Source organism: Allobosea sp. P4_C6 (genome assembly GCF_056402015.1).
The window spans coordinates 55,622-168,082 of sequence record NZ_JBFUIF010000007.1; the positions used below are offsets into that span (position 1 = coordinate 55,622).

General features: G+C 67.0%; 105 protein-coding genes and 1 pseudogene (2 of these 106 only partly in view). 54 read left to right on the forward strand and 52 right to left on the reverse strand.

Annotated elements, in window-relative coordinates:
* Positions 1–860: the 3' portion of an alpha/beta fold hydrolase gene (locus tag AC1DVA_RS06975; RefSeq protein WP_476805470.1), read on the forward strand. 193 nt of this gene lie to the left of the window's left edge; only the last 860 of its 1,053 coding nucleotides appear in the window; its start codon lies beyond the left edge, outside the window; its stop codon occupies positions 858–860.
* Between the two features lie 256 nt (positions 861–1,116).
* Here the strand turns inward: AC1DVA_RS06975 and AC1DVA_RS06980 are convergent, their stop codons facing one another.
* Both AC1DVA_RS06980 and AC1DVA_RS06985 read right to left on the reverse strand, forming a co-directional pair.
* On the reverse strand, positions 1,117–2,862 hold the full coding sequence (locus AC1DVA_RS06980; RefSeq protein WP_476805471.1) for a cytochrome c biogenesis protein DipZ: 1,746 nt from the start codon (positions 2,860–2,862) through the stop codon (positions 1,117–1,119).
* Positions 2,863–3,035: 173 nt separating this feature from the next.
* Positions 3,036–3,221 carry a hypothetical protein gene (locus AC1DVA_RS06985; protein ID WP_265050781.1) on the reverse strand — a complete coding sequence of 62 codons (186 nt, stop codon included), beginning with the start codon at positions 3,219–3,221 and terminating at the stop codon, positions 3,036–3,038.
* Positions 3,222–3,455: 234 nt separating this feature from the next.
* Here AC1DVA_RS06985 and AC1DVA_RS06990 point away from each other — a divergent pair, with 234 nt between their 5' ends.
* From AC1DVA_RS06990 to AC1DVA_RS07005, 4 genes are all read left to right on the forward strand, one after another.
* A complete protein-coding gene (locus AC1DVA_RS06990; RefSeq protein ID WP_265050780.1) occupies positions 3,456–4,196 on the forward strand; it encodes a response regulator in 741 nt (246 codons plus the stop codon).
* Positions 4,193–5,512, forward strand: a complete 1,320-nt coding sequence (locus AC1DVA_RS06995) for an ATP-binding protein (RefSeq protein ID WP_265050779.1) — start codon at positions 4,193–4,195, stop codon at positions 5,510–5,512. The genes AC1DVA_RS06990 and AC1DVA_RS06995 overlap by 4 nt, the downstream gene beginning before the upstream one ends.
* Positions 5,513–5,701: 189 nt before the next feature.
* On the forward strand, positions 5,702–7,252 hold the full coding sequence (locus AC1DVA_RS07000) for an ABC transporter substrate-binding protein (protein ID WP_476805472.1): 1,551 nt from the start codon (positions 5,702–5,704) through the stop codon (positions 7,250–7,252).
* 28 nt (positions 7,253–7,280) lie between these two features.
* A complete protein-coding gene (locus tag AC1DVA_RS07005) occupies positions 7,281–8,621 on the forward strand; it encodes an MmgE/PrpD family protein (RefSeq protein WP_476805473.1) in 1,341 nt (446 codons plus the stop codon).
* Here the strand turns inward: AC1DVA_RS07005 and AC1DVA_RS07010 are convergent.
* The gene (locus AC1DVA_RS07010; protein WP_476805474.1) at positions 8,608–9,525 is read right to left on the reverse strand and encodes a LysR substrate-binding domain-containing protein; all 918 of its coding nucleotides are present in this window, start codon (positions 9,523–9,525) and stop codon (positions 8,608–8,610) included. The genes AC1DVA_RS07005 and AC1DVA_RS07010 overlap by 14 nt on opposite strands.
* Before the next feature lie 92 nt (positions 9,526–9,617).
* On the opposite strand from AC1DVA_RS07010, the gene AC1DVA_RS07015 reads away from it, so the two are divergent.
* The 11 genes from AC1DVA_RS07015 to AC1DVA_RS07065 all read left to right on the forward strand — a co-directional run bounded on the left by AC1DVA_RS07015 (position 9,618) and on the right by AC1DVA_RS07065 (position 19,874).
* Positions 9,618–10,736 carry an NAD(P)/FAD-dependent oxidoreductase gene (locus tag AC1DVA_RS07015; protein WP_265050775.1) on the forward strand — a complete coding sequence of 373 codons (1,119 nt, stop codon included), beginning with the start codon at positions 9,618–9,620 and terminating at the stop codon, positions 10,734–10,736.
* Positions 10,717–11,013 carry a (2Fe-2S)-binding protein gene (locus AC1DVA_RS07020; RefSeq protein WP_265050774.1) on the forward strand — a complete coding sequence of 99 codons (297 nt, stop codon included), beginning with the start codon at positions 10,717–10,719 and terminating at the stop codon, positions 11,011–11,013. The genes AC1DVA_RS07015 and AC1DVA_RS07020 overlap by 20 nt, the downstream gene beginning before the upstream one ends.
* Entirely contained in the window at positions 11,010–12,413 is a 1,404-nt protein-coding gene (locus AC1DVA_RS07025; RefSeq protein WP_265050773.1) for an FAD/NAD(P)-dependent oxidoreductase, read from the forward strand. Before AC1DVA_RS07020 ends, AC1DVA_RS07025 begins: the two co-directional genes overlap by 4 nt.
* Positions 12,410–13,540, forward strand: a complete 1,131-nt coding sequence (locus tag AC1DVA_RS07030; protein WP_265050772.1) for an NAD(P)/FAD-dependent oxidoreductase — start codon at positions 12,410–12,412, stop codon at positions 13,538–13,540. Before AC1DVA_RS07025 ends, AC1DVA_RS07030 begins: the two co-directional genes overlap by 4 nt.
* Positions 13,537–14,481: an ABC transporter permease gene (locus AC1DVA_RS07035; RefSeq protein ID WP_476805475.1), complete on the forward strand. Its 945-nt coding sequence runs from the start codon at positions 13,537–13,539 to the stop codon at positions 14,479–14,481. The genes AC1DVA_RS07030 and AC1DVA_RS07035 overlap by 4 nt, the downstream gene beginning before the upstream one ends.
* Positions 14,478–15,347, forward strand: a complete 870-nt coding sequence (locus tag AC1DVA_RS07040) for an ABC transporter permease (protein WP_476805476.1) — start codon at positions 14,478–14,480, stop codon at positions 15,345–15,347. The genes AC1DVA_RS07035 and AC1DVA_RS07040 overlap by 4 nt, the downstream gene beginning before the upstream one ends.
* A gap of 7 nt (positions 15,348–15,354) precedes the next feature.
* Entirely contained in the window at positions 15,355–15,543 is a 189-nt protein-coding gene (locus AC1DVA_RS07045; protein WP_476805477.1) for an IclR family transcriptional regulator domain-containing protein, read from the forward strand.
* Positions 15,506–16,861 carry an MmgE/PrpD family protein gene (locus tag AC1DVA_RS07050; protein WP_476805478.1) on the forward strand — a complete coding sequence of 452 codons (1,356 nt, stop codon included), beginning with the start codon at positions 15,506–15,508 and terminating at the stop codon, positions 16,859–16,861. The genes AC1DVA_RS07045 and AC1DVA_RS07050 overlap by 38 nt, the downstream gene beginning before the upstream one ends.
* 183 nt (positions 16,862–17,044) lie before the next feature.
* Positions 17,045–17,980: a LysR family transcriptional regulator gene (locus AC1DVA_RS07055; protein WP_476805479.1), complete on the forward strand. Its 936-nt coding sequence runs from the start codon at positions 17,045–17,047 to the stop codon at positions 17,978–17,980.
* Between the two features lie 93 nt (positions 17,981–18,073).
* Positions 18,074–18,844, forward strand: coding sequence for a class II aldolase/adducin family protein (locus AC1DVA_RS07060; protein ID WP_476805480.1), 771 nt, complete (start codon positions 18,074–18,076; stop codon positions 18,842–18,844).
* Positions 18,845–19,034: 190 nt separating this feature from the next.
* On the forward strand, positions 19,035–19,874 hold the full coding sequence (locus AC1DVA_RS07065; RefSeq protein WP_476805481.1) for a Bug family tripartite tricarboxylate transporter substrate binding protein: 840 nt from the start codon (positions 19,035–19,037) through the stop codon (positions 19,872–19,874).
* A gap of 32 nt (positions 19,875–19,906) precedes the next feature.
* On the opposite strand, the gene AC1DVA_RS07070 is transcribed toward AC1DVA_RS07065, so the two are convergent.
* The 5 genes and pseudogenes from AC1DVA_RS07070 to AC1DVA_RS07090 all read right to left on the reverse strand — a co-directional run bounded on the left by AC1DVA_RS07070 (position 19,907) and on the right by AC1DVA_RS07090 (position 24,061).
* Positions 19,907–20,272, reverse strand: coding sequence for an SDR family NAD(P)-dependent oxidoreductase (locus AC1DVA_RS07070; RefSeq protein WP_476805482.1), 366 nt, complete (start codon positions 20,270–20,272; stop codon positions 19,907–19,909).
* A gap of 118 nt (positions 20,273–20,390) precedes the next feature.
* A pseudogene (locus tag AC1DVA_RS07075) lies at positions 20,391–20,654 on the reverse strand (SDR family NAD(P)-dependent oxidoreductase); the annotation flags it as partial.
* Entirely contained in the window at positions 20,654–21,943 is a 1,290-nt protein-coding gene (locus AC1DVA_RS07080) for an ABC transporter substrate-binding protein (RefSeq protein ID WP_476805483.1), read from the reverse strand. The pseudogene AC1DVA_RS07075 and the gene AC1DVA_RS07080, both read right to left, overlap by 1 nt.
* Before the next feature lie 56 nt (positions 21,944–21,999).
* Complete coding sequence (locus AC1DVA_RS07085; protein WP_476805484.1) at positions 22,000–23,298, reverse strand: ABC transporter substrate-binding protein; 1,299 nt, start codon at positions 23,296–23,298, stop codon at positions 22,000–22,002.
* Entirely contained in the window at positions 23,270–24,061 is a 792-nt protein-coding gene (locus AC1DVA_RS07090; protein WP_476805485.1) for a FadR/GntR family transcriptional regulator, read from the reverse strand. Before AC1DVA_RS07090 ends, AC1DVA_RS07085 begins: the two co-directional genes overlap by 29 nt.
* Before the next feature lie 98 nt (positions 24,062–24,159).
* Here AC1DVA_RS07090 and AC1DVA_RS07095 point away from each other — a divergent pair, with 98 nt between their 5' ends.
* The 6 genes from AC1DVA_RS07095 to AC1DVA_RS07120 all read left to right on the forward strand — a co-directional run bounded on the left by AC1DVA_RS07095 (position 24,160) and on the right by AC1DVA_RS07120 (position 29,383).
* Positions 24,160–25,284 (forward strand): mandelate racemase/muconate lactonizing enzyme family protein, encoded by a 1,125-nt coding sequence (locus AC1DVA_RS07095; RefSeq protein ID WP_476805486.1) that lies wholly within the window; start codon positions 24,160–24,162, stop codon positions 25,282–25,284.
* Positions 25,285–25,474: 190 nt separating this feature from the next.
* Positions 25,475–26,347, forward strand: coding sequence for a carbohydrate ABC transporter permease (locus AC1DVA_RS07100; RefSeq protein ID WP_265050761.1), 873 nt, complete (start codon positions 25,475–25,477; stop codon positions 26,345–26,347).
* Positions 26,340–27,182, forward strand: a complete 843-nt coding sequence (locus tag AC1DVA_RS07105) for a carbohydrate ABC transporter permease (protein WP_265050760.1) — start codon at positions 26,340–26,342, stop codon at positions 27,180–27,182. Before AC1DVA_RS07100 ends, AC1DVA_RS07105 begins: the two co-directional genes overlap by 8 nt.
* Before the next feature lie 6 nt (positions 27,183–27,188).
* Positions 27,189–28,085, forward strand: a complete 897-nt coding sequence (locus AC1DVA_RS07110) for a DUF6772 family protein (RefSeq protein ID WP_476805487.1) — start codon at positions 27,189–27,191, stop codon at positions 28,083–28,085.
* A complete protein-coding gene (locus tag AC1DVA_RS07115; protein ID WP_265050759.1) occupies positions 28,085–28,420 on the forward strand; it encodes a hypothetical protein in 336 nt (111 codons plus the stop codon). Before AC1DVA_RS07110 ends, AC1DVA_RS07115 begins: the two co-directional genes overlap by 1 nt.
* Before the next feature lie 159 nt (positions 28,421–28,579).
* On the forward strand, positions 28,580–29,383 hold the full coding sequence (locus AC1DVA_RS07120; RefSeq protein ID WP_265050758.1) for a DUF72 domain-containing protein: 804 nt from the start codon (positions 28,580–28,582) through the stop codon (positions 29,381–29,383).
* Positions 29,384–29,386: 3 nt separating this feature from the next.
* Here the strand turns inward: AC1DVA_RS07120 and AC1DVA_RS07125 are convergent, their stop codons facing one another.
* From AC1DVA_RS07125 to htpX, 6 genes are all read right to left on the reverse strand, one after another.
* Positions 29,387–29,875 (reverse strand): YbaK/EbsC family protein, encoded by a 489-nt coding sequence (locus tag AC1DVA_RS07125; protein WP_265050757.1) that lies wholly within the window; start codon positions 29,873–29,875, stop codon positions 29,387–29,389.
* A complete protein-coding gene (locus tag AC1DVA_RS07130) occupies positions 29,872–30,150 on the reverse strand; it encodes a hypothetical protein (protein ID WP_265050756.1) in 279 nt (92 codons plus the stop codon). Before AC1DVA_RS07130 ends, AC1DVA_RS07125 begins: the two co-directional genes overlap by 4 nt.
* Before the next feature lie 155 nt (positions 30,151–30,305).
* A complete protein-coding gene (purH, locus tag AC1DVA_RS07135) occupies positions 30,306–31,898 on the reverse strand; it encodes a bifunctional phosphoribosylaminoimidazolecarboxamide formyltransferase/IMP cyclohydrolase (RefSeq protein WP_476805488.1) in 1,593 nt (530 codons plus the stop codon).
* A gap of 104 nt (positions 31,899–32,002) precedes the next feature.
* Complete coding sequence (locus tag AC1DVA_RS07140) at positions 32,003–33,748, reverse strand: heparinase II/III family protein (RefSeq protein WP_476805489.1); 1,746 nt, start codon at positions 33,746–33,748, stop codon at positions 32,003–32,005.
* Between the two features lie 93 nt (positions 33,749–33,841).
* The gene (locus AC1DVA_RS07145) at positions 33,842–35,206 is read right to left on the reverse strand and encodes an RsmB/NOP family class I SAM-dependent RNA methyltransferase (protein WP_476805490.1); all 1,365 of its coding nucleotides are present in this window, start codon (positions 35,204–35,206) and stop codon (positions 33,842–33,844) included.
* A 2-nt stretch (positions 35,207–35,208) separates the two neighbouring features.
* Positions 35,209–36,162: a zinc metalloprotease HtpX gene (gene htpX / locus AC1DVA_RS07150; RefSeq protein ID WP_476805491.1), complete on the reverse strand. Its 954-nt coding sequence runs from the start codon at positions 36,160–36,162 to the stop codon at positions 35,209–35,211.
* Positions 36,163–36,284: 122 nt separating this feature from the next.
* On the opposite strand from htpX, the gene AC1DVA_RS07155 reads away from it, so the two are divergent.
* Both AC1DVA_RS07155 and AC1DVA_RS07160 read left to right on the forward strand, forming a co-directional pair.
* Positions 36,285–36,506, forward strand: a complete 222-nt coding sequence (locus AC1DVA_RS07155) for a DUF1674 domain-containing protein (RefSeq protein WP_476805492.1) — start codon at positions 36,285–36,287, stop codon at positions 36,504–36,506.
* Positions 36,507–36,592: 86 nt separating this feature from the next.
* Entirely contained in the window at positions 36,593–37,897 is a 1,305-nt protein-coding gene (locus AC1DVA_RS07160; protein ID WP_476805493.1) for a class I SAM-dependent methyltransferase, read from the forward strand.
* Positions 37,898–38,003: 106 nt separating this feature from the next.
* Here AC1DVA_RS07160 and AC1DVA_RS07165 read toward each other — a convergent pair whose 3' ends face one another.
* Positions 38,004–38,321, reverse strand: coding sequence for a DUF2853 family protein (locus AC1DVA_RS07165; protein WP_265050749.1), 318 nt, complete (start codon positions 38,319–38,321; stop codon positions 38,004–38,006).
* 239 nt (positions 38,322–38,560) lie between these two features.
* Between AC1DVA_RS07165 and AC1DVA_RS07170 the strand changes: the two genes are divergently transcribed.
* Positions 38,561–39,508, forward strand: coding sequence for a 2-hydroxyacid dehydrogenase (locus tag AC1DVA_RS07170; protein WP_476805494.1), 948 nt, complete (start codon positions 38,561–38,563; stop codon positions 39,506–39,508).
* Positions 39,509–39,514: 6 nt separating this feature from the next.
* Here AC1DVA_RS07170 and AC1DVA_RS07175 read toward each other — a convergent pair whose 3' ends face one another.
* The 4 genes from AC1DVA_RS07175 to AC1DVA_RS07190 all read right to left on the reverse strand — a co-directional run bounded on the left by AC1DVA_RS07175 (position 39,515) and on the right by AC1DVA_RS07190 (position 43,027).
* Positions 39,515–40,039 (reverse strand): L,D-transpeptidase, encoded by a 525-nt coding sequence (locus AC1DVA_RS07175; protein ID WP_265050747.1) that lies wholly within the window; start codon positions 40,037–40,039, stop codon positions 39,515–39,517.
* A gap of 123 nt (positions 40,040–40,162) precedes the next feature.
* Positions 40,163–40,987 (reverse strand): heme ABC transporter ATP-binding protein, encoded by an 825-nt coding sequence (locus tag AC1DVA_RS07180; protein ID WP_265050746.1) that lies wholly within the window; start codon positions 40,985–40,987, stop codon positions 40,163–40,165.
* Entirely contained in the window at positions 40,980–42,059 is a 1,080-nt protein-coding gene (locus AC1DVA_RS07185) for a FecCD family ABC transporter permease (protein ID WP_476805495.1), read from the reverse strand. Before AC1DVA_RS07185 ends, AC1DVA_RS07180 begins: the two co-directional genes overlap by 8 nt.
* A 23-nt stretch (positions 42,060–42,082) precedes the next feature.
* On the reverse strand, positions 42,083–43,027 hold the full coding sequence (locus tag AC1DVA_RS07190; RefSeq protein WP_476805496.1) for a heme/hemin ABC transporter substrate-binding protein: 945 nt from the start codon (positions 43,025–43,027) through the stop codon (positions 42,083–42,085).
* A gap of 360 nt (positions 43,028–43,387) precedes the next feature.
* On the opposite strand from AC1DVA_RS07190, the gene hmuQ reads away from it, so the two are divergent.
* From hmuQ to AC1DVA_RS07205, 3 genes are all read left to right on the forward strand, one after another.
* Positions 43,388–43,735 carry a heme-degrading protein HmuQ gene (gene hmuQ, locus AC1DVA_RS07195; RefSeq protein WP_265050743.1) on the forward strand — a complete coding sequence of 116 codons (348 nt, stop codon included), beginning with the start codon at positions 43,388–43,390 and terminating at the stop codon, positions 43,733–43,735.
* A gap of 10 nt (positions 43,736–43,745) precedes the next feature.
* Entirely contained in the window at positions 43,746–44,267 is a 522-nt protein-coding gene (gene hutX, locus AC1DVA_RS07200) for a heme utilization cystosolic carrier protein HutX (protein WP_265050742.1), read from the forward strand.
* Between the two features lie 224 nt (positions 44,268–44,491).
* Positions 44,492–45,859 (forward strand): hypothetical protein, encoded by a 1,368-nt coding sequence (locus tag AC1DVA_RS07205; RefSeq protein WP_265050741.1) that lies wholly within the window; start codon positions 44,492–44,494, stop codon positions 45,857–45,859.
* 34 nt (positions 45,860–45,893) lie between these two features.
* On the opposite strand, the gene AC1DVA_RS07210 is transcribed toward AC1DVA_RS07205, so the two are convergent.
* Positions 45,894–46,616, reverse strand: coding sequence for a fused DSP-PTPase phosphatase/NAD kinase-like protein (locus AC1DVA_RS07210; RefSeq protein WP_476805497.1), 723 nt, complete (start codon positions 46,614–46,616; stop codon positions 45,894–45,896).
* Positions 46,617–46,766: 150 nt separating this feature from the next.
* Between AC1DVA_RS07210 and ppa the strand changes: the two genes are divergently transcribed.
* On the forward strand, positions 46,767–47,303 hold the full coding sequence (gene ppa, locus AC1DVA_RS07215; RefSeq protein WP_265050739.1) for an inorganic diphosphatase: 537 nt from the start codon (positions 46,767–46,769) through the stop codon (positions 47,301–47,303).
* 116 nt (positions 47,304–47,419) lie between these two features.
* On the opposite strand, the gene AC1DVA_RS07220 is transcribed toward ppa, so the two are convergent.
* Entirely contained in the window at positions 47,420–48,295 is an 876-nt protein-coding gene (locus AC1DVA_RS07220) for an HpcH/HpaI aldolase/citrate lyase family protein (RefSeq protein ID WP_265050738.1), read from the reverse strand.
* Between the two features lie 91 nt (positions 48,296–48,386).
* On the opposite strand from AC1DVA_RS07220, the gene AC1DVA_RS07225 reads away from it, so the two are divergent.
* The 7 genes from AC1DVA_RS07225 to AC1DVA_RS07255 all read left to right on the forward strand — a co-directional run bounded on the left by AC1DVA_RS07225 (position 48,387) and on the right by AC1DVA_RS07255 (position 55,164).
* Positions 48,387–50,060, forward strand: coding sequence for a serine/threonine dehydratase (locus AC1DVA_RS07225; protein WP_476805498.1), 1,674 nt, complete (start codon positions 48,387–48,389; stop codon positions 50,058–50,060).
* 91 nt (positions 50,061–50,151) lie between these two features.
* The gene (locus AC1DVA_RS07230) at positions 50,152–51,213 is read left to right on the forward strand and encodes a MaoC family dehydratase (protein ID WP_265050737.1); all 1,062 of its coding nucleotides are present in this window, start codon (positions 50,152–50,154) and stop codon (positions 51,211–51,213) included.
* Between the two features lie 149 nt (positions 51,214–51,362).
* A complete protein-coding gene (gene sdhC, locus AC1DVA_RS07235; protein ID WP_265050736.1) occupies positions 51,363–51,764 on the forward strand; it encodes a succinate dehydrogenase, cytochrome b556 subunit in 402 nt (133 codons plus the stop codon).
* Positions 51,765–51,776: 12 nt separating this feature from the next.
* The gene (sdhD, locus tag AC1DVA_RS07240; RefSeq protein ID WP_265050735.1) at positions 51,777–52,169 is read left to right on the forward strand and encodes a succinate dehydrogenase, hydrophobic membrane anchor protein; all 393 of its coding nucleotides are present in this window, start codon (positions 51,777–51,779) and stop codon (positions 52,167–52,169) included.
* Between the two features lie 4 nt (positions 52,170–52,173).
* The gene (gene sdhA, locus AC1DVA_RS07245; protein WP_265050734.1) at positions 52,174–54,006 is read left to right on the forward strand and encodes a succinate dehydrogenase flavoprotein subunit; all 1,833 of its coding nucleotides are present in this window, start codon (positions 52,174–52,176) and stop codon (positions 54,004–54,006) included.
* A 17-nt stretch (positions 54,007–54,023) separates the two neighbouring features.
* On the forward strand, positions 54,024–54,374 hold the full coding sequence (locus AC1DVA_RS07250) for a hypothetical protein (protein ID WP_265050733.1): 351 nt from the start codon (positions 54,024–54,026) through the stop codon (positions 54,372–54,374).
* Entirely contained in the window at positions 54,367–55,164 is a 798-nt protein-coding gene (locus tag AC1DVA_RS07255; protein WP_265050732.1) for a succinate dehydrogenase iron-sulfur subunit, read from the forward strand. Before AC1DVA_RS07250 ends, AC1DVA_RS07255 begins: the two co-directional genes overlap by 8 nt.
* Before the next feature lie 249 nt (positions 55,165–55,413).
* On the opposite strand, the gene AC1DVA_RS07260 is transcribed toward AC1DVA_RS07255, so the two are convergent.
* Positions 55,414–56,655: an NAD(P)/FAD-dependent oxidoreductase gene (locus AC1DVA_RS07260; RefSeq protein WP_476805499.1), complete on the reverse strand. Its 1,242-nt coding sequence runs from the start codon at positions 56,653–56,655 to the stop codon at positions 55,414–55,416.
* Entirely contained in the window at positions 56,652–57,455 is an 804-nt protein-coding gene (locus AC1DVA_RS07265) for a glutamine amidotransferase (RefSeq protein WP_265050730.1), read from the reverse strand. The genes AC1DVA_RS07260 and AC1DVA_RS07265 overlap by 4 nt, the downstream gene beginning before the upstream one ends.
* A 250-nt stretch (positions 57,456–57,705) precedes the next feature.
* On the opposite strand from AC1DVA_RS07265, the gene AC1DVA_RS07270 reads away from it, so the two are divergent.
* The 3 genes from AC1DVA_RS07270 to AC1DVA_RS07280 all read left to right on the forward strand — a co-directional run bounded on the left by AC1DVA_RS07270 (position 57,706) and on the right by AC1DVA_RS07280 (position 62,830).
* Complete coding sequence (locus tag AC1DVA_RS07270; protein WP_476805500.1) at positions 57,706–58,344, forward strand: TetR/AcrR family transcriptional regulator; 639 nt, start codon at positions 57,706–57,708, stop codon at positions 58,342–58,344.
* A gap of 77 nt (positions 58,345–58,421) precedes the next feature.
* Positions 58,422–59,597, forward strand: coding sequence for an efflux RND transporter periplasmic adaptor subunit (locus AC1DVA_RS07275; RefSeq protein WP_265050728.1), 1,176 nt, complete (start codon positions 58,422–58,424; stop codon positions 59,595–59,597).
* Between the two features lie 11 nt (positions 59,598–59,608).
* Positions 59,609–62,830, forward strand: a complete 3,222-nt coding sequence (locus AC1DVA_RS07280) for an efflux RND transporter permease subunit (protein ID WP_476805501.1) — start codon at positions 59,609–59,611, stop codon at positions 62,828–62,830.
* A 4-nt stretch (positions 62,831–62,834) separates the two neighbouring features.
* Here the strand turns inward: AC1DVA_RS07280 and AC1DVA_RS07285 are convergent, their stop codons facing one another.
* The 3 genes from AC1DVA_RS07285 to AC1DVA_RS07295 all read right to left on the reverse strand — a co-directional run bounded on the left by AC1DVA_RS07285 (position 62,835) and on the right by AC1DVA_RS07295 (position 65,197).
* Positions 62,835–63,509 (reverse strand): hypothetical protein, encoded by a 675-nt coding sequence (locus AC1DVA_RS07285; protein WP_265050726.1) that lies wholly within the window; start codon positions 63,507–63,509, stop codon positions 62,835–62,837.
* Positions 63,506–64,618 (reverse strand): hypothetical protein, encoded by a 1,113-nt coding sequence (locus AC1DVA_RS07290; protein ID WP_476805502.1) that lies wholly within the window; start codon positions 64,616–64,618, stop codon positions 63,506–63,508. The genes AC1DVA_RS07285 and AC1DVA_RS07290 overlap by 4 nt, the downstream gene beginning before the upstream one ends.
* Before the next feature lie 75 nt (positions 64,619–64,693).
* Complete coding sequence (locus tag AC1DVA_RS07295; protein ID WP_265050724.1) at positions 64,694–65,197, reverse strand: winged helix-turn-helix transcriptional regulator; 504 nt, start codon at positions 65,195–65,197, stop codon at positions 64,694–64,696.
* Positions 65,198–65,296: 99 nt separating this feature from the next.
* On the opposite strand from AC1DVA_RS07295, the gene AC1DVA_RS07300 reads away from it, so the two are divergent.
* Entirely contained in the window at positions 65,297–65,857 is a 561-nt protein-coding gene (locus tag AC1DVA_RS07300) for a dihydrofolate reductase family protein (RefSeq protein ID WP_476805503.1), read from the forward strand.
* Between the two features lie 14 nt (positions 65,858–65,871).
* Here the strand turns inward: AC1DVA_RS07300 and AC1DVA_RS07305 are convergent, their stop codons facing one another.
* Positions 65,872–66,774, reverse strand: a complete 903-nt coding sequence (locus AC1DVA_RS07305; protein WP_476805504.1) for a DMT family transporter — start codon at positions 66,772–66,774, stop codon at positions 65,872–65,874.
* Positions 66,775–66,939: 165 nt separating this feature from the next.
* On the opposite strand from AC1DVA_RS07305, the gene AC1DVA_RS07310 reads away from it, so the two are divergent.
* Positions 66,940–67,806, forward strand: coding sequence for a LysR family transcriptional regulator (locus tag AC1DVA_RS07310; RefSeq protein ID WP_265050721.1), 867 nt, complete (start codon positions 66,940–66,942; stop codon positions 67,804–67,806).
* A gap of 77 nt (positions 67,807–67,883) precedes the next feature.
* Positions 67,884–68,927: a GTPase ObgE gene (gene obgE, locus AC1DVA_RS07315; protein ID WP_265050720.1), complete on the forward strand. Its 1,044-nt coding sequence runs from the start codon at positions 67,884–67,886 to the stop codon at positions 68,925–68,927.
* A gap of 167 nt (positions 68,928–69,094) precedes the next feature.
* Here the strand turns inward: obgE and AC1DVA_RS07320 are convergent, their stop codons facing one another.
* Both AC1DVA_RS07320 and AC1DVA_RS07325 read right to left on the reverse strand, forming a co-directional pair.
* Complete coding sequence (locus AC1DVA_RS07320) at positions 69,095–69,871, reverse strand: hypothetical protein (protein WP_476805505.1); 777 nt, start codon at positions 69,869–69,871, stop codon at positions 69,095–69,097.
* A 66-nt stretch (positions 69,872–69,937) separates the two neighbouring features.
* Complete coding sequence (locus AC1DVA_RS07325) at positions 69,938–71,074, reverse strand: DSD1 family PLP-dependent enzyme (protein WP_265050718.1); 1,137 nt, start codon at positions 71,072–71,074, stop codon at positions 69,938–69,940.
* A 121-nt stretch (positions 71,075–71,195) separates the two neighbouring features.
* On the opposite strand from AC1DVA_RS07325, the gene AC1DVA_RS07330 reads away from it, so the two are divergent.
* Positions 71,196–73,016 carry an ABC transporter ATP-binding protein gene (locus AC1DVA_RS07330; RefSeq protein ID WP_265050717.1) on the forward strand — a complete coding sequence of 607 codons (1,821 nt, stop codon included), beginning with the start codon at positions 71,196–71,198 and terminating at the stop codon, positions 73,014–73,016.
* 154 nt (positions 73,017–73,170) lie between these two features.
* On the opposite strand, the gene AC1DVA_RS07335 is transcribed toward AC1DVA_RS07330, so the two are convergent.
* From AC1DVA_RS07335 to AC1DVA_RS07395, 13 genes are all read right to left on the reverse strand, one after another.
* Entirely contained in the window at positions 73,171–73,692 is a 522-nt protein-coding gene (locus AC1DVA_RS07335; protein WP_265050716.1) for a hypothetical protein, read from the reverse strand.
* A 12-nt stretch (positions 73,693–73,704) separates the two neighbouring features.
* A complete protein-coding gene (locus tag AC1DVA_RS07340; protein WP_476805506.1) occupies positions 73,705–74,634 on the reverse strand; it encodes a nucleoside hydrolase in 930 nt (309 codons plus the stop codon).
* A 5-nt stretch (positions 74,635–74,639) separates the two neighbouring features.
* The gene (locus AC1DVA_RS07345; protein WP_265050714.1) at positions 74,640–75,401 is read right to left on the reverse strand and encodes an ATP-binding cassette domain-containing protein; all 762 of its coding nucleotides are present in this window, start codon (positions 75,399–75,401) and stop codon (positions 74,640–74,642) included.
* A 137-nt stretch (positions 75,402–75,538) separates the two neighbouring features.
* Positions 75,539–76,498, reverse strand: coding sequence for a sugar ABC transporter substrate-binding protein (locus AC1DVA_RS07350; protein ID WP_476805507.1), 960 nt, complete (start codon positions 76,496–76,498; stop codon positions 75,539–75,541).
* 39 nt (positions 76,499–76,537) lie between these two features.
* Complete coding sequence (locus tag AC1DVA_RS07355) at positions 76,538–77,494, reverse strand: ABC transporter permease (RefSeq protein WP_265050712.1); 957 nt, start codon at positions 77,492–77,494, stop codon at positions 76,538–76,540.
* 1 nt (position 77,495) lies between these two features.
* Positions 77,496–78,290, reverse strand: coding sequence for an SDR family NAD(P)-dependent oxidoreductase (locus AC1DVA_RS07360; RefSeq protein ID WP_476805508.1), 795 nt, complete (start codon positions 78,288–78,290; stop codon positions 77,496–77,498).
* Between the two features lies 1 nt (position 78,291).
* Positions 78,292–79,104 (reverse strand): BtpA/SgcQ family protein, encoded by an 813-nt coding sequence (locus tag AC1DVA_RS07365; RefSeq protein ID WP_265050710.1) that lies wholly within the window; start codon positions 79,102–79,104, stop codon positions 78,292–78,294.
* A 12-nt stretch (positions 79,105–79,116) separates the two neighbouring features.
* Positions 79,117–80,646, reverse strand: coding sequence for a xylulokinase (locus AC1DVA_RS07370; RefSeq protein ID WP_476805509.1), 1,530 nt, complete (start codon positions 80,644–80,646; stop codon positions 79,117–79,119).
* On the reverse strand, positions 80,643–81,362 hold the full coding sequence (locus AC1DVA_RS07375; protein ID WP_265050708.1) for a GntR family transcriptional regulator: 720 nt from the start codon (positions 81,360–81,362) through the stop codon (positions 80,643–80,645). Before AC1DVA_RS07375 ends, AC1DVA_RS07370 begins: the two co-directional genes overlap by 4 nt.
* Before the next feature lie 50 nt (positions 81,363–81,412).
* The gene (locus AC1DVA_RS07380) at positions 81,413–82,423 is read right to left on the reverse strand and encodes a Gfo/Idh/MocA family protein (RefSeq protein WP_476805510.1); all 1,011 of its coding nucleotides are present in this window, start codon (positions 82,421–82,423) and stop codon (positions 81,413–81,415) included.
* 151 nt (positions 82,424–82,574) lie between these two features.
* Entirely contained in the window at positions 82,575–83,594 is a 1,020-nt protein-coding gene (locus AC1DVA_RS07385) for a Gfo/Idh/MocA family protein (protein ID WP_476805511.1), read from the reverse strand.
* A gap of 2 nt (positions 83,595–83,596) precedes the next feature.
* Positions 83,597–84,772, reverse strand: coding sequence for an extracellular solute-binding protein (locus AC1DVA_RS07390; RefSeq protein ID WP_265050705.1), 1,176 nt, complete (start codon positions 84,770–84,772; stop codon positions 83,597–83,599).
* A gap of 149 nt (positions 84,773–84,921) precedes the next feature.
* Complete coding sequence (locus tag AC1DVA_RS07395) at positions 84,922–86,106, reverse strand: ROK family protein (RefSeq protein ID WP_476805512.1); 1,185 nt, start codon at positions 86,104–86,106, stop codon at positions 84,922–84,924.
* A gap of 116 nt (positions 86,107–86,222) precedes the next feature.
* Between AC1DVA_RS07395 and AC1DVA_RS07400 the strand changes: the two genes are divergently transcribed.
* The 3 genes from AC1DVA_RS07400 to AC1DVA_RS07410 are packed head-to-tail and all read left to right on the forward strand — an operon-like array spanning position 86,223 to position 89,234.
* Positions 86,223–86,969: a glucosamine-6-phosphate deaminase gene (locus AC1DVA_RS07400; RefSeq protein ID WP_476805513.1), complete on the forward strand. Its 747-nt coding sequence runs from the start codon at positions 86,223–86,225 to the stop codon at positions 86,967–86,969.
* Positions 86,970–86,971: 2 nt separating this feature from the next.
* Complete coding sequence (locus AC1DVA_RS07405) at positions 86,972–88,006, forward strand: N-acetylglucosamine-6-phosphate deacetylase (protein ID WP_476805514.1); 1,035 nt, start codon at positions 86,972–86,974, stop codon at positions 88,004–88,006.
* Positions 88,007–88,040: 34 nt separating this feature from the next.
* The gene (locus AC1DVA_RS07410; RefSeq protein WP_265050701.1) at positions 88,041–89,234 is read left to right on the forward strand and encodes an extracellular solute-binding protein; all 1,194 of its coding nucleotides are present in this window, start codon (positions 88,041–88,043) and stop codon (positions 89,232–89,234) included.
* A gap of 119 nt (positions 89,235–89,353) precedes the next feature.
* On the opposite strand, the gene AC1DVA_RS07415 is transcribed toward AC1DVA_RS07410, so the two are convergent.
* From AC1DVA_RS07415 to AC1DVA_RS07435, 5 genes are read right to left on the reverse strand one after another with little or no spacing between them, the layout of a single operon-like run.
* Positions 89,354–91,018 (reverse strand): ABC transporter ATP-binding protein, encoded by a 1,665-nt coding sequence (locus tag AC1DVA_RS07415; protein ID WP_476805515.1) that lies wholly within the window; start codon positions 91,016–91,018, stop codon positions 89,354–89,356.
* Positions 91,019–91,068: 50 nt separating this feature from the next.
* The gene (locus AC1DVA_RS07420; protein ID WP_476805516.1) at positions 91,069–91,887 is read right to left on the reverse strand and encodes an ABC transporter permease; all 819 of its coding nucleotides are present in this window, start codon (positions 91,885–91,887) and stop codon (positions 91,069–91,071) included.
* Positions 91,888–91,937: 50 nt separating this feature from the next.
* On the reverse strand, positions 91,938–92,882 hold the full coding sequence (locus tag AC1DVA_RS07425; RefSeq protein WP_265050698.1) for an ABC transporter permease: 945 nt from the start codon (positions 92,880–92,882) through the stop codon (positions 91,938–91,940).
* A gap of 60 nt (positions 92,883–92,942) precedes the next feature.
* Positions 92,943–94,484 (reverse strand): ABC transporter substrate-binding protein, encoded by a 1,542-nt coding sequence (locus AC1DVA_RS07430; protein ID WP_265050697.1) that lies wholly within the window; start codon positions 94,482–94,484, stop codon positions 92,943–92,945.
* Between the two features lie 60 nt (positions 94,485–94,544).
* A complete protein-coding gene (locus AC1DVA_RS07435; RefSeq protein WP_476805517.1) occupies positions 94,545–95,429 on the reverse strand; it encodes an alpha/beta hydrolase in 885 nt (294 codons plus the stop codon).
* Positions 95,430–95,536: 107 nt separating this feature from the next.
* On the opposite strand from AC1DVA_RS07435, the gene AC1DVA_RS07440 reads away from it, so the two are divergent.
* On the forward strand, positions 95,537–96,202 hold the full coding sequence (locus AC1DVA_RS07440; RefSeq protein ID WP_476805518.1) for a GntR family transcriptional regulator: 666 nt from the start codon (positions 95,537–95,539) through the stop codon (positions 96,200–96,202).
* 20 nt (positions 96,203–96,222) lie between these two features.
* Here the strand turns inward: AC1DVA_RS07440 and AC1DVA_RS07445 are convergent, their stop codons facing one another.
* The 3 genes from AC1DVA_RS07445 to AC1DVA_RS07455 form a co-directional block, all read right to left on the reverse strand.
* Positions 96,223–97,776, reverse strand: a complete 1,554-nt coding sequence (locus tag AC1DVA_RS07445; RefSeq protein ID WP_476805519.1) for an ABC transporter substrate-binding protein — start codon at positions 97,774–97,776, stop codon at positions 96,223–96,225.
* 84 nt (positions 97,777–97,860) lie between these two features.
* Positions 97,861–99,420 (reverse strand): ABC transporter substrate-binding protein, encoded by a 1,560-nt coding sequence (locus tag AC1DVA_RS07450; RefSeq protein ID WP_476805520.1) that lies wholly within the window; start codon positions 99,418–99,420, stop codon positions 97,861–97,863.
* Between the two features lie 48 nt (positions 99,421–99,468).
* Complete coding sequence (locus AC1DVA_RS07455; RefSeq protein WP_476805521.1) at positions 99,469–100,611, reverse strand: C45 family autoproteolytic acyltransferase/hydolase; 1,143 nt, start codon at positions 100,609–100,611, stop codon at positions 99,469–99,471.
* Between the two features lie 83 nt (positions 100,612–100,694).
* Here AC1DVA_RS07455 and AC1DVA_RS07460 point away from each other — a divergent pair, with 83 nt between their 5' ends.
* Positions 100,695–101,585 carry a GntR family transcriptional regulator gene (locus AC1DVA_RS07460; protein ID WP_476805522.1) on the forward strand — a complete coding sequence of 297 codons (891 nt, stop codon included), beginning with the start codon at positions 100,695–100,697 and terminating at the stop codon, positions 101,583–101,585.
* 108 nt (positions 101,586–101,693) lie between these two features.
* A complete protein-coding gene (locus AC1DVA_RS07465; RefSeq protein WP_476805523.1) occupies positions 101,694–102,944 on the forward strand; it encodes an aminopeptidase in 1,251 nt (416 codons plus the stop codon).
* A gap of 124 nt (positions 102,945–103,068) precedes the next feature.
* Here AC1DVA_RS07465 and AC1DVA_RS07470 read toward each other — a convergent pair whose 3' ends face one another.
* A complete protein-coding gene (locus tag AC1DVA_RS07470; RefSeq protein WP_476805524.1) occupies positions 103,069–104,106 on the reverse strand; it encodes a DmpA family aminopeptidase in 1,038 nt (345 codons plus the stop codon).
* 207 nt (positions 104,107–104,313) lie between these two features.
* Here AC1DVA_RS07470 and AC1DVA_RS07475 point away from each other — a divergent pair, with 207 nt between their 5' ends.
* The gene (locus AC1DVA_RS07475; protein ID WP_476805525.1) at positions 104,314–104,502 is read left to right on the forward strand and encodes a DUF1810 family protein; all 189 of its coding nucleotides are present in this window, start codon (positions 104,314–104,316) and stop codon (positions 104,500–104,502) included.
* A 4-nt stretch (positions 104,503–104,506) separates the two neighbouring features.
* Here AC1DVA_RS07475 and AC1DVA_RS07480 read toward each other — a convergent pair whose 3' ends face one another.
* Positions 104,507–105,475: an ornithine cyclodeaminase family protein gene (locus tag AC1DVA_RS07480; protein ID WP_476805526.1), complete on the reverse strand. Its 969-nt coding sequence runs from the start codon at positions 105,473–105,475 to the stop codon at positions 104,507–104,509.
* Positions 105,476–105,564: 89 nt separating this feature from the next.
* Here AC1DVA_RS07480 and AC1DVA_RS07485 point away from each other — a divergent pair, with 89 nt between their 5' ends.
* The 4 genes in view from AC1DVA_RS07485 to AC1DVA_RS07500 are tightly spaced (at most 59 nt apart) and all read left to right on the forward strand, a layout consistent with a single transcriptional unit that may run on beyond the window.
* Positions 105,565–106,476 carry an IclR family transcriptional regulator gene (locus tag AC1DVA_RS07485; protein ID WP_476805527.1) on the forward strand — a complete coding sequence of 304 codons (912 nt, stop codon included), beginning with the start codon at positions 105,565–105,567 and terminating at the stop codon, positions 106,474–106,476.
* The gene (locus tag AC1DVA_RS07490; RefSeq protein WP_476805528.1) at positions 106,473–110,321 is read left to right on the forward strand and encodes a hydantoinase B/oxoprolinase family protein; all 3,849 of its coding nucleotides are present in this window, start codon (positions 106,473–106,475) and stop codon (positions 110,319–110,321) included. The genes AC1DVA_RS07485 and AC1DVA_RS07490 overlap by 4 nt, the downstream gene beginning before the upstream one ends.
* A 53-nt stretch (positions 110,322–110,374) precedes the next feature.
* Entirely contained in the window at positions 110,375–112,048 is a 1,674-nt protein-coding gene (locus tag AC1DVA_RS07495) for an OPT/YSL family transporter (protein WP_476805529.1), read from the forward strand.
* 59 nt (positions 112,049–112,107) lie between these two features.
* Positions 112,108–112,461 carry the 5' portion of an AroM family protein gene (locus AC1DVA_RS07500; protein WP_265050682.1) on the forward strand. 318 nt of this gene lie beyond the right edge of the window, so only the first 354 of its 672 coding nucleotides appear in the window; the start codon lies at positions 112,108–112,110; the stop codon falls past the right edge of the window.

Consider the following 112,461-nt stretch of genomic DNA (forward strand, 5'->3'; position numbering starts at 1 on the left):
TTACTGTGAGCTATGCCGAGGACGGCCCGGCCGATGGCCCGCCGGTGCTGCTGCTGCATGGCTGGCCGTATGACATCCATAGCTATGTCGACGTCGCCCCGATCCTGGCCAAAGCCGGCTACCGGGTCATCGTACCCTCCCTGCGCGGCTATGGCGGCACCCGCTTCCTGTCATCCGAGACGCCGCGCAACGGCCAGCAGGCGGCTCTTGCCACCGACATCGTCGCGTTCATGGATGCGCTGAAGATCGAGAAGGCGGTCATCGCCGGCTTTGACTGGGGCGCGCGGACCGCCAACATCCTGGCCGCACTCTGGCCCGAGCGCTGCAAGGCGATGGTCTCGGTCAGCGGATATCTCATCGGCAGCCAGGAACTCAACAAGACACCGCTGCCGCCCAAGGCGGAATTGCAGTGGTGGTATCAGTACTACTTCGCGACCGAGCGGGGCGCAGCCGGCTATGCGAAGTACACCCACGACTTCGCCCGACTGATCTGGGAGCTCGCCTCGCCGCAGTGGACCTTCGACGACGCGACCTTCGCGCGTTCGGCGGCTGCCTTCGACAATCCCGACCACGTTGCGATCTCCATTCACAACTACCGCTGGCGGCTCGGCCTGGCGCAGGGCGAACCGCAATTCGACGCGCTGGAGAAGAAGCTCGCCGCCTTCCCGAGCATCGGCGTGCCGACGATCACCATCGAGGGCGATGCCAACGGCGCGCCGCATCCGGAGCCGGCCGCCTACGCCAAGCGCTTCACCGGCAGATACGAGCACCGTCTGTTCAAGGGCGGCATCGGCCACAACCCGCCGCAGGAGGCGCCAGCGGAGTTCGCCAAGGCTGTGATCGACGCCGACAGGCTCTGACGCCTTCGTTCTTCCTCTCCGGGAGCCGCCCTTGTGGCGGCTCCTTCTGTTTGCAGGCGACGCGGAACCCTTCAGGGCCGCTTCCTTGTTTTTGGGAAGCATGAATGCGGCAGAGGCCGCTGGTCGCGTAGAACGCCACCATGGCGAATGGGGTCGTACCATGACGGCGTTCGTCCAACCTTGCCCGTGACCTTGGGCAACGACGAGGACCGAGGCCGGACTCGACCGTGCGGCGGAGCCCGATTGCTCTTCCCGATCAACCGAAGGTGAAGGCGTAGGCTTCCGCGCCCGCGTCGAGGAAGCGGATTTCGAAGACGCGCTCCCGCACCTCGCCGGACTGGCGGACGAGCTGGTAGAGCCGCGTTTCCGCGACCGTACCGTTGCCCTCCGCGTCGATATCGGCGCCGCGATCGGCCCCCGGTGCTGCGCCATCGACCGTGACCCGGAAGCGCACGGGCTTGCCGGCCGGACCCGGCCCGAGCACCAGATGCAGGTCCCGCGCGCTGAAGCGGAAGGCGATGCCGCCACCTGCCCGTTCGAGCCCCGCACTCTCAGGGCCGATCGTCCAGCTGCCGATAAGGCCCCACTGATTGAGCCTGAGCGTCCGGACGCTGTAATCCTGCGGCCGATCGCTTGCCACGCCCTCGGGCGAGGCGAAGCCCGCTGCCTTCAGATAGCCGAGATAGGTCTCGCCCGAACGGGCGTTGGCGAGGTCGGCCGGAGCCTGCGCGCCCGGCGCCTGCGGCGTCACGGACGCGCTCCCCGCGCCGCGATGACCCGCGGCTTCGGCCAGGAGGTCCTGGATGACCCGTTCCGTGCGCGCCTCGCCGCCTTCGCCGAACTGTCTGTAGCGGATCCGCCCCTGCGCATCGACGACATAGAGCGCGGGCCAGTAGCTGTTGCGGAAGGCGCGCCAGATCCGGAAATCATTGTCGGCCGCAACCGGATAAGCGATGCCGAAACGGGCGATCGCCTGCCGGATATTCCAGACCTTCTTCTCGAAGGCGAATTCCGGCGTGTGGACGCCGACCACGGCCAGGCCCTCATCCTTGTACGTCTCGGCCCAGGCACGGATATAAGGCAGGGTGCGGATGCAGTTGATGCAGGAATAGGTCCAGAAATTGACCAGCACGACCTTCCCGCGCAGCTGCTCTGCGGTCAGCGGGCCGGAGTTGAGCCAGCCCGTCGCGCCGGCGAAACCGGGAGCCGCGCCGAGGTCCGGCAGATTGCTGCGATAGGGCTGAACGGCATTCTCGGCCGTGCGAAGCCCGCCGGCTTCCGCAGGGCGCGGGCCGAGCTTGTCCAGCAGGCTCTGCTCGACGCCGACGGTACCGGCAAAGGAGAGCTGGGTCAGGAGGCCGGTATCGAGCCCGAAGCCGATCGCGAGCACGCTTGCCAGAACCGCGATACCGACGCCTTGGCGGATACGTTCGCCAAGCCCGAGAGAGCGCTTCAGCGCCGCGAAGATCGGGCCGCCCGCCCGCAAGGCCAAGGCAAGGGATGTCGCCGCACCGGCTGCATAGGCGGTCAGGACCAGGGCGGTTTCGGCGTTGGCTCCGTGCAGCGCAGCCCCGGTCAGCACCAAGCCGAGGATCGGGCCCGCGCAGGGCGCCCAGAGCAGACCGGTCGCGATGCCGAGCAGAAGTGATCCGCCAACGGAGCGCGGCCCTTCGACGTTGCCGGAAAGCCGATGGCCGAGCGCGACGATGGGGCGGGCGAAGATCGCGGCCGCGCGCTGCGAGATGAGCGTGATGCCGAACAGGGCTAGCAAGGCGAGCGCAGCATGGCGACCGATCTCGTTCGCCTGCACTGCCCAGCTGCCGCCGATGGCGGCAAGGCTGGCGACGGCGGAGAAGGTCGCCGCCATGCCGATCAGCATCGGCAGGATTCCACGGAGGAAGGGCCGGTCGGCGCGCGAAAAGACGAAAGGCAGGATGGGAAGGATGCAGGGGCTGAGGATCGTCAGCACGCCGGCCAGATATGAAATGACGAACAAGGTCATGGCTGGTCCTCTTCAGGGCGGCGGAGGCGTTCCTGATGGAGCCTCCGCCGGATGCGCCAGCACTCGACCTTGCCGACGTATCTCCCGTGTTTCCCGAGGAGGCCGATCTGTAACGGCGTGTATCGACGGTGCCGGGCGAGCGGTTGCGAAAGCCCGCCCGGTAGTTGGTTCCGCTATGGGGAAACGGCCTTGGCCGCCTCGACGACCGGCTTCGAGACCTTGCGCCAGCCGGAGCCGCCGGCAAAGGCGCCGTGGACGATGACGATGTTGCGGATGGCTGCGGCTTCCACCGCCGAACATGTGCCGGCGATCGGCAGCATGAGCCCGCCGATGACGGCCGAGATGAGACGCTTGTGCATTGACGCTTCCTTCCTGCGCAGTCGAGGACGATGAAGGCAGGCAGGCCGAATGATGGGCGGCTGCGTGCGGGCGCACCCTGCCTAAACAGGACGAAGCGTTCGACGGGATTATTGTCCGCGCCGGTATCGGGCCTGACAGCCGATACACGCGCTTACAATTCTCCCGCGGAAGGCCCGAGCAAACCGCGGAGGCTCTGCTATTTCTACGGCGACGGAAGCGGAAAGCCCTTGCTGATGGACCATATCGACCATGTGCTCGTCGTCGACGACGATCGGGAGATCCGGGATCTGGTCTCGGGCTATCTGAAGAAGAACGGCCTGCGCGTGACGACGGCCGCGGACGGGCGGCAGATGCGCGCCTTCCTCGACGCCGACCGGGTCGATCTCATCGTCCTCGACCTGATGATGCCGCGCGATGACGGGCTCGTGCTCTGCCGCGAATTGCGCGCGGGCAAGCACAAGGCGACGCCGATCCTGATGCTGACCGCGCGCAATGACGACACCGACCGGATCGTCGGACTGGAGATGGGCGCCGACGATTATCTCGCCAAGCCCTTCGTCGCCCGCGAACTGCTGGCCCGGATCAAGGCCGTGCTGCGCCGGACGCGCATGCTGCCGCCCAATCTGCAGGTGACGGAAGCCGGCCAGCTTATCGCCTTCGGCGACTGGCAGCTCGACACTACCGCACGCCACCTGCTCGACAAGGAAGGCACGGCGGTCACGCTCAGCGGGGCGGAGTATCGCCTGCTGCGCGTCTTCCTCGACCATCCCCAGCGTGTGCTCTCGCGCGACCAGCTGCTCAATCTGACACAGGGGCGCGAAACCGAATTGTTCGATCGCTCGATCGACCTGCTCGTCAGCCGCGTCCGGCAGCGCCTGCGCGACGATGCGCGCGAGCCCGCCTATATCAAGACCGTGCGCAGCGAGGGCTATGTCCTCGCCATGCCGGTCGAGATCGTCACGGCGCGGCAATGAGCGTCGCCACCAGAATGGGAGGGCTCCTGCATCTGCCGCGCACGCTGCGCTGGCGGCTCTTCCTCATCCTCTTCGCCGGCCTCGCCGTGGCGCATGCCCTGTCGTTCGGCGTGCAGTTCTACGAGCGCACGATGAGCGCCAAGGCGACGATGTACACGACGCTGGAGAACGACGTCGCCACCTCGATCGCGCTGCTCGACCGCCTGCCGCCGGAGGAGCGGGCGCAATGGCTCGACCTGCTGGCGCGGCGCACCTATCGCTACGAGCTTGGGCCGGGGCTGCCCGGCATTCCGGAACTGAGCCGGCGCGCGGCGGAAGTGGCCGAGACCATCAACGTCGCTGCCGGAAAGCGCTTCCCGGTCCGTGTCGAAAGCATTCCCGGCGAGCGGGAGCATCTCCAGGCACATGTCACGCTCAGCGACGGCTCGCCGGTGACGATCGACGTGCTGCCGGCGCTGATGCCGCTGGCGACCTGGCTGCCCTATGTGCTCTTCGCCCAGCTCTGCCTGCTCGTGCTCTGCACCTGGTTCGCCGTGCGGCTGGCGATCAGGCCGCTGCTGCGGCTGACCAATGCCGCCGAAGCGCTGGACCCCAACCGCAAGACCGCGCGGCTCGAAGAGAACGGCCCGGCCGAGGTCGCGCATGCGGCGACGGCCTTCAACGCCATGCGGGACCGGATCGCGCATTACCTGCAGGAGCGCGTCCAGATCCTCGCCGCGATCTCCCATGATCTGCAGACGCCGATCACGCGGATGAAGCTGCGCGCGGAGATGGCGGAGGACAGCCCGGAGAAGGACAAGCTCGTCAACGATCTCTCCGAGATCGAGCGTCTCGTTCGCGAAGGCGTGGCCTATGCGAAGAGCGCGCATGGCGACACGGAAAAGCCGGCGCGCATCGACCTCGGCTCCTTCGTCGAGAGCATCGCCTTCGATTATCAGGACACCGGCAAATCGGTCGCGGTGTCGCGTCTGGTCGATGCCGTCGTGATGACGCGTCCCCATGCCCTGCGGCGCATCCTGACCAACCTGATCGACAATGCCCTGAAATTCGCCGGAGCCGCCGAAATCCAGCTTGAAAGGGCGCCCAGTGGAAAGCTGCGGATCCTGGTCCTCGATCGCGGCCCCGGCGTTCCCCACGATCAGCTCGATGCCGTCCTGCAGCCCTTTTTTCGGCTCGAACAATCCCGCAGCCGCGACACCGGCGGCACGGGCCTCGGCCTCGCCATCGCTCAGCAGCTCGCAGTCGCGATCGGCGGTGGATTGACGCTGGCAAACCGCCCGGACGGAGGACTTCAAGCAGAGGTGGTGCTCAACTGAGATCGTCCGCTTTGGGGCCTTCAGATCAACTCGGCGCGAGCCGCGGCACATCTCGATGCTTCACCGTCATCCCGTGCAGTTCCGGGGTGATTCATAACCGTTCAGAATACCCCATCCCCGATTTCGACTTGGACAGCCTGGGATCGCTGCGCCCACATTCGGGCAAAGAACAGAAATCGAGGGGATTACATGATCAGGAACTCTGTCATCGGGCTTGCCGGCCTGGTGTTTGCCGCCTGCCTGCCTGTCGCGGGCTCGGCTCAGGAAACCGTGCTGCGTGTCGCCGGCGATGGGGATGTTTCGACACTCGACGCGCATCGTGCCAGCGCCACCAGCGACAAGACCGTCATCGGTTGGTTGTATAACGGTCTCGTCCGCTTCAAGCCGGGCAGTGCCGATCCCAAGGATATCGAGCCCGATCTCGCCGAGCGCTGGGAGCAGTCGCCCGACGGCAAGGTCTGGACGTTCCATTTGCGCAAGGACGTCAAGTTCCAGGGCGACTTGGGCACGCTGACCGCCGACGATGTCGTCTATTCGCTGCAGCGCTCGGCCGACCCCAAGCGCTCGACCTTCTCCTCGGATTTCGCCGCAGTCGACAAGGTCGAGAAGCTGGACGACCTGACCGTACGGGTCACGCTGAAATATCCGGACGTCAACTTCCTCGGCCGCGTCACCAATTATCACGGCGGCAATATTGTCAGCCGCAAGGCTGCCGAGGAACTGGGAGACAAGTTCGGCGGGCGCCCCGTCGGCACCGGCCCCTTCGCCTTCGTCGAGCAGGTGACCCAGCAATACGTCAAGCTCGCCGCCAACCCGAACTATTTCCGCGGCAAGCCGAAGATCGACACGATCATGGTTCGCGTCATCCCCTCGGACAGCGCCCGCGAACTCGCCTTTACCTCGGGCGAGGTCGACCTGATGTATGCCAAGCGCGAGCAGCGATGGGTCGATTCCGCCCGCCGCCGCCCCGGCTTCAACGTCGAGATCTTCCGGCCCGGCGAATATCGGTTGCTTCACATCAACCAGAGCGTGCCGCCGCTCGACGACATCCGGGTGCGCCGTGCCATCGCCGCCGCGGTCAATGTCGACGACCTCGTGCGCTATGTCGGCAAGGATGTGGGTCCCAAAGGTTGCTCGGTCGTGCCGCCCGGCTATCTCGGAGAAGACTGCTCCGTCCGCTACGGTTTCGACCTCGCCAAGGCGAAGGCTTTGCTGGCCGAAGCCGGTCACAAGGACGGCATCACGATCAAGGCGATCGTTTCGAACATCTCGGCGCAGCAGCCGATCATGGAGATCATCCAGGCGCAGCTCGCCAAGGCGGGGATCAAGCTCGAGATGCAGGTCGTCGACCACGCGACCTATCAGAGCCAGACGCGCAAGGACCTGAGCGGCCTCGTCTTCTACGGCGCGGCGCGCTTCCCGATCGCCGATACCTATCTCAGCGAATTCTTCCACTCGCGCGCCACGGTGAATACGCCGACCGCGGCGACGAATTTCTCGCATTGCAAGGTCGCCGACAAGGAAATCGAGCAGGCCCGCACCGCCTCGGACGCCGAGGCGCAAAAGGCTCTCTGGAAGGAGGCCCAGCACAAGATCATGGACGACGTCTGTGCCATCCCGCTCTTCGAGCTCCGACAGGTTTGGGCGCGCAGCGACAGGCTCGATTTCGGCTACGAGCTGAAGGGCGCGATGAATCTCGCCCCGCCGATCACCGAAGCGGCCACGCTGAAAGCACGCTGAGGGCGGCCGGCGCCGAGGACGTCCGACTATGGAGACGGTGCGTCAGCTCGCGAGCTATATCGCGGCCACCCGCCGGCCCTTGACGCCGGAGTTGCGGGAGGCGGCCTGCCGCAGCGTGCTCGACCTCGTCGCGGCTGCAGCCGCCGGCATCGGGGCGCCGGGTCCCCGCGCGGTTCGGCAAGCCGCCCGCGCGACGATGGCCGATGGCGCCCTTCCGGTCTGGTTCACCGGGCAGAGCTCGGGTCTTACCGGCGCGATCTGGTGCAATGCTTCGGCAGCGGCGGCCCTTGATCTCGACGACGGGCACCGGATCGCGCGCGGGCACCCCGGAGCCGCGATCATTCCAGCCGCCTTCGCCGCGGCTCAGGAGACGGCCGCAACCACGGACGAGCTGCTGCAGGCGATTGTCGTCGGCTACGAGGTTGGCGTCGCGGTCGGGGCCGCCCGGCGCTTCTATGCCAATACCGGCATGTGGTCGGGCTACGGCGTGGTCGCGGCCCTCGGCTTTCTGAGACACACCCCTGCGGAACAACTGGCGCACGCGCTCGCCATCAGCGGCATGAGCGCGCCGAACCAGCTTTATGCCGGGGCGGGTCCTGCCTTCCGCGCCCAGGAAGGCAGCGACGTCAAGGAGGGTATCGCCTGGTCGAGCGTCACGGCTGCGCACGCCGTGCTGCTGGCCGAAGCCGGGCATACCGGCCCGCTGACCTTGCTCGACAATCACGAGCATTTCCGGCTCGAAGGGCTGGCAGACGGGTTCGGCCGGCAACACTACATCATGCGCAACTATATGAAATTCCTTGCCTGCTGCCGGCATGTCCATGCCCCTGCCGATGCATTCCTCGGTCTTCTCGCGGAGAATCGCATCGACCCGCGCCGCATCGACTCCATCGACGTCGCCACCTATAGCGGCGCGCTGCGCCTGGCGAACCGGCCGCGCCCGCAGGGTTTCACGGACATCCAGTTCAGCATCCCGTATTGCCTCGGCCTGATCGCGATCGACGGGCCGGAGGCGCTCCTGCCGCTGACCGAGGCGGCGGTCGATCGGCCCGATATCGTCGCGCTGGCGGAAAAGGTTTCGCTGCACCTCGATCCCGAGCTCGACGCCCGTTTTCCGGCCGAGACGCTGTCCCGCGTCACCATAAGGGCCGAGGGCCGCGCATTCGTCTCTCCGGTTACGGCGCCGCGCGGGGAGGCCTCTGATCCCCCGTCATGGGCCGATCTCGAAGACAAGCTGGAGCGGGCCTGCCGCTTCGTCGCCGCGCCGGCACAGCGGCATGATGTGATCGCCGCGCTTCGCCGCCTGCGCGAGGGCGATCACGCGCCATTGCTGCAAGCCCTGGCGACGGTGAGGCTCACCCCGGCGTAAGGATCGTCCGCGATGTCTCCGCTGCTGCCTGTCGGGCGCCGTCAAGGAACGCCTCGACGAGCCGGGCATTGCGGCTGTCGCGGATGCGGCAGAGTTGGAAATCGAGCTGAACGGCGGGATCGAAGCTTCGGATCGCCACCTTGCCCCGCAAGCCCCCGATGGCGGAGGGATGAACCAGCGATATGCCGACGCCGGCGGAGACGAACTCGCAGAGCGTCGGCGAAATGCTCACGACCATGACGATATTCGGCGCGACACCGTGTGCGTCGAAGACCTGGCCGATACGCCGGGCCGTGAAGCTCTCCGGATCGAACGAGACGAAGGCGACGCCGTCGATATCGGCCGGGGTGATCACGCTCTTTTCCGTCAGCGGATGGTCGAGCGGCAGGATGCAGACGAGCGGATGGGCCATCAGCGGCTCGGCGACGATGTAGGGATTATCGATCGGCGCGACGGTGAATCCGACATCGAGCTTTCGGGTGACGAGCCCATCGGCGATCCATTGCGAACTGCGCGACTGCACCGAGCAGAACACCCCCGGCTGGCTGGCGAGAAAACGCGAGGTCGCCTGCTGGATAAAGGAGCCCGAGAGCGCCGGCATGACGCCGATCAGCAGCCGGCTCTGCTCGTCACGGCGGATCGCTTCCACCGCATTCTCCACCTGGCGCACCCCGGCAAAGATGCGGTCGATCTCCTCGTAGAGCCGCATGCCGCGCCGGGTCGCCGTCAGCCGCCCTTTCACCCGGTCGAACAGCTGCAGGCCCGTATCCGCTTCGAGATGGGCGATCAGCTTGCTCATCGCGGGCTGAGAGATGTTCATCATATCGGCGGCGCGGCTCACCGTGCCGTATTCGATGACCGCCTTGAAGGCCTCGATCTGCCGCAGGTTGAGCCGTCGGACCATTGCATAACCCTGCGGAATAGGAGGCCGATAAAAACGACTTTGACGAAATACAACATGGCTCCCTAACGTCGAAGCCGGCAAGGGAAAATCGCATGCGGCCCGACATCGTCGTCATCGGAGGAGGAACTGTCGGGGCAGCCATCGCCTACGGCCTCGCCAAGCGACGCCAGAACGTGTTGCTGCTCGATGGCGACGATGGCGACTTCCGCGCGGCGCGTGCGAATTTCGGCCTGGTCTGGCTGCAGGGCAAGGGGCTCGGCATGCCCGCCTACCAGGCCCTGACACGCCGGAGCATCGCGCTGTGGCGTTGCCTTTCCGATGCACTCCAGGCCGAGACCGGAACCGACCTGTCATACGAGCAGAATGGCGGCCTTGCCTTCTGTCTCGGCGAACAGGCCTTTGAAAAGCGGCGCCTCGATCTGCTGCGCCTGCACAACCAGCGCGGCGAAGGCGAGCCCGACTGGGAGATGCTCGACAGATCGGCGCTGGAGCGCCTGCTGCCCAAGGCGGGTTTGGGGCCGGAGGTGACGGGAGCGAGCTTCGGCCGGCACGACGGCCATGCCAATCCGTTGCGGCTTCTGGCGGCGCTGCATGGCGGGCTGACACGTCTTGGCGGTCGCATTCGCCACCGTTCACGCGTCGAGCGCATCGAACCGGCGGGCCCGGATTTCCGTCTCGTCCTGGAGGGCGAAACGTTGACGGCGCCACGCATCGTCATTGCCGCCGGGCTCGGCTCGGCGGAGCTCGGCCGGCAGGTCGGCCTCGATGTGCCTGTTCACCCCGAGCGCGGCCAGGTGCTCGTCACCGAGCGGCTCGCCCCCTTCCTGCCGCTGCCGGCGAGCGGCCTGCGCCAGACGGCGGAAGGCACGGTGATGATCGGCGCGACCAAGGATGAGGTGGGCCTCGATACTTCGACGACGGCAACGGCGGCTGCCGAGCTGAGCCGCAAAACCGTCAAGGTGGTCCCGGCGCTCGCGGCGGCGAGGCTCGTCCGCCAATGGGCAGGCTTGAGGATCATGACGCCCGACGGCTACCCGATCTATGCCCAATCACAGAGCCATCCCGGCGCCTTCATCGCGCTCTGCCATTCCGGCGTGACGCTCGCTGCCATCCACGCCGAGCTTCTGGCCCGGGCGATCATGGACGGCTCCTTGCCTGAGACCCTTTTTCCTTTTCACCAGAGACGCTTCGATGTTCCGCAAGCTGCATGATCCGGGGCCGGCCGCTGTCACGGTCTATGTCGACGGGCACCCTTTGCTGGCCGAGGCCGGGGAGAGCGTCGCCGCCCTGCTATTGCGTCAGCCAGAAGGCTGGAGCCGGACCACGCCGGTGTCGGAGAGCTCCCGCGCGCCCTACTGCATGATGGGCGTCTGCTTCGAATGCCTTGTCGAGGTCGATGGACAGGGCTCCGTGCAGGGCTGCCTGACGCCGGTCCAGGACGGCATGTCCGTCACGCGCCAGCAAGGACGCCGGAGCCTCTCGGCATGAGCGATGCCCACACCGACCTCCTCATCGTCGGCGCGGGGCCGGCGGGCATGGCCGCCGCCGTGACCGCACGCCGCCATGGCCTCTCGGTGCGCGTCATCGACGAGCAACCGGCGCCCGGCGGCCAGATCTGGCGCGCGATCGAGACCGTCGCTGCGACGCCGCGCCTGGCAAGGCTCGGTGACGCGTATCGTGCTGGCGTCGATCGCGCCGCCGCCTTCCGTGCCTGCGGCGCGCTCTACGAGGCGCAAAGCCAACTCTGGCAGATCGAACCGGGCTTTCGCGCCTTCCTGACGCGGGAAGGGCGGGCCCGCAGCGTGACTGCAGAGGCCGTCATCCTCGCCACCGGTGCGCAGGAACGCCCGGTGCCGTTCCCGGGCTGGACGCTGCCGGGCGTGCTGACGGTGGGCGCCGCGCAAATCCTGCTGAAAACGGCCGATTCCGTGCCCGAAAAGCCGGTCTGGATCGCTGGCTGCGGGCCGTTGCCCCTGCTCTACATGACGCAGCTTCTGGCCGCCGGCGGGCGGATCGCGGGCTTTCTCGATACCACGCCGCGCGGCCGGCTAGGTGCGGCGCTCCGGCATCTGCCGCAGGCGCTCGGACGCCTCGGCGACCTCGCCAAGGGCCTGTCCTGGTCGCTGGCGCTCAGGCGGGCCGGCTTTCCGATCATCCGCCATGTCACGGAGCTTCACGCCAAGGGCGCCGGTCATCTCGAACAGCTGCGCTACCGCACGGAGGACGGCATCGAACGCAGCGTCGCCGCCGAGGTGCTGCTCGTGCATGAAGGCATCGTGCCGAACATCCACGCGCCGCTCGCGCTCGGCTGTGCGGTCAGCTGGCATCCCGGCCAGTCCTGCTACATCCCGACCCTCGATGCCTGGGGCGAGACCTCGCAAGCGGGCGTCTTCGTCGCAGGCGACGGCGCGGGCATCGGCGGCGCCGAGGCGGCCGAGCCGCGCGGGCGGATCGCGGCACTGCGCGTCGCCGCCAAATTGGGAAGGCTCGGAGAAGATGCGGCGGCGGCAGCGGCACGCACGGAACGGGCGGTGCTTTCGCGTGCGCTCGCCCTGCGGCCCTTCCTCGATGCGCTCTACGCGCCGCGCCGGCAGGTCTTCGCCCCCGCCGACGAGACGCTGGTCTGCCGCTGCGAGGAGGTCACGGCGGGCGAGTTGCGCATCCTCGCCAAGCAGGGGCGCCCCGGCCCGAACCAGCTGAAGGCCTTCACCCGCGCCGGCATGGGCCCCTGTCAGGGGCGGCAATGCGGTTACACGATGGCGCATATCCTCGCCGCGGCTCAGAACCGGCCGGTCGAGGAGGTCGGGTTCTATCGTATCCGACCGCCCCTGAAGCCGGTGACGCTGGGCGAACTCGCCAGCCTCGACGAGCGGGAGCCGGCCGCATGACCGCCGAACCGGTCGATGTCGCGGTGGTGGGCGGCGGGTTGCACGGCCTGTCGGCCGCGCTGCATCTGGCTCGCGCCGGCCGGCGTGTCGTGGTGATCGAGCGGCGCTGGACGGGACGGCATGCATCGGGCGCCACCGCAGCCGGCGTGCGGACGCTCGGCCGCGACATCGCCGAGATCCCGATCTCGCTCGAAGCCATGGCGATGTGGCACCGGATCGCGGAGATCGTCGGCGACGACTGCGGCTTTCATGCGCACGGGCAGCTCCGCATCGCGGAACGGGAGGAGCACATGCCGGACCTGCTGCGGCGCGAGGCGAAGATGCACTCGCTCGGCTATGGCCACGAAGAAATGATCGATGCGAAGGAGCTTCGCCGTCTCGTGCCGGCGCTGAGTCCGCATTGCGTCGGGGCTCTGGTGGCGCGACGCGATGGCGCCGCCGATCCGCATCGGACCATCCTCGCCTTCCGCCGCGCCTGCCTCGCGGAAGGCGTCGTCATCGCCGAGGGCTGCGGCGTCGAGGCGCTCGACCGGCAGGGATCGGACTGGCTGCTCATCTGTGGCGAGCGCCGCTTCCGCGCTCCGGTCGTCGTCAACGCCGCGGGGGCCTGGGCCGCCCGGCTGGCGGCGCTGTTCGGCGACGGGATCGCGCTCGGCGTCCGCGCCTCGATGATGATGGTGACGGAACGCCTCGCGCCGCTGCTTGACCCGGTCGCCAGCGTGGTCGGCCGGGCGCTGTCATTCAAGCAGTCGGACCAGGGCACGCTGGTGATCGGGGGCGGCCTGCAGGGTGCGGCCGATCTCGACCTCGAACGCAGCACGGTGAACTTCAGCGAGCTCGCCAAGGGTGCGCGCGCCGCGAGCGACCTTTTCCCGGCGGTACGGGGCGTTCGCATCGCCCGCTGCTGGACGGGCATCGAGGCGCAGACATCAGACCATCTGCCGGTGATCGGCGCTTCGCCGAACGCGCCCGGGCTGTACCATGCCTTCGGCTTCTCGGGGCACGGCTTCCAACTCGTCCCGGTCGTCGGGGCCATCCTTGCCGAACTCGTCGTCGAGGGCCGGACCCGGCGCGAGATCACCGCCTTCGCTCCCCAGCGCCTGATGCAGGAAAGGGCCGCCGCATGACGAGCTTCGTTCTCAGGCGTCTCCTGCTCGCCATACCCACGCTCTTCGTGATGCTGACGGCGATATTCGTGCTCGTGCGGCTCGTACCGGGGGATGCGGCCTCCGTCATCCTCGGCGACCAGGCAAGCGCCGCATCGCTCGCGGCGCTGCGCGAAAAGCTCGGCCTCGACCAGCCGGTCCATCTCCAGTATCTCGCCTTCGTCGGCGACGTCCTCACCGGGGATCTCGGCCAGTCGCTCAGCAGCGGCCGCAGCGTCGTCCAGGAGGTCCTGCTCGTCCTGCCCTCGACGATCGAGCTGACGATCGCCGCCATCGCGATCGGCCTCGTCTTCGGCCTGCCGCTCGGTGTCGCGGCCGCGCTCAGCCGCAACGGCTGGGTCGACTATGTCGCGCGCGTCGTTTCGCTGGTCGGACTGTCCTTCCCGGCTTTCGTCTCCGGCATCCTGATGCTCATCATCTTCGCCATCCAGCTCGGTTGGTTCCCCGTGCTGGGCAATACCAGCGGTTCCGGCGACCTGACCGACAGGCTGCGTGCGTTGGCGCTGCCGGCCCTCAATCTCGGCATCATCATGACCGCCTATGTGATGCGCGTGACCCGCGCGGCGATGCTCGGCGTCCTGACCGAGGACTATATCCGGACGGCCCGAGCCAAGGGCGTGAGCCCCGGCCAACTCGTCGTGACGCATGCCCTGCGCAACAGCCTGATCCCGATCATCACGGTGGTCGGGCTCTATTTCGGCACGCTGATCGGCAATTCGGTGCTGACCGAGATCATCTTCAACCGGCCGGGGCTGGGCAAGCTGATCATCGGCGCGCTGAACTCCCGCGACTACACGCTGCTGCAGGGGCTGATGATCATCTTCGCCATCTGCGTGATCATCGTGAACACGGCGACGGACATGGCCTATGGCCTCGTCGATCCCAGGGTGAAATACACATGAGCGCCGTCACCAGCACGACCGTCGACCTGCGGCCGGGTGGCATATGGCTCGCCTTCAGCCAGAACAAGCTCGCCTGGATCGGCCTCGTCCTTCTCGCCTTCATCGTCTTCGTGGCGGCCTTTGCGCCCTGGCTTGCGCCTTACGATCCGCTGGAGCAGAACATCGTCGCGCGGCTCGAGCCGCCATCGGCCGAATTCTGGCTCGGGACCGATTCCTACGGCCGCGACGTGCTCTCGCGCCTGATCTACGGCGCCCGCATCTCGCTCTTCGTCGGCTTCGTCGCGATCCTCATCGCCATGCTGATCGGCACCGCGATCGGCGTGGCCGCCGGCTATATCGGCGGAATCTTCGACCAGCTCGTGATGGGCGTGCTCGACGTGTTGCTCGCCTTCCCGACCTTGCTGCTCGGCCTGATGATCGCGGCGATGCTGGGCGCCAGCCTTGAGAACCTGATAATCGCGATCGCCGTCACGGAGATCGCGCCTTTCGCTCGCGTCGCCCGCGCGCCGACGATTACGCTGCGCCAGCGCGATTTCGTCGAGGCCAGCCGCTCCTATGGCTGCGGGCCGTTCCGGATCATGACCCGGCACATCCTGCCCAACATGCTTTCGGACGTGGTGGTGATGAGCTCGCTCTGGCTGGCATCCGCGATCCGGACCGAGGCCTCGCTGAGCTTCATCGGGCTCGGCGTGCCGCCCCCCGCCGCGACCTGGGGCAGCATGATTCGCGAGGGCTTCGAGAACATCCTCGACGCCTGGTGGCTCGCGGTTTTCCCGAGTCTCGCGATCCTCGCGACGGTGCTGGCGCTCAACCTGCTCGGCGATGCCCTGCGCGATGCATCCGATCCACGCATGCGGTCCAGGTGACAAGATCGTGGGTGCCATCGGCATCGGTTCGCCGATCTACAAGATGGACAATTCCGTCATCGGCAGCATCTGCATCACGGTGCCGCAGGTTCGCTTCGACGCCGGGAAGGAAGAACAACTGTCTGCGCTGGTGCGCAAACAAGCGGAGCTGCTCAGCCGTGCGCTGGGCTATCAAGGCTTATACCCGGGCAAGTAACGTATTCATGAATGACGGCTTTTCCGATCGTCTTGTGCATGCGGTGCGCAACTGCGCGATCGACGATGCCGCGACTCGCGCACTGGTGACGCGCTCCATATCTGACACCATCTGCGTCGCCGCGCCGGGATTCCTGGAGCCTGTCACGCGCCATGCGCTATCGGCCTATGCCGGCAGCGGTGCGACGACATGGTCGGGCGAGCCGTGCGAAAGCATCGAAGCCGCGGTGATGATCAATGCCATCGCGGCGCACGCGCTCGATTTCGACGACGTGTATATCGACGGCATGGCGCATGCCAGCACCGTCATCGTGCCCGCGGTGGTCACGGATGGACCGCGAAGCAACAATACGGACGAGGTCATCGCATCGTTCGGCGCCGGGCTGATTGCGGCGCATGCGGTCGCTCGGCGTCTGGGGCAGGGGCATTACAACAAGGGATGGCATGGCACCGGAACCGTTGGGGCGTTTGCCGCAACGGCCGCTGTCGGGCGTCTTCATCGGCTGTCGCATGAACAGATGACCGCGGCCTTTGCCCTCTGTGCATCGATGTCGGGCGGGCTCCGGGTCAATTTCGGAACGCAGGCCAAGCCCGCTCATGCCGGTTTCGCGGCCGTTGCCGGGCTCCGCGCGGTGCGCCTCGCCATGGCCGGAATCACTGGTGCGCCGGACGTGTTCGGCGCGCAAGGCTACTTCGATCTCTATGGCGGCAATGACGGCACGCTGACGCCGAGCGATGACAGCTTCATCGCGCAGCCCGGCAGGGTCTCGATCAAATTATATCCGTGCTGCTACGCGGCGCATCGCATGATCGGCGTTGCGCTCGATGCGCGCGCCGCTCTTGCCTCCAGTGGGACCGAGATAACAAAGCTGCGGTTCGTTCTGACGGCGCCGGCGGAAAGTTTCGACGCCCTCAAATATGATCGCCCCACATCGGCGCTCGAAGCCAAATTCTCGGCGCCATTCAACATTGCCCTTGCCTTGCTGGAAGGCGTTCCCACCTTGCAGCACTATTCGAGGGAAGCGACGCAACGGCGTGACATCGCGATACTGATGGATCGTATCGAAATCGTCGTGGACGCTTCGCAACCCAGTGGCGGCGATATCGAATTGGAAAGGTTATCCTGGACGTACGCGACGGCGCCCGCAGTCTGCATCGAATCGAGCGGGCGGCCATTCCCGGCTCGCCGAACGATCCGCCGTCGACCGACGCGCTCGGTCGGAAGCTGCAGGGATGTCTGGCGGGCTATCGTGAGGCGACCAAGAAGTCTTTTCACGCTATCGAGCAGCTGCGCCGGCTGGGCGTCGATCATTGGCTGAGAATGGACATGCAGCCGGTCCGGTCGGTCTCGCCGGACCCGGATCGTCGCGATGCCGGTCCGAGATAGGCGCCCGCGCTCGACGATCGTTTGAAGCGTGCGGTATCATCGAGTGCGGACTCGTCAGATCGAGCCCGTTCGTGGCAGGGTTCACCCCGAAGCACGCAGCCCACCCGGAGCGGACGTGAATCTCCGCCAACTCAAGTACTTCGTCCGCGTGATCGAAACCGCCAACATGACGCGCGCGGCGGAGGAACTTCGGATCGCGCAACCGGCTTTGGGCATGCAGATCAAGCAGCTCGAGGAAGGCCTCGGCGTTACATTGCTGACGCGTCACTCGCGCGGCGTTTCGCCCACTGCCGCCGGCGAGAAACTGTTCCAGCGCGCCGTCGAGATCCTCGACCTCGTCGAGCTTGCGCGCCKGGAGGCACGCGACGACGCGCATGAAGCTGTCCGGTTCGGCCTCACTCCGAGCCTGATGCAGATCATCGGTCCGGAACTGTTGCTGCGGATATCGGAGTGCGCCCCTCGACTGGCCGTCAGCCTTACCGAAGAGATGAGCCACCTCCTGGTGGACAATCTGCATCGCGCCGAGCTCGACCTGGTCCTGGCTTACGAGGTGCCGGAAGCGGCCGGCTTCTGGAAGCGAGCCCTCTATCAGGAAGACCTCGTGCTCGTCACGGCGACGGGATACCCGGACGAGGCGCCCATCACCTTCGCAGAGGCTCTCGCGTACCCGCTTATTCTGCCGGAACTGCGCGATGGCGTACGCTCACTCGTCGAGAAGACCTCCGGCGAACACGGGCTCTGCATCAGGCTGGAGCATGAGGTTCGTTCGATCTCCGGCATCAAGACGCTGGTCGCCCGCGGGTCCGGCGCCGGCATCCTGCCTTACGGGACCGTGCTCGCCGAAGTCGCCGCCGGGACGCTATTCGCACGGCCCATCGTGGCGCCGGTTCTCAGGCGCACGCTTTACCTCGCGGGTTCCCGCAAGGCGGGGCAACTCGCCTCGCTCCCGATCATCCGCGAGGCCGTCGGTGCGGCGATGACGACCCTTTCCGCGGCGATGGCCGGATTGGGGCACCCCTTATCCGCTGCCGAGCCACAGCAAAACGCTTAGCGCTGACCTAAGCGCTTCACATTGGATTTTCCCCGGCGGAATGGATGATCCTGCCTCGACGGCGCAGATGCGCGCATTTGTCGAGGTCATCTCATGCTGTCGAACGCGCCCGTTCATGCTGGCGAGCCTCCGCTCCGACAGGGCTCCCCGGAGCTTGATGCGATCGTCGCCGACCTCGTCCTCGCGAGCCGCATTCTTGCTCATGAAGGGATCATCGACAGCTTCGGACATGTCTCGGCGCGCCACCCCCATCGCGCGGACCATTATCTGATGCCGAGAACCCGGGCAGCCGAACTGGTCACCGTCGAAGATATCCTCGTCTTCGACCTGGAGGACGCCCTCGTTTCAGTGACGGATGCCCGCATCTTCGCCGAACGCAGCATCCATGGCGCGATCTACCGCGCGCGTCCTGACGTGCTCGCGGTCTGCCACCACCACGCGCCGGCGATAATGCCGTTCTGCACCAGCGATGCGGAGCTCGTCCCGGTCTTCCATCTCGGCGCGACCATGGGTGCGACGGTGCCCCTCTGGGACAGCCAAAGCGAGTTCGGCGATACGAACCTGATCGTCTCGACACATGCGCAGGGGGATTCGCTCGCTCGCGCTCTGGGCGACAACTGGACCGTCCTGATGCGCGGCCACGGCGCCACCGTCGCAGGCCGGTCGATCCGGGAGCTCACCTTCCGGTCGATCTATGGCGCCCGCAACGCCGATGTGCAGCTGAAGGCGGCCCAGATCGGCACGATTCGCCGATTGACGGCCGCAGAGGCGCTGTCCGCCGCCGAATTCAACCTGACGCCCTTCGCCATGGACCGCGCCTGGGAACAATGGACCCGGCATGTCCATGCCGCCGACCGTTCTTGATCACCGCCTCAACGACAACGAACAACTGGATGGGAGGTCAACATGTCCGGGCAGATGTCTCGCCGTGCCTTTCTGGCTCTTGCCGGCGCGGGTTCCTTCATCCTGCCGGGCCTGGCTCAGAGCCAGCCGGTCTATCCCGCCAAGCAGATCCTGCTGGTCGTGCCCTATCCCGCCGGAGGCGCTGTCGACCTTGCGGCGCGGTTGGTCGCGGAAAAAACTGCGTCTCGATTTCGGCCAGTCGATCGTCGTCGAGAACCGGCCCGGCGCCAACGGCATGGTGGGAGCGGCAGCCGTGGCGCGGGCACAGCCTGACGGCTATACGCTGCTGATGGCGCCGCGGGAGGTGTTCGGGATCAATCCGATCCTGATGCCGCAGCAGGCGATCGATGGGAAGCGCGATTTCGCCTATATCGGCGTCGTTGCTACGGGCCCCTACGTTCTCGTCGTCAATCCCGGGCTCGGCGTGAACAGTTTCGCGGAGCTGGCTGCGCTCGCGAAGCAGCGCGAACTCGCCTATGCCAGCTTCGGCAAGGGCAGCATGGCCCACCTCAACATCGAGGCGCTGGCGCGGCGGCTTGGCGTCAAGATGGTCCATGTGCCCTATCGCGGGGCGCCGCCAGCCGTCACCGCGGTCGCGACGGGCGAAGTCGCCTTGACCATCACCACGCCGCCGGCCGCGATCTCCCTGATGCAGGATGGGAAGTTGAAGGCGATTGCGGTCGGTAGCGACCGCCGTCTGCCCCAGATGAACGACGTGCCGACGATGGCGGAACTCGGCCTCGCCGACGACCCCCTGATCCCGAATTTCTTCGGTCTCGTCGCCCCGGCCGGGACCCCTGCGCCGATCGTCGAGCGGCTGAATGCGGCTGCCGCGAAAGCGATCACCGCTCCCGAAATCGCGGCCAAGCTCGAAGCCAGCGGCCTCGTTCCCGCGCCCGGCTCGCCTTCGGACATGGCGCGTCTCGTCAACGCGGACGTCGAGCGCTTCGGTCGGCTGATCCGGGAACTGGATATCAAGGTCTCAGAGTAAGCCCCTGCGCTCGCAGGAAGCGGCGGCTCCCATCAAAGCCGCATGCCGCCATCCACCGCGATCTCGGCGCCGTTGATATAGCTTCCCTTTGGAGAGCAGAGCAGCAGCGCCAGACCTGCGCAATCATCGGGGAGGCCGATCCGGCCGAGCGGGATGCGTGCGAGAGCCTGCTCCTCGCGGCCGGGCTGAGCCAGGATCGAGCGATTGCGATCGGTGCGGATGGCGCCGGGCTGGATGACGTTGAAGGTGATGTCCCCGGCTCGCGTGGTCCGGGCGAGGTTCAGGATCATGTTCGTCTGCGCGGCCTTGGTGGCGGCGTAATAAAGGCAGTCGGCGTTGGCGCGCGCCTCCTGCACGGAGCCGATCGCGATGACGCGGCCAAAACCGCCGGCTTGCATTGCGGGGAGAAAGGCTTTCAGGAGCCGCGCCGTCGCGTGCAGATTGGACCTCGCTCTGCACTGCCAGAGCCTCGTCGCTCAATTCGGCAAGCGTCTGGCGGATCTCGACCGAGGCGCAGAGCACGAGGATGTCGGGCGCGAGCGCCTGCCTATCGAGTTCGGCGTGCATCCGGCCGATGGCGTCCGGCTGGGCGAGATCGGCGATGAGCGGTGTCGCCTGTCCGCCGCTGCCAAGGCGACGGGGGACCGCATCGGCCTCTTCGTCGCGATCGTGGATGACGATATGCGCGCCCGCGCCGGCCAGGGCCGTCGCGATGGCGAGGCCGATCCCGCGCGCCGCGCCGGTAACCAGCGCGACGCGTCCCGAAAGTGCGCCCGTCATCAGCCGAGCAGCGGCTTCACACGGGCGGTCGCATCGTCCATCGCCTGCTGCGCCGGCTTGCGGCCGAGCACCGCGGCCTGCGTCTCCTCGATGAAGATGTCGTGAGCGCGTGCCTGTTCGTCGAACGCCGGGAGATGGATGCGCGAGGCCTTGAGCGCTGCGGCCTCGTCGGCGGCATAGGGCATCGCCGCCTTCAGCTTCTCGTCGGCATAGGTCGAGATGCGCACGGGGCCGTTGCCGTTCAACGCCATCGCGGTCGTGCCGGCCTTGGAGGAGAGCGCGCGGATGAACTCCCAGCTCAGCGGTTTCTGCTTGGCGTTCTTCGGGATCATCAGCGACCAGAACTCGACCGTCGGCGCGAAGGCGACCTTGCCGGCGAGATCGGCCGCCATCGGCGGCAGCAGCGATTTGAAGCGCCCGCCATACTTGCCCTTGGACGGGTCGTTATAGGTGACGAGCCGGGCGAAGGGGTTGATCGTCATCGCGGCCCGGCCCTGCTGCATCCAGGTCGTGATTTCCTCGTTGTTCACGGTGGCGAAGTTCCGCGGCAGCACGCCGGCCTTGTAGAAATCGGCGAGCAAAGAGAGCGTCTTCACCATCGGCGGCTCGGCCGCGACGATCTTGCCGTCCGATGTCATGTAGTCGCCGCCGAGGCAGCGGGCGAGGGTGAGGAAGTTCGAGGCGAAGACGGCGGTGAAGGCGAGGCCGTAGACCTGCGTGCCGTCCTCGCGCTTGAAGGTGAGCTTGCGGGCGAGCTCCGTCAGCTCCTCGAAATTCGTCGGCAGCTTGGTGACGCCGCGCTCCTCCAGCAACGCTTCGTTGTAGATCAGCGCGTTCGTCGCATGGCGCACCGGGATGCCGTGCAAGGCATCGCCGACCTTGAGCGGCCCGATGAGACCGGGCGCGAAATCGTCGAAAGCCTCGATCGGCGCCTGCTCCATCAGCGCGTCGAGCGGCTCGAAGAGCTGGAGATTGCGGGGCACAGCGCGGCCATTGACGAGATAGGCGACGTCGATCGAGGTCTCCGACAACGAGGCTTCGCGCAGCAGCCGCTCATGCACGGCGTTGACGTCGCCGAAGGTCGCCCAGTTCACATCGGCGCCATTGGCTTTGCGGAAGCCCTCGGTCGCGTCACCGCCGGGGCCCGTCGTCGCCGCCGTCTGGTGGACGCGATGGCCGAGCGCCGTCAGCGTCTTTGCCTGGGCGAGGGCGCCTTTCGGCAGAAGTGCCGAAGTGGCGGCGGCACCAGCGAGAGCGCCGAACCGGCGGCGCGAGATCCGAAACGTCATCGATGTCCTCCGGGATTGTGTCTCCGGCGCCGTTACCGCGCCGTATTCTCGATCGTTCAGGCCGGCAGCAGCGGCTGCACGCGCTTGACCAGAGAGGCCATCGCCTCCTCCGGCGTCTTCATGCCGAGCACGGCGGCCTCCGCCTCTTCCTTGAAGAAGTCGCCGGCCCGTGCCGCCTCGTCGAAGGCCGGCAGGGGCACGCGCGCCACCTTCAGCACCTTCAGCTCCTCGGCGGCGTAGGGCACCGTTCCGGCGAAGCTCTGGTCGGCATAGGTCGAGGCGCGCACCGGCCCGTTGCCGTTGAGGGCGGCCTTCAGCGTCGCATCCTTGGCGGTCATCGCCTTGATGAAGCTCCAGGCGAGATCCTTGCGCTTGGCATTCTTCGGGATGACCATGCCCCAGAACTCGACCTTCGCGGGGGCGGCATCGTATTTGCCGGCGAGCGTCTTCGAAGCGGGAACCGCGATCGTCTTGATCTTGCCGGGGAATTTCGACTTCTGCGGATCGTTGTAGATGCGGTTGCGACCCATGCTCTGCAGGCTCATCGCTGCCCGGCCCTGCTGCATCCAGACATTCACGTCCTCGGGCGAAAGCGTCGCGAAATTGCGCGGGAAAGCGTTGGCCTGGAAGAGTTCACGCAAGATGCGCACCGCGTTCAGCATCGGCGGCTGGTCTGCGACGCATTTGAAGTCGGGCGTGATGAAGTCGCCGTCCCAGGCGCGGGCGAGGTCGATCACGTTGGGATAGGTGACGCCCGGCGTGCAGAGACCGACGACCTGCGTGCCGTCGGCGCGGCGATAGCTGCAGGCCTTGGCGATCTCGATCATCTCCTCGATCGTCGCCGGGGGCTTGGAGAAGCCCTTCTCGGCCAGGATCTCCTCATTGTAGTGCAGGCCGGAGGAGGCATGGCGGAAGGGGATGGCGAGCTGCTTGCCGCCGACCTTCATGCCTTCCATCAGGCCGGGGAAAATGTCGGCGATGTCCTCGACCGGGTCCTTCTTCAGATACTCGTCGAGCGGCTCGAACAGCGTCGCCGCGCGGGGCACGACCTGCGTGTTGACGACGAAGCCGACATCGACCGAGGTCTCGCCGAGGCTGGCTTCGCGGAACAGCCGCTCCTGCAGAGGGCCGGTGTCGAAGGTCGTCCATTGGACGGTGACGCCGTTCTTCTGCGCCCAGTCCTTGGTGATGTCGCCGCCCTGCGCGCCGGTCGCGACCGTCTGCATGACGCGATGAGTGAAGACGTTGAACGGGCCGCTTTGCGCGCGAGCCTGCCCGGCGCCGAGCCCGGCGAAGCTCAAGCCCAGAATGCCCGCCCCGAACTGCCTACGGTCGAGCGTGGTCCTCTGGCTCATGGTGATCCTCCCTGTGGTTCGCGAGTTCCGCGATGGCGGCTTCTGCCGCTTCGAAATGCTTGTTCATGGCGGCGAAAGCCCCGGCCGCATCGCCAGCCCGGATCGCATCGACGACCCGGACATGGCGCGCAAAGGTGCGCTGCCAGTCCTCGGGGCCACGGGCCTCGCGCGAATTGAAGATCTCCATCACCTCGCGGATCACCGGCCTCAGGCCCCGGATCTGGAAGTCGAGCAGGCGGTTGCCGGACGAGGCGGCGACGGCTTCGTGGAAATCGAGATCGGCCTCGATCCAGCGCGGCACGTTGCCGAGCGCATCTTCCATCCGGGCGAGGATGAGGTCGAGCTTCTCGAGGTCCTCGGCCGAGCGCCGCTCGGCGCTATGGGCCGCGGTCGGCGGCTCGAGGATACGGCGCAGCTCCACCGCCTCGGTCAGCCCATTGCTGCGGCCACGCACGGCGAAGCGGTAGAAGCGGTCGAGCGGAGCGGCATCGAGCGCTCGCACGCGGGTTGGCTTGCCCTGCTGAATGTGGACGACGCCCATCGCGGCGAGCTGGCGAATGGCTTCGCGCGCGATCGGCTTGCTGACGCCGAAGGAAGCGGCGATCCGCGCTTCCGAAGGCAGGAAGTCGCCCGGCTTCAGCCGTCCGTCATGGATCGCCTGGGTGATGCGCTGGATCACCGCATCGCCGAGGCGCATCGGCACGACATCGCCGCCCGCGAAGGGGTCTTCGTCGTCCAGCACCGATCGGGCGATATCGCTCATCAAATTCCTCCGGTAGTGATCATTGACAGATGCCGCGTTCCTTGGCAACTGTTCAACCTATCAGATAAGATGATGTCCTTCAGGGAGGACGCCGCCTCATGTCGGCCGGCCGCATATCGAAGATCGTCGTGCATCCGCTGCGTGCGACGCTGCCCAAGGTTCAGCGGACGTCGCAGGGCGACTATCCCGCGATCGAGCTGGTCGTCGTCGAGGTCGAGACCGAGGACGGCATCGTCGGCTTCGGCGAAGGGCTGTGCCGCCGCGGTGCGGCCGGCTATGCGCGCTTCATCGAGGAGGCGTTGGTTCCGCGACTGCTCGGACGCGACGCGGCCGATCGCAGGGCGCTCTGGAAAGCGATGCGTGCCGCGCTGTCGGGGCGCCCCGGCGGCCAGATCGTCGAGGCGATCGCGGCGGTCGACATCGCGCTCTGGGACATCGCCGGAAAGCAGGCTGGGCAGCCGATCCACAAGCTGCTCGGCGGCATGGGGCGCACGGAGGTCGCCGCCTATGCCTCCTCGATCAACTGGCTCGACGATGCGACGGTCGAGGCCGAGGTGGCGGCCGTGCTCAGGGCCGGCTTCCGCGAGATCAAGGTCAAGCTCGGCCATCCGCTCAGGGATGCGGTGGCGCGGGCGAAGCTGGTCCGCAGGCTCGCCGGCGACGACATCGCGCTCTATGTCGACGCGAACTGGGCTTATGACGTCGACGACGCCATGATCGTCGGCCGCGCGCTTGCCGATCTCGGCTACGGCTTCTTCGAGGAACCGATCGCTCCCCATGATCGCGACGGCTATCGCCGCCTCGCCCAGCACCTGCCGATCCGGCTCGCTGCCGGCGAGAGCGACTTCGTTGCGGGCGAAGCGCTGGTCATGCTGCAAGATCGCTCGCTCGGACTGATCCAGCCCGACGTGACGCGCTCCGGCGGCATCACCGAGACCTGGCGCATCGCCGAGCTGGCAGCGACCTTCAACACGGCTTACGCGCCGCATGTCGGCTGGTCGGGCGCGATCTGCGTGGCTGCGAGCCTGCAACTGGCAGCGGCGGCCGAGAGCTTCCGCACCTTCGAATGCATGGTCTATGAGAACCCGCTGCGCGACGCGTTCACGCAGCCTATCGTCGGCGAAGGCTCGCAATTGGTCGACGGCAAGCTCGCCGTCCCGCAGGGACCGGGCCTCGGCATCGAGATCGATCGCGAGGCGCTGAAGCGCTTCAGGATCGCGTGAGGCCGGGGATGCGACTCTCCCTACCTTTCGTCCATTGCGCTCATGAACCTCCGTGTCATCCCGGACAAGCCGCGCAGCGGCGCCGATCCGGGATCCATCGGAGGCCTCTGCTCCCTACGATGGATCCCGGGTCTGCGCTTCGCTTGCCCGGGATGACGGCGCGAACTGGTGAGACGTTGCGAGGACGACTATGACCACGCGCACGCCTCTCTCCGCCATCGCGCTCGTCACTCCGGTCCAGTTGATGATCGGCGGCATCATCTTCCTGCCGGCGATCTATGTGTTCTGGCTGAGCCTCAACCAGTCGACCTTCGGCCAGCAGGCGAGCTTCGTCGGCCTCGCCAACTACGCAAAGGTGCTGAGCGATCCCTATTTCTGGAAGGCGCTGCTCAATACGGTGATCGTCGTCGCCGTGGTCGTGCATGTCGAACTCCTGATCGGGCTCGGCATGGCGCTGTTCTTCGCCTCCGGCGTGCCGGCCCGCGCCCTGCTGCTCGCCATCGTGCTCGCGCCCTATGCGGTGAGCGAGGTCTCGGCTGTGGTGATGTGGCGCTATCTCTTCGAGCCCGATGTCGGGATGATGAGCCGGCTCCTGGCCTCCATCGGATTGCCGCCGATCGAATGGGCGGTGAATCCGAGCCACGGCCTCGCCATGGTCAGCCTGCTCTCGGTCTGGCTGCACCTGCCCTTCTCGTTCATCATCCTCTACGCGGCCCGGCTCTCGATCCCGACCGATCTCTATGAGGCGGCTGCCATCGACGGGGCTTCGGCCTGGACGTCCTTCCGCCGGATAACGTTGCCGCTCCTGATGCCGGCGCTGCTTATCGCCGCGCTGTTCCGCTACATCTTCGCCTTCCGCCTGTTTTCCGAAGTCTGGCTGATGACGGGCGGCGGGCCGGCGCGCTCCACCGAGGTGATGGCGGTCTACCTCTACCTCGAGGCCTTCCGCTACAACGCCTTCGGGCCGGCGGCCGCCACCGGCTGGCTACTCGTCCTCGCCTCGCTCCTGCTCGCGCTGTTCTATCTCCGCCGGCTCTACAAGGAGATGTTCGCTCGTGCGTAAGCTCTCCTTGCCCACGCTTCTGCGTCACCTCCTGAAGCTCGTCGGTGTCCTGGCGGTCGTTGCCTGGTCGCTCATCCCGATCGGTCTGATCGCGATGTCGTCCTTCAAGGCCGACCGCGACATCTTCTCGACCACCGGCACCTTTTCCTTCGCACCGACGCTGGCGAATTATCAGGCGCTGTGGAGCCGCTGGGGCGATTTCTTCTTCGGCCTCTGGAACAGCTTTCTGGTCACGGTGGGGGCGACCGTGCTGGCGGTCGGCGTCTCCCTGCTTGCCGGCTTCGCCTATTCGCGCTTTGCCTCGCGCGGGCTTCAAGCCTCGGCCTTCTTCCTGATCTTCATCCGCCTGATCCCGCCGATCGTGATCACGCTGCCGCTCTTTCCGGTGGTGAATTGGCTGGGACTCAACGACACGCATTTCGTGCTGATCGTGCTCTACGCCACCTTCTTCGTCTCGCTGGGCACGGTGGTGATGCGCACCTTCATCGACCAGATCCCGCGCGAGCTCGACGAGGCCGCGATGATGGATGGCGCCTCGCAGATGCAGATCATCACCCGCGTCATCCTGCCGATGGCGGCGCAGGGCATGCTGGCGGTCTCGGTCTTCGTCATCGTCTACGCCTGGAACGAGTTCCTCTTCGCCTTCATCTTCACGACCACCAAGGCCAAGACCGCGCCGCTGGTGATCTCCGAGATGATCGGCGCCGTCGAAGGCGTCGAATGGGGCGTGCTCTTCGCGGCCTCCACCGTGCAGCTCGTGCCGGTGCTCGCCTTCGTCATCCTCATGCAGAAGCATCTCGTGGCGGGTCTCACCGCCGGCGCAGTGAAGGGGTAAAGCCCAATGATCGCTCCCAACTCCCAGCTCGACGACATGCGCCGCGCCATCCGCGAGGCGGACCCACAGCTCAGCCGCTTCGACCCGCTGCCGCGCATCATCTGCCTCGACGATTTCGACCGCGGCATGTGCGGCTGGACGCAGCTCGTCGGCAATTACGAGGACACGCTGGATGCGATGCTGCCGGGCTATGCCCAGCACAGCCACGCCATGCTCTCGACCCTGCCGAACTGGGATTTCGGCTCGCATGGCGGCGTCGACGGCTCCTATGCGCTGAAGATCGCGACGCGGCCGAAGAAGGGCGCGCAGAATGTCGCGATCAAGCGGCTGACCTTCCGCAAGGCCGGGCCGATCCGACTCGAGACCTATTTCACCTTCAAGCCCGAAGCGACCGATCTGCAGCTCTCGGAGACCGATATCCGCTCCTTCGGCTTCCTCTACGATCTCCAGATCGGCGACAGCTCAGGGCCCGGCGACCGTGTGATGCCGCATCTGCGCTTCCTCAATGCGCAGGACGGCCAGCATATCCAGCGCTGGCAGTTCAAACGGAAGACGACGCCGATCAAGCCGATCGGCACCGCCGGCAAGACGATCACCCATTACCATCTCGCGCCGGATGACTGGGAGGATCTCCCGGGCGGCGAGCAGCGGCTCTGCTACAACGAGATCCCAACCAAGGTGAACTGGCACTATCTGCGCTTCGATTTCGATCTGGCTTCGATGCAGGCGACGCGCTTCCAGGTAAACGACCGCGTCTTCGACATGAGCAGCTATGACTGCATCCGCATCCCCGCGATGAAGAACCTGTGGTGCATGCTGAACCTCGGCTTCTTCGCCGAGACCGACACCGACAAGCGCGCCTTCGCCTATCTCGACTCCGTCTGCCTATCGGGGGATTTCTGATGCTGCCCGAGAACCTGACCGCGGTCGTCGCCCGCAACGAAACCTGGACCGGGCAGAGCGCGAGCGAGCCCTATGAGGCCGGCTGGGCGAAGGAGGCGATCGTCTTCGTGCGCGCACTCAAGGAGCCGAAAGGCGAACTGCCCAAGGCGCGCATCGAGATCTCCGCCGACGGCATGCATTGGTGCGCGGAGGGTTCCGAGTTCGCGCTGCCTGCGGCCAAGGACGCCGTCACATTTCAGCGCCTCGCCCATTTCGGCAATTTCCTGCGAGTGGCCGCGACGCTGCAGGATGGCTCCGAGATCACCGTGCTCGTGACATTCCATCTGAAAGCCTGAACGCCGGCAGCTCCTTGCCGAAGCGTCCATTTGCCGGGCAGGTCACGTCCTCCTGACAGGCCTGCGCGCCCGGCGGGATTAGACGAAGGCGATCGCTGGAAACGGGTGGTGCAAAACCAGCCCCCGCGTCAGGATGACGGCCCAGCGAAGGAGCAAGCCATGGCGCGTGAGGCAGGTCAAATCCATATCGGCATCGGCGGCTGGGTGTTCGAGCCGTGGCGTGGCGCTTTCTATCCCGATGGCCTGCCGCAGAAGCGCGAGCTCGAATATGCGGCGGGCAAGCTGACCTCGATCGAGATCAACGGCACCTATTACGGGTCGCAGAAGCCGGAGAGCTTCGCCCGATGGCGCGAGGAGACGCCGGAAAATTTCGTCTTCGCGCTCAAAGGCTCGCGCTTCTGCACGAACCGGCGCGTGCTGGCCGAAGCCGGGCCGTCGGTCGAGAAATTCCTGACCAGCGGGCTGACCGAGCTCAAACAGAAGCTCGGTCCGATCAACTGGCAGTTCATGCCGACGAAGAAATTCGATCCCGAGGATTTCGAGGCCTTCCTCAAGCTGCTGCCGAAGAAGCTCGATGGCATCGCCCTGCGCCACGCGGTCGAGGTTCGGCATGACAGCTTCCGCTCGCCGGATTTCGTCGCGCTCCTGCGCGAATATGGCGTAGCGGCCATCACCTCGGCCGATGCCGACTACACCCAGATCGCCGATGTGACGGCGCCCTTCGTCTATGCGCGGATCATGGGGACGAAGGAAGCCGAGCCGAAGGGCTATTCCGAGTCCGGTCTCGACCGCTGGGCCAAGGCTGCGCATGTCTGGGCGGAGGGCGGCGTGCCGGATGGGCTCGAAGCAGTGGGAGCCGCGGCGCCAAAGCAGAAGCGCGACGTCTTCCTCTATGTCATCAGCGGCGACAAGGTGCGCAATCCCGCTGCCGCGATGGAGCTGATTGCGCGGACGGAGGGCTGAGCCCTACTCCGCCGCCGCTGCCTCCAGCACGGCCTCCTGGCAGACATCCACCCATTCGGCCTGCGTCAGCTCTGCCATGCGCTGCGGCGCGATGCGCAGCGCGCTATGCGTCGAGCCGGCCGCCGGCACGACGATGTCGAAAGCGCGCAGCGAGATGTCGCAATAGATCTTGAGCGGCGTGGCGAGCCCGAAGGGGCAGACGCCGCCGACCGGATGGCCGGTCAGCGCCTCGACTTCATCGGGGCCGAGCATGCGCGGCTTGCCGCCGAGGGCGGCTTTCGCCTTCTTGTTGTCGAGTCGGGCATTGCCACGGGTAACGACGAGAACGACGTCCTCGCCGATGCGCAGCGAGAGCGTCTTGGCGATCTGCCCGGGCTCGACGCCATGGGCGGCGGCGGCCAGCGGCACGGTCGCGCTGCTCTCCTGCGTGACGATGACGGCGATGTCGGGAGCGTGCTGGGCGAAGAAGGCGCGGACGGAATCGAGGCTCATCGGACAATTCGGGAGGTCAGCCACAGGATCAGCAGGCTGGCGATCGCCGGCACGCCGAAGACGACGAGGAAGATCGGCGCTTCCTCCATCACGGTATAGCCCGCGCGGCTGACGCCGATCCAGAGGTTGATCAGCGCGCCGGCGAACCAGAGCGGCAGGAAGAGCCTGACGGCGAAGGGGATCGGCCGCCCGGCCGAGATGGAAAGACGCGGTGCCGCGACGAGCAGGATGCCAAGCAAGGCGAAACCGATGCCGATGACCTTGGCGGTGTGCATGTCCCGGGCCTCGTCAGCTCGCAGCGAGGCCGCTCTTCAGGCGGCCACCAGCATCAGGAACGCGGTTGCGCACAGAGCCGGATCGACCCTGAAACCGCCGGCCGGACTGCGATGCGCAGCCGGCCGACGAGGGTGTCCCGCGGCCTGCGTTTCCGTCAATGGCGGAAATGCCGGTGCCCGGTGAAGACCATGGCGAGGCCGGCTTCGTCGGCGGCCTTGATGACTTCGTCGTCGCGCATCGAGCCGCCGGGCTGGATCACCGCGGTGGCACCGGCTTCCGCCGCCGCGAGCAGGCCGTCGGCGAAGGGGAAGAAGGCGTCGGAGGCGACGACCGAGCCCTTGGCGAGGCTTTCCGCGCTGCCTGCGGCCTTCGCTGCCTCGGCGGCTTTCCAGGCGGCGATGCGCGAGGAATCGACGCGGCTCATCTGGCCGGCGCCGATGCCGACCGTGGCGAGATCCCTGGCATAGACGATGGCGTTCGACTTGACGTGCTTGGCGACGCGGAAGGCGAAGCGCAGATCGGCGAGCTCGCGCTCGCTCGGCCGGCGCTTGGTCACGACCCGGAGCTCCATGTCATCGACGACGGCGTTGTCGCGCGACTGGGCGAGGAAGCCGCCGGAGACGGTGCGCAGCGCGAGGCCGGGCGCGCGGACATCCGGCAGGCCGCCGGTCAGCAGCAGGCGCAGGTTCTTCTTGGCGGCGATCATCGCGATCGCTTCCTCGTCGGCATCCGGCGCGATGATGACCTCGGTGAAGACCTCGACGATCTTCTTCGCGGCGGCGGCATCCAGCTTTCGGTTCAGCGCGACGATACCGCCGAAGGCCGAGACCGGATCGCAGGCGAGCGCGCGCTCATAGGCTTCCAGCAGCGAGCCGCCGGCCGCGACGCCGCAAGGATTGGCGTGCTTGACGATGACGCAGGCGGCCGAAGCGTTGGGATCGAACTCGGCGACGCATTCGAAGGCGGCGTCGGTATCGTTGATGTTATTGTAGGAGAGCTGCTTGCCCTGGACCTGGCGAGCGGTCGAAACGCCCGGGCGGTTCTCCGGGGTGCGATAGAAGGCGGCCCATTGATGCGGGTTCTCGCCATAGCGCATCGTCTCGGCGAGCGCGCCGCCAAGCGCGCGGAAGTCCGGCGCGGTGTCACCGAGTTCGTTCGCGAACCAGTTCGAGATCGCCGCGTCGTAGGCGGCGGTGCGGGCATAGGCCTTCTGGGCCAGCTTGCGGCGCAGCGTCAGTGTGGTCGCGCCCTTCTGGGCCTCGAGATCGGCCAGCACCGAGGGATAATCCGCGGGCTCGACCACGACGGCGACGTCATGATGGTTCTTCGCGGCGGCGCGGATCATCGCCGGGCCGCCGATGTCGATGTTCTCGATGCAGTCGTCATAGGGCTTGGCCGCGGCGACCGTCGCCTCGAACGGGTAGAGGTTCACGACCAGCAGGTCGATCGGCTGGATGCCGTGGCCGAGCATCGAGGCCTGATGCTCCGGGTGCGAGCGAATCGCCAGCAGGCCGCCATGCACCTTCGGATGCAGCGTCTTGACCCGGCCGTCCATCATCTCGGGGAAGCCGGTGAGATCGGAGACGTCGCTGACCGGCAGGCCGGCCTCGGCGATGGCCTTGGCCGTGCCGCCGGTCGAGACCAGCGCGATGCCGAGCTTGTGGAGGGCGCGGGCGAAGTCGATCAACCCCGTCTTGTCGGAGACGGAAAGGAGAGCGCGTTCGACGCGGCGAAGTTCATTCGGCATCGGGTCAGGTCCGGCTTGGATTGCAAGGGCAGGCGGTTCTTGGAGCAGCCGCGCGCGGGCTATCATGCTGCGCCGCGAAAGGCAAAGCGCGCCGCCGCAGAACGTCACGCGTCGGGAGCGGATTCCGTGGCCTCGCGCTCGGCGATGGCGGCGGCAACGGTCTTTCCGGCGCGCGGATTGGCGGTGCTGATCCGGCTCAGGCGCCAGGCGATGCGCGGCGTCGTCACGGCATCGAAGGCCACCACGAGCTGTTCGGTGCGGCGGCGCCCGTCGGAGGCGGCGAGAAAAAGGCTTTCCTCGATCGCGATCGGCAGCCCGCCGGCCTCGAAGCTCCAGACTTCGCCGGAAGCGAGCGCCAGCAGCGCGCCGCTGCCTTCGCGCACCAGGCTGGCGCGAACATTGGGGTGAAGATGGAAGCGGACGGCGGCCTGCAGCGCGGCACGCGCACCGGTCAACGTGACCTCCTCTTCGCCCGAGAGCGTGGCGCCGTCGCGGGCGAGCAGGAGCCGGCGCGTATGGACGGCCCCGAGGCTGCGGCGATAGCCGTCATGGCTCGCCACCCATTCCGGGCCGTCAGCGCCATCCTGGCGCGCGACCCGGACATCGCGCGGGCCGGAGACGATCCGCATCTCGCCGAGCACCATCCCGAAATTCGCGCTCGAGCGATCGTCGAGGACGAGGGCCGAATGGGCCGCGGTGCTGCGCGCCGCAAGCTTCAGCTCGGGCGGGCCGAAGCGGCTGGCGCCGCAGTTGACGATGATGCGCTGCGGGCCGCTGGAGAATTCGAAGGCGAGGCAGCCGGCATGCGCCTCGACCGAATAGGCGCCGCGCGGCGGAGCGCCGGCATCGGCGACGACGATGCTGCGCTCGGCGGCGAGGCGGCTGTAGCCGGAATAGGCGGCATGCTCGGTCGGCCGGCCGCGCGCATCGTCGTAAGCCGCGAGCGTGGCCATCAGATCGGGGGCGGTGGTGCCCATGCCGTTGAACAGGGCGAGCGAACCGTCGCCATGCCGGAACAGGCGCAGATGCGGCATCATCCGCTCGATCGCGGTCAGCACGCCGCGCGGCGGCTCCAGCCCGCGCGCGGCGAAGGTCTCGCGCAGCGGCAGCAGGTCGAGCAGGAGCTCGATCAGGAGGCGGGGATTGCGGGAGAGATGCCCGCCATCGGGCAGGATCTGCTCGTCCAGCTCGTCGGAGAGCATCGTCTCGGCGCGGCGCCGGCGTGCATCCTGCCCATCGAGGCAGATCGCCGCGAGCGTGACGGCGATCAGGCCGTTCAGGCGATCCGCGCCTTCCACCGCGCCGGCGAGAGCGAGGCTCAGCCGGTCCGCCAGCCGCGCGACATGGCGCAGGAAGCGCTCGTAGAAGACATGATCGGCGCCTTCGAGCAGCAGCGGGGAATGCGAGAGAAAAGCGATCAGCCGGCGGGCCGCCACGGCCGGGCGGCGGCCGATATCGTCCCGGTCGCGGCGCTTGGCCATGAAATCCTCGACCAGGCTGCGGGCATTGGCGCGTGCGATCGCGGTATCGGCGGCCCGCATGTGGCGCAGCCAGCCGAAGCCGTGCAGGGCCTCCGCCCAGGCCTCGCTCGGGGGCTCGACATCGAAGGGGGATTCGCCATGGCTGCGCAGCGTGCGGCCGGCGAAGGTGTAGTAACCGGCGTAGAAATCGCCGGCCGTCGTCGGATCGGCGGTGCGCAGGTCGTGGGGGGCGAACAGCAGGCGGGTCGCGGTGTTGCGCCCGAAGGGCCAGAGCCTACGCGTTGCGCCGACGAACTGGCCACGGGTCCGCCGCGCCGCCCGTCCGATCGCGGCCTGGGCCAATCCCCGTCGCTCAGACCAGCCGCTCAAATCTCCCGTATGCTCCGTCCCCGTGCGCGACGCCGTGCCGCGCGGATACTGCCAGAGGAATCGCGCCGTCCCACTGCGCGAATCCCTGTTCCGTCATAGCCTGATCAGGCGGCTTGCGTAAAATCCCGCCCATCCCGAAAGGCGCGGGGTTTCGCCGCGGAGCTGGTGCGGCAGGGTCCGAATATCGCCGTTCGCGTCGATTGCTTCCGACAAACCGCCGATTTCCGCCGCTTCGACGGGCTTGCGCCGAAACTGGGGATGACGCGCGAGAAAGGCTTCGATCTGCGCTTCGCCTTCCTGCGCTTCCAGCGAACAGGTGCAGTAGACGAGGCGCCCGCCGGGCTTGGTCAGGCCGGCGGCGGCATCGAGCAGGCGCGCCTGCAAGCCTGCGAGCCGGTCGCGATCGTCCGGGAGCTTCGTCCAGGCAACATCGGGATGGCGCCGGATCGTGCCGGTGGCGCTGCAGGGTGCATCGAGCAGGACGGCGTCGAAAGGTTCGGCTTTCCAGCTCGTCGCATCGGCGGTCACGACCTCGGCCGTCAGGCCGAGACGCGCGAGGTTGGCCTTGAGGCGGCGCAGGCGCGGGCCCGAGCGATCGAGCGCAGTCACATTCGCTCCCGCCGCCGCGATCTGGGCGGTCTTGCCGCCGGGGGCGGCGCAGAGATCGACGATCCGCTCGCCGGGGGCCGGCGCCAGCAGCATCGCCGGCAGCGCGGCTGCGGCGTCCTGCACCCACCAGGCGCCTTCGTCGAAGCCGGGCAACCCGGCGATGGCGTGCCGCTCGCGCAGGCGTACCGAACCGTTCGGCAGCGCGATACCCTCCAGCGCTTCCGCCCAGCGGGCAGGGTCGGCCTTGACGGAAAGGTCGAGCGGGGGTTCCTCGCGATGGCTCGCTGCGATCGCCGCAGCCGCCGCCTCGCCATAGGTCTCGCTCCAGCTCTCGGCCAGCCAGTCGGGCGTGTCGAGGAAGGGGTCGGCCTGCGCCTCGGCCAGGATCGCGTCGCGCTCGCGCACGATGCGGCGCAGCAGGGCATTGCCGAGAGCGACGTAGCGGGCCGAGCGCAGGTCCTCATGCAGATTTCGGATCGCGAGATCGACGGCGGCATGATCGGGCACGTCGAGGAAGAGAATCTGCGCGGCCGCGGCCGTCAGGATCGGCTCGAACGGGCCGGATTTGCGCGGGCTGCCGCGTTCGAGGCGCTGATCGACGGCGTGCTGGATCGTCCCGAGCCGTCGGAAGGCGGTGACGGCGATGGCGCGCGCTAGCCCGGCATCGGCGGCGTCCAGGCCCGAATCCGGCAGCAGCCGCTCGAAGGTCTCGTCGAGGGCGACGCGGGCGCGCAGGACTTCGTCGATGATGATGGCGGCGAAACGGCGCGCCGGCAGTCCGGGCGCATCGCTGCGTCCCGATTCCACGGGTTCCGGCGCGGGGCGGCTGGGGGAGGGGCGCTCGGCCATTTTCAACCCCAAGGTCCGGGCTGGCGGGGCGTATTATCCCAAGGGCCGCCGCCGGCTTGACCCCAGGGGCTGCTGCCGGCCTGGGCGGAGAAACTCGTGCCGCCCGTGCTGCGGCCGATGCCCATGGCGCTGGCCTGCTCCATCAGCGCGGCGATGCGGTTGCCGGTGTCGGGATGGGTCGAGAACAGATTATCCATGCCGCCGCCGGTCAGGGGATTGATGATGAACATGTGCGCCGTAGCAGGCTTGGCCTCGGCTGTCTCGTTGGGAATGTGCTGGACGGCACCGGCGATCTTGGCGAGCGCATCGGCGAGCCAGACCGGATTGCCGGCAATCTCGCCGCCGAGCCGATCGGCCTCGTATTCGCGCGAGCGCGATATCGCCATCTGGATCAGTGCCGCCGCCATCGGCGCGAGAATCGAGAGCAGGATCTGGACGATGAAGTTCGGGCGGTTGTCGCGCGAGCCGAAGAACATGCCGAAGGTGACGAGCGATGAGATCGCGCCTGCGAAGGTCGCGGTGATCGTCATCGTCAGCGTGTCGTGATTCTTGATGTGCGCCAGCTCATGCGCCATCACGCCCGCCAGTTCCTCATAGGTCAGCGTGCGCAGGATGCCGGTCGTCGCCGCCACCGCCGCGTTCTGCGGGTTGCGGCCGGTGGCGAAGGCGTTGGGCTGGTCTTCCTGGATCAGGTAAACGCGCGGCATCGGCATGTCGGCGCGCGCCGCGAGGTCGCGCACCATGCGGTAGAGTTCGGGCGCGCTGCGCTCGTCGACCTCCTGGGCATTATGGGCGGAGAGCGCCAGCCGGTCGGAATTCCAGTAGCTGAAGAGATTGGTCACGGCGGCGAAGCCGAGCGCCATCAGCATGCCGCCGCCGCCGCCGATCAGATAGCCGACCGCGCCGAACAGCGCGGTGAGGCCTGCCATCAACATGCCGGTGCGAACGTAGTTCATCGGTTCCCCTTCGTCGTCGGCTTCGCTCGGGCGCAACCCCCTCGCGAATGCCGGGTTCGTGCCCTATGTGGTGGGGGCGATCCCGATCCTGCAAGAGAAAGCCTGCAAGGAAACGAGCCGAAATGCCTGACCAAGTCGACGACGATGTGCCATTGGCGGGCCCCGAGCCGAAAAGCCTGTCGCCGGCAGCGCAGCGCGCGCTGGCCGAGGCGGCGGCCCGGCGGGCGGCGATCGATGCGCATGCGGCCGAGGTCGCGAAGCAGCGCGAGGTCAACGGACGCGGCGGGCTCGAACCGGTGCGCTACGACGACTGGGAAGTGAAGGGTATCGCCAGCGACTTCTGAGGTGCCGACGCGCCCGGACCCGCCGAATATTGCCAAGCTGCGAGCTTGCGTTCAAACAGCAGCGGAAAGCAGCGGATTCTCGGGTCATGGATAGCAACGACAAGCGCCTCGCGGCCCTGCGCCGCCTTCTGAACGAGGCGCATGCCAAGCTCGGTTTGAAGCTCGGCTTCCGGCTCTGGGACGGGAGTTCGGTGCCGGCGTCCTGGCCATCGGACGGCCTCGCCATCGCGATCGCCGATGCCGGCGTCCTGGCCGCGCTGGTCCGCAAGCCCAAGCTCGACACGCTGCTCAATCTGCATATCACCGACCGCATCTCGATCCGGAACGGCTCGGTCTTCGATCTCGCGGCGGCGCGGCCCGACGGCAAGCTCGGCCGGCTGGCGCGCGACATCCCGAAGGGCGCGGTCTTCGATGTCATCAGGCGCTTCATCTTCGCGCCGGGCAAGGCTGCCGAGGCCGTCGACCATCGCAGGGGCGACGAGATCGCGCGCGACGGCGCGCCGGCCACCAACAAGGCCAACATCGCCTATCACTACGACGTCTCGAACGATTTCTACCGGCTCTTCCTCGACGAGGAGATGGTCTACACCTGCGCCTATTTCACCGAGGACCATGGCGATCTCGAACGCGCCCAGCGCGACAAGCTCGACATGATCTGCCGGAAGCTGCGGCTGAAGCCGGGCGATCGCTTCCTCGACATCGGCTGCGGCTGGGGCGCGCTGGTCTGCCATGCCGCGCGCCATTACGGCGTCGAGGCCCATGGCGTGACGCTGGCGGAGGAGCAGCTCGCCCTGGCGCGCGAGAAGGTCGAGAAGCTCGGGCTCGCCGGCAAGGTCACACTCCACCTCAAGGACTTCACCCAGATGGAGGGTGAATTCGACAAGATCTCCTCGATCGGCATGTTCGAGCATGTCGGCATCCGCAACCACCCGTCCTATTTCCGGGCGGTGAACCGGCTGCTGCGGCCGCGCGGGCTCTATCTGCACCACACCATCTCGCGCCGCGCCAAGAAGACCGAGAAGGCGTTCAACAAGATGCCGGCGGAATATCGCGCGCTGGTGCGCTACATCTTTCCGGGCGGCGAGCTCGACCATCTCGGCATGTCGATCGCCAATCTCGAGCGCCACGGCTTCGAGATCCACGACGTCGAGGGCTGGCGCGAGCACTACCAGCGCACGACGCGGCTGTGGTGGGAGCGGCTCGACGCCAACAAGGCGAAAGCCGAGGCCGAGATCGGGCCGGAGCGGACGCGGATGTGGCTGCTCTATCTCGCCGGCTGCTCGCTCGCCTTCGAGCGTGGCGGAGCGATGGTCAACCAGACGCTGGCCTCGAAGCGGCGAAAGGGTCCGTCCGGCCTGCCGCTGACGCGGGCGGACCTCTATCGCGATTGAAATCGATTGCGATGAACGGTTCACGGCCGGCTCTGCGCCGGCCAGCCAATCGTTCAGCCACGATGTGCCGATGAAAAAAATGCCCGGCGAAGGCCGGGCCGGGGACTTATTTCTTGATGAAAAGGTCGAGTTTTCCGTGATGCTCGGCCAGCAGATAATAGAAAGTCAGGCGCGACTTGGTCCTGTCCGCCTTCATGTGCTCGCAGATCGCCTTGATCGAACCGTCGAGATCGCCGGATTTCAGGCCCAGCTTCTTCTTCAGGAAGTTCTCGCGGACACGGTCGATCTCGGCCGAATCCGAACAGGCGACGTAACGGGTGTCCGGCTTGCTCATCACCAGCGCATAGGCCTTCGACATGCCGGCGAAGGCAGCATCGTTCAACGGCTTCTTGGCGAACTTCTTCACGTCGGCGAGGTGATCCATCTGGTAGCCCCTTCCTGGCCCGTGGGAGGCACGGGCGGTTGCGTGTCGCGAGGGAAGGTTAACGCGGTTCTTTGCGGGGGGCGAGTGGGAAACGCGCGCTATTTCAGGCTTTTGGAACGGTTTGATGCCGCCTTTGGTCGAAGTCGGGAATGCGCGGCGCGGATGGCGGGGCATTCGCAAATGTGGGTTGAGCACGAGGCTGCGCGGTGTTGCGATGCAGCATCTTCTGGAGCGATGCAATGAAGCCGACGATTCTGATGGTGCCGCGTCTCGCCGACGACGCGATCGAGAAGCTGAAGCAGCTCTATACGGTGATCGGGCCGATCGAGGGCGACGATGCGGCTGCGGTGCCCGACGAGGCGAGACAGGCGCGCGTGCTGCTGACCTATGGCGGGCGGCCGACCAGCGCTGGGCTGATGGACGCCTTGCCGAATCTCGAGCTGATCGCCTGCTATGGGACGGGCATCGAGGGGGTCGATCGCGTTGCGGCCAAGGCCCGTGGGATCAGGCTTTGCAACGCTGCCGACGCCAATGCGCGCAGCGTCGCTGAGTTCGCCATGGGCCTCGTGCTCTGCGTCATGCGCGGGATCGGACAGGGAGACCGCTTCGTACGCGCGGGTCTCTGGAGCAATCGGGGCCATGAGCCGGTAGCGAACACGCCGGATCTCGCCGGCCGGAAGCTCGGCGTCTACGGGCTCGGCGCCATCGGCAGCCGCATCGCGAGCCGCGCCGCCGCGTTCGAGATGGAGGTCGGCTATCACAACCGCTCCGCCAAGCCGGAGCTGCCCTATCGCTTCCATGACAGCCTGCTCGGCCTAGCCGCATGGGCCGATGTGCTCGTCGTCGCCGTCCGCGCCAATGCCGAGACGCGTCATGCGGTCGATGACGCGGTGCTGACCGCGCTCGGCTCGCAGGGCTACGTCGTCAACATCTCGCGCGGCCTCGCCATCGATGAAGACGCACTATGCGACGCCCTCGAACAGAAGCGGATCGCCGGTGCAGCGCTCGACGTCTTCGCCGCCGAGCCGCATGTGCCGGAACGGCTGCGCAAGCTCGAGAATGTCGTGCTGACGCCGCATATCGCGGCCAGCTCGCAGGATGCCAAGCAGGGGCAACTCCGGCTCCTGCTCGGCAATCTCGAGACGTTCTTCGCCGGGCACCCCTTGCTGTCGGAAGTCGATCTTTAGATCGTCTCAGGGCATGACGACGACCGGCGTGCCCATCTGGACGCGGGCGTAGAGGTCGATCACGTCCTGGTTGTGCATGCGGAAGCAGCCATAGGAGGCTGCGGTGCCGATGGTGTTCGGCATGTTGGTGCCATGGATGGCGTATTGTCCGCCGGGTCCAAGGCCGATGACGCGCGCGCCCATCGGGTTGCGCGGCGAGCCGCCGGGAATGACGTCGGGCAGGCGGGGATTGTCGCGCCTGACCTCGGCCGGTGGCGCCCAGGCCGGGTCGACCTGCAGCTCCTCGACATATTTGACGCCGCGCCATTGCTTGCCGGCCTTGCCGACGGCGATGGTGTAGCGGATCGCCTCGCCCGGAGCGACGACGTAGTAGAGCCGGCGCTCGCCGGTGCGGATGACGATGGTGCCGGGCTCGAAGCGTGCATCGCGGATGCCGACGACCTCACGCGCTTGCGCGGCATCGTTCGTGGCGACAATCAGGCCCGGCGCCAGAAGGGCGGCGAGGCCGAGGGCGGCAACATATCTGGCCATGATCGAAACTCCCGTTCGCTGGTGAGCGGGAGTTAGGCTCCCGAGCCGTGAAGCGCGGGTTGAGCGATATGGTGAAGCGGCGATTCAGGATGAATCGTCGGTGAACCCATGGGGAGCGCGGGCTTACGCTGCCGGCCGCGAGCGGTGCTGCTGCGGCAGGAGGAAGGGCAGGCCGGGCGCCGGGGCACGGCTCAGCGTCAGATCGACCTTGAAGACCTGGCGCAGCAGGGCGTCGTCGAGCGTGCGTGCCGGTGGGCCTTGGGCGATAATCTGGCCCTGATCCATCACGACGAGATGATCGGCATAGGTCACGGCGAGGTTGAGGTCGTGCAGCACGATCAGCACCGCGACGCCGCGTGCGGCGATGCTGCGCGCCATGTCGAGCAACGAGAGCTGATGGCAGAGATCAAGGCTGGCGATCGGCTCGTCGAGGAAGAGCACCTGCCGTTCGGCGACGCTCCTGCCGGCTTCGAGCTGGCAGAGCACGCGGGCGAACTGCACGCGCTGCTGCTCGCCGCCCGAGAGTGTCTGGTAGCGCCGGCCGGCGAGATCGATCACGCCGGCGGAAGCAAGGCTCTCGGCGACGATCGCCTCGCGCCGCTGGCGCGTCAGCGCCCGGCCGATGCCGTCGACGCCGAGGCTCGCGACCTCGTAGACGCTGAAGGGGAAGGCGATGCGGGCATGCTGGGCCATGACTGCGCGCAGGCAGGCCATGCGCCAGGCCGGCACCGCCGCGAGCGGCTCGCCGGCGATGCGGATCCCGCCGCCGGCCGGCTTGATCTCGCCGGTCAGCAGCTTGAGGAGCGTCGACTTGCCGGCCCCGTTCGGCCCGATCAGGATCGTCGTCGTGCCGCCGGCGAGTTCGAGCGTGGCGTCGGCAACGAGCCGGCGCCCGCCGGCGACGAAGCTCAGCTCCTGACAGGAGAGGATCGGTACGGACTCAGACATCGAGGACGCTCGAGCGACGCAGCAGCAGCCAGAGGAAGAAGGGCGCGCCGATCGTGGCCGTGACGATGCCGATCGGCAGCTCGGCCGGGGCGACGATCAAACGCGCGACGATGTCCGCGCCGACGAGCAGCATCGCGCCGCCGAGCGCCGAGAGGGGCAGCAGCAGTCGGTGATCGGGGCCGACGGAGAGCCGGATCAGATGCGGCACGACGATGCCGACGAAGCCGACCAGCCCGGCCGAGGCGACGCTCGCACCGACCGCTAGGGCGACGAATAGGATCGCCAGCGCCTTGATGCGCTGGACGGGTATGCCGAGATGGTAGGCCTCGGCCTCGCCCAGCATCAGCCCGTTCAGCCCGCGGGCCAGCAGCGGCATCAGCAGGAGCATGGGCAGGATGATCGGCGCGACCGCTGAGAGCTTGGTCCAGCTCGCGCCGCCGAGGCTGCCGAGCGACCAGAAGGTCAGGTCGCGCAGCTGGCGGTCATCCGAGATGAAGGCGAGGAGGCCGGTCAGCGCGCTCGCCAGCGCGCCCAGCGCGACACCGGCGAGAAGCATGGTGGCGACCGAGGTGCGCCCGCCGCGCGTGGCGATGAGGTAAAGCGCCAGCGTCGCGACCAGCCCGCCGCAGAAGGCACCCATGGGAAGGGCTGCGAAGGGCAGCTTCATCATGGTCCCCGCGAGGAACCGGTCTCCGAGCACGATCGTGGCGGCCGCTGCGAGGGCCGCGCCGCTCGAGACGCCGACGAGGCCGGGATCGGCCAGCGGATTGCGGAACAGCCCCTGCATCAGCGCGCCGGAGACGGCGAGGCCCGCGCCTACGAGCAGGCCGAGCAGGACGCGCGGCAGGCGTATGTTGAGAACGACGAGGACGTCGCGCCCTTCCAGCAATGTCGTATCGCCTGTGAGCCTGGCCATCAGGATTTCGGCGACGCGGCCGGGCGGGATTGAAATGGCCCCTTGGCCGATCGCGACGATGGCAAGCAGCAGGCAGGCCAGGGAGAGGCCGATAACGGCGAGCAGGCCGACGCGGCGCCGGCCGGCGATCAGCGTCGTCAGGGCGGTGGAGGTCATCGACGGGGCTGGTGCCGCGAGCGTCACGGGGCGGCAGCCGTCTTCAATGCGGGGATGGCGGCTTCCGGATAGATCGCGGCCATGAGATCGCGCGCGGCCATCGGTGTGCGCGGGCCGAAGCCGAGCAGATAGAGGCCGTCCATGTGGACCAGGCGCTTGCCGTTGGCAGCGGGCGTCTGGGAGAAGGACGGCATGGCGAAGAGTTCTTCGGGCGTGGTGTTGTGGGCGCTGCTGTTGCGCATCATCAGCACCATCTCCGGGGCGGCGGCGGCGATCGCCTCATCCGTCATCGGCTTGTAGCCCTCGATCGCGTCGGCGACATTGATGCCGCCGGCGAGCGCGATGATCCCATCGGCCGAGCTGTTGCGGCCGCCGACGAGGGCGCGGCCGTTCTGAAGCGAGAGCACGAAGAGCACGCGGCGCTTCTTGGTGATGCCGGAGCGCAGGGCCGCCAGCTCGTCGAAGCGCGCCCGCGTCTGCGCCGCGAGGCGCTCCGCCGGGGCGGCGGCGCCGATGGCCGCACCGATCGCCGCGATCTTGGTGACGACGCCGTCCGGCGTCAGCCCGTCGGAGATGCGGGCGAGCTTAACGCCGGATTCGTTGAGCAGGGAGACCGCGTCCGGCGGGCCGGCGCCGTCGATCAGCATGACGAGCGTCGGCTTGAGTGACAGAACGCCCTCGGCCGAGAGAGCCCGGACATAGCCGATATTGGCCTTGTCCTTCAGGGCATCGGCCGGAAACTGACTCGTCGAATCGACGCCGACGACCCGGTCCTGCAGGCCAAGCGCATAGATGACCTCGGTGATGACGCCGCCGGCGACGACGATGCGCTCGGATGTCTGGGCCGAAGCGGGGGCGAGGGGAGCAAGCCCGCCGAGGCCGAGCAATGCCAGAGCCGTGGCGGTCAGTTCGCGCCGGTTCGGCCGCATGAGGCCGGAATATGCCGTTTGGTCGCGCGAGCCAGACATGTTGCCACTCCATTCGGGCGCAGGCGATGGGCCGCGGCCACCGCAGATCGGCCCGATCGTCTAAGATCGGTTGTGATTAGAAGGATTCAACGCCAAGTAATTCCTGTTTTTAATTATTCAAAACAAGAATTACTCGTGCATATTGTTGACGGTGATATTCGCCTTTACTACAAGGGGTCAAGGGCAGCGCCTGAGCGCGGCCGGCTTCGGTCGCGACGCATTGCCGTGCGGCCGCCTCCGGCGTGCGCTCCTTCGGATACAACGCTTTGCAAGGCGCTCATCCGGAACCGGCGATGACCGGCCGCGTCGCGGCACCATTCGTTTCAGCCGCCTCGCGGCGTTTCACTGCAGGATTTGTCGATGTTCATCGCCATGAATCGCTTCAAGGTCGTCAAGGGCGAGGAAGCCGCCTTCGAAACGGTCTGGTCTTCGCGCAAGAGCCGGCTCGACGAAATGCCCGGCTTCCTCTCCTTCCACCTGCTGAAGGGTCCGGAAAAGGACGATCACACGCTCTATTCGTCGCATACGAGCTGGGCCTCGAAGGACGACTTCACCGCCTGGACCAAGTCTGAGCAGTTTCGCGAGTCCCACCGGAACGCCGGGCAGCCGCGCCCGACGCCGATCTACCTCGGCCATCCCGAATTCGAGGGGTTCGAGACGGTGCTGAGCGAAACCAATCCGCACCTGCCCCGCCAGGCGGCCGAGTGAGGCAGTGACCATGACGACTGCCGATATCGCGACCCGCGACCCGATCGAGCGCGCCCGCGCGCTGCTCGCCGCCAAGCCCGACGGCCTGATCGAGGCCGTGGCGCGCGAGGCGAACGTCTCGACGCGTGCGGTGCTCGAGCTCCTGCCAGCGGAACAGCGGCTCTTCGTGGCGCCCGAGCGCTTCGAGGATGTCTGGAAGGATCTCGCGGCCTGGGGCACCGTGCTCTTCCTGATGCACACGCCCGACATCGTGCTGGAATGCGAAGGCTCGCTGCCGGTCGGCAGCTTCGGGCACGGCTATTACAACATCCATGGCGACAGCCCGATCGGCGGTCACATCAAGGCCGAGAACTGCCGTGCGATCTACCTCGTGGACCGCAGCACGGCGCAGGGCCGGCGCGCTTGCTCGGTGCAGTTCTTCAACGGCGCCGGCGAGGTGATGTTCAAGATCTTCGTGCGGCGCGATGCCGCGCGCGAACTCCTGACGGATCAGCTAGGACGCTTCGAGGCGCTCAAGACAACGTTCGTCTGAGCCGCAAAAAAGGCGACATGGTGCAGTTAATGCGCCGTGTCCGCGGGGCCGTTGCCCCGCCCACGGCTGACCATGACTGAGATTTACGGACCATTAACCATTCGGGCGCAGCCTTCGCGACAGAAGGCCCGTCGCCCGTGACCGCCTCGCCTGAGCTCCCCTTGAAGGGGAATATAGGTCCGGTCGGCGATCGGCTGCCCGATGGCTCAGTCGTGGATGTCGATATGGCCGCTCGTGTCGCGATGGAACGGGCGCTGCTTCCGCCCAGCCGGCCCGCCCTGGCTGTTGCGGCGGGGCGGCGCTTCGTGGCTGCGCGCAAGCCGATGCTGCGCTCGAGCCTGGGTTCCGCGGTGCTCCTTGGCCTGCGTTTCATCCAGGCACGAATGATCTCGGTCTGGGGCCTGCTGATCGCGGCCGCGCTCTGCCCGCCTTTCGTCTTCGCCGCTTTCGCCGTCTTCTCCTCCGTGGTGAATTTCGTTTCGATGGCCGCGCTGCTGCGGCTGGAAGCCGTGTTCTTCCGGAATGGGGATCGCGCCCGGCTCGGTCTGGCCTTCCGGCTCGCCATCGCCGTCGGTCTGGCATTCTGCGGCGCAACGGCCGTCGCATTGGCTGGGCTGGCCATATCCGGCTGGGTCGCTCCGGCTGTCGCCGTGCTCTTTCTCTGTTCTTTGGCCGCCCGCGCTGTCCTCAGATTGCTCTGGACCGAGGCGACGGCTGAAGGGGATTTCCGCGCGATCGGCAACAGCAACGTCGTGCAGGCGATGCTCCAGCCCGCGATCATGCTGATCCTGATCGGCCTCTTCGGGCCGAAGGCTCTCGCCCTGTTCATGGCCGACGCGCTGGGCCATATGCTCGCGGCCGGCTATCTGCTGTGGCGGCGGCGGGGCGCGGTCTCCGCGCTTGTCGAACCGCGGCTCTGGTCACGGCGCAGCCTGTTCGAGGGGGCTTACCGCTGGCGCGCCGTGCCCGTGACGCTGCTGCCGAGCGCCTTGCTCGCCTATGGTTTCGCGATCGCGCCGGTGCTGGCGCTGCCCTACGCCGCGAACACGCTGCTGGCCGCCCATGTCGCACTGTCGATGCGGCTCCTCGATATGCCCGCGCAGATGTTCGGCACGGTCTCGACACCCATCGCCTTGAACCGGCTCCGTTCCTATGCCGGATCGCGCCGACGCTTCGCGGCGCGGATCATGGCGCTGGGGCTGATCGCCGTTGCGGCTGCGCTGTTCGGGGCGATTGCCGTTGCCGCCGATGTGATCGAGACTTTCCTTGAAGGGACTCATTGGGAGCAGCTCGGCACGGTGATCGCGCTTCTCGCGCCCTTCTATGCCGGCATCGCCATTCTGACGCCGCTTCAGGACATGGCCACGTTGTCGCGCCAGCCATTCTGGCAGGTGCTGGTCAATGCGGCGGCGCTGGCCGCGATCATAGCGACCATGATCTGGTTCGGCTCGCTCTCCGCCGGACTGCTGCAGGCGATCGGCGCGATCTCGATGCTGCGCGCCCTAGCGCACACCCTCTTCATCTGGCTGCATCTCGGAGAGGACGAGACGACGACGATGGACGGCTTCGCCGCTGGGAGCGCGGCTCGCTGAAGGAAGCCGCCTCCACCGCTGACAGCTGGCCGGCCTACTCCCGGCGAAGCAGCCGGTCAGCAATCATCGCCGAAAACAGGCTCGGCTTGAATTCGCGCTCGAGCCTTGCGGGATCGTAGATCGTTTCGACCCAGGTCAGGAAGCCGATACCCTTCGCGTCGCCTTCCCGGCGATAAGCATCGAAGAACGCATCCAGGATTCCGGTCTTGGCGAAGCGGAAATGGCCGTAGCGCAGCGCAAGCTGGCGCGTGGCTTCATCCAGCGGCCGTTTTTCGTGGATCAGCAGATAGAGCGCAGAAAAGAAGCCGGCCCGGTCCGCGCCCGACTTGCAGTGCACGAGCGCCGGCTCCTGCAGGTTCTCGAAGAAGCTTTTCGCGCTCAGGATGGTCTCGCGGTCGGGCGCGCCGCGCGAGCGCAGCACGAAATCGACGAGCGCGATGCCGTGCTGCTCGCTGGCTTCCTTCTGCAGGGGCCACGAGCCGTGCTCGCGGCCGCCGCGCAGGTTGACGATCGTCTTGAGGCCCTGGCGGGCGAAGCGGGCAATCTGATGCGGAGCAGGCTGCGCCGAGCGCCACAGGCCCGGCGTCACGCGATGCGCGTTGAGATAGGCAATGCGGAAGATGCCGTGGTCGACGAGCAGCATGTTGGCCCAGGCGCGCAGGCGCTGGCCGCGGCCCTCGATCGGCCGGTCCCAGCGTGCGATGCGTGCCATGCGGCGGGCATAGCGCTCTTCGTCGGAGCGCAGCCGGGTCAGCATGGGAGGGCTTCGGTCGATTTCATGCAGCGCCCGATACCAGCGTGACTCCCCCAGCGCAAATCATTGCGAAACTGAAAACCAAGGAAGGGGTTGGACTTTTCGCACCGAACTTGCATAAGGCCCGGCAAATTTCGCAACGACAGGTTCCCCATGCGCATCGACGCCATCTCCATCGGCAAGAATCCGCCTGACGAAGTCAATGTCCTGATCGAAGTGGCGATCGGAGGCGAGCCGATCAAGTACGAGATGGACAAGGAAGCCGGCACGCTCTTCGTCGATCGCTTCCTCTATACGCCGATGCGCTATCCCGGAAACTACGGCTTCATCCCGCACACCTTGTCGGAGGATGGCGACCCCTGCGACGTGCTCGTGGCCAATACGCGCCCGCTGGTGCCGGGCTCCTATATCGCGGTCCGGCCGATCGGCGTGATGCTGATGGAGGACGAGGGCGGCGGCGACGAGAAGATCATCGCCGTTCCCGTGCCGAAGCTGACCAAGCGCTACGAGAACGTCCACAACTACACCGATCTGCCGCAGATCACCCTCGACCAGATCCAGCACTTCTTCGAGCACTACAAGGATCTCGAGCCCGGCAAATGGGTGAAGCTCAAGGGTTGGGGCGATGCCGTCATGGCCAAGAAGCTGATCGTCGAGGCGATCGAGCGGGCCAAGGCTGCGAAGGCCTGAGCCGGACGGAAAGGTTCGTCATGCTCGGGCTTACCCGAGTATCTCGGCTACCAGCGCCCTCTCGTCATGAGATTCTCGGGTCCGCGCAAGGCGCGGCCCGAGAATGACGACGCTGGTCAGGCCGCGATCGCCTCGGCCAGCGCCACCGTGCGGCGCGCCATCTCGGCATGCAGCAGCTCGACCATGCGGCCGTCGAGCTGGATCGCGCCCTTGCCGGCATTATCCGGCAGGTCGAAGGCGGCGATGACGGCCCGCGCCCGCGCCAGCTCCGTCTCGTCGGGCGCGAAGACCGCGTTGGCGACGTCGACCTGCGACGGGTGGATCAGCGTCCTGCCGTCGAAGCCGAGGTCGCGCCCCTGCTCGCATTCGGCCCGGAAGCCAACCTCGTCCTTGATGTCGTTGTAGACGCCGTCGAGGATGTCGATGCCATGGGCGCGGGCGGCCAGCAGGGCGCTCGTCAGCCAGGGCAGCATCGGCGCCCGGCCCGGCACGAAGCGGGCACGTGTCTCCTTGGCGAGATCGTTGGTGCCCATGACGAAGCAGGACAGGCGCGTCGCCGGATCRCTTGCGACGCGTGCGATGCGCTCGACATCGAGGATGGCGAGCGGCGTCTCGATCATCGCCCAGATCGCGATCGCGGGGTCGGCCCATAGGCCGGTCAGCTGTGCCCCGATCTCCCCCAGGGTCTCGGGCGCGGAAACCTTGGGGATCAGGATCGCATCGGGCTTCGCTTCCGTGGCGGCTGCGAGATCATCGGCGAACCAGGGCGTCCCGACGCCGTTGACGCGGATCACCAGCTCGCGCCGGCCATAGCCGCCGGCCTTCACCGCGGCACAGACCTGCTCGCGCGCAGCGGCCTTGGCATCTGGAGCGACGGCGTCCTCCAGATCGAGAATCAGGACGTCGGCCGCGATGTCGCGCGCCTTTTCGAGCGCACGCGCGTTCGAGCCTGGCATATAGAGGGCGCTGCGGCGGGGGCGGATCGTGGTCATTGTCTCTCCTGACACGGCCGGCTGTGCTGCGCTGCACAGTAGACCAACGCAGATGCAATGCCAGCGCTGCGAAAGGCGGAGGAGAACAGGGATGGCGTGGGTGGCAGGCGTCGATGGCTGCCGTGGCGGCTGGATCGCGGCTTTCACCGATACGCAGAAGCCGGACCACGCCCCGGTGGCGCGGGTCCTTTCTCGTTTCGGGGATCTGTTCTCGGGCGAAATCCTGCCCGACATCGTGGCGGTTGACATGCCGATCGGCTTGCCGGATCGGGTGACGGGCTCCGGTCGCGGGCCGGAGCGGCTGGTGCGGCCGTTGCTCGGTGAGCGGCAATCCTCCGTCTTCGCGATTCCGGCGCGCGCTGCCGTGGCCGCGTTGGACTATGCCGAAGCCTGCAGGCTCGCGCTCGCGGCTTCCGAACCGCCGCGCAAGGTCTCGAAGCAGGGGTTTCACCTCTTCCCGAAGATCCGCGAGATCGACGGGCTGCTGCGCTCCGAAGCCGCGCTGTGCGAGCGTGTCTTCGAGGTCCATCCCGAGCTGGCGTTCCGCACGATGAAGGGCGCGCCACTCTCCCACCCCAAGAAGATCAAGGGCGTGATCAATCCATCGGGACTGGCGGAACGATGCGGTCTGCTGGTTGAGGCGGGGATTCCGGCCGACGATCTGCTCGATGCGCTGGCGGCCCTGGTCGTCGCCCGGCACATTGCTGCCGGGCGCGGGAAGCCCTTCCCCGATCCGCCGGGACGCGATAGCCACGGGCTGCCCATCGCGATCTGGACGTTTTCGTCCCCGCGCCAGCCCCTACAGGATACCGTCATGAGCGCCTCGCCCGTCTCCCGTCCGATGATCGAGGAAGCGGCCGGGCGCATCGCCGGTCATGCCCGGATCACGCCGGTGATGCGGCTCGGGGCAGGCGCCTTCTCGGTGGGGGACATTTCGCTCAAGCTCGAATGCCTGCAGCATGCGGGCTCGTTCAAGACGCGCGGCGCCTTCAACAACCTGCTCTCGTTGCCGATTCCGGCTGCCGGCGTGGCGGCGGCCTCGGGCGGCAACCATGGTGCTGCGGTAGCCTATGCGGCGCGGGCACGCGGCGTGAAGGCGACGATCTTCGTGCCGGAGATCTCGCCGGCCGCGAAGATCGAGGCGATTAAGCGCTTCGGCGCCGAAGTCGTCGTCGGCGGTGCGCAATATGATGACGCCCAGGCGGCCTGCGATCGCTTCGTCGCCGAGACCGGCGCGCTCAAGATCCATCCCTTCGCGGCTTTGGAGACCATCGCCGGACAGGGAACGCTGGGTCGCGAGTGGGATTTGCAGGAGCCCGATCTCGATACCGTGCTCGTCGCAGTCGGCGGCGGCGGCCTGATCTCGGGTATCGCCAGCTGGTTTGCCGGCAGCAAGGTGAAGGTCGTCGGCGTCGAGCCGGAGGGCTCGCGCGCCCTGCAGGCGGCCTTCGAGGCTAAGGGGCCGGTCGAGGTCAAGGTCGCATCTGTCGCGGCTGATTCGCTGGGCGCCCGCAATGTCGGCCAGCTCGTCTACGATGCGACGAAGGACAGCGTGGATCACATCGTGCTGGTTCCGGATTCAGCGATTGCCGAGGCGCAGGGCGTGCTCTGGCGCGATTTCCGCCTGGCGGTGGAGCCCGGCGGGGCCGCGGCGCTGGGCGCGCTTCTCTGCGGCGCCTACAAGCCGGCGCAAGGCGAGCGGCTCGGCGTGCTGGTCTGCGGCGCCAATGTCGATCTGGGCAAGCTCGCGGCCATCGTCGGCTGAGCCTCCGCCCCTTGGTCGTTGCCGTCGGGGCTGGACGATGTCGCGTGCGGCTGCGCATGCTCGCCCCAGCGAAGCCGGATGGATGGCCCTCATGTCGATCAGCACGAGCAAGACGAATCCGGGCCGCTTCTTCGAGGATTTTCATCTCGGCGACGCCATCGTACACGCGACGCCGCGGACGGTGACGGCTGGCGACGTCGCGCTCTATACGGCCCTCTACGGCCCGCGCTTCGCCGTGCAGTCCTCGGATGCCTTCGCAAGGGCGGTCGGCTATCCCGCCGCGCCAGTCGACGATCTGCTGGTTTTTCACATCGTCTTCGGCAAGACCGTGCCGGATATTTCGCTGAATGCGGTGGCCAATCTCGGCTATGCCGATGGCCGCTTCCTGAAGCCGGTCTTCCCCGGCGATACGCTCTCGACGACCTCGGAGGTCATCGGGCTCAAGCAGGCGTCGTCGGGCGATGCCGGCATCGTCTATGTCCGGTCCATCGGCCGCAACCAGCATGGCGAGATCGTGCTGAGCTATGCGCGCTGGGTGCTGGTCCGCAAGCGCATCCCCGGTACGCCGGCCCATGCCGAGCAGGTGCCGGAGCTGGCAAAGGGCGTCCTGCCGGAGCAATTCGGCGAAGGCTGCCCCGCGATCGAACTCGCGGCTTATGACGATGCGTTGGCCGGCTCGGCGTTCCGCTGGGGAGATTATACGCCGGGCGAGCGGATCGACCATGTCGACGGCATGACGGTCGAGGAAGCCGAGCATCAGCTCGCGACCCGCCTCTATCAGAACACGGCGAGAGTCCATTTCGACGCGCATGCCGCGCAGGGCAGCCGCTTCGGCAAGCGGCTGATCTATGGCGGCCACGTCATCAGCCTCGCGCGGGCGCTGTCATTCAACGGGCTCGGCAACGCCTTTCACATTGCGGCGATCAATGGCGGGCGACATGTCGCGCCGCTCTTCGCGGGTGATACGGTCTATGCCTGGAGCGAGGTGCTGGCGAGCGCGGAGCTGCCCGGACGCGGCGATGTCGGCGCGCTCCGGCTCCGGCTCGTCGCGACCAAGGACCAGCCCTGCAGCGGCTTTCCGCTGAAGTTCGGCGATCAATACGACCCGAGCGTGATCCTCGATTTCGACTATTGGGCGCTGCTGCCGCGCTAAGGTTTTCGTAACAAAATGACGAATTTCAGAATCTGTAACTTCGTTCCGTGCATGCCGCATTGCAGCGCAGGGGCGGTTTCGCTACAGAACCAACCACTCTAGAATGATCCCAAATGGGTCCGCCTTCCGGCGGGCCGCTTGATCGGAGAATGATATTGGCCGAGGTCAAGCCCGCGGCTCGCCCGCTTTCGCCGCATCTGCAGATCTACCGCTGGTCCTGGACGATGGCGATGTCCGTCGCCCATCGCGTCACCGGCACGGGGCTCTATCTCGGCACGGTGCTGATCGCCGCCTGGCTGGTCGCTGCCGCCTCGGGCCCTGCCGCTTTCGACACGGCGCAGTGGATCGCCGGCTCTCTGCTCGGCCGTCTGGTGCTGTTCCTCTACAGCTTCTCGCTGATCCACCACATGGTCGGCGGTCTCAGGCATTTCGTCTGGGACATGGGCCATGGCTATGACCCGCAGACGCGGATGAACATGGCGAAGTTCTCCCTCGTCGCCTCGGCGAGTCTGACGGTCCTGGTCTGGATCGTCGCCCTCGTCCTGCGCTGAGGAGCTGAAACCATGCAATCGAACTCCTCCATGCGCACCCCGCTTGGCCGCGTCCGCGGCCTCGGTTCGGCGAAGTCGGGCACCGGGCATTTCTGGCTGCAGCGCGTCACCGCGGTCGCCAACGTCATCCTGACGGTCATCTTCATCGGAATCGTCATCGCGCTGGTCGGCCGCCCCTATCCGGCGGCGGTGGCGCTGCTGTCGCATCCGCTCGTCGCGATTTTGATGCTGCTCTTCATCCTCTCGGCCTGCGTCCATATGCGGTTGGGCATGCAGGTCATCATCGAGGACTACATCACGAATGAAGGTCTCAAGATCCTCGCCGTGATGGGCAACACCTTCTTCGCCCTCGCGATCGGCGCGGCCAGCGTCTACGCGGTGCTGAAGCTGTCTTTTGGAGGCTGATCCGATGGCGATCACCAAGTCCCGCCCGGTCCCGGCCTATGCCGGCGCTGCCTATCCGATCACCGATCACACCTTCGACGTCGTCGTCGTCGGCGCCGGCGGCGCCGGCCTTCGCGCCACGGTCGGCTGCTCGCAGGCCGGCCTGCGCACCGCCTGCATCACCAAGGTGTTCCCGACCCGCTCGCACACCGTCGCGGCGCAGGGCGGCGTCGCGGCCTCGCTCGGCAACATGGGCAAGGACACCTGGCAGTGGCACATGTTCGATACCGTGAAGGGGTCGGACTGGCTCGGCGACCAGGACGCCATCGAATATCTCGTGCGCAACGCGCCGGCCGCCGTTTACGAGCTCGAGCACTGGGGCGTGCCCTTCTCGCGCACCGAGGACGGCAGGATCTACCAGCGCCCCTTCGGCGGCATGACCACCGAGTTCGGCGAGGGCCCGCCGGCCCAGCGCACCTGCGCCGCGGCCGACCGCACCGGCCACGCCATGCTTCACACGCTCTATGGCCAGGCGCTGCGCTACAATACCGAGTTCTTCATCGAATACTTCGCCATCGACCTGATCATGGACGAAGACGGCCATTGCCGCGGCGTGATCGCGCTCAAGCTCGATGACGGCACGCTGCACCGCTTCCGCTCGCAGCAGACGATCCTGGCGACCGGCGGCTATGGCCGCGCCTATTTCTCGGCGACCTCGGCCCATACCTGCACCGGCGACGGCGGCGGCATGGTGCTGCGCGCCGGCCTGCCGATGCAGGACATGGAGTTCGTGCAGTTCCACCCGACCGGCATCTACGGCTCGGGCTGCCTGATCACCGAGGGCGCGCGCGGCGAGGGCGGCTACCTCACCAACTCCGAGGGCGAGCGCTTCATGGAGCGCTATGCGCCCTCGGCCAAGGACCTCGCCTCGCGCGACGTCGTCTCGCGCTCGATGACGATGGAGATCCGGGCCGGTCGCGGCGTCGGCAAGAACAAGGACCACATCTACCTGCACCTCGACCATCTCGATCCGAAGATTCTGCACGAGCGCCTGCCCGGCATCTCCGAGAGCGCCAAGATCTTCGCCGGTGTCGACGTGACGCGCGAGCCGATCCCGGTTCTGCCGACGGTGCACTACAACATGGGCGGCATCCCGACGAACTTCCACGGCGAGGTGCTGACCAAGGTCGGCGGTGATCCGGATACGGTGGTGCCCGGCCTGATGGCGATCGGCGAGGCGGCCTGCGTCTCCGTGCACGGCGCCAACCGCCTAGGCTCCAACTCGCTGATCGACCTCGTCGTCTTCGGCCGCGCGGCTGGCCTGCGCTGCGCCGAGACGGTCACGGCCGGCGAGAAGCAGCCGGAGCTGCCGAAGAACTCGGCCGATCTCGCGCTGACCCGCCTCGACAAATACCGCAACGCGTCGGGCGGCACGCCGACGGCCGATCTGCGCGACCGGATGCAGCGGACGATGCAGGACAACTGCGCCGTCTACCGCACCGGCGAGACGCTGGAAGAGGGCCACAAGCTCATCCACGAGGTCTGGGGCGGCATCACCGACATCGGCACCAAGGACCGCTCGCTGATCTGGAACTCCGACCTGATCGAGACGCTGGAGTTCGACAACCTGATCACCCAGGCGGTCGTCACCATGGATTCGGCGCTGAACCGTCCGGAAAGCCGCGGCGCGCATGCCCGCGAGGACTATCCGAACCGCGACGACAAGGACTGGATGAAGCACACCCTGGCCTGGATCGACGACGAGAAGCGTTCGGTCACGCTCGATGACCGGCCGGTGCACACTTACACGATGTCCAACGACATCGAGTACATTAAGCCCAAGGCGCGGGTGTACTGACTGTGTCGGCGACCAACATGTCAGCTCCAGTCGGTTGGGCTCTGGCGGGAATGGTGATTTGCACTCCTGCTCATGCTGCTGGCGACGACATGCCGACGTTGTTTGGTGTTCTGATCGTCAGCATTCCCGCCGCGCTTGGCTTCGCCTTTCGCAAGCTATCCCGCAAATCTCTGGCGGCGCTCATAGCCGCTATCTGGGTTGGTGGGCTGGTGCTGGCGATCGGCAGCTACGGTGTTGCGGGCGTGACTGATCGATCTTCAAAATTTGCGTTGTTGATGTCGTGTCTCACTATACCTCTCGCTGGAGGATGGCTGGTGGGACACGCCGCGAGAAAGCGCCTTTCTGGAATCGGAATGCGTCATGGCTGAATTCAATCTCCCGAAGAACTCCCGTCTGACCGAGGGCAAGGCGTGGCCGAAGCCGGCCAATGCCAAGCACGTCACCGAGTTCAAGATCTATCGCTGGAACCCGGACGACACCGCCAATCCGCGCACCGACACCTATTATGTCGACCGCGACGATTGCGGGCCGATGGTGCTGGATGCGCTGATCTGGATCAAGAATAAGGTCGACCCGACGCTGACCTTCCGCCGCTCCTGCCGCGAGGGCATCTGCGGCTCCTGCGCCATGAACCTGGACGGGAAGAACGGGCTCGCCTGCACCACCGGCATCGACGAATGCGGCGGCACCGGCAAGAATGCGGGCCGCGTCGCGATCTACCCGCTGCCGCATATGCCGGTGGTCAAGGACCTCGTGCCGGACCTGACCCGCTTCTACGCCCAGCACGCCTCGATCGAGCCCTGGCTGCAGACCACGACGCCGGCGCCCGAGAAGGAGTGGCGCCAGGCCAAGGACGACCGCGAGAAGCTCGACGGCCTCTACGAGTGCATCCTCTGCGCCTGCTGCTCGACCTCCTGCCCGAGCTACTGGTGGAACGGCGACCGCTATCTCGGCCCGGCCGCGCTGCTGCAGGCCTATCGCTGGCTGATCGACTCGCGCGACGAGGCGACCGGCGACCGCCTCGACAATCTGGAAGACCCCTTCCGGCTCTACCGCTGCCACACCATCATGAACTGCGCGAATGCCTGCCCGAAGGGGCTGAACCCGGCCAAGGCGATCGCGGAGGTCAAGAAGATGATGGTCGCGCGGCAGGTCTGAGACGGCGCGAATGCTACTGGCGCGGCCGTCTGACGCGACGGCCGGCGCTTCCGGTGCTCACGTACTGATGTACGCTCCGCTCCGGTTCTCGACCATCACGCCAGCGCATTCGCGCTCGGCTCAGTCAGGGCGTCATTCTCGGGCGGAGCGAAGCGCAGAACCGAGAATCTCGTGAAGGAAAGCGCTGGAGCCCCATTCGGCCAGAGATGGTCGGGTCAAGCCCGACCATGACGGCAGGCGGGACGGCTTTCAGCCGATATACCGCCCCGGCCTGAACGGCTTGGGATCGGCCGGTGGCGTCTCACCGCAAACCATCGCCGCGATCATCTCTCCCGTGATCGGCCCCGTCGAGAAGCCGATATGCTGGTTGCCGAAGGCGAGCCAGAGGCCGGGATTACCAGGCGCTTCGCCGATCATCGGCAGTGAATCCGGCAGGGTCGGCCGCGCGCCGCGCCAGGTTTCGCCGGTCACGCCGTCGAACGGGAAGGCTTCGTGGGCGGCCTTGGTGACGCCATCGATCTGGCGGTGGTCGTCGGGTGCGTCGCGATCGCTGAGATCGACGCCGCTGGTGACGCGGTAGCCTTGTTCCATCGGCGCCATGTAATAGGCGGCGTCGGCGTCGTAGACCGGCCGCGACAGGCGGGCGCCGGCCCGCGCCTTCAGGTGGCGATGATAACCGCGCTCGACATCGAGCTTCGGGTCGAGGCCGAGGGGCTTCAGCAGGTCGCCGCTCCAGGGACCGAGCGCGACCACGGCGATGTCGGCGTCGAAGGCGCCCGTCGCGGTGCTCGCGCGCCAGCCGGTGCCCTGGCGGGCGAGGCCCGTGACCTCGGCCTGTTCGATGCGCCCGCCGCGATCGGCGAAGAGAGCGGCATAGGCCGCGGTGACGGCGCCGGGGGAATCGACCGAGCCGACGGCGGGAATCAGCAGCCCGGCCGGGAAGATCGGGTTCAGGCTCGGCTCGACGGCGGAGATACCCTGCCGATCGAGTATCTCGGATTCGATGCCGTGGCTCTTCAGGAAATCATGCTCGGCCTTGGCCGCGGCATGGCCGGCGTCGGTGCGCCAGAGCTTCAGCGTGCCGGTCTCGCGCAGGCGGTGAGCCACGCCGGCCTCCGTCATCAGGGCGCGATGCCGCTCGACGGTGCAGGCGGTCAGGGATTCGAGGGCGGCGATGCGGGCCGCGGCTTGCGAGGGGCGGGCTTCCCAGAGGAAGCGCAGCAGCCAGCCGGGCCGGGCCAGGGCGCGGCGCCAGCTCAGATTGAGCGCCGGGTGGCGGTTGCCGAGATAGCCGGCGATACTGGGGAAGAGCGAGGGATTGTTGAGCGGCACGATCGACGAGAGTGCCAGCACCCCGGCATTGCCGTAGGAGGTTTCGCAGCCGGGCTCCCGCCGGTCGACGAGCGTCACAGTGATGCCGTGCTTCTGCAGCGCGAGCGCGCAGGAGACGCCGACCATGCCGGCGCCGAGGACGAGTGCTGATTTGGTCACGCGGATGTTGTTCCGGCTTCGGCCGGTTCCTTCAGCCAGTGGTCGAGAAAGGCGTCGAGCCAGAGCCGGATCGCCGGATCGTGCTGGAACCAGCCGGGGACATGGGTGTGGCCGAGTTGGGCGCCGGGCATCAGCGTGCGCTCATAGCCGCGCACCGACCAGCGATGCATCATCGCCGGGGTCACCTCGGGATGGAACTGGATGCCGTAGGCCTTCAATCCCGCGCGAATCGCCTGCACCGGGAAGTCCCCGCCCGTGGCGAGGCATTCGGCGCCACCCGGGCAGTCGAAGCCGTCTCGGTGCCATTGATAGACGGTGCCCGGCCAGGCGAATCCCGCCATGCCGGCATGGGCGGCGCCGGCCTCGGTGATGGCGAGGGGATAGTAACCGACCTCGGCGCGGCCCTCGCCATGGGTGTAGACGCGCGCGCCCATATGCTTCGCCAGCATCTGCGCGCCCAGGCAGATGCCGAGGAACGCTGCATCCTCCCTCAGGCAGGTGCCGATCCAGTCGATCTCCGCCTTGACGAAATTCTCGGGATCGTTGGCGCCCATCGGGCCGCCGAAGATCACGGCGCCGGCGTGATCGCGCATCGTCTGCGGCAGCGGATCGCCGAAGCGCGGCTTGCGGATGTCGAGAGCGTGGCCGCGCGCCTGCAGCAGCCGGCCGACACGGCCGGCGGTCGAATGCTCCTGATGCAGCACGATCAGGACCGGTTTCGGGACGGGGCGGACGGGCCGGGTGGATAGCGGCGAGCGGGTTCTGCGGGTCGCGCGGAAAGGGAAGGCGTGGTCGTTCATCACGGACTTCAAGGTCGCTCGCGCTTCGGCGGACGGGGTAGATGCGCGCAAAGCCATGCCAGATCGCCCCTAAACATGAGGTTCCACACGGGACGACGCAAGCAATTTGTGCGCCGGGATCGCTGCAATGATCCGGCAAGCTTCGGGCGGTATGCCCGGCGGCATCGCAACCCCCGATGGCAAATCGCTTGACCGCGCTTCCGCTTTCTGAGATGAGAATGAACGTTCATTCTCATTTTCCCGAGTTCTGATGCCACCTCTGGTTTCCACGTCGCAGCCCGATCCCGCCCCGTCGGAGCGACATATCCGCATCCTCGACGCGGCGGAGCGCGTCTTCGCGCGCGCCGGGTTCCACGCGGCGACGATGCAGGATGTCGCGGCCGAGGCGGGCATGAGCCCTGGCAATCTCTATCGCTATTTCAGCTCCAAGGACGCCATCATCGCCGGCATGGCCGAGCGCGACCGTTCCCTGATCGCGGCCGATTTCGGCGAGCTCTGCCCCGACAACGGCGCGCTGCTCGATCAGCTTGAGGAGCTCGGCCGCAAGCATCTCGTCCGCCAACCGCGCGAGAAGGCGGTCATCGCCTTGCAGATATGGGCAGAGGCGGCGCGCAACCCGGAGATGGCGCGCATGTGTGCGGATATCGAAGGCACGGTGGCCCAAGGGCTTGCGGCGGCGATCGGCGAGGCCAAGCACAACGGCGAGCTGCCGCCGCGGCTCGACGAACACCGCTTCCTGCTGGCGGTTTCGATGATGGCCGATGGCTTCTTCTGTCGGCGCGGGATGGATCCGGCCTTCGACGAGGCAACTGCCGCCGACACGCTTTTCGCCAGCATGCGCCAGCTCGCGCAGACCATGCTCCTGCCCGAAGCGGACGTGCAGCCATGATGTCTGCACCCGCCGGGCTTCTCGCCTTTTCCTCCGGCTTCAAGGCCGCAACAGGACCACACCCGATGCCCGTTCGCATGACCGTTTTTCGCCTGGTCGCCCCGATGGCGCTGGCAGCGGCTCTCCTGGCGATCCCGTTGCCGCTCGTCGCGCAGACGCCGGCCCCGGCCGCGGCTGCTGCCGGGCCGTCCGTCACCGTGACGCAGGCGCAGATGACCGAGATCGTCCAGAGCGTGGTCGTCTCGGGCTCGATGGTTGCGCGCGACGAGATCCTGGTGGCACCGGAGGTCGACGGGCTGTCGATCGTCGAGCTTCTGGCCGAGGAGGGCGACAAGGTCGCGCAAGGGCAGGTGCTGGCCCGGCTGAACCGCGTGACGCTCGACGTCCAGAAGGTGCAGAACGACGCGCAGATCGCCCGCGCGGAAGCATTGGTCGCTCAGGCCAATGCCCAGATCGCCGAGGCCGACGCCAATCTCGTCCAGGCCAACAATGCCTTCGATCGGACCAAGGCGCTGCGCGACACCGGCAATGCCAGCATCGAGACGTTCGACCAGCGTGCGGCCGCTGCGCGCTCGGGCCAGGCGCGGGCGAACTCGGCCCGGCAGGCGCTCGCCATCGCCACGGCCGATCTGGCGCTCGCTCAGGCGCAGGGCAAGGACATCACGGTCAAGCTCGCGCGGACCGATATCAAGGCGCCGCATGCAGGCATCGTCAGCCGCCGCACCGCGCGTCTCGGCGCAACGGCCGGCATGGGCGCCGGAGCCGAGCCGCTTTTCCGGATCATTGCCGACGGGGCGGTCGAGCTGGAAGCGCAGGTCGCCGAGGTCGAGCTGCCGGGGTTGAAGGTGGGTCAGGGCGTCTCCGTCTTGCCCGCAGGGGCCAAGGACGCGCTCGCGGGCACGATCCGGCTGATCTCGCCTGAGGTCGACAAGGCCTCGCGCCTCGGCCGCGTCCGCGTCGCGCTCAACGGCAACCCGCCCGTGTCGCTCGGCAGCTTCGCCCGCGGCATCATCGAGACAGGCCGCAAGCGGGCCGTGACCTTGCCGCTTTCGGCGATCACCTATAGCCGCTCGGGCGCGACCGTGCAGACCGTCAAGGACGGCAAGGTCACGACCAAGCCGGTGACGATCGGCCTGGCCGGCGGTGGACGGGCCGAGATCGCGACCGGACTCGCGGAGGGTGAGACCGTGGTGGCACGCGCCGGCACCTTCGTGCGCGACGGCGATCTCGTCACGCCTGTCGCGACCAATTGACGGATTCGGCCATGAACGTGAATTTCTCCGCCTGGTCGATCCGAAAGCCGGTTCCGGCGATCCTGCTCTTCGTCGTGCTCTGCGTGCTCGGGCTGCTCTCCTTCTCGAAGCTGCCGGTCACGCGCTTCCCGAACATCGACGTGCCGCTGGTTTCCGTCACCGTGACGCAATCTGGCGCCGCACCGGCCGAGCTCGAAAGCCAGGTCAGCAAGCGCGTCGAGGATTCGGTCGCGAACATCACCGGCGTGAAGCATGTGATGTCGACGCTGACCGACGGGCAGTCGCAGACCATCATCGAGTTCCGGCTCGAAACCAACACGGACCGGGCCGTCAACGACGTCAAGGACGCGATCGCCAAGATCCGGGCCGATCTGCCGCGGACGATCGACGAGCCGATCATCCAGCGCATCGACGTCGAAGGCCAGTCGATCCTGACCTATGGCGCGGCCTCGGCCGGGATGACGCTGGAGCAGATTTCCTGGCATGTCGACGATGTCGTGGCGCGCGAGCTGCAGGGCCTCAAGGGCGTCGGGCGCGTCGAGCGCTATGGCGGCGTCGACCGCGAAATCCGCATCTCGCTCGATCCCGACCGGCTGCTGGCGCTCGGCATCACCGCGGGCGAGGTCAACCGCCAGATCCGCGCCACCAATGTCGATCTGGCCGGCGGGCGGGGCGAGGTCGGCGGGCAGGAGCAGGCGATCCGCACGCTGGCGGGCGCGCGCACGGTCGCCGAGCTTGCCGAAACCAAGATCACGCTGACCGGCGGGCGCGAGGTGCGCCTCAAGGAGCTCGGCCGCGTCGAGGATTCGAATTCGGAGCCGCGCGCCTTCGGCCGGCTGAACAAGAGCCCGGTCGTGACCTTCGCGGTGTTCCGCTCGAAGGGCTCCAGCGAACTCTCCGTCAAGGATGTCGTCGCGCAGCGGGTGGCGGAGCTGAACAAGCGCTTCCCCGACATCAAGATCACCCCGATCGACGATGCCGTCGCCTATACGCACGGCAACTACAAGGCGGCGATGGAGACGCTGATCGAGGGTGCCGCGCTCGCCGTCGTCGTCGTCTTCCTGTTCCTGCGCAATTGGCGCGCGACGCTGATCACGGCGATCGCCCTGCCGCTTTCGGCCATCCCCACCTTCTGGGCGATGGAGCTGATGGGCTTCTCGCTCAACCTCGTCAGCCTGCTGGGCATCACGCTGGTGACCGGCATCCTCGTCGACGACGCCATCGTCGAGATCGAGAACATCGTCCGGCACATGAAGATGGGCAAATCGCCCTATCGCGCTGCGATGGAGGCGGCCGACGAGATCGGCCTGGCTGTCATCGCGATCACGCTTACCATCGTCGCGATCTTCGCGCCGGTCTCGTTCATGGGCGGCGTCGCCGGGCAGTATTTCCGTCAGTTCGGCCTGACCGTGGCGGTTGCGGTGCTGTTCTCGCTGCTCGTCGCGCGATTGATCACGCCGATGATGGCCGCCTATCTGATGCGCCCCGTGAAGCATGCCGATCCGAAGGACGGATGGATCATGCGGGCCTATGTCGGCCTGCTGAACGGCACGCTGAAGAAGCGGCGCATCCCGTTCTTCCCGCGCTTCGACGGCTCGCGGCGCTGGCGGACGATGCCGTTCAACACCGCCTATGCGACGCTGGTGGTCGGCTTCCTCTTCCTGGTCGGCTCGATCCAGGCGACGCAATTGCTGCCGACCGGCTTCATCCCGGACGAGGACACCTCCCGCGTCGTGGCCTCGGTCGAGCTGCCGCCCGGCTCGACGCTCGAGGATACGCGCGTCACCACCGACCATCTCGTCGACGCGCTGAAGGCGATTCCCGAGGTCACCAACGTCTTCGTGCTGGGCGGGGCATCGCCGACCGGCCAGCGCGAGGTCCGCCGCGCCGCCGTCTTCATCCTGCTGAAGCCCAAGGCCGAGCGCGACATCAGGCAGAAGGAGCTCAAGGTCACGATCGCCGAGAAGCTCGCCAGCGTGCCGGATGTGCGCGCCTGGTACGTCAACGAGCGCGGCGAACGCGAGATGGCCTTGTCGATCATGTCGAAGGACGGCGATGCGCTCGATGCCGCCGTCGCCAAGATCGAGGCGCGGATGCGCCAAGTCGACGGCTATCTCAACGTCGCGACCGCCGGCTCGCTGAGCCGCCCGGAGCTGCGCGTCACGCCGAAGCTGGAGGAGGCCGCCAATCTCGGCGTCACGCCCGAAGCGATCTCGGAAGCCGTGCGCGTCGCGACGATCGGCGATGTCGGCGCCAATCTCGCCAAGTTCAACGCCGGCGACCGGCTGGTGCCGATCCGCGTGCAGCTCGAAGAAGATGCCCGCACCGATATCCGCAACATCGCCGCGCTGCGCGTGACCAACACGAGCGGCGTCTCGATTCCGCTCACCGCCGTCGCCGATATCGGCTTCGGCGAGGGGCCGAGCTCGATCGACCGCTACGATCGGGTCCGCCGGGCACAGATCGGCGCCGATCTCAAGCGCGGCTTCGAACTCGGCACGGCGCAGGAGAAGTTCCAGCAGATCGTCAAGGAGGTCGGCCTGCCGTCCGGCGTCTGGATCGCCGCAACCGGCGATGCCGAGATCCAGGGCGAGGTCGTCGAAGGCTTCATCACGGCGATGACGACCGGGCTGATGCTGGTGCTGGCCGTGCTGATCCTGCTGTTCGGGTCGGTCTTCCAGCCGATCACGATCCTGCTCTCGCTGCCACTCTCCTTCGGCGGCGTCGTGATCGCGCTGCTGGCGACCGGCAATGCCGTGTCGATGCCGGTCTATATCGGCCTGCTGATGCTGATGGGCATCGTCACCAAGAACGCGATCATGCTCGTCGATTTCGCAGTCGAGGAGGTCGGGCGCGGCAAGGACCGGCTGACGGCGCTGATCGAGGCGGGACGCAAGCGCGCGCGGCCGATCCTGATGACAACCATCGCCATGGCGGCGGGCATGTTGCCCTCGGCCTATGGCGTCGGCGACGGCGGCGAGTTTCGCGCGCCGATGGCGATCGCGGTCATCGGCGGCCTCCTCGTCTCGACGGTGCTGTCGCTCGTCTTCGTGCCATCCTTCTACATGGTGATGGACGATCTCTCTCGCGCAACGGGCTGGCTCTTCGGCCGCTTCTTCAGCAAGGCCGAGGACGAGAGCAACTGGGAGCCGATCGACGAGCACGCGGCCCCCGCGATCGCGACGGCCGAGGCGATGTCGAAGCCGGCGCCGCCGCGGCTGGCGGCGGAGTGAGGTATCAGGGCTGCGGCTGAAGTTCGAGCGGGAAGGGCGTGCGTTCGTGATGCGCGGACAATTCCCAGCGCCCTATCGAGTCCGCTTCCCAATCGTGCAACATGGCAGCCACCGCGGTGCGGTCATTGGCCAAGATCAGTGGCCGGAGATGGTCCAGAAGGGCACTCAGGACCGGCTCCATCACGCGGTGACCGCGCGGGATTTCAGTTAGAACTTCAAGGCTTGCGGCTGCAGCTTTGAAATCGCCCCGAGCGGTATGGAGCAAGGCCTTCATATGCACGAGCTCGAACGCATCTTCGAGCGGGAGTTCCGGCCCTTGACGAGGTGGGTCCTGTTCAATGGCAAAAGTTGCTAAGTTCAGGGGCCTCAGCGACGGCAAGACGTATTCTCGGATAATGCGTTCGAAATGCTGCTGAAGATTCGGCTCCGTCCAGCGGGCTAGCCAGTTCTCGTATCTGAAAACCTGGGACACCGCACGTGGGGACCCCAACGCCGGGTCAAAGCTGAGGCCGACGAACAAGGCGATGTCAAAACGATCGGCCTCACCCGTCCGATATATTCTGAGGCCGCGGGTGACATGATGGATAGGCACGAGATAAATCTCATGCCCACGGACATGAAGGTCTTTGCGCTGCCGATAGGGACGAAGAAGCTCGTCGATCTGTCGCCGCGTTGTCAAAGTCGAGGCCTCAACTCGATTACGAGAAGGCGATTCACTGATCCGCGAATGCGCATAGCGGCATCGGCGGTAATGTCCGCCTCAGAACGTGAGAGCTCGCGGCCCGTCTTGATATCGTAAAGGCAACGGGTCCCATTGATTCCTCTTTCAAAGACATCAAAACGTTTGGTTCCGGCTGTTCCATAAGGCTGCTCCCCCAATTCGCGCAATTCTTTGAAGTAGGACCGTTCTGCGACGACGGCAGGATTGTTCCAGACATCGACGCGATTCTTGAGTCGGAGATGAACGCCTGTGCCGTATTTCTGCATCGTTGAGAAATTGCTCGGCGGTCCGGCCTCGCGTGCCGCATCATCCAACATTTCCTGGATTTTTGGGAGGTAAGGGCAGGCTTGTTCGACTTCGGCACGATCAACCTTGCCGACCCATGACGTGCTGAAAGAATCGGCCTTCCCAGGTGCATAATCGTGGGCACGAAACCCTAGAACGGGTAGAGCGCCGCTGCTTTCTCCCAGGCTATTGAACCAGTCGAACAATTTGCCGGCCGCTTGCGACCGAGAACCTCCTGATCCTCCGCCGCGTCGCCATCTCGCCTCGACCACGTCTGGTCCATTTTCTCCCCAGACCGATTGGCTGACTATTTCTCCGTCTGGGCCGCCGTCGCGAATCAACTGGACCTTGTCCGTCGTTTCGAAGCTTACCGTGTTGCCATCGCGGTCGATGACGGTCTGGCGTTCGTCGAAGCCGGCGGCGCGCGAGGCGGCGTATTCCGACTGGATCGTCGTGCCCTGGCCGTCCGTGACGGCCTGCTCGAAGACCGAGCCGTCCTCGTTCCAGCCCTCGCCGAGCGAGGACCAGCCGGCATCTGCGTCGAGCGATGTGCCGTCGGGAAAATCTGGGTTTCCGCCGCCTGAACCGCCGCCACCTCCCGCGCCGCTGGTCCACTGTCCACCGCCAGGGCCGCCGGCAGGCACGCGGGGTTGGGAAGGATTGTATTTGCGAAGCCAGTGATCGCGCCGGATCAGGCCGAGTTCGTCTCGCAGGCGAAGCAAGCGCATGCGCAGGGTGCGAAGCTCGCTCCCGCGGTCAGAAAAGCGATGGTGGGCTGGCATGACGGGCTCCTGAGAGGAGCCCTATTGTCCGGTAGTCCTGGCCACCGGGGATAAGTCGGCCGGTGTCCGTGCGGCTCAGCCTGCCAGAGCCTTCCGCCGCGCCAGCGCTGCTTGATAGGCCTGCGTCAGCTCGCCGAGCACGGAGTGCTCGGGCTTGTTTGCATCGAGATGCAGGTGCCTGAGCTCCTGCATGAAGCGCTCCCACAAGGCCGGGCCGCCTTCGCTCAGGAGTTCGGCCCGGATCGAGAGTTCCTCCGTCACCGGCAGGAAGCGGCGGCCCCATTCGCCCATCGCGGCGAAGACGGGAACGAGCGCGATGCCCATCTCGGTCAGGCTGTAGATCGCCTTCTGCTTGTGGCTGGTATCGTCGCGGCGCGAGAGCAGGCCCTTCTCGACCAGTCGCTTCAGTCGATCGGCGAGGATGTTCGAGGCGATGCCCTCTTCCGATTTCGACAGGAGCTCGCGAAAATGCCGTCGATTGCCGAACATGATGTCGCGAAGGACGATCAGGCTCCAGCGATCGCCCAGGATTTCAAGTGTCAGATTGATCGGACAGCCCGAACGGCCGGTCTCGCGCATGCTCGTCTCCAAACTGATTGCAATGTAGGATCGGTTTGGATAATCATCAACCAATTGCAATTCACAACTGGTTTATCCGAGCGCGGCAGGAGAGGTGAGATGGCCAAGCTGATCGTCTGGAATCTGATGACGCTGGAGGGCTTCTTCGAAGGGCCGGAAAAATGGGATCTGGCCTTCCACAGCGATGCCTGGGGCGAGGAACTGAACGAGATGAGCAGCGAGTTCGGAGACAAGGCCGGGCTGCTCGTGTTAGGCCGGGTCACCTATGAGGGCATGAAGGCCTATTGGACGAGCGCGGAGGAGGAGGGCGAGACCAAAGCCTTTATGAACAGCCTGCCGAAGCTCGTCGCCTCGCGCAGCCTGACGGGCTCGGACTGGAACAACACGACGGTGACGGCCGACATCGCCGACGAGATCGCCCGGCGCAAGGCCGTGCCGGGGAAGGATATCTATGTCTTCGGCAGCGCCGAGCTGACGGAATCGCTGCTGGCCGCCGGGCTGGTCGACGAGATCATGCTCGGGGTCGCGCCGCTCACGATCGGCCGGGGCACGCCCTTCTTCAAGCAAGGCACCGACAAGCGCGGCTTCTCGCTGATCACGGCCCGCCCGCTGAAGAACGGCACCGTGATCCTGCACTACGGCGTCAAGGCAATGGCGTAAGTAAGTCTTGCGATTTAGCCGCGCCGGACCATCAGCACGGCGGCGAGGATGGCGACGCCGCCGAAAGCCTGGACGGGCGTCGGCTGCTCGCCGAAGAGCGCCCAGGCGGCGAGCACGCTGACCAGCGCCGGCCAGACCATGACGAGCGAGGCGGCGCTCGCGCCATAGCTGCCGAGCGAGAGCGTGATCAGCCCTTGGCCGAGCGCATGCGAGACGAGGCCGAGCGCGGCGACGGCGAGCCACCCCTGCAGGCTCGACGGAATGATCTGCTCGCCGAGCGCCAGCGCTGCCGCGAGGCAGAAGACGGCGCAGACCACGCTGGAGACGAGGCTGACATATCCGGCATCCGCCCGGTCGCGGGCACGGCGCACGGCGAGGATATAGGTGGCGTAGGACATCGCCGCACCGACGGCGAGGCTGTCGCCCAGCAGATTGCCCGAAACCTGGGCGGCACCGGTGAATTTCGGCAGGACGAGCAGCAGCGCGCCGGCGATCGCGAGCATCAGCGCGCCGAGAATGCGTCGGGACGGGCGCTCGCCGAGCAGCAGCCAGCCGCCGAGCACGACGCCGACCGGGGCGAGATTGCCGAGCAGCGAGGCGTTGGCGATCGTCGTATGGCCGAGAGCGGCGTTGTAGAGCGTGACGTCGATGCCGAAGGTCAGGCCTGCCAGCGCGACCGCGCCGAAGGCGCCGCCGCGCACCTTGTCGCCCGCCGGCTTGCGCTGCTCCAGCGCCGTCCAGGCGGCGAGGACCGGCAGGGCGAACACCATGCGCCAGAATCCGGCCGCGGCGGGGCCGACATCGGCCAGTCGCACGAAGATGCCGGAGAAGCCGATGAACGTCGCGCCGGCGAGCAGCGTAAGGAACATCACGAGCGCGGGCGAGGCAGGCCGGACGGAAATGGCGGGAGCTGACATGGTGTTTCTGACTGATGTTGAAGCCAGCTTCGGTCGCGACGATGCGGCGGGCTGAGCCTCGTTCAGGCGTGGATATAGGGCGCTTCCTTCCATCGGAAAAACGGATTATTCTGATTTAACCATTCTTAAAATCGATCGAAGGCCCTCGTTCCAGGGAGGCACGTCATGACCGTTCATTTCGACCTTGCCGCGCTCGGCATGCTGGTGGCCGTGGCCGAAACCGGCGGCTTCACCGCCGCGAGCGCCAGGCTCGGCCGCACCCAGTCGGCGATCTCGGTCCGGATCCAGGATCTTGAGAACCAGCTCGGCCACAAGCTGCTGGAGCGCTCCCGGCGCGGCGTCACGCCGACCGATGCCGGCGAACGGCTGATCGCCCATGCGCGGCGCCTGCTTGCAGTGGAGCGCGAGGCGCTGGCCGATCTCAGTGGCGACACCCCGTCCGGCCGGCTGCGCATCGGCATTCCCGACGACTACATGGATGCCTATCTCAGGCCGCTGATCGCGCGTTTCGCCGCCGAGCATCCGAAGGTCGAGCTCGAAGTGCGCTGCGATCTGTCGAAGCGCATCGAGCCGGCGCTGCTGGCCGGAGAATTCGACATCGCCGTGGTCACGCAGGATCCGAACAAGCCGATGGGCGAGATGCTGCGGCGCGAGCCGCTGGTCTGGGTGGCGGCGCGCGGCCACCGGCCGGAACTACAGGAGACTCTGCCGCTCGCGCTCTTTGCCGAGGGATGCCGGGCGCGGCCGCGCATCCTTGCTGCGCTCAACACGGCCGGCAAGGCGCATCGGCTCGTCTTTTCCTGCTCGCATACTTCGGGCGTGCTGTCGGCAGTGGAAGCCGGCTTCTGCGTGGCGGCGATCACCGAAAGCGCGATGCCGCCTTCGCTCCGCCGGCTCGGCCCGGCCGAGGGCCTGCCGCCCCTGTTCGAGCTCTCCGTCGGGCTGATCATGGCGCCGCATCCCGATCTCGCGGCGCGGCGCTTCGCCGACGCGCTTCGCGAGGAAATGAGCATGCTGCGGCTTGCGGCTTGACACCATTCCTCCTGACGCGAGGGGCGAGAAGGAAAGGCGGCATTGCCCTTTCCTTCTGTCATCACTACTGAAACGGCATGAAATTCCTCGACCAAGCCAAGATCTATGTGAAGGCCGGTGACGGCGGCGCGGGCTGCGTCTCCTTCCGCCGCGAAAAGTTCATCGAATTCGGCGGGCCCAATGGCGGCGACGGCGGGCGCGGCGGCGATATCGTCGTCGAATGCGTGCAGGGGCTGAACACGCTGATCGATTTCCGCTTCCAGCAGCATTTCAAGGCGAAGATCGGCGAGCACGGCATGGGCAAGGACCGCCATGGCGCGAATTCGCAGGCGATCGTGCTGAAGGTGCCGCCGGGCACCGAGATCCTCGAAGAGGACGGCGAGACCAAGATCGCGGACCTGACCGAGCCGGGCCAGCGCTTCGTGCTGTGCAAGGGCGGCAATGGCGGCTTCGGCAATGCCTATTTCAAGACCTCGACGAACCAGGCGCCGCGCCACGCCAATCCCGGCCTGCCCGGCGAGGAGCGCTGGGTCTGGCTGAGGCTGAAGCTGATCGCCGATGCCGGGCTCGTCGGCCTGCCCAACGCCGGCAAGTCGACATTCCTGGCCACCGTTACGGCGGCGAAGCCCAAGATCGCCGATTATCCCTTCACCACGCTCCACCCCGGCCTCGGCGTCGTGCGGGTCGACGGGCGCGAGATGGTGCTGGCCGACATTCCCGGACTGATCGAGGGCGCGCATGAGGGGCACGGCCTCGGCGACCGCTTCCTCGGCCATATCGAACGCTGCCGCGTGCTGCTGCATCTGGTCGAGGGCACGAGCGAACACGCCGGCAAGGCCTATAAGACCGTTCGCGAAGAGCTCGAGGCCTATGGCGAGGGCTTGGCCGACAAGCCGGAGATCGTCGCGCTCTCCAAGGTCGACGCGCTGACGCCGGAGCTGCTCAAGGAGCAGGTCGCGCGGCTGAAGCGGGCGGCGAAGCGCATGCCGATCATCCTGTCATCCGCCTCGGGCGAGGGCGTCGATGCGTCGTTGCGGGCGCTCTTCGCCATCGTCGAGGAGGCGCGCCGCCAGGAGGAGCGCGAGAGCGCTCCTGTCGAGGAAACCGGTTGGCGGCCGTAAGGTCTAGTATCCTGTGGAACCGCCTCGTCATCCCGGACAAGCCGCGTCAGCGGCGCTGATCCGGGATCCATCATAGAGCTCCGGTGTCCTTCGATGGATTCCGGCTCAAGCCCGGGATGACGGCGCGGTTTCGCATGCATCCTGAAAGCGTCGGACGACAGCGCACTCTAGCGGAAATCCGGCCAGGCGCCGACGCGGTGTATGCTCTCGCGGTCGCGAGCCGCTTCGCCGAAGGGCGCGACGGGCCAGTCCCAGCTTTCGTCCGGCGCAGGCAGTTCGACGCCACGCGTCAGATCGAGCCGGTCGACGATCGCGCCTGAGCGATCGCGCTCGATCATCTCGACATCGCTCAGCAGGATTACGCGGCTGCGGAAGCGGCCGAGATCGGCGAGGTGCCAGGCGATGCAGCGTGCCGGCAGATCGGGTGGCAGCGTCTCCGCACGGTCAGGGTTGTCGGCAAGCCAGTCCTCGATCGGCCAGGCGAGCTGCGACAGCAGATTGGCTGATACGACGAGGTCCAGCTCCGGATCGGCGACAAGGTCGACCAGCGGATCGCTGCGGCCGTCGCTCTCGCCGGCGAGCCAGCCCACGATGCCGGTCAGGTCGCGGGTCAGCAGCGTGACGTTGCGCCGGAAGCGCATGCGAAGCCGGATTTGCGGGAGATGGACGGCATCGACCAGCAGCACACGCTCGAAATTCGCGCAAAGCAGGCCGAGCGGGATGTCGCGCAGCAGGCCGGAGCCGAGGATGACGGCGGTCCGTCGCGCGGGCAGCTCGGCCACGGCTTGCGCCACTACGGCCCGGCGGCGAGTGTGATGTTCGGCCCAGGCGCGGCGCTGCCGGAGGCCGCGCGACCAGAGCGCGACGCTCTCGGTCACCAGGCCGAGCTTGCGCGTCATCCGCGCGGCCGGCGTCGCCAGCCGCAGGGCGAGTTCCGCGAGCATGGCTATGCGCTTGCGTTTCGCATCGGCCGCTTCCGAAAACCGGTTCCCACTTTGCGGGCCGATGCGTCAGGTCAGGGCGCCGCGCGCCGCCACCGGCCAGAGCGCCTCGACATGGGCGTCCGGCCCGTGCAGGCCGCGCACGCAGACATACCAGTCGTGCAGGTTGACCGTCGGGTCGCAATGGCCGGGCACGAGCAGCAGCCGGTCGCCGCGATGGGGCAGCGCGATCGGATCGCCGGTCAGGATGCCGTGCTCGTCCGAGGGCTTGGTGTAGACGACGCCGTCGCGGCGGAATGGCGTCGGCATGCCGGAATCGATGGCGGCGGCCTTGTGGCCGGCATCGACGATGGCGCGGTCCGGCACCGGCTTGCTCATCACCCCGGCGAGGATGAAGAGCGCATGTTCGAAGCTGCGGAAGGGCGTGCCGTCGGCCTGGCGGTTGCGGGCGTAATCCGCGTCCATGAAAATGTAGGAACCGGCCTGGATCTCGTTCCAGATGCCGGATTGCGTCTCCAGCTCATGCGTGCCGGTGCCGGCGCCGCTGACGATCTCGCAGTTCAGCCCGGCATGGGCGAGCCGCTCGACGGTGTTGCGCGCGGCGAGCCCCGATCGCTCGATCGCCTCGCGCCGCTCGTCGATGGAGCGCATATGCTGGGCGGAGCCATGATAGGCCTGGATGCCGGCGAAGCGCAGCGTGTTGGAGCGGGCGATCGCTTCCGCGAGCCTGACGGCGCCTTCGCCGGGGGCGACGCCGCAGCGCCGGCCGCCGACGTCGATCTCGACATAGACGTCGAGCGTGACATCCTGCCGGGCTGCCGCCTCCGCCGCCTCGCGCACGCCGTCGGGGTGATCGACGCAGAGGCCCACGCGGGCGCTGCGGGCCAGCCGGGCCAGCCGGTCGAGCTTGGCCGGGCTCGCGATCTCGTTGGTCACCAGCACGTCGCCGACGCCGCCCGCGACCAGGATTTCGGCTTCCGAGACCTTCTGGCAGCATTGCCCCACCGCCCCGTTCGCGATCTGGCGCAGGGCGATCTCGGGGCTCTTATGGGTCTTCGAATGGGGCCGAAGCCGGACGCCGTGCGCCTGGGTGAAGGCTGCCATGGCAACGAGGTTGCGCTCGAAGGCATCGAGATCGAGGACGAGGGACGGCGTTTCGATTTCGGCGAGGCTTTGGCCGGGCTGGGCCGGCGGCGATAGCGGCATGGAGTCTCCTGAATCGGTTGTGGCCATGGGAAGACAGCTTCGTGTCCGTAGCAAGGCCTCCGGCCTCGATGCGGGCATGCGCCCAGTGGCGCTTGCCGTCCTGCCGTGATAGGCGCGGCCCATGAAGATCGGACGCGTTACCGACGATACCCTCGCGCTCTTCGCCCGTGTCTGGCGCGAGCAGATCAAATCCTACCTGCCACAGATGGCAATGATCCTCGCGCTCGTGGTGATCATCGCCGCGACGACGAGCTTCTATCCGCTCCTGATCAAGGCGGCCTTCGACGCTTTCGCCGATCCGCTGACGGCCGAATCGACCGGCTTCGTCAGGCGCATGGAGCGGCTGGTCTCGAAGTCGATCAACTACGAGATCGGCGTGGTGAACGCGATCGCGACGGTGGTCGTCATCGTCACCGCCATCAAGGGCTTCTCGCTGCTCGCCCAGACGGTGATGACCAACAATGTCGTCAGCCGCATCGAAGCCGACATGCAGACCGCGCTCTATGGCCATCTGATCGATGCCGACCTCGCGCAGCTCCAGAAAGAGAACCCAGCCTCGCTGACCCAACGCTTCACGACCGACTTTACTTTCGTGAAGGAGGCGCTGACGCGGATCGTGAACATCGCCATCCGCGACGTGGTGACGGCGATCGCGCTCGTCGGCGCGCTGTTCTGGATTGACTGGCAGATGACGCTGGTGGTCCTGCTGATCGCGCCGGTGGTGGCTCATCCGATCGGCCGGATCGGTCGCAAGCTCAGGCGCATGGCGAGTTCGCAGCAGGAGCAGACCGGCATCATGGCAAGCCTCGTCACCGAGAGCCTGCAGGGAGCCCGCGTCGCCAAGACGGATTCGCTCGAACCCTATCTGAAGCAGCGTGCGGGCAGCGCCTTCGAGACCATCAGGACCCTGAAGATGAAGGCCGCCAATGCGCGCGGCCGTCTCGATCCGCTGCTCGAGGTCGGCGGCGGCATCGCGGTCGCGGGCGTGCTCGCCGCGATCGGGGTGCGCATCACTTCGGGTTCATCGACTGTGGGCGATTTCACCGGTTATGTCTCGGCACTGCTGCTCGCGGCGCAGCCGATGCGTTCGCTGGGCAACCTCAACGCCATCGTCCAGGAAGCCGGCGCCTCTCTGAAGCGCTATTACGCGCTAATCGACGAGAAGCCGCAGATCGTCGAAAGACCGGGCGCCAAGCCCCTGGCGATCAAGACCGGCGAAGTCGCCTTCCGGCATCTGCGCTTCCGTTATCGCGAGGATCAGCGCGCGCTGGAGGGTATCGAACTCGTCGCCCAGGGCGGCAAGATGACGGCACTGGTCGGCCGCTCCGGCTCGGGCAAGTCGACCTTGCTCGCTTTGGTGCCGCGCCTCTACGATCCGAGCGGGGGACGCATCGAGATCGACGGTCAGGACCTGCGCAATGTGACACTCGAGAGCCTCCGCCATCGGATCGGCGTGGTCAGCCAGGACGTGGTGCTGTTCGACGACACGGTGCGCGCCAACATCGCCTTCGGCCGCCCCGATGCCACACAGGAGGAGATCGTCGCCGCCGCCCAGGCCGCGGCCGCACATGACTTCATCATGGCGATGCCGGGCGGCTACGGCGCCTCGGTCGGCGAGCGCGGCCACAAGCTCTCCGGCGGCGAACGCCAGCGCATCGCCATCGCACGCGCCATCCTAAAGGATGCGCCGATTCTGCTGCTCGACGAAGCCACGAGCGCGCTCGACACCGAATCCGAACGCCTCGTCCAGCAGGCGCTGGCGAAGCTGATGAAGGGGCGCACCACCATCGTCATCGCGCACCGGCTCTCGACCATTCGCGAGGCCGACCTGATCGTCGTGATGGACGAGGGCAAGGTCGTCGAGACCGGCAGCCATGACGAGCTTCTGGCCCGCGACGGAGCCTATGCCCGGCTGTACAGGATGCAGTTCCTGGAGAGCTGAGCACCGGGCTCGCTGTTCTGTCGCGGAAATACGCGGTCATCCCGGGCTTGACCCGGGATCCATACTGGAGCGTTTCCGAGCAAGGTTCAGGCATGGATCCCGGCTCCGCGCTTCGCTCCGGCCGGGATGACCCGCGCTTCCGTGAGAACGCAGCCTACTTGCAGAACTCGGCGCAGCCGGCTTCCCAGAATGCTTTGCCGGATTCAAGCGGGGGGATCGAGGGGCGCGGCTTGCGGCCGGGCAGATCGTCCGGGACCGGCTTCACCAGCTCCCACCAGCCATGAGCGCATTGCGAGCGGAAGGCCATCTGGTCAGAGATCGAGGTGCCTTCTTGTTCGAGGGCGGCGTCGAGCGTGGCGCAGGTTTCGCGCAAGCGCGTGTCATGCGCCTCGCCGGGATCGTTGGCGTAGTCATGGAAGGCCTCGGTGAAGGCCTCCATCTCGCGGGCGATGTGCGGCCACTCGGCGCGGCCGAGGTTCCAGGCGTCCATCCATTCGCGCACGACGGTCTCGACGGCTTCCGCCTTCGGCTTGTCCCTGACCTTGCGGGCGGTGGTCAGCATGTGCCGCATCAGCTCGGCGCGGGCATGGGCGTGGCGTGCCCGCAATGCGGCCTCCTGCATCTGCGCGATGGCCTCGGTGGCCTCCAGTTGCAGCGCTTCGACGAAATGCGGCATGGCTTTTAACTCTCAGGGCAAGGTGGCGAGGCGCTCGATCAGGCGCTCGAACAGCTCATGGGCCTTCACGGCCGAGACGACATGGGCGTTGGGCACCTGTTTCAGCCGTCCGTTCCAGTCGATCGTGGTGCGGCCGCGCAAGGGGTTATCGCCGGTCTCGACCGTGACGAAGCAATCACGCCCGTCGAACAGCTCCGGCCAGAGCAGAAAGGCGATGACACAGGGGTCGTGCATCGGATGGCCGTCGGAGCCGAGTCCGCCGGGGCGTGGGCGGACGAGCATCCCGTGTATCGCCGTGCCCGTTCTGGTGCCGAGCGTGCCGATGCACGCGATCTGCGCGTGGCTGGCAATAGCCTGGAGCGTGACGCCGAGGCCGAACATCACGATCGGGCGGCCGCAGCCGAAGACGACCGCGGCGGCGTGCGGATCGACATAGGTGTTGAACTCGGCCGCGGGCGTGATGTTGCCGAGCCCGATGGCGCCGCCCATCACCACGATGCGCTTCACCTTCGGTAGGATGTCCGGCGCGAGCCGGAAGGCGAGCGCCAGATTGGTCAGCGGCCCGAGCGGGCAGAGCGTGATTCCACCCTCCGGGGCCGCACGGCAGATGTCGATGATCGTCTGCACGGCATGGCCGGGTGCGGCTTCGCTTGCAGGCGCAGGAAGCCCCGCCCCCGCGAGCCCATCCGGACCGCAGACGAATTCGGCCGTTTCAAGCGGGAAGACGAGGGGGCCTTCGGCGCCGCGATGGACGGGGATGTCGGCGCGTTCGCCCAGGTCGCGGATGCGCAGCGCATTCGCCGTGGTCTGAGCGACCGGGACGTTGCCGGCGACCGTCGTTATCGCCTTGACATCGAGCTGATCCCGGCTGGCGAAGGCGAGCAGCAGCGCGACGGCGTCGTCCTGCCCCGGATCGGTATCGACGATGATCGTCTCGCGCATGGTTGTCAGGCCGCCTTGGCGTTGCCGGCCATGATCAGATGGGCGATGTCGTCGGCGGTGAGGTCCCCAAGCGGGCGGTCGACGTATTTGCGCCCGGCGCCCATGATGATGACGCGGTCGGCCAGCGCCACGACATCGCGCATGTTGTGGCTGATCAGGATGACGGTGCGCCCGTCGGCCTTGAGCTTGCGGATGAGGTCGAGCACGAGCGCGCTCTCCTTGACGCCGAGTGCGGCGGTCGGCTCGTCCATGATGATGATCTCGGCGTTCCAGCGCAGGGCGCGGGAGATCGCGACGGCCTGACGCTGGCCGCCGGAGAGCCGCTCGACGGGGCGGGTCATGTCTGTGACGGCGGCGGAGAGCTGCGACAGGTAGCGCTGCGATTCCGCGATCATCCGCTTCTTGTCGAGGATGCGCAGGAAGGGCAGCAGCACCGGCTTGGTCAGCTCCGAGCCCATGAAGACGTTCTGGGCGATGGAGAGGCGCGGGGCCAGCGCTAGGTCCTGATAGATCGTCGCGACCCCGTTCTCGAGCGCATCATGCGGCGAGGCGAAGGTGACGGGCTTGCCGCGCAGGCTGATCGTGCCGGCCGTCGCCTCCTCCGCGCCGGAGATCACCTTGATCAGGCTCGACTTGCCGGCACCGTTGTCGCCGCACAAGGCCACGACCTCGCCAGGGAAGATGTCGAGATCAACGTCGCTGACAGCGACGACCGGGCCGTAGCTCTTGCCGATGCCGCGCAGCGAGAGGAGGGGGGTGGGGGTCATGGATGGATCATCCGGGGATTGCGGAACGGCTTGCCGTCATTCCCGGGCGAAGCAGGCTTCGACCCGGGAATCTCAGGACGAGAGGGCGCAGGTTTCCGAGATGCTCGAGGCAAGCCCGAGCATGACGGTTCGCGTCCTTACTTCTTCAGAAACTGCTGGACGTTGTTCTTGTCGACCAGCACGGCTTCCGTGAAGAGATAGGGGCCCGACGCGATGGTCTCCTTCGGCTTCTTCTCGACGACGATCGCCTGGATCGCGTCGACGGCCTGCTTGCCCATCTCCTCGAACGGGATCGCGACCGTGGCGACGAAAGTCGAGGCGGGATCGGCGATGCGCTCGTAGCTCTCCTTGCCGCCATCGACCGAGATCAGCGGGATCTGGCCCTTCTTCACGCCCTGCGCCTGCAGCAGGTCGTCGATAATGTAGGCCTGTCCGTCGAAGGATGCCCAGATGCCGTTGATCTTGCCCTGGTTCTGCAGCAGCAGCGCCTGCATGCCGGCGCGGACGTCGTCGCGCCAGCTTTGGGTGCGCGCCATGGAGAATTTGCCGAGCTCCTTCACCGCCTGGTTCTCGGCGAGGACGGCGTCGAGCAGGCGGCCGCGGATGCGCGAGGCGACGTTGAGGTCGAAGCGGGCGCTAACGATGTTGCCCTGATAGCCGAGCTGGCCGAGCAGATAGAGCGCGGCCTCGGCTCCGACCTTGTATTCGTTGGTCTGGATGTCGAAGAGCGCGTGCGGGCTCGAACCGGACTGGACCGTGATGACGGGGATCTTGGCGTCCTTGGCCGCCTTGAACTGGGCGTCGGCCTCGACCGGCTTGCCCATGGCGATGATGATGGCGTCGACCTTCTTGGCGATCAGCGCGTCGAACTGCTCGGCGTGCTTCGGCAGCGCGCCTTCCGAGTTCAGCAGCGTGACGCCCCAGCCCTTGGCCTTGGCGGCGGCCGCGGCGGCGTTGGCGACGCGGGCATGCGTCTCCGACGAGAACTGGAAGCCGATGATGCCGACCTCGAAGGCCCCGGCCGGTTGCCCGAGCGCGACGAGCGCGGCGGCGGCCACCAGCATGTTCCTCAAACCAAGCCCACTCTTGCCGAACATCGAAACCACTCCCCTCGTTATGGATCGTTTATATCCGCACTAGACCTTGAACGCCGCCTTCTTCATCGCGCTGGCCGAGAAGGCGACCGAGCCGATGATGATCGCGCCGAGCACGATGTCCTGAATGTAATAGGGCGCGCCGAGCAGCACCAAGCCGTTGCCGAGCACCTTGAGCACCAGCGCCGCGAAGACCGTGCCCGGGATGTTGGGCTTGCCCGGATCGAACATGGTCATGCCGAGCAGAACGGCGGCGATGGCGTAGAGCAGGTAGTCGCCGGCCATGTTCGGCGCCGCCGAGGACAGGTTGGCGGCTAGCAGCACGGCCATGATGCTGGCGAAGACCCCGGCGAGCAGCAGGCCGATGCGCTTCATCCGCGCCGTCGCGATGCCGGCGAGCCGTGCGGCTTCATCGGCCTCGCCGGTCGCGACCATATGGGCGCCAGTCCTGGTCCATTTAACGAGCCCCCAGGCGAAGAGCGTGGCGCCGGCCATCCAGAGCACGAGATTTGGGATGCCGAAGGTATAGCCGCGCGCCAGCCCGGTGAAGCCGACCGGCCAGCGCCCGACGAAGGCGACGCCCTGGGTGATCATGAAGGCGAGGCCCTTGGCGATCGCGGCAGTGCCGAGCGTCATGATCAGCGAGGGGATGCGCAGCACGGTGACGCCGTAGCCGTTGAGCGAGCCGAGCACGATGCCGACGCCGAGCGCCGCCGCGACGGCGACGATGGGCGGATATTGCAACTGCACCAGCCAGCCGCAGACGACGGCGGCCAGGCTCGCCATCTCCGCCACGGAGAGATCGAGCTCCGCCACGGTGAAGGCGAGCGCGAAGCCGAGTGCCAGGATGGCGAGGAAGCTCGTATCCTTCAGCACGTTGATGATGTTGGTGGCGCTGGCGAAGTTCGGCGCGAAGATCAGGAAGAACAGGATCAGGGCCAGCCCGGCGAGAGCCGTGCCATAGCGCCCGATCACCTCACGCGGGTCGATGCGGCCCAATTCAGGCCCCCTTCGCGATGGTGGAGATCGGCGAGAGAATCTCGATGCCGCCGGTGATCGGGATCAGCGCCCCGGTGACGAAGGCGGCGCCCGGCGAGAGCAGGAAAGCGATCACGTTGGCGACATCCTCGGGCCGTCCCAATCTCCCCAGCGGCGTGCGCAACGCCGCGCCCTCGACCAGCGCGTTGAAGTGCTGGGCGAATCCGTTCCTCACCATTGGCGTATCGATGATGCCGGGCGCAACTGCATTCACGCGGATGCCATGCCGGCCGAGCTGCTGGGCCATGCCGTAGGTCAGCGTCGCGACGCCACCCTTGGCCGAGCCATAGGCGAGATTAGCGCCGCCATTGGCATGAGCGATCGAGGAGATGTGGACGATGGCGCCGCCTTCGGCCTGATCGATCATCTGCCGCGCGGCGGCCTTCGAGATGCGGAAGACGGCCGAGAGGTTGATGTCGACGAGCTTGTCCCACTCGTCATCCTCCATCTCGACCAATGGCACCGGGCGCGAGGCGCCGGCACCCGTGACGAGATGGTCGAGCCGGCCGAAGCGGGAGGTGGCGAGATCGACGGCGGCCTGCGCAAAGTCGCGCTCGCGGACATCGCCGGCCAGCGTCGCCGCTTCGCCTCCTGCGGCCGCGACCTCCGCGGCCACAGCGTCGAGCCCGCCCGGATCGAGCCCGCAGAGCACGAGGCGATGGCCTGCCGCTGCAAGCGCCAAGGCAAGCGCCGAGCCGATGCCGCCGGAGGCGCCGGTGACGAGGGTGACGGGCTTTGCGGGTGCGGGCCTGTCCATCTCAGGCGGCCTTGCGGGCTTCATAGGCGCGCACCAGCGCCTCGGCGCGCTTCGGGTCGACCGGATTCAGGGTCTGGCGGTCCTTCTTGATCGAGGTGCCGATGATGAAGATCTCGGCGACCTCCGCGAGCCGTGCGATATTCTCCTCGGCGACGCCGGTGCCGACCGCGACGGGCGTGTCCGAGACCTGCTTCGCGACGCGCTCGATCACCGCGATATCGGCCTCCTTGCCGGCAGCGGGCCCGCCGACGCAGACGATATCCGCAAGCCCGATGAAGACCGCGCCGGAGGCGAGCTGCTCGACCGGGCGATTGTCGAGATTGATCGAGAAGCCCGGCGTGACGTTGCAGATGATGCGGATGTTCTCGGCGCCGAGATTGGCGCGCAGGCGCAGGGCGCGGGCGCCATCCGGCGTCATCATGCCGATGTCGCCGGCGAGCAGCCCGGTCAGGAAGGCGCGCACGAAGCGCCCGCCGGTGGCATGGGCGACGGCGATGGAGGCTGGCGGGTCGATCAGCATGTTGACGCCGTGCGGCAGCTTCGTCCGCGCCTGGCATTCGGCGATCACCTCGGTCATCGCCGCGACGACCTCGACCGGCATGTTCGACTCATAGGGCATATCGGATTCATTGGTGTAGAGCAGAGCGTGGAAGCCGGCCTCCTCCAGGATCCTGGCTTCTTCCTTCGCCTGGTTGACGATCTTCCGCATGCCGCCGCTGCGGTCGTAGAGCGGCGTGCCGGGCAAGGCGAGCGTATGGACGCAGCCGACCAGTAGGTGGTCGCGGCCATATTCGGTCTGAACGAGGGTCTTCATGGCGTCGGGTCCTTACGGAAGCGATGGCGGGGTATGGATGCCGGGCAGGCTGCCGGCGCTGCGCGAGAGCCCGGCGAGATCGGCCGAGACGGGAGCGAGCGCGGCCTCGGCGCGGCGGAAGACGGAAAAGAGCGCGTCGTAGGCGTCGCGGCGGGCGGGGCTCGGCTCATAGCGGCGGGCGGGAGCGACGAGTGTCTCTTGCGCCACCGCGAGCGAGGGGAAGCGGCCGAGGCCGGTCCAGGCGATGATGGCGGCGCCGAGCAGGCCGGGTTCCTTCGCCGCGCCGACCACGACCGGGCGGTTGCAGATATCCGCCTTGATCTGCGCCCAGACCGGATTGGAAGCGGCACCGCCGCCGAAGCGGATTTCGCCGACCGGGCCGCCGAGTGCGGCCTCGGCCCGTTCGAGCACGATGCGGTTGAGGAAGGCGACGCCCTCCAGCACGGCGTAAGCGAGATCGGTCGCACCGTGCTGGCGGCCGAGGCCGAGGAAGGCGCCGCGTAAAGCCGGATTCCAATAGGGTACGCGCTCACCCTGGAGATAGGGCAGGAAGACGAGCGGCTGCGGATGCCGGCGCCCGGCGAGGAGCTTGCCGATGCCGTCGCCGACGCTGGCGAAACCGCGTTCTGTGCCGTGGAGCAGCGAGACCAGCCAAGCGGCGGTATCGGCACCGTTCTGGCTGGGGCCGCCAAGCTGCCAGAGGCCGCGCCAGTCAACCGTCAGCAGGCCTTCCGCGGCAGCGGCGTTCTCGCCGACGACGCCGAGGACTTCGGTGGTGCCGGAGATGTTGTAGGCGAATCCGGCCCGCATCGCGCCGAGCCCGGTGACGGCGACCCATGTGTCGCTCGACGAGCAGAAGACGGGGACGCCCGCCAGCCGGCCGAGCGCACCCGGCAGACCGGGCTGAACCGGTGCCAGCACCGCACAGGGCTCCAGCACTGGCGGGATGACGGAGGCCGTCAGCCCGATGGCCGCAAGGGGGGCGCCGCTTTCCGTCCCTTCGGTGCAGGCCATGAGCCGGGCCATCGAGACGGGGTCTCCCCCTTGCTTGCCGGTGAGGCGGAAATTGAGCCAATCCTTAGGATCCAGCACGCTGGCCAGGGCTCTGAAGCACGCGCTTTCTTCCTCGGCCAGCCAGGCGAGGCGAGCCAGCGGGTGGAAGGCGTTGATGCGCTCGGCCTCGGGATGGCTGCCGAGCCGGCCACGCAGCCGCGCCGCCGCGGCTTCCGAACGGGTATCTTTCCAGGTGATGGCCGGCCGGAGCTGGCGCCCGTCACGGCCGAGGAAGACCTGTGTGCGCGTGACGCCGCAGATGGCGATGCCCTCGACCGCGCCGAACAGCTCCGGTTCGGCCTCGGCGAGTTGGTCGGCCGCTTCGCTGAAGATCGTCCACCAGGCTTCGGCATCGACCTCCGACCAGCCCATGCGGTCGATCAGCGTCGGGCCGATGATGACGCTTTCCGCAAGCGTACGGCCCTGCGCGTCGACGAGCGCGGCGCGGAAGCTGGTGCCGCCGAGGTCGCAGGCAAGAACCACACTCATGATGCGGCGCTCCCGACCTGCCGGCGGATGGTGAAGCGGTAGATGTCGCCGCGGATCAGGTTGTCGCTGACCTCGACGACGGCTCCGATCCCATCGCGGGCGACGCGCTGCGAGCGGAAGATCGCCGTGCCGGCGGGGATGCCGAGATGGCCGGCATCCTCGACGCCCGCAGCGAGGGGCTCCAGCGTTTCCTCGACCGTGGCGACATGGATGCCGCGGCATTCGGCGAGATAGCGATAGAGCGAGGCGTTCATCAGCGCGTCCGCCTTCGCCTCGCCGAGCACGGCGGCACCGAGGCGCGAGCGCTGCAGCACGGCCGGCTGATCGTCGAGGCTGCGCAGGCGCAGGAGCTCGACGATGCCGTCTTTGGCGATATCGCCGCCGAACAGCGCGAATTCGGCCGGCGTCGCCCCGCGGGAGGTTAGAGCGAGAACCTGCGTCTTCGGCACGCGGCCCGCCATGCGGGCCTCGCTGTGGAAGTCGACGATGCTGCCGAGATGCTTGGTGATGTGGCGCGGCCGGTAGAAGGTGCCCTTGCCCTGCCGGCGCTCGATCAGCCCCTGGTCCTGCAATTGCTTCAGTGCCGCGCGGATCGTCGTGCGGCTGGCGCCGTAGCGTTCGCAGAGCTCATGCTCCGAGGGAATCGCCCGGGCAGCGTCCCCCCCGGCCGCAAGGCCGAGTTCGAGACTGTGGGCGATCTCCTGATAGCGAACCATGCGACACTCCCGGCGGGATGCCGCATAGGAAGATACAAATCAGATACAAGTCAAGCGCTGCGCCGCGCCGCCTGCAAAATATCGTCGACGAGCCTTTGCGAGCTCAGCGCCTCCTCACCGGTGACGATGGGGTCGCGGCCTTGCGCGATCGCATCGATGAAGTCGGCGATGACGGCCCGGTGGGCATCATGCGGGAAGTCCATGATGTTGGCGCCGCTGCCGGTCGAGCCCTCGGCCTCGACGATCTCCTCGCTTCCGTCGAGGAAAGCGAGGCGCAAGCGCCCGCCGATCAGGGCCGCGAAACCCTTGGTGCCGGTGATCTCGATACGCTCGGGATAGCCGGGATAGGCGGCGGTCGTCGTCACCAGCGTGGCGGGTGCACCATTGCCGGTTTCCAGCAACGCCGAGACGTAGTCCTCGGTCTCCATGCGGTGGAGCGCGGTGGTGCGAGCCTGCGCCGCGACGACCCTGGAGACGCCGACAAGCGAGCGGAACAGGTCGAGCGAGTGGATCGCCTGCGTCAGCAGCACGCCGCCGCCATCGCGGGCAATCGTGCCCCGTCCGGGTTCGTCGTAATAGCTCTGGGGGCGCCACCATGGGACGGAGAGGAAAGCGGCTTCGAGCGTGCCGAGTTCGCCCGATTGCAGGGCGGCTTTCAGGCGCAGGCTTGCCGGGCGGAAGCGGTGCTGCAGCACGACGCCGAAGGTCCTGCCGGTGCGGCGCGCGGTGTCGACGAGGCGCTGGCCGCGCTCGCTGGTCAATTCCAGCGGCTTCTCGACGAGAACATGTTTGCCGGCTTCAAGGCAGAGTGCGGAGACGTCGAGATGGCTGCTCGGCGGGGTCAGGACGATGGCGGCATCGACGGCAGGGTCTGTCAGCACGGCATCGAGATCGGTGGTCGTCGGGAAGGGGAATTGTCTGGCATAGGCTTCGGCGCGATCCGGCGTCCGGCTCACGGCCCAGCGCACATCCGCACGATCGGCGAGGTCGAGGAGGCTTTTGGAGTGCGGCAAGGAAGCCGGGCCGAGCCCGATCACGGCGATGCCGAGCTTGCGTGTCATGTCAGGCGATCCCCGTCCTCGTTAAATCGTTTCAACCGCGGTCATCCCGGACAAGCGGCGAAGCCCGCCGATCCGGGATCCATGCCGGAGCGCTTCCGGCAAAGGTTCAGGCATGGACGGGTCTCCGCTGCGCTGCGACCCGGGATGACACTCATGCGTTATTCGGTCGAGCCGGCAGCCAGGCCGCCCTCTCCTGCGCCTCCAGCGCGAGCCGGCAGACGGTGAAGGCGTGGCGCTGGCTCATCGCGGTTTCGCTGCGGGCGCCGATATCGGCGATCAGATTGCGGAAGTAGGTCAGGGGCTCGCTGGAAGCGTCGATGTGGCGGGTGCCGGCCTTGTCGACCAGGAAGACGTGGTCGGTGCCGGGGCGGCCGGCGATGTCGACATATTTACGCATCTCGATCGTGCCTTCGGTGCCCAAAATGGTGAGGCGGCCGTCGCCCCAGGTCGACAGCCCGTCGGCGGTGAACCAGTCGACGCGGACATAGCCGCCGGCCCTGTCGCTGCGCAGCAGAGCCTCGCCGAAATCCTCGAAGTCGGGCAGATCGGGAACGCCGAAATGGCCGACGCCGGAGGCTATGATCTCGGCGCCCTCCGAGCCGGTGAAATGCAGGAACTGGTCGATCTGGTGCGAGGCGATGTCGGTGAGGATGCCGCCATAATGGCGCTTGTCGAAGAACCAATCCGGCCGGATCGCGCGGTTGAGGCGGTGAGGGCCGACTCCAAGCGTCTGCACGACGCGTCCGATCGCGCCATCGGCAATCAATTTGCCGGCTATTATCGTGGCGGGAACGATGAAGCGCTCGGAGAAGCAGATCGAGAAGATCCGCCCGGTCTCGGCGGCGGCCTTCTCCACCGCGGCAAGCTGATCGAAGCTGGTGACGCCGGGCTTGTCGACCATCACGTCCTTGCCGGCCCGCATGGCGCGGATGGCGATGTCGGCGCGCTGCGCCGGAATGGCGGCACAGACGATCAGGTCGATGGACGCGTCGTCGATCAGCCGGTCGGCCGTGCTCTCCGCCAGATCGGGAAAACGCTCGCGGAAGCCGGTGAGGACGCGTTCATCGCTGGTCGCGGGGTCGAAGCCGACGCAGGTCGCGCCGGCTTCGAGGAGACCACCGACCATATGGTAGATATGGCGGTGGTCGAGGCCGATGGCGGCAAAGCGCATGGCTACTGGGGAGCTCCGTGGCCGACGCCGATCTCCTGGTCCCAGCGCCGGAAGGCGGCGACGAGGCGCTCGGGCGTCAGCGGCGGGCGGGTCGGCAGGCTGGTGATCAGCCCATCATATTCCGGCCGGCCATATTCGGCGAGGATGTCGCGGCTCTCCTGCGGCGCCATGGCGAGCGTCACGCCCTTCACGGCCGGGCCCGGATAGAAATAGCCCTTGTCGTAGGTCACGGCCTGTGCCTCGGGCTTGAGCATATGGGCCATCAGCGCGACGAGGGCCGGCATCTTGTCGGCTCCCACGCCCCTGGGGATGCACATGAACTGGGTGTCGGGAATCCAGTGCGTGTTGGCGAGGACGAAGACCTTGGCCTCCTTCGGCACGATGCCGAGGACGCGGGGATTGATGTCCCAGCCCAAGGTCGAGACGATGACGTCGCGCGTGCCTTCGCCGAGCTCCTTCATCGTCGCGGCGGTGCCGCCCGGATAGTAGTCGACGCCGGTGCCGAGCTCCTTGAGATAGGCCCAGCTCTTGTCCCAGCCCTTGATCGGGTCGGTCGGGTCGGCATCGCCGAGGATGTAGGGCAGGCCCATGAGCCAGGTCCAGCCGGGGCCTGAATTGACGGGGCGGGCATAGGTGAAGCGCTTCGGGTTCTGCTTGACATAGGCGAGCAGGTCTTCGGCCGTCTTCGGCACGCTCTTGAGGCGCTCGGGCGCATATTCGAAGAGCGGGCCCGACGGGGAATACACGACGGCGACGCCTTCGTTCTGGCCGAAGTTGCGCTGCATCATCAGCGCCTGCTCGTGATAGACCTCCTCCGGCTTCGGCAGGTCCTTGGCGTGGGACTTCCACACGTCGACCCAGAGCCCCTGCTGGATGCCGTCCGACATGGCGCCGGGGCCGGTGAGCACGAGGTCGATATCGACGCGGTTGGCCTGCTGCTGTGCCTTGAGCTTGGCCGGCAGCTCGGGCGAAGGCGCGCGCGAGAAGTTCAGCCGCGAGATCAGCTTCGGATTGTCCTTGGCGAACTTCTCGATGGCCGCCTGCGTCAGCTGCAGGTTGCCGGCTACGTCGATAATGTTGAGTGCCACGGGGGCGCTCTGCGCCAGCGCTCCGCCGGCTTTCAAGGCGGCGAGGCCGGCTGCTCCGGCCATGACGGTACGGCGTGTCGGATAAGTCATGTTCTCTCCCTGGGTTCACGGCTCTCTTGTGTCGATGCCGTCCGCGGCATCGGGAGCTCTAGCCTGGGATACTAGTGCACCACCCGTGCGTGCGCCAGCGCATTCCGCGGCATGGCGGGCATCGGATTGGAGCATATGGCGCGAGTGGATCAGCCTCTTTCCAGCAGCAGCGCCTCGGTCGCGCGGCTGAGCAAAGGCGCGGCGGCGCCGTGAATCTCGTAGAGATGGCTGGCTGGCACGCCCGCGAGGTCCGGTACCGCGAAGCCGTCCATCGTGCCTTCGGCGCGGAACAGCGTGTTGAACAGGGCCCAGAGCTGGGGATTGGCGGAGAACGGGCCGCTCACCGCGATCCGCGTGGGGAAGAGCAGGCGGCAGGCATTGGCGAGCGCGCGGGCGAGGAGTTGCGCCGCCGTCTCGATCTCCGGCAGGGCCACCAGATCGAGACCGGCGAGCTGCCGGGCGAGGCGGATCTCGTCCTGGTCGAGGTCGGGCCAATGGCGCCGCAGCGCCGGCAGCAGCGACCAGAGCGCGGCGCCGGTCTCGAGGCAGGCGGTGTTGCCGCAGCCGCAGGGGCGCCCGCCCAGAGCCGCCACGCGCCAATGCCCGATCTCGCCGAAGGAACCGGCCGGCGCGAAGGGCTCGCTGTCGACGGCAAAGCTCAGGCCGATGCCCCAGCCCCAGTGCAGCAGGATGGTCCCGCCCGCGAACTGCTCGGGCTCGCGCGCGGCGCGGGCCCGCAATTCGGCGTCGAGGTTGCGGCAGATCTCGACCGGACCGGCAACCGGCGCGAGCACGGCGCCGATGTCGAGCCCGCGCATGCGCGGCCAGCGCGAGGCCAGCAGCCATTGGCCGCGCTTCAGATCGATCAGGCCGGAGAGCGAAACGGCGGTGCCGGCATGGCTCATGCCGGGCGGCATCGCGTCGAGCAGGTCGCGCGCCAGCTCGGCCATGGCCTCCGCGATCGCGGCATTGTCGGCTTCGCCGGCGATGGCCCTGCGGCGCTCGGCGACGAGATGGCCGTTGAGATCGACCAATGCTCCCGAGAGGGACTGGCTGGAGACATAGATGACGGAAGCGCCGATGCGGCGGGTATGGGCGACGAGGATCGCTGGCGGCCGCCCGCGCCCGGCGGCCTCGCCGACGGTCTCGATGACCAGGCGGCGCGCAATGAGATCGCCGACGACGCGCGAGACGCTGGTCGAGCGCAGTTCCAGCATGCGGCCGATATCGGTGCGCGAATGGGCCTGGCCGTTCAGGATCAGCCGGTAGATGCGCGCGCAGTCCCGGTCATGGGCGAGGGAGAGGCGGTTCTCGTCGAGGGTCAGCAGCGACACGGGTGGCTCTATTCAGAACGGTTGCGTTCAAAATTAATCATTGCGTTTCGGGCTGAGCTTCATAAGCTCGTTGCTAGAATATCGAAAATTTCCTGACGTAAAAGGTTCAAAAATCGATGATCGAGATGCATCTCGCCTCCGACAAGGAGGCGCTCGGCCGGCAGGCAGCGGCGCTCGGCGCGCAGGCGATCCGGGATGAGCTTGCCCGCCACGGCGAGGCGACCGTCATCGTGGCGACCGGCGCGAGCCAGTTCGAGATGCTGCAGCACCTGGTGGCGGCCGAGGGCATCGACTGGTCCAAGGTCACGGCGTTCCATCTCGACGAATATGTCGGCCTGAGCGAGAGCCATCCGGCAAGCTTCCGCCGCTATCTGCGCGAGCGTTTCATGGCGCCGCTCAACGACGCGCCGCGCTTCATCCCCGTCGACGGCGAGGGCGACCCGCAGGCGGCGGTGGAGCAGCTCAATACGCTGATCGCCGGCCGGCGCATCGCCGTCTGCTTCGCCGGGATTGGCGAGAACTGCCACCTTGCCTTCAACGATCCGCCGGCCGATTTCGAGACCGAGCAGCCCTATCTGGTGGTGACGCTGGACGAGGCCTGCCGGCAGCAGCAATTCGGCGAGGGCTGGTTCCCGAGCTTCGAGGCGGTGCCGCAACAGGCGATCTCGATGAGCATCCGCCAGATCCTGAAGAGCGAATTGATCATCCTGGCGGTGTCCGACACGCGCAAGGCCGAGGCCGCCAAGGCGGCGCTGGAAGGCCCGGTGAGCAATCTCGCGCCCGCCTCGATCCTGCAGACGCATAAGCGTACGGTGCTGTTCATCGATCCGGCGGCGGCCTCGCTGCTGGAGCGGAAGGGCTGACGATGCGCACGCCCGGTCTCGTCGATCTGCAGGTCAACGGCTTTGCCGGAGTGGACTTCAACTCCGGCACGATCACGGCCGCCGAACTGGACCGGGCGCTGGAGGCGATGCTGGCGACGGGCGTCACCATCTGCCTGCCGACGATCATCACCGCGCATCCGCAGGAGCTGGAAGAGCGCTTCCGGGCGCTCGACAGGGCGGTGAGCGAGAGCCGGCTCGGGCCGCTGATGTGCCCTGGCTATCACCTCGAAGGGCCATTCCTGAACCCGTCTGCCGGCTATGCGGGCTGCCATCCGCCGGAGGCGATGACGGCCGCAACCGCCGAACTGGTCGCGCATCTCGAAACCTTGCTGTCGCGGCCGATCCTGATGGTGACGCTGGCGCCGGAGGTCGAGGGCGGCGTCGCGCTTGCCGGCAAGCTGGCGGGAATGGGCAAGGTTGTCGCCATCGGGCATTCCGCCGCGGATTTCGAGACCGTCGCAGTCGCTGCCGATGCAGGCGCGACGCTTTCGACCCATCTCGGCAACGGCCTGCCGCAGCAATTGCACAAGCTCGTCAATCCGCTTTTCGCGCAGCTCGCGGAAGATCGGCTCATGGCGGGCTTCATCGCGGATGGCATCCATATCCACCCGAAAGCCCTCAAGAGCCTGATCCGGGCCAAGGGTTTCGAACGCTCGATCCTCGTCACCGATGCGGTGGTCGCAGCCGGCGCCGTGCCGGGGCGCTACAGCTTCGCCGGCATGCCGGTCGACCTCGCTGCCGATGGCTCGGTGCGCCAGCCGGGCGGCGCTTCGCTGGCGGGTTCGGCACTGAAGCTCGACGATGCCGTGCGCAACGTCGTGGCCTGGGGCCTCGCGACGCCGGAGGAGGCGGTCGCCATGGCCTCGACCCATGCGCTGGCCTGCATCGCCGCAGCGCTCCAAGCGGCGGGCATCGCCCTGCCGAAGAGCGAGATCGAATGGTCGCCGGAGCTGCACGTCCGCGGCGCGCGGATCGGCGACCTCACCCGCGACTTCGCCGCCCATGCGGCAGCCTGAAGACGTCACCATCCAAAGCAAGAAGGGGAGAACAATGACTGAATTTTCCAAGGGCGTGGATCGCCGCACCGTTCTGGGCGGGCTCGGCGCGTTGACCGTCGGCGGCAGCGGCGCCTTCGCCGCCTCGCCGCCGCTGCCTTCGGCACCGGTCGGCATCAACATCATCGATGTCGGCGGCGCGCTGGCACTGATGCAGCAGGCCTTCGACGATTATCGCAGCGCCAATCCCAAGCTGGTCTCGCGCATCACCTATGTGAAGGCGCCGGCCCCCGAACTGGCGAGCAAGATCAAGGCGCAACAGGATGCGGGCCGCGCCGATCTCGACCTCATCCTGACCGGCTCCGACGGCCTCGCTGCCGGGCTGGAGCAGAATCTCTGGCTCAAGATCTTCCCGGATTTCGCCGACAAATTCCCGAAGATCGAGGAGAATTACGAGCCGGCAGCGCTCAACCTGCACAAGGCGCAGGGCGCGGGCTTCGGCACGGTGGTGAACTACTACCCTTCCGGCCCGCTGCTCGAATACATGCCGGACCGCGTCAAGCAGGTGCCGACCACGGCCGAGGAGCTGCTGGCCTGGGCCAAGGCCAACCCCAACAAGTTCATGTATGCGCGCCCGACCAATTCCGGCCCGGGCCGCACCTTCATGATGGGCCTGCCCTATCTGCTTGGCGACAAGGACCCGCAGGATCCGGTCAATGGCTGGGACAAGACCTGGGCCTATCTGCAGGAGCTCGGCGAGCACATCGAGTATTACCCGGCCGGCACCGGCGCGACGATGAAGGAGTTCGGCGACGGTTCGCGCGACATCATCATCTCGACGACGGGCTGGGACATCAACCCGCGCGCGCTCGGCATCGTGCCGAAGGAAGCCAAGATCCAGACGCTGAAGGGCTTCCACTGGGTCTCGGATGCCTTCTTCATGTGCGTACCGAAGGGCATTCCGAACGATCGCCTCGCCGTCGTGCTCGACATCATGGCGCATGTGTTGACGCCGAAGATGCAGGCCTATTCCTATGACGAGGGCTATCTCTATCCGGGCCCGGCGGTGAAGGATGTGCCGCTCTCGCTCGCGCCGAAGCGCAGCCAGGAGGTGATCGCGGAGTTCGGCCGGCCCGAATATGCCGATCTGATCGCCAAGAACCCGATCGAGCTGCCGCTGAAGCCCGACAAGATGGTCGTCGCCTTCCGCAAATGGGACGAGCTGGTCGGCGCCAAGCGCAAGCGCTGAGTTACTCTACGCCGTCATTCCCGGGCGCCGCGTCAGCGGCGACCCGGGAATCTCCGGACGAGAAGGCTGGAGCCTCCTCCGGCATGAGATGCTCGGGTCTGGCCCGAGCATCGCGCAATTCAGACTGAGGCCGGCGCCTCGGCCTCGCCCAGCCGCCAGAACAGCCTGACGCCGCCGTTTTCGGTGCTTTCGAGGCCAGGAACGGCGGCAAGCAGCTTGCGCGTATAGGCGTGCTGCGGATTGTCGAAGATGTCGTCGCGGGGACCTTCCTCGACGATGCGGCCGTCCTGCATGACGATGACGCGGTCGGCGACCTGCTCGACCACGCCGAGATCATGGCTGATGAACAGGCAGGAGAAGCCGTGCTTCTTCTGCAATTCGTCGAAGAGCTCGAGCACCTGCGCGCGGACGGTGACGTCGAGCGCCGAGACCGGCTCGTCGGCGATCACGAAGCCCGGCCGGCGCACGATGGCACGCGCGATCGCGATGCGCTGGCGCTGGCCGCCGGAGAGCTCGTGCGGATAGCGGTCAGCGAAGCCGTCCTTCAGACCGACCTCGGTGAGAACCTCGGCGACGCGCGCCTTCCTGTCGGCCGGAGTCATGTCCGGTACGAGGCGCAGCGGCTCGGCGACGAGCTGGCCGATGGTCATGCGCGGGTCGAGCGAGGAATAGGGGTCCTGGAAGACCATCTGACAGTTCAGCCGATAGTCCCAATAGGCCGTCTCGCTCCGGGTGATCGGTTTGCCATTGAAGCGGATCTCGCCGCCGGCCGGCTTCACCAGCCCGGCGATCGACTGGCCGAGCGTGGTCTTGCCCGAGCCCGAGCCGCCGACCACGGCGACGACCTCGCCCGGCTGGACGTCGAGGCTGATGCCGTGAAGCGCGCGCTTGGCTGCCTCCTTGCGGAAGAAGCCCTGCCGGCCGGGATATTCGACGACGAGGTCGCGCACAGAGACGATCGGCGTCTTTGCCTGCGGCAGGAGTCGCGCCGGCAGCCGATGCGGCATCGCCGAGAGCAGCTTGCGCGTATAGGGGTGCTGCGGCCGGGCGAGGAGGTCCTCGGCCTTGCCCTGCTCGACCACGTCGCCCTGGCACATCACGACAATGCGGCTGCAATAGCGCGCGACCATGCCGAGATCATGCGAGATCAGCAGCACGGCGGTGTCGTTGGCCTTGGTCAGGTCGACCATCAGCTCCATCACGTCGCGCTGGACGACGGCGTCAAGGGCCGTGGTCGGCTCGTCGGCAAGCAGCAGCGCCGGCTTCAGCAGCATCACCGAGGCCAGCATGATGCGCTGGCGCATGCCGCCGGAGAACTGGTGCGGATAGGCGGTGAGCGCCCCTTCCGGATCGCGCAGGCCGACGCGGCGGAGCATGTCGAGGATCAGCGCGCGGCGCGCGGGTGCGTCGAGCTTGCGGTGCAGCGCCAGGCCCTCGTCGAGCTGGCGGCCGATCAGCATCGACGGGTTGAGCGAGGTCATCGGCTCCTGGAAGACCATGCCGACGCGGGAGCCGCGCATGGCGCGCAGATCTTTGCCGCTCATCGCCAAGACATCCTGCCCGTCGAAGCGGATGGTGCCGGAGGTGAGCGCGACTGCCGGCGGGATGAAGCCCATCACGGCGCGGGCGGCGAGCGTCTTGCCCGAGCCGGATTCGCCGACGATGCCGACGATCTCGCCGGGGAAGACCTGGAAGGAGACGTCGTTGACGACGCTGCGGCCGGAGGCGCCGATCCTGAGCGTCAGCCCGGAGACGTCGAGGAGGGGAGCGGCGCTCTTGTTCAACGCGTTGTCTTGACGCGAACCGATGCCCACTTCGCTTGAAAACGCCTGTGTCATCGCGAGCCCCTCATCCGCGGGTCGAGCCTGTCGCGCACGGCGTCGCCGAGCAGGTTGATGCCGAGCAGGGTCAGCGAGATGCACAGGCCCGGGAAGATGCCGAGCCAGACGGCCTGGCCGATATAGGGCCTGGAGCCGGCGAGCATATTGCCCCAGGTCGGGGCCGGCGGCGGCACGCCGAGTCCGAGGAAGGAGAGCGCGCTCTCGGCCAGCAGCACATAGCCGAACATCGAGGTCGCCAGCACGGTCAGCGGCGCGATGCAGTTCGGCAGGATATGGCGGGCCATGGTGAAGGCCTCGGAGTTGCCCATGACGCGGGAGGCGGCGATGAACTCGCGCTCGCGCAGCGAGAGCGCCGTGCCGCGCACGACGCGGGCGACCGAGGGCGTGTAGGCGATGCCGAGCGCGACGATGATGCCGTATTTGTTGGCGCCGACGACCGCGAGCAGGCCGAGCGCCAGCAGGATGCCGGGGAAGGCGAGCAGCGCATCGTTGAAGGCCATGATCACCCGGTCGATCCAGCCGCGCATATAGCCGGAGAACAGGCCGATCAGCGTGCCGAAGACGACGGCGAGCGAGACGGTGAGCAGGCTGATCCAGACCGAGGTCGCGGCGCCCGCCATCAGGCGCGAGAGCACGTCGCGGCCGAATTCGTCGGTGCCGAGCCAATGGGCGGCGCCGGGCGCCACGAGCTTCTCGCGGAAGGAGAGCTTGAGCGGATCGTAGGGCGTCCAGAGCGCGCCGGTGCCGGCGGCGGCGAGAAGGATGCCGATCAGCGTGCCGCCGACGATCGCATTGGGGGCGGGGAGTTTCATTCGGCCGGGCTTCTTCATGGTGCCGCCACCGCTCGTTGTGCTGTCGCTGCTCATTGCGCAGCCACCCTTGGATCGAAGACCGGATAGCAGAGGTCGATGACGAGGTTCACCAGCACATAGGTGAAGGCGACGAAGAGCATGCAGCCCTGGATCACGGGGTAGTCGCGCGCGAAGATCGCATCGACCAGGAGGCGTCCGAGGCCGGGGATGGTGAAGACCGTCTCGACCACCGCGATGCCGCCGAGCAGGTTGCCGAGCACGAGGCCGATCAGCGTCCAGGTCGGGCCGAAGGCGTTCTTGAAGGCATGGCGCCAGAGCACCGCGCTCTCGGAGAGGCCCTTGGCGCGGGCATGGGTGATGTAGTCGAGCCTGAGCACTTCCAGCGTCGAGGCGCGCGCCATGCGCAGGATCACGCCGATCTCGTGCAGGAACAACGTCATGATCGGCATGACGAGGTAGAGAATGCCGGCCCAGGGGTTCTCGGCGATCGAGACATAGCCGACGACGGGCAGCCATTCGAGCTTGAGGCCGAAGAAGAGCAGGAGCAGCAGGCCGAGCCAGAAGGTCGGGATCGAAAGCAGCAGCGTCGCCGTGGCGACGAGGCCGAGATCGATCGGCGTGTCCTGCTTCCAGGCGGCGATCACGCCGGCCGGCACGGCGACGAAGCTTGCCAGCAGCACGGCGACGAGCACGATCTGCGCTGATATCCAGAAGCGCTGCAGGATGAGCGGCAGCACGGCCTGCTGCGACGAGATCGACTGGCCGAAATCACCGGTCAATACCTTGCCGAACCAGATGCCGAACTGCGCCGGCAGGCTCTGGTCGAGGCCGAGCCGGGCGCGCAGGTCGGCCAGGCTCGCGGGCGTCGCCAGGTCGCCCAGCATCAGCTGGGCGGGATCGCCGGGAATCAGCCGGATCAGGACGAAAACCGAGACCGACACGATCAGCAGTGTCGGCAACGCCATCGCGATCCGCGTCAACGCAAATCGAAACATCGAAGACCCTCCCAAGCCTTGTTGCCGGCCCCGTCCGATGCCGCGGCCGGCTGCGCCGCCTTACTTCGCGACGCCGACTTCCCAGAGCCGCAGCTGCGACGCCCACGGCGTCACGCCGGTCACGCGCTTCGAATGGGCGATGATGTCGAGGTCGTTATGGGTGAAGATTGTCGGCACCTGATCGATGAAGCGCTTGTGCAGCTCGTCGAAGATCTTCTGGCGCTCGGCCGTGTCGGTCACCACCATCGACTTCTGGATCAGGTCGAGCGCTTCGGGATCCTCCCAGACCTTGCGCGGCTGCTTGTCCTTCGGGCCGGCGATCTGCTCGAAGCCCAGCGCAGGGTCGAAGCGGCTCGAATAGGAGAATGCCTGGATCTGGTAGTTGCCCTTGTTGTAGCGGTCGAGCTGCGTCGCCCATTCCAGCACCTCGATCTCGGCGTTGATGCCGGCCGCCTGCATCATCGCCTGCGCGATGACGGCGGTGTTGAAGCTCGGCACGCTCGAGCGCTTGTTGGCGAGGATCACGATCTTCTCGCCCTTGTAGCCGGCCTTCTGCAGCAGGGCCTTGGCCGCGGCGGGGTCGTATTTGAAGCCCTGCTTCTCTGCCTCGCCGTAATATTTCGAGGTCGTGTAGACCGGCGAGTTGTTGGGCTTGCCGAGGCCGTTGCTGACATTGGCGACGAGCTCGGGGAAATCGATCGACGCGGCGATCGCCTGACGCAGGGCCTGGTTCTTCAGGAGCGGATCGCGGGTCTGGATGATGAGGCTGTGCCGGACCGGATTAGGGGCGATCGCGAGCGCGACGTTGGGCGCGCCCTTGAGGTCGGGCACGTCCGATTCCGGCATCAGCGCCATGTCGAGCGAGCCTGCGAGCAGGCCTGCCTTCACCGTCGCGGCGTCGGGGATGACCATGAAGCGGGCTTCCTTCACCAGCGGGCGCTTGGAGCCGATATAGCCGTCGCGCTTGTCGCCCTTGGGCGATGTGTACTGGTCGAAGGCGAGGAGCTGGACCGACTGGGCGCGCTTCCATTCGCCGAGCATGAAGGGACCGGTGCCGATGGGCTTGTCCCAGCTGCCGTCGGCCTTCACAGAGTCCTTGTGGATGACGGCCGTGCCACCGCAGTCGGCGCGGGCGAGCGAGTCGAGGAAAAGACCGTTCGGCTCGTTGATCTCCATAACGAAGGTGTCGGCATCCGGAGCGGTGGCCGAGACGACCTTGAGGCCGTTGCGACCGTCGAAATCGGAGAGACAGCGCCAATCGGTCTTCGGGTCCATGTAGCGGGTCCAGCTCCACAGCGCGTCCGCCGAGGTCATCGTGGCGCCGTTGTGGAACTTCACGCCCTTGCGCAGGCGGAAGGTATAGGTCTTGCCGTCCGCGGAGATGTCGACCTTCTCGGCGAGCAGCGGGCCGACCGAACCGTCTTCGGCATAGCCGACGAGCCCCTCGACGAAGTGCAGCACGACCGCGTCGGTGTTGCCGTCCCGGTTCACGCCGGGATTGGTCGAGCGGATATCGGCATTGAGCACAGCTGTCAGCGTTTGCGCGTGCACCGCGCCCGCCGAAAAGGCGAGCGCGAGGGCGGAAGCGAGCAGGCGGTTCATGGTCATTCCCCTGTTGTCGTGGGCGACATTCTCGTTAGGCGTTCGTGCCGGCGCCGATCGTCAGGCCGCCTTGCGGGCGGCGCGGAGGCGGATGAGCTCGGCGGCGAAGAAATCCTCGACGACCGGCACGACCTTCACCCCGTCATGCGGCGTGTTCGGCACCAGGTCGAACCGCGCGGCAATGCCGTTCTCCTTGAAGGAATCGCGCAAGCTCGCCAGCCGCTCGGGCCGCGTGGCGCCGGCATGGTTGGCGTCGGGCATCCAGTTGCGGCCGCCCGGCTTGTGGGTGATCTCCCAGGTCTCGAGATCGGCGGCGCCGACGACCATCTGCACCGGCACCTTCTTCATGGCGGGGATGTCGAGCTCCTGGCCGAAGAGTTCGGCGAAGTTGCGCGTGCCGACCCACCAGTCGCGTGTCGGATCGAGCAAGGTCACCGAGCCCGGCGCACCGACCGAGACGCCCCAGAGCTTGTGCGGCTGCAGCATCAGGAAGCGATGGGCGAAATGGCCGCCGCCGGAATAGCCGAAGAGGCCGAAGCGGTCGAAGGCGATGCTGTAGCGCTCGGAGATCTCCTCGACGATGGCGAGCAGCACGTGGTCGTAGCGGAGATTGCCCTCGCGCATGTATTTGAAGCCGTCGCGGTAGCCGTCGCCCATCACCCCGATCGGGAAGAGCGGCGCCAGGATGATGCAGTTGTTCCAACGGGCGAAGGACGAGAAGGCGTCGCGATAGCCGGTGAAGCCGCGGCCGGTGCCGTGCATCGCCACGACCAGCTCGGGCGCCTCGCCGGTCTTGCCGAGGCCCGGGGGCACATAGAGGCAATAGGCGAAACGGGGATCGTGCTTCGACGCATAGATCGAGGTCGGGCCGTATTCGTAGAGCGCCTTGGCACGCGCTGCCGCCTCGATCTCGGGCTTGCCGGTCTGTTCTGCCACGGCGCTCACGGTCTCTCTCCTCTGGCGAATTTATTGGCGCCAATTATGTCGCATGTTATGGTTCGATCCGCAACCAGCTTCTGTCGCGCCGTCCGAATCCTGCTAGAGAGCCTTCCATGACGTCCGAGCGGAAACGCAAAAACACCAGCCCGCGGCGGGCCATCCTCGCCAACGAGATCGCGCAGGCGATCCGGCTGCGTATGTTCAGGCCCGGCGAATGGCTGCGCCAGATCGACCTCGAGGAGCGTTTCCAGGCGACGCGTTTCGACGTGCGCAGCGCCCTCGACGAGCTCGCCGTGCGCAAGACGATCGAGCATGTCCCGAACCGGGGCTATCGCGTCGCCGAGATCGACATGAAGACCTACAAGGAGATCCAGGCGACGCGGGTCATCCTCGAGACGGCGGCGGCGCACGGCATCATCGCGCATATCGACGCGGCGGCAGTCGCCCGGCTGACGGCGGTCGCGGAGCAGTTCTCGGCCGTGGTGCTGACCGGCAGCCGTGCCGAGCAAAGCGAGATCAACCGCGTCTTTCATCAGCTGCTTTATTCCTTCTGCGGCAATGCCGTGCTGGTGGAGATGATCTGGGGGCTGCGCGACAGGGAGCGCGGCACGCAGATGACCGTCTGGAGCTCGCATGAATCGCTGCTGCGCAGCGATCGCGAGCACTATGCGATGATCGAGGCCCTGCAGGCCGGGGATGCTCCGCGTCTCGCCAAGGTGATCGCGGAGCATATCGTGACGGGCGGTACGCGCGCGCCGGCGGCGACCGGGGTCGCCTGACCGGCACATAGCCGCGAAGGTCACTTGGCGACGCCGACCTCCCAGAGGCGCGGCTTCGAGGCCACCCAGGGGGCGAAGCCCTGCAGGCGCTTGGAAACGACGGCCGTATCGACCTGGTTGTAGAGGAAGATCAGCGGTGCATCGGCCAGCATCATGACGTGGAGCTGATCGAAGATCTTCTTCCGCTCGGCCTCGTCGTTGATCAGGGTCGCCTTCTCGATGAGGGCATCGGCCTCGCGGTTGTCCCAGACCTTGGAGGGCAGCTTGTCCTTCGGGCCGGAGAACTGGTTGTAGCTCTGGGCGGGGTCGATCCGGGCGGAGTAGCTGAAGGACATCATCTGGTAGTTGCCCTTCGAGAACCGGTCGAGCTGCGTCGCCCATTCCAGGATCTCGATATCGGCCTTGATGCCGGCGGCCTGCAGCATCGCCTGCGCCATGATCGCGACGGGGTAGCTCGGCACGGTCGAGCGCTTGTTGGCGATCAGCTTGATCGTCTCGCCCTTGTAGCCGGCCTCGGCCAGCAGCTTCTTCGTCCGGGCGGGATCGTGCGTGTAGCGCTTCTTCTGGACCTCGTCATAGAAGGGCGAGGTGACGTAGACGGCCGAGTTGTTGGTCTTGCCGAGATCGTTCGAGACGGCCCCGACGATCTCGTCGAGATCGAGCGCGGAGGCGATCGCCTGCCGCATGCGCACGTCGCTCAGCAACGGGTCGCGGGTCTGGAGCAGGATGGTGTGCTTGGTCGCGCTCGGCGCGGTCAGCACCTGCAGGCCGGTCTTCTTCATCTCCGGCACGTCCTGATCCGGCACGTCGGCGACATCGAGCGCGCCAGACATCATGCCGGCCTTGACGGTCGCGCCATCGGCGATCGACAGGAATTTGACCTCCGGCACCAGCGGGCGCTTGGAGCCGACATAGCCGTCGCGCTTGTCGCCGGGTGGCGACGCGTAGGCATCGAAACGCTTCAGCAGGACATATTCGCCACGACGCCAGTCGGCGAGCTGGAACGGGCCGGTGCCGATGGGCTTGTCCCAGCTGCCATCGGCCTTGACCGAATCCTTGTGCAGGATCGCGACCATGGCGCAGTCGGTGCGCGCCATCGTGTCGAGGAACAGCGCGCTCGGCTTCGCGAGCTTCATCACGAAGGTCGAGGCGTCCGGGGCGGTCGCCTCCGTGACCTTGAGCCCGATGGCGCCGTCGAACTCCGCCTTGCAGCGCCAGTCGGTCTTCGCATCCATGTAGCGGTTCCAGCTCCACAGCACGTCGGCCGAGGTCATCTCGGCGCCGTTGTGGAACTTCACGCCCTTGCGGAGATGGAAGGTGTAGGTGAGGCCGTCCGGCGCGATGTCGATCGTCTCCGCGAGCAGCGGCGCGACCGCGCCGTTCTCGCGATAGCCGACGAGACCCTCGACCATGTGCAGCACGACGGCATCGGTGTTGTCGTCGCGGTTGACGCCCGGATTGGTCGAGCGGATGTCGGCATTGAGCGCGACATTGATCGTCTGCGTCTGCGCCTGCGCCTGCGCCGCGCTGCCGATCAGCGCGAGCGCCAGGACAGAAGCCGAAATGCGGATCATTCCCGTTCCCCTTGTTGTTCTGTCGTCCGGCATGCCCGGAAGGGCATGCCATTGCGCGAAAGCCCGAAGGCGAGGGAGGGCCCGCTATTCGCCGACCGTGACTTCCCAGGCGCGCGGCAGCGAGCTCACGGTCGAGACGTAGCCCTTGGTCTTGGCGCCCATCGCGCCGCCGACGATGCCGTTATAGAGCATCACCATCGGCACATCGGCGAGGAAGCGCTTGTGCAGGTCGTCGAAGATCTTCTGGCGCTCGGCCCGGTCGGTCACCACCATCGACTTGTCGAGCTGGGCCTGCACCTGCGGATCGTCCCAGAGCTTGCGCGGCTGCTTGTCCTTCGGCCCGGTCATCGACTCGAAGCTCAGCGCCGGGTCCATGCGGCCCGAATAGGGGAAGGCCTGGATCTGGTAGTTGCCCTTGGAGTAGCGGTCGAGCTGCGTCGCCCATTCCAGTACCTCGATCTCGACATTGAGGCCGACCGCCTGCAGCATCTGCTGCGCGACGACCGCGGCGTCGAAGCTCTCGGGATAGCGCTTGTTGGCGAGCATCACGAGCTTCTCGCCCTTGTAGCCGGCCTCGGCGACGAGCTTCTTGGCGGCTGCGGGATCGTATTTCCAGCCTTCCTTCTGCACCGGGCCGTAATAGGCGGAGAGGGCCGGGACGATCGAATTGTTGGCCGAGCCGATGCCGTCGCTGACGGCGGCGACGAGTTCCTTGGAGTCGATCGCGGCGGCGATCGCCTGGCGCAGCTTGACGTTCTGCAGCAGCGGGTCGCGGGTCTGGATGATCAGGCCGACGAGGCCCATGCTGGTGACGACGGAGGTCTTGACCCTGTCGTTCTTCTTCAGCTCCGCGATGTCGGTGTTGGCGATGTCGGGGACGATGTCGATGTCGCCACGCAGCAGGGCCGCCTTGGCGGTCGCGTTGTCGGGAATGACGAGGAAGCGGACTTCGTCGACCAGGGGCCGCTTGGCCCCAGTCAGCCCGTCGATCTTGCCGGGCAGCGAGGCGTAGCCCGCGAAGCGCTCCAGCTTGATGTATTCGCCGCGCTTCCATTCGCCGAGCTTGAAGGGGCCGGTGCCGATCGGTTTGTCGAAGCTGCCGTCGGCCTTGAGCGAATCCTTATGGAGGATGCCGGTCATGGCGCAGTCGGTGCGGGCGAGCGAGGAGAGGAAGAGCGCGCTCGGCTTCTCCAGCTCGAACACGACCGTCTTCTCGTCCGGCGCCGAGACCTTCTCGACCTTGACCTGGCCGCGACCATCGAATTCCGAGAGGCAGCGCCAGTCGGTCTTCGGATCCATGTAGCGGTTCCAGCTCCACAGCACGTCGGCCGCGGTCAGGGGCGCACCGTTGTGGAACTTCACGCCCGGGCGCAGCGTGAAGCTGTAGCTCTTGCCGTCCTGGGAGATGTCGATCTTCTCGGCCAGCAGCGGCTTGGGCAGCGCGTCCTCGCCATATGCGACGAGGCCTTCGACCATCTGCAGGACGACGCCATCGGTATTGGCGTCGCGATTGACGCCCGGATTGATCGAACGGATGTCGGCGCGCAGCTGGATACGCAGCGTGCTCGCCTCGGCCAACTGGACCAGACCGCCGCACAGCAGTGCGGCGGCGAGGGCGGTGGCGTTCAGGATCGGTCGGCGCATCATGTTCCCCTGTTGTTTTTTCGGTTGTGACGCGGGGCCGGGGCCGGGTTATTCGGCCGCTTCGGCGAGCAGGATCGGATCCTCTGTCAGGCTGTAGCGCGTGAAGACGCGGTTCTCGGCCGGCAGGGGAGCCACCTCCATGATCCCCTTCGCCGGCTGCATGATCACCATCGCGACCGTGGCCGAGAGGTTGCCGGCCTCGTTCGGGCGCGCCGGACGGCAGACCGAGTAGGGCGAGAGGAAATCGTCGAAGAAGGCCTGCTTGAGATCGTCGACCGTCAGCTTGCGGCCGGCCTCGTCGAGCAGCTTCTTCACCCGCCAGTCGCGGTAGAAGCTTTCGGGCACGCGGGGGATGCTGGTGTTCTTCACCTTGGTCAGCGCGATCGCGCCCACCCAGTGGTTCGCATGCACGATCAGGCCGTCTTCGGGATAGATCGGGAAGGCCTCGTCCGGCGCGCATTCGAAATCGATGCCGAAGCCCTTCACGGTCGAGAGCATCATGTTGTTGGAGCAGGCCTTCGGCGTGGCCGCCACCGCCTTGATTGCGAAGGCGAGATGCTCCTGCTCCAGCACCTTGCGGCGGATCAGCGCGAGCGGCACGCCGGTCTGGGTGAAGTCGCGCTCGCATTCCAGATAGTTGGCGGTGATCGAGACGCCGGCCGCGTTCATGCCGCAGCGGGCGAGGCCGCCGGCCTCGACGAAGGTCAGGAAATCCGGGCCGTCGTCACGGCGCACGCGCAGCACGATCGCCGTCTCCGCGCATTCGGCGCGCCAATCCCAGTTCTGGCCATGGATGAGCTCCCCGGTGGCGCTGCGCTCCGGCAGGATGATCGCGCCGGTGCAGCCGTCGTCGAGTTCTTCGGTCGCCTCGACCGGCTTGTTCTTGACCATCCGCGCCTTGGCGATGACCTCGGTGCGGGCATTGATCATGATGACGTCTTCGAGCGCGACGCCGGCACCGTCGGCAATGCCGCGCATCTCCTCGACGTAATGGGCACCGAAGGCCTCGATCTCGCGGGCGAACTCGCCGATCAGGGCGGATTTCGCCTTGGCGTTGTAGCCGAGATCGCCGAGTTGGCCGCCATAGAGCTCGATCGAGCGTTTCACGCGCTGCGGCACGGCCGCGCCATGCTGGCGGCCACGCTCATAGGGCGAGCCCGAAACGTCGACGAAGGGGCAGGGCTGGACCATGGCGCACAACTTTCCGATATGCTGGCGTGAGACTGTTCCTTAATGTATTTCATTGCTAACTAAAACAATCAAGGGTTCTTCCAATGGCGATGCCGACTCGGCTTCAGCAGGAGATCGCCGAGCGCATCCTGCAACTGGTGCGCGACGATGCGCTCAGTGCCGGCGCCTGGCTGAACGAGAACGCGACGGCGCGGCGCCTCGGCGTTTCGCGCACGCCGGTGCGCGCCGCGCTCGACCATCTCGCCGAGCAGGGCATCGTGCGCCGCCAACTCAACAAGGGCATCGAGATTCTGAAGCTGCCCGTCGCCGCCGACAGCGCGCTGCCGCCGGAGGCGATCGAGCTGGCGATGGTGCGCCTGGCGCATGAGCGCGAGAACGGGCTTCTGCCGGACGAGGTTTCCGAACTGGAAGTGATGCGGCGTTACGAGCTCGGCCGGCCGGAGGCGCAGAAGCTGCTCGCCCGGCTCGCCGATCTCGACATGGTCGAGCGCAAGGCGGGGTATGGCTGGCGCTTCCTGCACGAGCCGCGCGACAAGCGCCTGCGCGACGAGAGCTATAGCTTCCGCATGATCGTCGAGCCGATGGCGATGCTCGAACCAGGATTCCACCTCGATCCCGGCTGGATCGCCGAGATGAGGGCGCGGCATGCCGAAGCGCTGCAACGGCCCTGGCGCGAATCCTCCAGCATCGCTTTCTACGAAATGAACGCCGATTTTCACGAGGGCTTGGCCGCCGCTACGGGCAACCGCTATTTCCATTCGGCCGTGAGGCGCCAGAACCAGCTCAGGCGCCTCTCGAACTACGACTGGGGCCTCGGCTTCGAGCGCGTGCAGGTCAATTGCACGGAGCATCTGGGAATGCTCGACCATTTGGAAGCCGGCGAGAACGAGGTCGCCTCGGCGCTGATGCGCAGCCATCTGCTGCGGGCAAGCAAGCTCAGGCTCGGCACGAAGCCGGCTGAACCGACCGCGTGAAAGCGCGTCGCCCGATCACCGGATGGCTGCCCTGCCACCGCGACGGTTGACCCGGCGGCGATTTGGGCGAGCAATGGCTGATATCCCGAATCCGACAGGTCGAATGCCATGACTGCTCATCAGCGCCCGCAAGCCATCGATCCCGCCAAGCTCGACAAGCTGGCCGAGGTCGCCATCCGCGTGGGCTTGAACCTCCAGCCGGGGCAGGACCTGTTCCTGACGGCGCCGGTCGCGGCGCTGCCGTTGGTCCGGCGCATCGCCGAGCACGCCTACAAGGCCGGCGCCGGCATCGTGACGCCGATGCTCGCCGACGAGGAGATCACGCTCGCCCGCTATCGCTATGCCCCCGATGCGAGCTTCGACAAGGCGCCGGGCTGGCTCTATGAGGGCGTCGCCAAGGCCTTCTCCGCGAATACCGCCCGTCTCGCCGTGGTCGGCGACAATCCGATGCTGCTGGCGAACGAGGACCCGGCCAAGGTCGGGCGCGCCAGCAAGGCCAATTCCGTGGCCTACCAGCCGGCGCTGGAGAAGATCGCGGGCTTCGACATCAACTGGAACATCCTCGCCTATCCCAGCGCGGCCTGGGCGAAGCAGGTGTTCCCGGATGATGTGGAGGAAGTCGCTGTCGGCAAGCTGGCCGAAGCGATCTTCGCGGCGTCGCGGATCAACGAGGCCGACCCGGTCGCGGCCTGGGCGGCGCATAACGCGGCGCTGCGCACGCGCCGCGATTGGCTGAACGGCCAGCGCTTCGCCTCGCTGCACTTCACCGGGCCCGGCACCGATCTCGTCGTGGGTCTCGCGGACGGGCATGACTGGCAGGGCGGCGCCTCGCCGGCCAAGAACGGCGTCGTCTGCAATCCCAATATCCCGACCGAAGAGGTCTTTACCACGCCGCATGCGCGCCGGGTCGACGGCCATGTCTCAAGCACCAAGCCGCTTTCCTATCAGGGCTCGCTGATCGACGGGATTCAGGTGCGCTTCGAGGGCGGGCGGATCGTCGAGGCCAAGGCCTCGCGCGGCGAAGCGGTGCTGAACAAGGTGCTCGACACCGACGGGGGCTCGCGCCGGCTCGGCGAAGTCGCGCTGGTGCCGCATTCCTCGCCGATCTCGAAGAGCGGCATCCTGTTCTACAACACGCTCTTCGACGAGAACGCCTCCTGCCACATCGCGCTCGGCCAGTGCTATTCGAAATGCTTCGTCGACGGCGCCAACCTGACGCCGGAGCAGATCGCGGCGCAGGGCGGCAACAAGAGCCTGATCCATATCGACTGGATGATCGGCTCGGGCGAGGTCGATATCGACGGCGTCCATGCCGACGGGCGCCGCGTGCCGGTGTTCCGCAAGGGCGAATGGGCCTGAGCCGCCCGAGCCGTCATGCCCGGGCTTGACCCGGGCATCTCAGGACCAGAAGGCGCCTTTTCCGGCATGAGATTCTCGGGTCCGCGCTTCGCTTCGCCCGAGAATGACGTCGAAGGTTTTCGGCTCAGGCCGAATTCTCGTGCAGCCAGTCACCCAGCGATGGACGATAATGCCCGGCCCGCCCGGTGGTGGCGGGTGCGGCGGCCATCGCGTTGAGCACGGCTTCCTGCGTCGCCTCGGCGGCGGCGCGGAAGAGCGTGTCGATGCGGTTCTCGTTGAGGGCGCGCAGCGATACGAGATCGCCCGGCTGATCGTGGTCGATCGGATCGGCGGTTGTGAAGGCGACGGCGATGTCGCCGCTGCCATTGCCCCAGAAGGCGCCGAGCCGGGCGAGGCCGGCGCCACCGCGCCTTGCAATTCGTTGAAGCTGTCGTGATTCCAGCGGCACGTCGGTCGCGATGATCAGGATCACCGAGCCACGCTCAGCTTGCAGGTTCACCTCTGGCGGAACTGGGCGGCGGCCATCGGGTAGGACGAGGTCGCCGGCATTGCCGAAATTCGCCAGCGCCAGCACGCCGAGCGTGTGATCGGCGCTGTCCAGAGTAAAGCGGCGCGAGGCCGTGCCGATGCCGCCTTTGAAGCCAAAGGCGCTCATGCCGGTGCCGGCGCCGACGGCGCCCTCCGCGACGGAGCCTGATGTGGCGGCATCGAGCGCGGCGAAGGCGTGGGCCTCGGTCAGCGCGCGGCCGCGGATGTCGGAGAGATAACCGTCATTGCATTCGAGCACGAGCGGATTGACCGTGCCGGTCTCGCGACCGATGTCGGGATTGGCCGCGAGTGCGCGCGTCACCAGCGCGTCGAAGCCTGTGCCGACCGCCAGCGTGTTGCAGAGCAGGAGCGGCGTTTCGATCTGGCCGAGCTCGGCGAGCTGCATCAGCCCGGCGCTCTTGCCGAAGCCGTTGATGACATCGACCGCAGCGCGGACCTTGCGGCGGAAGAGGTTGCCATCATGCGGCAGCAAGGCCGTGAAACCGGTGAGGATATCGCCTTCATGCAAGGTGCGGTGGCCGATCTTCACGCCGGGCACATCGGTGATCGCGTTGAGCGGGCCGGGCTGCATGATGCCGCAGGTGATGCCGAAGTCGCGCAGGCGCTGAGTCATGGTGCCGGGTCTCGATGAGCGTGCCGCGGGAATAGCATGGACGCCTGCCGGCACAAGCGCGGGGCGCAGAGCTCGATCGAACGTCCAAGCTCCATGTGCGTTTGAAAGGGATGAGCGCCAGCTCGTTAGCCGCAGCCGAACCAGGGAGTGCGCCATGCCCGATCCGTTCCAGTTGCAGCGCTTCCGCGATGGGCAGGAGGATGTCTGGTGCTGGCCCATGAAGGGCGAAGCGCCCATGCCATCTTCGGTTCGCCCGATGATATGAAGCTGCGCTCCTCGATGACGCTCTTCGATGCCGCGAGCGCAGAAGGCGACAACCTGTATCGCGCGGTGCTGCGGGGTTTCTTCGACGGTGTGCCCGATCCACGCACGCTGGAGCTGATCGGGAAAGACTAGCCCCTCAGCGCGGCAGCTTCGTCCCGAAACCCTGAGCACGGGCCTTCGTGACGACGAGATGGGCAAGGGCGAGATCGGCGAGAGCGACGCCGCGGAAGGCGAAGAAGGAGCGGCCGCCCGAGGCCGTCGGATGCGGGCCTGCGGCCAGCTCGATCAGATCGTACTGGAAGGCGACCGTCGTGACCGGGTTGCCGTCGGCGCCATAGGGCGCATGAGACTGTTCGAGGCTGTCGGTGGCGAGCACGTCGAAGGCCGGCAGCGCCTCGGGCTTCCAGCTCCGGCCGGTGTCGACAGCCGCCGCGAAGGCCACAGGTTTCATGCTGTTTGCATCGAGGAAGGGCGCCATGCCCGCCATACCCGGCACCATCGAGATTACGATGTCGCTGCGCGACAGCAGCGCCTCGGCATCATCCAGGACCTGCGCCGAGAGTCCGGCGGCCTGTGCGGCTTCGGCGAGTCGCTCTGCCGAGGCGCGGCTGCGGCTGAGCATCAGGGCGGTCGTCAGGCCGGGATAGAGATCGCGGAAGGCGGCGAGATGGGCGTGGGCCTGCAAGCCGCAACCGACGAAGCCGATGGTCTGCGGCGCGGCAGGCGCCAGGCGCGAGGCGGCAGCGGCGCTGATCGCCGCCGTGCGGATCAGGGTGATCTCGTCGCCGTCCATCACGGCCATCGGCAGGCCCGTCGCATAGTCGCTGACGCAGATCAGCGCGCTGACGGCCGGAAGCGGCGAGCCGGCGGCCACCGGCGCCATCGCCACCCATTTCATCGCGGCGATCCCCTGAGCGGAGGACGCCGCCGTCATCGCCTGGAAGCCATGGCCCGGCCCGAGCGAGAGCGTATTCTTCGGCAGGCTGCGGTTCAGCCCGGCGGCATGGTCGCGAAAGCCCTGCAGCACGGCCTCGCGCGCCTCGCCGGGCGAAATGGCCAGCGCCCGGATGTCGCCGCGCGAGAGGTAGAGCAGCGTATCGCTCATCCGGTGAACTCCGTGGCGGCAAGGCAGGCGTGTGCGCCCGGGACTGGCGAGGAGGCCGGGATACAGCCAAGCCCGGCCGGCGTCGAGGCATGCCGACACTCCGCAGGCAGGCACGCAGCCGAGCCGGTCACCGGATTGACATCTTCAGTAACCTGCGTATTGTTCCTTTTATTGCAACTCAAGTTCCATTTAATGGAACTTTACCGGTGACCGCGATGTCCATCCTGTCGTCGGCCGTGGATGTTCTCCGTTGCTTCTCCAGCACGCGTCACGACGTGACCGTGACCGACCTCGTTTCGCTTCTGGGCATGCCGAAGAGCAACGCATCCCGTCTGCTGCGGGCGATGCGCGACGAGGGGCTTCTGGAGACAGTCGGTGACAGCAAGCGCTACCGGCCGTCGCTGCTACTCAACCAGGTCGGTCATCTCTACCGCTTCGCCGCCTCGCTGATCGACCGGGCCGACACCGTCGTCGGTCGCATCTCCGACCAGATCGGCCATACCGGCTATATCAGCGTCCGGCGCGGTAACGAGATCGTCGGGGTAACCGCCCATCCGGGGCGCCACGCGCTCAGGGTCGTCACCGCGATCGGCGATCGTCTTCCTGCCTTCGCCTCCAGCACCGGTCGTGCCCTGCTCGCGCGGCTCACGGATGGCGAGGTCCGCGCACTCTATCCCGACGGCCTCACCGCGCCGTCCGAGACCGCGCCGCAGGACATCGAAGAGCTGCTGGCCCGCCTCGCGATTGTTCGGAGTGCCGGCTTCGCCGAATCCCATGATGAGGCGGTGCGCGGGGTGCGCGCGATCTCGGTCGCGGTCGGCGATCCCGCCACCGGCGACGAGGTTGCGATCTGCATTTCCTTCCCGGCCGCGACCGTCGAGCCGGCCGAGCGCCTCGCCATCATCCGTTCGCTGGGGGAGGGCGCCGCCGAGATCGCGGCCCTGACCCAGGACAAGCGCTTCACACCCTTGAATCTCTCAACCGCGGAGACCGCTCCATGAGCAATCGCTGGCGCATCGGCTTCGACATCGGCGGCACCTTCACCGATTTCATCCTCTATGACGGGCAGGAGCGCTCGGTTCGGCTCCATAAGCGCCTGACCACGCCGCACGATCCCTCGGAGGCCGCGCTGATCGGCCTCGGCGAACTCGTCGAGATGGCCGGCATCACGCTCGCCGATGTCGGCGACATCGTCCACGGCACGACGCTGGTCACCAATGCCGTGATCGAGCGCAAGGGCTCGAAGCTCGGGCTGATCACCACCAAGGGCTTCCGCGACATCCTCGAAATGGGGACCGAGCAGCGCTACGACATCTACGACCTGTTCCTGACCTTCCCCGACCCGCTGGTCTCGCGCGAACTGCGCCTCGAAGTAGCCGAGCGTATCGACCGCGACGGCAAGGTCGTGACCGCACTCGATGCGGAGGCCGTCCGCAAAGCAGCCCGCGAACTCGCCGCCGCCGGTTGCGAGGCGATCGCGGTCTGTTTCCTCAACAGCTACCGCAATCCGGCGCATGAGCAGGAAGCCGGCCGCATCGTCCGCGAGACCTGCCCCGAGCTCACCGTCTCGCTGTCGAGCGAGGTCGTCGCCGAGATCTGGGAATACCAGCGCTTCGTCACCACGGCGGCCAATGCCTATGTCCAGCCGTTGATGCGCCGCTACCTCCAGCGGCTGGAGCGCGAGCTTGCAGCCCGCTCCTTCGCCGGCGCGCTCAGGCTGATGCATTCGGCCGGTGGCCTCGTCTCGCCCGAGACGGCGCGCACCTTCCCGATCCGCCTGCTCGAAAGCGGCCCGGCCGGCGGCGGCCTCGCCACGGCGCTGTTCGGCGAGCTCGCCGGCCACAAGGACGTCATCTCCTTCGACATGGGCGGCACCACCGCCAAGGCCTGCATGATCGAGGACGGCCGCGCCGAGATCGCGCCGATGCTGGAGGCCGGCCGCGTCAACCGCTTCGCCAAGGGCTCGGGCCTGCCGATCAAGGCCCCGGTCATCGACATGATCGAGATCGGCGCCGGCGGCGGCTCGATCGCCGCGATCGACGAGGTCGGCCTGCTCAAGGTCGGCCCTCACTCGGCCGGCTCCGATCCGGGCCCGGCCTGCTACGGCATGGGCGGCGCGAAGCCGACCGTGACCGACGCCAATCTCGTACTCGGCTATTACGATCCGAGCTTCTTCCTGGGCGGGCGCATGGCGCTCGATCTGGAGGCGGCGCGCAAGGCCGTCGCCACGGTCGCCGAGCCGCTCGGGCTTTCGGTCGAGGAAGCCGCCTGGGGTATCCACAAGGTCGTGGTCGAGAGCATGGGCGCGGCCGCCCGCGTCCATCTCGTCGAGAAGGGCAAGGACCCCCGCCATTACGCCATGGTCGGCTTCGGCGGTGCCGGGCCGGCGCATGCCGTCGACGTCGCCCGCGTGCTCGGCGTCAAGCAGGTCATCATCCCGCCGGCCTCGGGCGCGGCTTCGGCGCTCGGCTTCCTCGCCGCGCCGCTTTCCTTCGACATGGTGCGCTCGCTGCCGGTCGAATTCTCCGAAGGCTTCGACGCCGCTGCGGTCAATGCGATGCTCGGCCAGCTCGAAGCCGAGGGTTGCAAGCACCTGATCGAGGCCGGGGTGAAGCCCGCCGACGTCACAGTCGAGCGCTCCGCCGATATGCGCCTCGTCGGCCAGATGCACGACATCGCCGTGCCGCTACCGGCAGGCACCATCGATGCGTCGAGCCTCGAAGCCATCCGCGCCGCCTTCGGCAAGGCCTATTCGGCCCGCTACACCTCGGTCTATGAGGGCGCCCGGCTGGAGGCGATCAACTTCCGCGTCCGCTGTGCCGGCCCGGTGCCGACCCTGTCGCTTTCCGGCGCTGCCGGCGGCGGCGACGCGGCCGCTAAGGTCAAGGGCACCCGCAAGGCCTGGTTCGAGGGCGGCTGGAGCGAGGCCACCGTCTATGACCGCTATGCGCTCCGTTCGGGCGACACCGTCAAGGGGCCGGCGATCATCGAGGAGCGCGAGGCGACCACGATCGTGCCGCCGGGCGACAGCGTCGCCATCGACGATGTGCTGAACCTCATCGTCCATGTCGGTCAGGCCAATGCGGTCGAGACCTCGATCACCGCGGACATGCCGCTGGCCGAAGCCGCGCGCCGGATCGAGGCCGATCCGATCTCGCTGGAGATCATGTGGAGCCGGATGATCAACGTCGTCGAGGAGATGTGGCTGACCGTCTGCCGCACCGCCTTCTCGCTGGTGATCTCGGAAGCGCAGGATTTCGCCTGCGAACTGCTCGATCCGGAGGGCGAGACGCTGGCGCATTCGCCCCGTGCCATGCCGGTGTTCAACCTGACCCTGCCCCGCGCGGTGAAGGCGCTGCTGGAGCGCTATCCGGCCGAGACGCTGCAGCCCGGCGACGTGCTGATCACCAACGATCCCTGGCTCTGCGCCGGCCATCTCTTCGACATCGCGGTGGTGACGCCGGTCTTCCTCGGCGACCGCGTCGTCGGGCTGATGGGCACCGTCGGCCATGTCTCCGACATTGGCGGCACCAAGGATTCGCTGCGGGCCCGCGAGATCTACGAGGAAGGCTTCCAGATCCCGCCGATGAAGCTCTACGAAGCCGGGAAGATCAACGAGACGCTGGTGCGCCTGCTGGCCGAGAACGTGCGCAATTCCGAGCAGGTGCTCGGCGATCTCCACTCCTTCGTCGCGGCCAATGCCATCGGCGCCGAGCGTCTGCAGTCCTTCCTCGGCGACTACGGCATGCAGGATCTGCGGGCGCTCGCCCATGTCGTGCAGAGCCGTTCCGAGAAGGCGATGCGCGAGGCCATTCGCGCGCTGCCTGACGGCACCTATCACGGCACGGTCTCGAACAACCCGTTGGGCACGCCGATGACCTATCCGCTGGCGCTGACGGTGAAGGGCGACACCATCCATCTCGACTTCGCGGGCGCGCCGCCGCAGCTGCCGCAGGGCGGGCTGAATTGCACGCTGAACTACACGATGGCGCATGCGACCTACCCGTTGAAATGCATGCTGACGCCGGGCGTGCGCGGCAATGCCGGCTGCTATCGCGCCTTCTCGATCGATGCGCCGAAGGGCTCGATCCTGAACTGCGACAAGCCATTGGCGGTGAACCTGCGCACCCGCACCGGCTGGTATCTGGCGCCGAACATCTTCCGCGCGCTCTCCAAGGCAGCGCCGAAGCAGGTCCAGGCCTTCACCGGCCTGCCGGTGGCGGCGAGCGTCTATGGCCGCGACCACGCCGGCGACACCTATTCCGACATGCTCTTCGTCGGCGGCGGCCAGGGCGGCTCGGCCCATGGCGACGGCAAGTCGGGCCTGCTCTACCCGACCTCGGCGGCCAACACCTCGATCGAGACCTTCGAATCGCGCGTGCCGGTGCTGGTGGTCGAGAAGACCTATCTCACCGACTCAGGCGGCGCCGGCCAGCATCGCGGCGGCCTCGGCCAGCGCGTGCGACTGCGCAAGCTTTCCGACGACGGCCTGCCGACGCTGGTCTCGCTCTATCCGGAAGGCGTCAACAACCCGATCCCGGGCCTGTTCGGCGGCAAGGCCGGAGGCAGCGCCTCGGGCCGGGTCATCGACGAGCAGGGCCATGTGCTGAAGGACGTCGGGACCGGCGAGCTGGTCCAGGTCAAGCGGCCGCATGAGATCGTCGAGCTCGTGCTCGCCGGTGGTGCTGGATACGGGGCCGCTTCGGAGCGCTCACGAGAGGCGATCGCCCGCGACATCGCGCTCGGTCTCGTTTCGCCGGAAGCCGCCAAGCGCGACTACGGCGTGCAGGGGGCGCATGCCACGCAGGACGTGGGCGAGGCCAAGGCCGGCATCCTGGTTGCCTGACGGCAAGGATCGAAACGCAAACAGCCCGTAAGGGGCGAATAGGGGACTGAGGCATGAACAATCCGACTGAAGGGGTGCCTCAGCGGCACCCCAGCCTGTTCGAACCGGCGACGCTGCTGCTCATCGCGATTCTCTGCGTCTTCGGTGCGATCATCGGCATGCAGCTGCTGGTGTCGCTCGGCATCACCGCGAACACCTCGCTGATCGGCGCACTTGCTGCCATGGCGCTGGCGCGCGTGCCGCTTGCCGCCTTCACGCGCTACCGCTCGATCCATGTGCAGAACCTGGCCCAGAGCGCGATCTCCTCGGCCACCTTCGGCGCGGCGAACAGCCTGCTCCTGCCGGTCGGTATTCCCTGGCTGCTCGGCCGGCCGGACCTCGTGCTGCCGATGCTGGCGGGCGCCTTCTTCGCGATGCTGCTCGACGCCTATCTGCTCTACCGGATGTTCGATTCCCGCGTCTTCCCCGCGACGGGCGCCTGGCCGCCGGGCGTCGCTGCCGCCGAGGCGATCAAGGCCGGCGATGAGGGTGGACGCAAGGCAGTGCTGATGGGAGTCGGCTTCGGCACCGGCATCCTCGTCTCATTCGTCAAGATTCCGTTGGCCTGGATCGGCTTCGCCGGCTCGGCCGCCGTCTCGGGCATCCCGATGTCGGCCTTCGGCGTCGCCTTCATCGGCAATATCTGGGCGCTGCTGATGTTCGGCATCGGCCTCCTGCTGCGCGGCTATTCCGGCCAGCTCTTCGGCGGGCCACTCTTCGAGACCATCATTCCCAAGGGCGACCTGATGGCCGCCTATATCCCGCACGGCTTCATGATCGGCGCCGGCCTCGTCGCGCTGCTGCAGGTCGCGCTGCTGCTGTTCCGGCGGGCGGAACCGACCAAGCCGGGCGAGGTGGGCGCAGGCGTCTCCGATGCCGAAGTGAAGCGGGCGCTCGGGCTGGGCACCGTCGGCTATCTCGTCATCGCGGTGTTCATCGCGCTGGTCGGCGGGCTGATGAGTGACATGTCGATCGGCATGCTCATCCTGTTCGTGCTCTATGCCGCCTTCGCCGCCTATGTGCATGAGCTGATCGTCGGCCTAGCCGCGATGCATTCCGGCTGGTTCCCGGCTTTCGCGGTCGCACTGATCACGCTGATCATCGGCATGTTGATCGGCTTTCCGATGCCGGCGCTGGCTCTGCTGGTCGGCTTCTCCGCCGCGACCGGGCCCGCCTTCGCCGATATGGGCTATGATCTCAAGGCCGGCTACCTGCTGCGCGGCAACGGCGCCGATCCCGCCTTCGAGCGCGAAGGCCGCCGCCAGCAGCTCTTCGCCGCGATGTTCGCCTTCGTCATCGCCGGTGCGGTCGTCCTGTTCTCCTACCAGTCCTTCTTCGACCAGAACCTCGTCGCCCCCGTGAACAAGGTCTATGCCGCGACGATCAAGGCCGGCGTGGCGCCCGGCGTCGCCTGGCAGCTCCTCCTCTGGGCGATACCCGGCGCGATCCTGCAATTCATCGGGGGGCCGAAGCGGCAGATCGGCGTGCTCTTTGCCACCGGCCTGCTGATCAACTTCCCGATGGCGGGCTGGGCGGTGCTGGCCGGCATCCTCTGCCGGGTCATCTGGGAGAAGCTGCGCGGCGCGAGCGGCGAGGGCGACATGGAGGTCTTTGCCGCCGGCGTCATCGCGGGCGATGCGATCTTCTCGTTCTTCGACTCCGTCTCGAAGAACTTCTGGAAGCGCTGAACAAGTTGGACCTGGGCGGAAAGCCACCCGGGTCCTTCGCTTTTATGGAGGACGGGATCATGAGCAAGCTGGGAACCCTCACGATCGGCCAGGCGCCACGCGCCGACATCACGCCGATCCTCGACGCGGTGATCGGCGCGAGTGTGCCACAGCGCCATGCCGGCGTTCTCGACGGCCTGAGCCGCATCAAGATCGAACGGGATTTCGCAACGGAGCCGGGCCAGCCAGTGCTGATCACCAAGCTCCTCGACGGCAGCGCGGTCGTCATCGACCGCGCCCGAACGGAAGCTGCGGCACAGCACAAGCTCGCCATGCTCGAGGCCGAGGGCTGCAGCACCATCCTGATGCTCTGCACCGGCCATTTTGCGAGCCTGTCGACTGAGAAGGCGCGCCTCGTCGAACCCGACCGCATC

Coding starts and splice junctions, on each gene's coding strand:
- AC1DVA_RS07070 (WP_476805482.1), bottom strand. CDS start 20,272: ATGCAAGCCGGCGGTTTTGGCCGCGTCATCGCGATCGGCTCCGTGCAG.
- AC1DVA_RS07155 (WP_476805492.1), top strand. CDS start 36,285: ATGCCTGACCAAGTCGACGACGATGTGCCATTGGCGGGCCCCGAGCCG.
- AC1DVA_RS07450 (WP_476805520.1), bottom strand. CDS start 99,420: ATGCGCCGACCGATCCTGAACGCCACCGCCCTCGCCGCCGCACTGCTG.
- AC1DVA_RS07125 (WP_265050757.1), bottom strand. CDS start 29,875: ATGAGCCTCGATTCCGTCCGCGCCTTCTTCGCCCAGCACGCTCCCGAC.
- AC1DVA_RS07460 (WP_476805522.1), top strand. CDS start 100,695: ATGGCGATGCCGACTCGGCTTCAGCAGGAGATCGCCGAGCGCATCCTG.
- AC1DVA_RS07015 (WP_265050775.1), top strand. CDS start 9,618: ATGCGGCCCGACATCGTCGTCATCGGAGGAGGAACTGTCGGGGCAGCC.
- AC1DVA_RS07330 (WP_265050717.1), top strand. CDS start 71,196: ATGAAGATCGGACGCGTTACCGACGATACCCTCGCGCTCTTCGCCCGT.
- AC1DVA_RS07100 (WP_265050761.1), top strand. CDS start 25,475: ATGACCACGCGCACGCCTCTCTCCGCCATCGCGCTCGTCACTCCGGTC.
- AC1DVA_RS07425 (WP_265050698.1), bottom strand. CDS start 92,882: ATGTTTCGATTTGCGTTGACGCGGATCGCGATGGCGTTGCCGACACTG.
- sdhA (WP_265050734.1), top strand. CDS start 52,174: ATGGCGATCACCAAGTCCCGCCCGGTCCCGGCCTATGCCGGCGCTGCC.
- purH (WP_476805488.1), bottom strand. CDS start 31,898: ATGCCGAATGAACTTCGCCGCGTCGAACGCGCTCTCCTTTCCGTCTCC.
- AC1DVA_RS06980 (WP_476805471.1), bottom strand. CDS start 2,862: ATGACCTTGTTCGTCATTTCATATCTGGCCGGCGTGCTGACGATCCTC.
- AC1DVA_RS07360 (WP_476805508.1), bottom strand. CDS start 78,290: ATGGACAGGCCCGCACCCGCAAAGCCCGTCACCCTCGTCACCGGCGCC.
- AC1DVA_RS06990 (WP_265050780.1), top strand. CDS start 3,456: ATGGACCATATCGACCATGTGCTCGTCGTCGACGACGATCGGGAGATC.
- AC1DVA_RS07405 (WP_476805514.1), top strand. CDS start 86,972: ATGCGCACGCCCGGTCTCGTCGATCTGCAGGTCAACGGCTTTGCCGGA.
- AC1DVA_RS07035 (WP_476805475.1), top strand. CDS start 13,537: ATGACGAGCTTCGTTCTCAGGCGTCTCCTGCTCGCCATACCCACGCTC.
- AC1DVA_RS07085 (WP_476805484.1), bottom strand. CDS start 23,298: ATGAGCCAGAGGACCACGCTCGACCGTAGGCAGTTCGGGGCGGGCATT.
- AC1DVA_RS07490 (WP_476805528.1), top strand. CDS start 106,473: ATGAGCAATCGCTGGCGCATCGGCTTCGACATCGGCGGCACCTTCACC.
- AC1DVA_RS06985 (WP_265050781.1), bottom strand. CDS start 3,221: ATGCACAAGCGTCTCATCTCGGCCGTCATCGGCGGGCTCATGCTGCCG.
- AC1DVA_RS07430 (WP_265050697.1), bottom strand. CDS start 94,484: ATGAACCGCCTGCTCGCTTCCGCCCTCGCGCTCGCCTTTTCGGCGGGC.
- sdhD (WP_265050735.1), top strand. CDS start 51,777: ATGCAATCGAACTCCTCCATGCGCACCCCGCTTGGCCGCGTCCGCGGC.
- AC1DVA_RS07310 (WP_265050721.1), top strand. CDS start 66,940: ATGACCGTTCATTTCGACCTTGCCGCGCTCGGCATGCTGGTGGCCGTG.
- AC1DVA_RS07420 (WP_476805516.1), bottom strand. CDS start 91,887: ATGAAACTCCCCGCCCCCAATGCGATCGTCGGCGGCACGCTGATCGGC.
- AC1DVA_RS07485 (WP_476805527.1), top strand. CDS start 105,565: ATGCCGACACTCCGCAGGCAGGCACGCAGCCGAGCCGGTCACCGGATT.
- AC1DVA_RS07275 (WP_265050728.1), top strand. CDS start 58,422: ATGACCGTTTTTCGCCTGGTCGCCCCGATGGCGCTGGCAGCGGCTCTC.
- AC1DVA_RS07325 (WP_265050718.1), bottom strand. CDS start 71,074: ATGCCGCTATCGCCGCCGGCCCAGCCCGGCCAAAGCCTCGCCGAAATC.
- AC1DVA_RS07210 (WP_476805497.1), bottom strand. CDS start 46,616: ATGCTGACCCGGCTGCGCTCCGACGAAGAGCGCTATGCCCGCCGCATG.
- AC1DVA_RS07165 (WP_265050749.1), bottom strand. CDS start 38,321: ATGGATCACCTCGCCGACGTGAAGAAGTTCGCCAAGAAGCCGTTGAAC.
- AC1DVA_RS07190 (WP_476805496.1), bottom strand. CDS start 43,027: ATGTCTGGCTCGCGCGACCAAACGGCATATTCCGGCCTCATGCGGCCG.
- AC1DVA_RS07295 (WP_265050724.1), bottom strand. CDS start 65,197: ATGCGCGAGACCGGCCGTTCGGGCTGTCCGATCAATCTGACACTTGAA.
- AC1DVA_RS07230 (WP_265050737.1), top strand. CDS start 50,152: ATGTCGATCAGCACGAGCAAGACGAATCCGGGCCGCTTCTTCGAGGAT.
- AC1DVA_RS07255 (WP_265050732.1), top strand. CDS start 54,367: ATGGCTGAATTCAATCTCCCGAAGAACTCCCGTCTGACCGAGGGCAAG.
- AC1DVA_RS07115 (WP_265050759.1), top strand. CDS start 28,085: ATGCTGCCCGAGAACCTGACCGCGGTCGTCGCCCGCAACGAAACCTGG.
- AC1DVA_RS07480 (WP_476805526.1), bottom strand. CDS start 105,475: ATGAGCGATACGCTGCTCTACCTCTCGCGCGGCGACATCCGGGCGCTG.
- AC1DVA_RS07280 (WP_476805501.1), top strand. CDS start 59,609: ATGAACGTGAATTTCTCCGCCTGGTCGATCCGAAAGCCGGTTCCGGCG.
- AC1DVA_RS07495 (WP_476805529.1), top strand. CDS start 110,375: ATGAACAATCCGACTGAAGGGGTGCCTCAGCGGCACCCCAGCCTGTTC.
- AC1DVA_RS07320 (WP_476805505.1), bottom strand. CDS start 69,871: ATGCTCGCGGAACTCGCCCTGCGGCTGGCGACGCCGGCCGCGCGGATG.
- AC1DVA_RS07370 (WP_476805509.1), bottom strand. CDS start 80,646: ATGAGTGTGGTTCTTGCCTGCGACCTCGGCGGCACCAGCTTCCGCGCC.
- AC1DVA_RS07455 (WP_476805521.1), bottom strand. CDS start 100,611: ATGGTCCAGCCCTGCCCCTTCGTCGACGTTTCGGGCTCGCCCTATGAG.
- AC1DVA_RS07175 (WP_265050747.1), bottom strand. CDS start 40,039: ATGGCCAGATATGTTGCCGCCCTCGGCCTCGCCGCCCTTCTGGCGCCG.
- AC1DVA_RS07440 (WP_476805518.1), top strand. CDS start 95,537: ATGACGTCCGAGCGGAAACGCAAAAACACCAGCCCGCGGCGGGCCATC.
- obgE (WP_265050720.1), top strand. CDS start 67,884: ATGAAATTCCTCGACCAAGCCAAGATCTATGTGAAGGCCGGTGACGGC.
- AC1DVA_RS07335 (WP_265050716.1), bottom strand. CDS start 73,692: ATGCCGCATTTCGTCGAAGCGCTGCAACTGGAGGCCACCGAGGCCATC.
- AC1DVA_RS07060 (WP_476805480.1), top strand. CDS start 18,074: ATGCTGTCGAACGCGCCCGTTCATGCTGGCGAGCCTCCGCTCCGACAG.
- AC1DVA_RS07345 (WP_265050714.1), bottom strand. CDS start 75,401: ATGACCCCCACCCCCCTCCTCTCGCTGCGCGGCATCGGCAAGAGCTAC.
- AC1DVA_RS07005 (WP_476805473.1), top strand. CDS start 7,281: ATGGAGACGGTGCGTCAGCTCGCGAGCTATATCGCGGCCACCCGCCGG.
- AC1DVA_RS07385 (WP_476805511.1), bottom strand. CDS start 83,594: ATGCGCTTTGCCGCCATCGGCCTCGACCACCGCCATATCTACCATATG.
- AC1DVA_RS07180 (WP_265050746.1), bottom strand. CDS start 40,987: ATGTCTGAGTCCGTACCGATCCTCTCCTGTCAGGAGCTGAGCTTCGTC.
- ppa (WP_265050739.1), top strand. CDS start 46,767: ATGCGCATCGACGCCATCTCCATCGGCAAGAATCCGCCTGACGAAGTC.
- AC1DVA_RS07170 (WP_476805494.1), top strand. CDS start 38,561: ATGAAGCCGACGATTCTGATGGTGCCGCGTCTCGCCGACGACGCGATC.
- AC1DVA_RS07010 (WP_476805474.1), bottom strand. CDS start 9,525: ATGGTCCGACGGCTCAACCTGCGGCAGATCGAGGCCTTCAAGGCGGTC.
- AC1DVA_RS07340 (WP_476805506.1), bottom strand. CDS start 74,634: ATGCGCGAGACGATCATCGTCGATACCGATCCGGGGCAGGACGACGCC.
- hmuQ (WP_265050743.1), top strand. CDS start 43,388: ATGTTCATCGCCATGAATCGCTTCAAGGTCGTCAAGGGCGAGGAAGCC.
- AC1DVA_RS07225 (WP_476805498.1), top strand. CDS start 48,387: ATGGCGTGGGTGGCAGGCGTCGATGGCTGCCGTGGCGGCTGGATCGCG.
- AC1DVA_RS07375 (WP_265050708.1), bottom strand. CDS start 81,362: ATGGTTCGCTATCAGGAGATCGCCCACAGTCTCGAACTCGGCCTTGCG.
- AC1DVA_RS07130 (WP_265050756.1), bottom strand. CDS start 30,150: ATGCACACCGCCAAGGTCATCGGCATCGGTTTCGCCTTGCTTGGCATC.
- sdhC (WP_265050736.1), top strand. CDS start 51,363: ATGATATTGGCCGAGGTCAAGCCCGCGGCTCGCCCGCTTTCGCCGCAT.
- AC1DVA_RS07080 (WP_476805483.1), bottom strand. CDS start 21,943: ATGACGTTTCGGATCTCGCGCCGCCGGTTCGGCGCTCTCGCTGGTGCC.
- AC1DVA_RS07030 (WP_265050772.1), top strand. CDS start 12,410: ATGACCGCCGAACCGGTCGATGTCGCGGTGGTGGGCGGCGGGTTGCAC.
- AC1DVA_RS07205 (WP_265050741.1), top strand. CDS start 44,492: ATGGCCGCTCGTGTCGCGATGGAACGGGCGCTGCTTCCGCCCAGCCGG.
- AC1DVA_RS07380 (WP_476805510.1), bottom strand. CDS start 82,423: ATGACACGCAAGCTCGGCATCGCCGTGATCGGGCTCGGCCCGGCTTCC.
- AC1DVA_RS07250 (WP_265050733.1), top strand. CDS start 54,024: ATGTCAGCTCCAGTCGGTTGGGCTCTGGCGGGAATGGTGATTTGCACT.
- hutX (WP_265050742.1), top strand. CDS start 43,746: ATGACGACTGCCGATATCGCGACCCGCGACCCGATCGAGCGCGCCCGC.
- AC1DVA_RS07270 (WP_476805500.1), top strand. CDS start 57,706: ATGCCACCTCTGGTTTCCACGTCGCAGCCCGATCCCGCCCCGTCGGAG.
- AC1DVA_RS07090 (WP_476805485.1), bottom strand. CDS start 24,061: ATGAGCGATATCGCCCGATCGGTGCTGGACGACGAAGACCCCTTCGCG.
- AC1DVA_RS07445 (WP_476805519.1), bottom strand. CDS start 97,776: ATGATCCGCATTTCGGCTTCTGTCCTGGCGCTCGCGCTGATCGGCAGC.
- AC1DVA_RS07120 (WP_265050758.1), top strand. CDS start 28,580: ATGGCGCGTGAGGCAGGTCAAATCCATATCGGCATCGGCGGCTGGGTG.
- AC1DVA_RS07110 (WP_476805487.1), top strand. CDS start 27,189: ATGATCGCTCCCAACTCCCAGCTCGACGACATGCGCCGCGCCATCCGC.
- AC1DVA_RS07290 (WP_476805502.1), bottom strand. CDS start 64,618: ATGCCAGCCCACCATCGCTTTTCTGACCGCGGGAGCGAGCTTCGCACC.
- AC1DVA_RS07160 (WP_476805493.1), top strand. CDS start 36,593: ATGGATAGCAACGACAAGCGCCTCGCGGCCCTGCGCCGCCTTCTGAAC.
- AC1DVA_RS07185 (WP_476805495.1), bottom strand. CDS start 42,059: ATGACCTCCACCGCCCTGACGACGCTGATCGCCGGCCGGCGCCGCGTC.
- AC1DVA_RS07095 (WP_476805486.1), top strand. CDS start 24,160: ATGTCGGCCGGCCGCATATCGAAGATCGTCGTGCATCCGCTGCGTGCG.
- AC1DVA_RS07400 (WP_476805513.1), top strand. CDS start 86,223: ATGATCGAGATGCATCTCGCCTCCGACAAGGAGGCGCTCGGCCGGCAG.
- AC1DVA_RS07145 (WP_476805490.1), bottom strand. CDS start 35,206: ATGGCCGAGCGCCCCTCCCCCAGCCGCCCCGCGCCGGAACCCGTGGAA.
- AC1DVA_RS07410 (WP_265050701.1), top strand. CDS start 88,041: ATGACTGAATTTTCCAAGGGCGTGGATCGCCGCACCGTTCTGGGCGGG.
- AC1DVA_RS07365 (WP_265050710.1), bottom strand. CDS start 79,104: ATGAAGACCCTCGTTCAGACCGAATATGGCCGCGACCACCTACTGGTC.
- AC1DVA_RS07465 (WP_476805523.1), top strand. CDS start 101,694: ATGACTGCTCATCAGCGCCCGCAAGCCATCGATCCCGCCAAGCTCGAC.
- AC1DVA_RS07350 (WP_476805507.1), bottom strand. CDS start 76,498: ATGTTCGGCAAGAGTGGGCTTGGTTTGAGGAACATGCTGGTGGCCGCC.
- AC1DVA_RS06995 (WP_265050779.1), top strand. CDS start 4,193: ATGAGCGTCGCCACCAGAATGGGAGGGCTCCTGCATCTGCCGCGCACG.
- htpX (WP_476805491.1), bottom strand. CDS start 36,162: ATGAACTACGTTCGCACCGGCATGTTGATGGCAGGCCTCACCGCGCTG.
- AC1DVA_RS07265 (WP_265050730.1), bottom strand. CDS start 57,455: ATGAACGACCACGCCTTCCCTTTCCGCGCGACCCGCAGAACCCGCTCG.
- AC1DVA_RS07305 (WP_476805504.1), bottom strand. CDS start 66,774: ATGTCAGCTCCCGCCATTTCCGTCCGGCCTGCCTCGCCCGCGCTCGTG.
- AC1DVA_RS07040 (WP_476805476.1), top strand. CDS start 14,478: ATGAGCGCCGTCACCAGCACGACCGTCGACCTGCGGCCGGGTGGCATA.
- AC1DVA_RS07300 (WP_476805503.1), top strand. CDS start 65,297: ATGGCCAAGCTGATCGTCTGGAATCTGATGACGCTGGAGGGCTTCTTC.
- AC1DVA_RS07020 (WP_265050774.1), top strand. CDS start 10,717: ATGTTCCGCAAGCTGCATGATCCGGGGCCGGCCGCTGTCACGGTCTAT.
- AC1DVA_RS07025 (WP_265050773.1), top strand. CDS start 11,010: ATGAGCGATGCCCACACCGACCTCCTCATCGTCGGCGCGGGGCCGGCG.
- AC1DVA_RS07470 (WP_476805524.1), bottom strand. CDS start 104,106: ATGACTCAGCGCCTGCGCGACTTCGGCATCACCTGCGGCATCATGCAG.
- AC1DVA_RS07390 (WP_265050705.1), bottom strand. CDS start 84,772: ATGACTTATCCGACACGCCGTACCGTCATGGCCGGAGCAGCCGGCCTC.
- AC1DVA_RS07000 (WP_476805472.1), top strand. CDS start 5,702: ATGATCAGGAACTCTGTCATCGGGCTTGCCGGCCTGGTGTTTGCCGCC.